Genomic DNA, 114604 nt, shown 5'->3' with positions numbered 1-114604 from the left:
CCACGCTCGGGTCGCCCACGGCGCCAGTGCCCACCGCCCGGGCCGCCTGGGCATTGCGTTCATAGCGGGCGGGATCACCCGAGAGTCGGTTTCCCGCAAACGGTTTCGTCGCCATCGAGGTCGGTTTGCCGAACGGGATATAACTGCGCCCGAGCCCCAGCGCATGCAGCAGACGGGCGAGAAAGAAGGACGCCGCCGGGAAACGGATCATCCGGATCGACAACATCGGTGCCACGGTGACTAGTCGGGCGAAGGGGAGCCATCCGTCCATCGCACCGGTCAAAGCCACGGCGCCCCCCATTGAATGGGCGAGGCCCATATGCGGATGCGGCATCAACGGCCGTAGGATCGCTTCCTCTATCGCTTTGAGATCGTGGCGATAATCGTCGAACCGTGCGACGTGGCCACAATGCGCATCGGTGACTTGCCGCTGCGATTCACCCTGACCACGCCAATCGAAGGCTACGACCGCGAAGCCGCGCCGGCGCAGATCCGTGATGGTTTCGTAGTACTTTTCGATGAACTCGGCCCGGCCCTGAAGCAGGCACACCGTCCCTTTGGCGAGGCGCGTTGTGGGGCGCCAGTGAACCGCCCTCAGCCGTACTCCGTCATCCGTCTGAACAGAGACCAGTGTTCCCCCCGGGGGAACTGGATTTCCGGGGGTGGAAGCAAGGCTCAGCATGGGCGGGGTCCGAACAAGAGGAGCAGCATCAAAATTTCCATGCAACGGGGTTATCCAAACTCTTGAAGCCTATCGCCACGCCTCCGATATTGGAGGAGCGCCGGCCGATACGGCGGCGCAATAGTCCGGCCCTTTGGGCGGACGATAACGTTACATGTTGCTTCCTACGGAGAATATGTCATGCGCCAGTTCGATCTTGCTCCCCTCTATCGTTCTACTGTCGGCTTCGACCGTTTGTTCTCGGCCCTCGATCAGTTCGTGAGCGCCGACGCGGTCCCGACCTACCCACCCTACAACATCGAGCGCACAGGCGAGAACGCTTACCGCATCACGGTCGCGGTAGCAGGCTTCACCGAAGCAGACCTTACCATCGAGGTGAAGGAAAACGCTCTCTCGCTCAAGGGTGAGCGCAAGCCGGATGCCAGCCGAAAGGTCGAGGTTCTGCATCAGGGCATCGCCGCCCGTGGCTTCGAGCGTCGGTTTCAGCTTGCCGATTACGTGCAGGTGACGGGCGCGGCCCTGGAGAACGGGTTGCTCCATATCGATCTCGTCCGCGAGATTCCGGAGGCCAAGAAGCCTCGCCAGATCCAGATCGCCACGTCGGCTGCCGCCAAGGCACCCGTGATCGAGGGTCAGGTGCAAGAAGCGGCCTAATCGATCGTCTTCTGATGGAGAGCGCCCCGATCCCCTGGTCGGGGCGCTCTTGCGTGTCAGAACCCGTCGAACCGGTCTCCTCGGCCGGGCTCCCTGCATCGATAGCCAATGAAGCAATCCGGCGTGTCGCGCGTGGGCGCATAGGCGGGGATTGTGATCTCGGTCACTTCGCAAGCACCCCGGTCACGCACGAAACGGTCATAGGTCGCTCCACCCGTCCCAAGAACGATGCCGCGGTTGCGCGACACGACGGATCGGGCCTCTGGGCACGTCATATCGAGTGTGGATGCCCGTTGCGCGATAGCCGGCGAAGCGACGCCGATCGCGGCACACATGCCGCAGATGAAATTGAAGACCCTCGCCACAATCCAATGCCCCCGCGTTCGACGACGCAAAAGCGCCGTCCGACCAGGGTAACTCGAAGCCGATCAGCCAAGTTTCACAGGGGCTTCACAGGTCTCCGAAGGCGAGTTGTCCCTGTGGGCTCTGCCTAGGACGAGCGGCTATCGGCCGGTCCTTACGGACCGTAGGCTTCGGCGCGGTTCGCTGCGTTTTCGGCTCGCCGCGCATCCTAGCCTTTGCCTTGTCGCGGGCTACGGCTTCGGGAGCCTGCGGATCCTCGTTCAGCCACTTGCCGCGCTTGATGACCTCGTTGACCCGTCCCTGGTTCACGCCGACCTTGAAGGCGATCTCCTGCTGGGTCATTCCCGTGGAAGCGTGAAGGTCGAGGATGGCCCGAGCCAGTTCCGGTGTCATCTTCTGCCCCGTGAGGCGTCTCGCCGGCTTGATCGTCCGGGTCGCTCGATCGCGCTCGCGCAGGCGCTGCAGCAGGGCCAGCGCCATGTTCATACCCTGCTCTCGCAGGGCCTCCTCGAATTCCTTCAACGTCGCCATCGTCGGCTTCCTCGTTGCCGTCGCGGGCGGACCTTAGGACCTGCCCGCCACCGAGAGAACGATCGGGCATGCGCCAAGGTTGCGACGGACGCCATCGGTCGATTGAGCATGGTTGAGCCGGTACAGGGCCGATGACAACCGGGTGAAGACTTCATCCACTACTAATCCGCCGCACGTCACTCTCGGTAGCGTCGTTGTTCCAGCGCGCGTCATCGCCCGTGAAGGGACCGACTCGTACTCATTCCGTAGTGACTGGTCCTTCCGTCTTACCTTTGACGGCCAACCCTTGGCGGAAAGCCCGGGCTTCGGCTAAACCGCGCGACACACGCGGCTTTCGAGGACGCTTCCCCAATGATCAGCCCGATCCTTTCCGTCGCCCGCGACGGGTCAGCGCCCGGCGCTCCCTCCCTCGTCGAAGCCTTGGAGAACGGGTCGGTCCTGGTCTTCCACGACGAGGACTTCCCGTTCAGCGATTTCGAGAAGCGCTTCGTCGAACGACCCTTCGCTGACGGCAAGGCCAAGAATGTGAACATCCGCGGCAAGGAGGCCGCCCTGAGAGGTGCCGCCGGGACGCCGGAGGAACAGGAAGCGCTGCGTCAGCTTCTCATCCGCTACAAGGCCTTCGCCCAGGGGCTCATCGACCGCCATCTGCCGGCCTATACCGGCAAAGTCACGCTGGCTGGCACCTCCTACCGTCCGTTCGAGGTGGATCAACGCAAGCTCAGTTGGCGCCGCGACGACACCCGTCTGCATGTGGATGCCTTTCCGTCGAATCCGATCGGCGAGAAGCGCATCCTGCGTATTTTCCGCAACATCAACCCCAACGGCCAACCGCGCCTGTGGCGGGTAGGCGAAGATTTCGGCTCGATGGCTGAAAAATTCTTGCCGCGCTTGCCGGGCTACTCGCCGCTATCCGCGCGGCTGTTGGCCACGCTGCGTATCACCAAGGCGCGCCGCTCCGAATACGACCACCTGATGCTTCATCTCCATGACGCGCTCAAGCAGGACATGGAGTACCAGCAGAAAGGTCCCCAGGCTGATGTGCAATTTGCACCGGGCCAGACCTGGGTGACGTTCTCGGACCTCGTCATGCACGGCGCCATGGGCGGCCGCTACATGCTGGAACAGACGGCCTACCTGCCCGTCACGAGCCAAGCGGATCCGGAACTCAGCCCACAGCGGATCCTTGCCAAGAAACTCGGCCGCAAACTGCGTTGAGATTTCACCGATACAGAAACCGAGTTTAGGGCCACGCCATGATCCTCGAAATCGCACAGATCGAAATCAAAGCCGGCATGGAAGCTGATTTCGAGGCGAACATCGCCAAGGCATCCGAAATCTTCAAGGTCGCCAAGGGATGCAGGAGCTTCGCTGTTCGTCGTTCCGTTGAGAAGCCGCAACGCTATCGACTGCTGATCGAGTGGGAGACCCTCGCGGACCATACAGAACTCTTCACGGGCTCGCAGGCCTGGAAGGATTACCGCGCCATGGTATCCCCTTTCTTCGAGGGACCGCCGAGCGTCGAGCATACGGAACTGACCTTGCAGGCGTTCTGACGTCCAGACCCGTCATGACCGGCGGCATCATGCCCCAAGGGGAACGGGCAGGAGGAGCAAGCTGCTGTCCGGCAGCAGTCCCGCATCATCCTAAGGAAAATGCGTATCGCGCGAACGTTCGAGCTTGCTCGAAGCCATCTCTCATTTCGTTGGAGGTCGAAATACGATCGGCTTCCTATCATCAGGATCCGATGATCGGGGTGGGTTAATAGATTTCTTTCACTCCCTGGCGCGCGGCTCGCGCAAAGCCTCCGCCACCGTGACAGCCGATCGCCGACTGCTTACTGAAGGATACCGTCCTCGACAGAGGCGGTCTTATCCGAAGCGTCCTTGCACAGGCGTCCATCGCCCATGATTCAGCGCCCCCTCCGCATCGGCACCCGCGGCAGCCCCATGGCTCTCGCGCAGACGGGAATGGTCCGCGACAAGATCGTGGCCGCAAATCCGGGGCTGGAAACGGAGCTGGTGGTGGTGAACACGGTCGCCGACCGCATCCTCGACCGCCCCCTGTCCGAAATCGGCGGCAAGGGACTCTTCACGAAGGAGCTTGAACAGGCCCTCTTCGCCGACGTGGTCGACGTGGCCGTGCATTCCATGAAGGATGTCGAAACCTGGCTACCCGAGGGGCTGGTCATCGCTTGCATCCTGGAACGGGACGATCCACGCGATGCATTCCTCTCGGCGCAAGCGGAGGGCTTTGCCGGCCTCGCACCAGGAGCGCGCGTGGGCACTTCTTCCCTGCGCCGGGCCGCCCAGGTTCTCATGCGCCGGCCGGACCTGCGCATCGTCCCCATGCGCGGCAACGCCAACACAAGAATGCGCAAGCTCCAGGAGGGCACATGCGAGGCGACGCTTCTGGCCCTCTGCGGTCTCGAACGCCTCGGCATGGCCGACATGGCACGAAGCGTCCTGTCCGTGGAGGAGATGCTCCCCGCCGTGGCCCAGGGCGCCCTCGGCATCGAATGCCGGGAGGTGGATTCCGATGTTCGAGCTCTGCTTGCCCCCCTCCGGTCCCCGACGGCCACGGCTGAACTCGATGCTGAGCGTGGCCTCCTTGCGGAGCTTGACGGGTCGTGCCGCACGCCCATCGCGGCCCTGGCACGGATCGACGGCGGGGTGCTGACCCTGAACGGCCTGTTGTTCCTGCCCGACGGCAGTGCTCATTGGGCGGTCCACCGCTCTGGCGCGGTATCCGATGCGGCCGGAATCGGACAGGACGCCGGCGCCGAGCTGAAACGTGCCGCTGGCGACACCTACGCCAAGCATCTGCAATAGCTTGGCGCACGCATCGGTCGCGGGAGCTTGGTATCCGGTCGGGCGCGGCATCTTCGCGCCTTGCGGACGGAAGAGGAACGGTTAATCGCTCGTCCGGTACTGTCTGTGTACAGTCTCATACACTTCTCGGCCTGAGAATACCGATGCATGAGGTCCGCACCGCCCTATCGCCCTGCTCAACCGTGCTGATCCGTCTCGACGGGGATCCCGCTGGTCTCGGAGAGTTCACGATCGAGCAAAATGGCGATGCAGCGCTGATCGCGAGCCTGCAGGCGCGTGTCGAGGAACAAGCCCGTTTCATCGACGCACAGGCAGTGTCCCTCGCCCATAGCCGGAAAATCTTCGAACGCGCCTCCGCCGTAGCCAAGATCGGAGTCTGGGAATGCCGCCTCGAAGATGAGGCACTGACCTGGACCGATGCCGTTTACAGGATGTTCGATCTACCGGTGGGCTCGCCGGTGGACCGCGAGACGACCCTGGCATGCTACAGCCCGGCGTCGCGCATCCGCCTCGACGCGCTCCGTAGCCAGGCCATCGCCGAACGCGGCGGCTTTACCCTCGACGCCGAAATTATGACCGTCGCAGGCAACCGCCGCTGGATCCGCCTGACCGCAACGGTGGAATGCGACAGCGGAATCCCGGTCCGTATCTTCGGCATGAAGCAGGACATCACCGAGGAGAAGATCCTCGCAGACCGGACCCGTTATCTCGCAGAGTTCGACACGCTGACGGGCCTGCCGAACCGCACCGTTTTCTACACTCGGCTCACAGCTATGGGCAGAATGGGAGCTTTGTTGCTCCTCGACCTCGACGGCTTCAAACAAGTCAACGACACATATGGCCATATGGCCGGTGATGCTTGTCTTACGGAGGTCGGGCGACGTCTTATGCAGACGTGCCGTCACACCGAGTTCGTGGCTCGTATCGGGGGGGACGAGTTCGGCATCGTGGTGGACGCCACCATCGATCCTCCCGACCTCGCCGTCTTGGCGGAGCGTATCATCGCTGCCATGGCGCCGCCCATCGCTTGGGGGCAGGGGACCTTCACGATCGGAGTGTCGATCGGCATCGCCATGATGGCACGCCACAAATCGGAAGACATCTTCGCCGAGGCCGACATGGCGCTGTATGCGGCCAAGGCGGAAGGACGGGGGACGTTCCGGCTAGCCCCTCCGGCAGAACACTTGTGACCGCTTCACGCTGATCCGTGGTGAGAAACGGATCTTGGCGGCAAGCCTCGCTCAGCCGCCATCATTCGGGCAAGCGCAACGATTTCGCGGATCTGGAACGGCTTGCGGACCGAAAGGCTTCCCCGAAGGGGCCTGCGGTCAAAATAAGCATTCGTCGATGCATAGATCACCGGGCGGTCGGGGCGAACCTCGCGGAAGGCAAGAGCCACCGTCCATCCGTCTATCATCCCCGCGAGATTGATATCGGTCAGCAACCAGTCGATATCGACGCCATGAATCCTGAGAAGCGTCAAGGCGTCTTCTCCGCTTGACGCGGCGACGACTGCGAGACCAGCGCGCTCGCACTGGATCGTCAACATATCCAGCAGAAGGAAATTATCCTCGACGATCAGAACTTTCGGTGTGCCACTCATTCCGGCCATCGACCCTATCCTACACCAACAAATGGCTGCATTAATGGTTAAGCTTCCATCAACGGTCGCGTCGACTCGGGTGTCGCTCGCAACGTGGACGGAGGGTCGTTTGGAGACCGTGTGACGATGCGCGAGGCAGCGTTGGAGCCAACGGCGGAGAAGGGGAGGTGGGCGGTCTGCAATGAAGCTACGCTCGCCGAACTCGAAGTCCTGCTTGGACGCGACCACTTGATGCAGCTTCTGTCCCTGCTCATCGTCGAGATCCGAATCCGGTTTCGAGCAGGGAACGACGATCGGATCGCCATCGGGCAGGACGCCCATGCACTCCTGGCATCGAGTGGGGCTCTCGGCTTCGTCGACCTCTCGCGGTGCTGTTCGGCGATCGCTCAAGCTTGCCTCAATGGCGGTGATATCGACGTCCCGCTGCAGGAAGGCCGGGTCGCCGCCAAGCGCGCGCTCGACGCGCTCGCCGTCTTGGGCGCATACGGGTGACAGCACTTTCGCGTCTTCCGAACACCTCACCGCAATGCTCCGTTGCGCCGAAGACACACCCGTCGGAGGAGAGGAGCAAGCAGCTTTTTCGTCGCGCAGCTGCCGCATTTCAGGTGCGACACAGGGTATCGCGCCGGTCACGAGGTCGTTTCGTTGAATTGAGGTGCTCAGCGTCACACGCCGCGACTGGATTTCAGTCTTTGAAACACCCCGTCAAGGTTGACGGAACCTTCGCTTAACCCGCTCGACCTACATAGGTCCTACCACCAAACGACCCCGCTGGGACGCTCCGGAACCGGACACCCCGCCCGAGGAGACCACGACCATGTCGATGACCGCGCGCTTTCGCGTGTTTCCGCTCGCGGCGGCCCTTTGCGCCGCGCTCAGTGTCGCTGCCTGCACAAACGACAAGGATCTTGCCGACGCTTCGGGCTTCGCAGGAGGCGCCAATACGCCGGGCAGCGCGCAGGACTTCGTCGTCAATATCGGCGACCGCGTCTTCTTCGAATCGGATTCGACCGATTTGACGCCGACCGCCACCGCCACCCTCGACAAACAGGCCCAGTGGCTGCAGCGCTATCCCCGCTACACCTTCCTGGTCGAAGGCCATGCCGACGAACGCGGCACCCGCGAGTACAACTTCTCGCTCGGCGAGCGCCGCGCCCAATCCGTCAAGGACTACTTGTCCTCGCGCGGCCTCGCCGCCGGACGGATGCGGACGGTTTCCTATGGTAAAGAGCGCCCGGTCGCCGTGTGCAACGATATCTCCTGCTGGTCACAGAACCGCCGCGCCGTGACCGTCCTCGATCGGGGCGCCGGCTCCTGAGAACGTAAGGTTAGCCATTACGGGCGCAGCCCACTTTTGCTGCGTCCAGGCACATCTGCTATCGGCGGGGCGCTGCCGATGCATCCTCGTCCGATCCGACCACAGGTGCCGATTCCCATGCTCCGCCGCCTGCTCATCGCGTCCACGTTTCTCACGTTCCTGTCTCCCTTGACCGTCGGCGGTTCGGCGACGGCCCAGGATGCGTCGGAATTTGTCGTCCGTCTGAACCGCATCGAGAACCAGTCCCGTCAGATGGCTGGTCAGATCGAGACGCTGCAATATGAGAATCGCCAGCTCAAGGAACAGCTTCGCAAGTTCCAAGAGGACGTCGAATATCGCCTGCAAGAAGGCAAGGGTGGCGCTGGAAAGCCCGCCGCATCCCCGTCAGGTACCAATCCCGGTCAAGCCAAGACGCAAAAGCGCAGCGATGCCTTCAACCCGGATCAGAATCCGGGTCGTCCCGGCGGGCCGATGCCGCTCGGCACGACTATGCCGTCGGCTGCCATCGCGACCGCACCACCGTCTCGGGGACCGAGTGTGCCGCCCACCGTGGTCGATGCCGATGACGAAGAGCCTGGCCTGTCGCCTCCCGGCCTAGGTGGCCCCGTCGACCTCACGCCCCCGTCGCGCGTTCCTACGACGGGCGCTCTCGCGAGCCCGTCGCGCCCGATGACCAGCGTGGCCGCCACCACGACAGGCGATGCACGGGCGGATTACGAGACGGCTTACGGCTACATCACCGGACGCCATTACGAACAGGCGGAGATGAGCCTACGCCAGTTCATTCAATCGCATCCGCGCGACGCGCAGGTGCCGTCGGCGACGTACTGGCTCGGTGAGAGCTACCTTCAGCGCAACCGCAACCGCGAGGCGGCCGAGCAGTTTCTGAAGGTCTCCACGGATTACGCGCGCTCGCCCCAGGCGCCGGATGCGATGCTGAAGCTTGGAATATCTCTGAATGCACTCGGCGCACGGGAACAGGCCTGCGCCACTCTCGCCGAGCTGGAGCGGAAGTTCCCGTCCGCAGCGCAGGGTGTCCGCCAGAGCGTGGTTCGCGAGCAGAAACGCGCCCGCTGCGCCGCTTGAATGCCACCCCAGCGGGTGACGGGATCGACGCGACGCTTGTCACGGCGCTGAAGCCCTATCTCGAAACTCGCAACCTGCTCATCGCAGTTTCCGGCGGACCGGACTCTACTGCATTGATGCATGCGGCCGCCCGGTCCGGGGCGGCGCATCCGATCCAAGTCGCGACGGTGGATCATCGTCTTCGTGCGGAGGGAGGCGTCGAGGCCCGGAACGTCGGGATCACTGCGCGGGCGCTTGGTTTGAGGCACCACATCCTGAGCTGGGACGGCGACAAGCCTAGCCGGGGTATTCAAGCCGCCGCACGCCAGGCGCGCTACGCCCTCCTGGCGGAATGCGCGACTGGGATCGGCGCGGACACAATACTGACGGGCCATACGGCTGACGATCAGGCAGAGACCGTGCTGATGCGGCTCCTCGCCGGAAGCGGTCCGGCTGGTCTCGCGGGTATGCGGCGCGACCGGGAGCTTGCACCAGGCCTTCGCCTAGCAAGACCCTTCCTCCATATTCCAAAGGCGGACCTCATCGCCTACTGCTCGGCTCATGGGCTGGCATACGCGAGCGATCCTTCGAATGTGGATGAGCGCTTCGCACGTGCACGTTTACGCCGACTGATGCCCGACCTCGCAGCGGAAGGTCTCAACGCCGAACGGCTCTGCCGTCTGGCGGCCCGCATGTCTCGCGACGAGGACGCGTTACGCGATGCAGCGCAGTCCACCTTTATCAGGCTCCGCCTTACCGCCGATGCCGTTGTCCTGGATGGCCGCCTACTGGCCGCTCTTCCGGATGCGATCCTTATTCGCGTCGTCGACCTCGCATTGAACGAGGCCGGAGGGGGAGGGTTAGGGCGCCTGGAACGCATGGAGCGGCTCGTCTTCGAAGAGCTTCGGCCGGCCCTCACCGCAGGCACCGCCATGCGACGCACGCTTCGGGGCATCCTCGTCGAACTTGGGGCCGAGGGCGTCCTCTCCTTCTCTCCGGCACCGGCGCGACGGTCCCCATCTTAGGGACGCGCTCACCTTTCCGCCGACCGGCTTGCCGCAGGCAGGCCCGATTTACTTGGCAAGGGAGGCGGCACTGCCTACATTGCCGACATGCATCCGCGTGATCCGCCCACCAAGCGCGGGACCGGACGCCCCCAGGGATTGATCGATGAACCCGAACTTCCGCAACTTTGCCTTGTGGGTCGTCATCTTCCTGCTCGTGCTTGCCCTCGTCACCCTGTTCCAAAATCCGGGACATCGCGGCGGCGGCAGTGAGATCGCCTATAGCCAGCTTCTGAATGATGCCGATTCCGGCAAGATCCAGACGGTGGTGATCTCCGGGCAGGATGTGAGTGGTACCTATGTCGGCGGTGGCAACTTCACCTCCTATGCACCCAACGACCCGAACTTGGTGTCGAAGCTGCAGAGCAAGGGTGTGCAGATCACCGCACGTCCCCCCTCGGACAACACGCCCTGGTTCATCCAGCTTCTCGTGAGCTGGCTGCCCATCCTGGTTTTCATCGGTGCCTGGATTTTCCTGAGCCGCCAGATGCAGTCGGGTGCCGGGCGCGCCATGGGCTTCGGAAAGTCGAAGGCCAAGCTTCTCACCGAGGCCTCTGGCCGCGTGAGCTTCGACGACGTCGCCGGCGTGGAGGAAGCCAAGGAAGACCTGCAGGAGATCGTCGAGTTCCTGCGTGATCCGCAGAAGTTCCAGCGTCTCGGCGGTCGCATTCCACGCGGGGTGCTCCTCGTCGGCCCTCCCGGCACGGGTAAGACCCTCATTGCCCGTGCGGTGGCGGGCGAAGCCAATGTGCCGTTTTTCACGATCTCGGGTTCGGACTTCGTCGAGATGTTCGTCGGCGTCGGTGCCAGCCGCGTCCGTGACATGTTCGAGCAGGCCAAGAAGAATGCGCCCTGCATCATCTTCATCGATGAGATCGACGCTGTCGGTCGCCACCGCGGCGCGGGTCTCGGCGGCGGCAACGACGAGCGTGAGCAGACATTGAACCAACTCCTCGTGGAGATGGACGGGTTCGAGGCCAACGAGGGCGTGATCATCATTGCGGCCACGAACCGTCCCGACGTGCTCGACCCCGCCCTGCTGCGTCCGGGCCGCTTCGACCGCCAGATCATGGTGCCGAACCCCGACGTCGTCGGCCGCGAGCGCATCCTTCGCGTTCACGTTCGCAAGGTGCCTTTGGCTCCGGATGTCGATCTCAAGGTCATCGCACGTGGGACCCCTGGTTTCTCCGGCGCCGACCTGATGAACCTCGTCAACGAATCGGCCCTGCTCGCCGCACGTCGTGGCAAGCGCATCGTCACGATGCACGAGTTCGAGGACGCCAAGGACAAGGTGATGATGGGTGCGGAGCGGCGCACCTTGGTCATGACCGAGGACGAGAAGAGGCTCACCGCCTATCACGAGGGTGGCCACGCCATTGTCGCCTTCAACGTGCCTGCCACTGATCCCGTCCATAAGGCGACGATCATTCCGCGTGGCCGGGCCCTGGGCATGGTCATGCAGCTTCCGGAGCGCGACAAGCTGTCTATGAGCTTTGAGCAGATGACCTCGCGTCTCGCCATCATGATGGGAGGTCGCATCGCCGAAGAAATGACGTTCGGCGCCGACAAGGTTACCTCCGGCGCCCAGTCAGACATCGAGCAGGCGACACGTCTCGCTCGTATGATGGTGACCCGCTGGGGCTTCTCGCCTGAGCTCGGCACCGTGGCCTATGGCGAGAACAACGACGAGGTCTTCCTCGGCATGTCCATGGGCCGTCAGCAGACGGTTTCCGAGGCTACCGCCCAGAAGATCGACGCAGAGGTTCGCCGCCTTGTGGAAACCGGCCTCGAGGAAGCCCGCCGCATCCTCGGCGAGCATAAGGACGATCTCGAAGCACTGGCCCAGGGGCTTCTCGAATACGAAACCCTCACGGGTGACGAGATCAAGAACCTGATCGCAGGCAAGCCGCCCATCCGTGATGCCGGTGATGGACCGACTCCGATCCGTGGTTCTTCCGTCCCGTCCGCCGGTCGCGGCCGGCCGCGGGACAACGAAGGCGGGCTGGAGCCTCAGCCCCAGGCGTGATGCCAGGGTGTCCGTTCTTCAGAGATATCAAAGCGGCGAGGGAGACCTCGCCGCTTTTCTTTTGATTTCCGAAAGCCGAATCGGGCGGCACCGCGGATAGATCGACCGTACGGCGAGGCGCTTGCCGGCGTGACGAGCAACGAGGAGGTGAGGGACAAGATTGTTAAACTCGACCTGGCTTTCGATCCGCTGGCCTATTCGTTCGAGACGTGCAGCCTGCTCTTGACGAGCGTTCGGACGGGTTCTGGCAGGTGAACATGGCGACCGGGCAGTGTGTCGAGCTTTACTATTTCAGCGTTGGCAAGCAGATCGAGGGTGCTGTCCTCGTCTCGCTGATCATTGCTGTTTCACAGGCCTTCTGACGCGCGACGAGGAATGAGCTAGGCTCCCGCCCGGCCACCATTCGTTTGCCATGCTTCGATACCATTCAGCGAGGTGAGACCCGCTATGGTGGGCTGTGACGATCGGGATTGAAGAACGTGCGTAAGTATTTCGGCACAGACGGCATCAGAGGCCGTGCCAACGGGGTGATCACCCCTGAACTGGCCCTCAAAGTGGGGCAAGCGGCAGGATTGGTCTTCCAGCGGGGCGATCACCGCCACAGGGTCGTGATCGGCAAGGACACCCGCCTGTCGGGCTACATGATCGAGACGGCTCTCGTTGCCGGGTTCACCTCGGTGGGCATGGACGTGATGCTGCTCGGCCCCATGCCGACGCCGGCCGTGGCCATGCTCACCCCCTCGATGCGTGCCGATCTAGGGGTTATGATCTCCGCGTCGCACAATCCGTTCGAGGATAACGGCATCAAGCTCTTCGGTCCCGATGGATTCAAGCTGAACGACGATGTCGAGCGCGCCATCGAAGCCTTGATCGACGGGGAGTTGCATAAGAAGCTCGCCGGCTCACGCGACCTCGGCCGCGCCAAGCGGATCGAAAGCGTGCATGCTCGCTACATCGAATTTGCTAAGCGTACGCTGCCGCGCAACGTCACCCTCGACGGCCTACGGGTCGTGGTCGATTGCGCCAATGGCGCGGCCTACCGCGTTGCGCCGGAGACCCTTTGGGAACTCGGAGCGGAAGTGATCGCCATCGGCGTCGATCCCGATGGCTTCAACATCAACCACGATGTCGGATCCACGGCTCCCGCCGCCCTTGCCGCCAAGGTTCGGGAATTGCGGGCGGATATCGGCATCGCCCTCGACGGCGACGCAGACCGTGTTCTCATCGTCGATGAGAAGGGCCAGTCGGTGGATGGAGACCAACTGATGGCTGTCGTGGCACGGTCCTGGAAGGACGACGACCGCCTGACACAGCCCGGCATCGTCGCGACGATCATGTCCAATCTCGGTCTCGAGCGGTTCCTCGGGGGGATCGGCCTTGGTCTCGCCCGCACGGCGGTCGGCGATCGCTACGTCCTCGAGCACATGCGCGAGCATGGCTACAATCTCGGCGGCGAGCAGTCGGGTCACATCATCATGTCGGATTACGCCACTACCGGAGACGGTCTGGTGGCGGCACTGCAGCTTCTCAGCGTGGTCAAGCGTCAGGAGCGGCCGGTGAGCGAGGTCTGCCATTGCTTCGACCCGCTGCCGCAGATCCTCAAAAACGTGCGCTACCGCTCTGGTACGCCGCTGCAGCAGGATGCGGTCGTGACAGCCATCGCCCATGGCCGCGAGCGTCTCGGCGAGACCGGCCGCGTCGTCATACGTCCGTCGGGTACCGAGCCGGTCATTCGCGTCATGGCTGAGGGCGACGATCGAAGCCTCGTCACGGAAGTCGTGGACGACATCGTCGATGCCGTCGCGAAAGCCGCGGCCTAATCGCGCAACGCCTCCGGCGCGAGGCAGCGCCATGCCGTCAGGAGAGCGCTTCTGAGCGTCTCCTCATCGGCCCCATCCAGGGACAGGCTGGTCCAGCCACGCCGTCCCCAAGCGCCGGGGACAGGATCGAACAGGTCCGGCTCGGCCTCGACCACAAAAGCCTGATGCTCGGCGGGGAACTTCAGCACAACGCGTTCTTCGTCGACCCAGAGGGTTGCGAAGATCCGCCCGCCGATGCGGAAATCGGGTTGGCCCATATGGGCGCCTTCCTCCACCCCCGGCAGCATCAGAGCGAGTGCGCGTACATCTTCAGGCCGCATGATCTCTCCGCCTCGTTACTCGCGAAAACCACCGAGGCGGCACGCGAATGCAAGTGCCGCGATATCTCGACAGCTTCTACGAGCGACAGTAAATTTGCGGCCCTCTAAGAACTCAGAAAGGCTAACGTTTAACGTTAAGCGCGATTTAACTCATCCGGCAGATGATGGGCTCGTCATCCAGGCTGGTGCTCCCACACCTCCGCCGAACGATCGAGTTGAAGGATCCATTATGCGCCGCTCCAAGCTTTCTGCCTTGGCGCGCTCGATCACGCTCCTTGCGAGCGTGGGAGCGCCATGCCTCGCGCAGGCCGCCGACCTGCTTCCGAGCCTGCCTCCCGAGCCGCTCCCCCCGCCGATCGAAATCGGCGGCGCATGGTACCTTCGCGGCGACGCCGGTGCTGGAATTCTCGGGGAAGGTCACACCGTCGCCAAGGACGTGACGACCCCTCCGATCCAATACAATTACAACGTGTTGAAGGATTATCTGGGCAACCAGGCCTTCGTGGGCGCGGGTATCGGATACCAAGCCAATTCCTGGCTCCGCTTCGATTTCACCGGCGAGTACCGGTCGGAAGCGAAATGGATCTTCTACGCGGCCGAGAGGCCGAGCGGCGGGATCAATCGCACGTCCGGCAAGTTCTCCTCGGTGGTTGGCATGGCCAATGGCTACGTCGATCTCGGCACATATTACGGCGTCACTCCCTTCGTCGGCGCAGGTGTCGGCTTTGCACACCACATGTTCGGCGGCGTGACCGACAACGGCCAAGGCCTCTATCAGGGCGGCTTTGGCTCGGGCCCGGAAAAGCAGAAGCTCAGTTTCGCTTGGGCAGCCCATGCCGGTCTCGGCTATTCCATTACGCCGAACCTCAAGCTCGAGCTCGCCTATCGCTATCTCAACATGGGTTCGGCGCAAACCGGCACGATCACTTGCGAGGCACCGCCCTTCTGCAAGACGGATTATCACCTCAAGGACATTGCCTCGCATGACGTGAAGGTCGGCATGCGCTGGATTCTTGGGGGCGCAGTTGCACCAGCGGTCGAATATCAGCCGCTGCCAGAACCGATCGTCCGTAAATACTGATTTTTTCCAAGGACACTACAAAGACGGCGCGGATCGGTATCCGCGCCGTCTTCTTTTGTGCAAGCACGACAGCTGGGTTAACGCCGGAGCGCGTTGTCTTTTCCAGCTCAGGACCCGTTAGGGTTAAGGCGATCATAACCTTTTAAATTCATCATCTTGGTCAGCCACCCCCCTCGCCGGCATGCATCCGTAATATGCGCTTTCCGGCCGATGCGTCCGTGAGGATCCTGATGATTCCGCCTCGTCCATACCGCTCCGCAGCCCTCGCTGCGATCCTCGCCGGACTGGCAATCGGCGCCGTGCCAGCCGTTGCAGCGGACCTTCTTCCGCCGCCACCGCCTCCGCCGGCACCCGCCCCGGTCCAGATCGGCAGCGGATGGTACCTCCGTGCCGATTTCACCGAGAGCTATTACGATCATCCCAAGGATGCGACGCTGGTCGAACCGGGCACGCCACCGCTCGTACGACTGCGCCTCAGTCATCAGCCAGGCTATGGTGGCGGCATCGGCTACCGCTTCAACAACTGGCTGCGCATGGACGCCACCATCGACCAGCGCCTTCCCAGCCGTTTCACGACCTACTCGTCCGGCTCGAACTTCGCGAACGGATACAACGTCGAAGCCGGCAAGCTCGACGTGCTGACAGCTCTTGTGAACGTCTATGCGGATCTCGGCACGTGGTGGGGACTGACCCCCTATATCGGCGGTGGCATCGGTATCGCACAGAAGGATTTCCGTAACGCCTATACCCAAACCACCTGTACCGTTCCCGTGCTCTGTGACGGAAGCCCGGTGGTCGGGCCACGCCCCGCTGCCGCGCGTCGCAACGGTTCGGTCACGTCATTGGCCTGGGCACTGACAGGCGGCGTGTCCTACGAGATCGGTGCGGGCTTCGCGATCGATGCGAACTACCGTTACGTCAATCTCGGCCGCGCCAAGACCGGCCTCGACGATTTCGGCTTCGGGTCCCGCCTCAAGGACATCTCGGCCAACGAGGTTCGCGTCGGCCTGCGCTACAGCTTCGCCGGCGGCGCTGCTGCTTTTGGGACCGGCGGTTACGGCGGCGGCAATCCCTACGAATAAGGCATAGCCCGATACACGGCAGGACCTTCGCCCGCCTTCCTATGCTCAAAGCCCGCCCGGCCCGTGCCGCGCGGGCTTTTTCGTCCTGCGACCATGACCATAGGCCTCGCCGTAACTCATGTGGCGCGAACGCAACGGAGTATTAAGGTTACGCAATCAATAATGATACTATGTTCGGAAAGAACAGTCGGGCTGCAGCCCTGAGGACGACCTCGATGCGTACCGTCACCCTTGCTCTCCTGACTGGCATCACACTCGGATGGCTGCCGACCGCCCGGGCCGCCGATCTGGACTATGGCGTGCTGCGTGGTTCCGATTACGAGCCTGCCTCAACCGAGATCGATTGGAACGGCGGATATTTCGGCGGGCATGCGGGATACAGCTCGGCCGCGCTGGGCTTCAACAATGCGTTTCAACCCATTGTCGCAAGCGCGCTCAGCCAGACTTACTTTGAGAACGAGATGCATGCCTCCGGATTGCTCCAGACGCATTCAACCCGGACGGAAGGCGCCAGCTATGGAGCTTTTGCGGGATGGAATTACCAGTTCGACGAGACCGTCATCGGCATTGAGGTGGATTATACAAGCTTCGGCAGAACCGGCGCGAGCAACAATTACATTTCTCGTTTCATGGTTGGAACAGATGGCTTTTTTCGCTCCGTCGGCCTCGAAGGCACGTCCTCGACGCGAATTGAAGATTTCGGCACGATCCGGGCCCGTGCCGGTTATACAATGGGCGCCTTTCTCCCGTTCGTAACGGGCGGACTGGCCATCGGCCGCGCACAAATCGCAGATCAAGTAAAGGTTCAGGCCGCAGAATACGACCAAACCACGTATCGTGCCAATCTCGGCCTCAGCGATCCTAGGCAAGCCGCCGTCGTCAGCCACAGTGGTTATAGCAGCTTCAATGCCCAAAACCCCGGTCGATCAACTCTGGCAGCGCCCATCACCTACGGGAGCAGTAAAACAAAGGTCGTTGGCGGCATCGCACTGGGCGCAGGCTTGGAATACGCATTGACGCAAAACATTATTCTGCGTGGGGAATATCAATATGTCCTCTTTAACGACTTTGATGGCCATAAAGTCAATCTGAACACCGTCCGCGGCGGCGCGGCCGTGAAGTTCTGAGACTCATACAAAATCTGGTGCGTTAAGGGCTTCATCGCATCATCCGCTGCAAAGTCCGTCAGCATTTTGAAACGGACTCCGCACGATGAATCGAACCAACCTCTCCGTCGGTGCCGCGATACTCAGCCTCGTATCCATTTCAGGAGCCGAGGCAGGAGGCCGCCACATTGCCGTCGATGCTGTGTACCAAGGTCCGTATGTTCAGCGGCACGGCGCGCTGTTGCCGCCGCAGATTTCCTATCGTGATCCTCGCTACCTGCCGGCGCCGCGCTTGGTGAGAACCATTTACGGCCCGCCAGTCGTCCTGGGCCTTGTTCCCCCGCACAACCCCAACGCACCGGTCTATAACGAACCGCCGCCGCGCTTCTCGCAGGACTGACCAACGTCAGCTTTCGAGTTCGCTGTCCCAGTACAGGTAATCCAGCCAGGTGTGATGGTACTCGCGGTGGTCGAATTCCGGTTGGCGGCGATGGAGCTCGTGCCGCGTCGGCCGGTGGGGTTCATGCAGGAGCGGCATCTCCGCTTCCGCCGGAGTACGGTTCGCCTTGCGCAGATTGCAGGGTGAGCAGGCGGCGACGACGTTCTCCCAGCTCGACAATCCGCCGCGTGAGCGCGGAATGACGTGGTCGAAGGTCAGCCCGCCCGAGGGCATCCGAAGTCCGCAATACTGACAGGAGAAGGTGTCGCGCAGGTAGATGTTGTAGCGGGTGAATGCCGGACTGCGCGCCAGGGTCACGTAGTTCTTGAGGGCAACGACGCTGGGGACCCTCAAGGCGCGGCTCGGTGACCGGGCCTCGACATCGTAGCTGGCCACCAATGTGACCCTGTCGAGGAAGAGAGCGGTGAAAGCGTCCTTCCAGGACCATAAGGACAGCGGATTATACGAAAGCGGCCGGTAATCCGCATTGAGGACGAGCGTTTGGAGATCCAGCATGGCGCTACTCTCTTGACGGATCGACGAAGGGACGACGCAGCACGTTACGGCGCGGCATCGTCCCCGGATGATGAAAGATCGGTGGTCCCGGCAGTTCGGTCTTCGACTTTGGCATCCGGCGAACACATCTCGGTCGCCGGACCCGCACAGGATGCGAAGAGAACAGATGATCGGGGAGGGCGGACCGGCCTGGGCTTAGCCAAAAGCGGTCGCATCGGGCGGGAACGCCCGGTTTGTGGCGAGGCACATCGACATGGACGGCCAACGCCACCTCCTCGCGTCGATACGAAAAGGCTCTGTCCATTGCGCGTTAGTCTAATATCAGCATGACACGCTTGTGAAGGTTGCCCGGTCGATCCGCGACGTCGCGGCCCACAATCTTTCGGGCTGCCTCGGCGAATGATGTGTCTGCGGCACCCTTTCGCCCCATTGATCGGCCATCCGACAATCTGATTTTTGACCCGCTGCCACCTACGGCGCGTGTTGTGCCTTCGCTAATGCTCTCGTCATGGCCACGGCTCTTGCCGGAGATGGGCCTGGAAGCCATTGGCCCGCGCACCGGGGTCTGCGTGCCGCCGCCAGAGGGGCGGTCGGCCCAAGCCGACGAAAGGAACGACATGGAACTGGGATTCATGAAGGGCAGAATGCGACATGCAGCGCTCCTTGCCGCGTGGATGGGTGCTTCCTTCCTGACTCCCATTCCGGTTCTGGCGCAGGCGGCGCCCGTCGCCCCCGCGCAGACGGAGCCGGCAAAGCCGGCGCCCGCTACCGTCCCACCCGCTGCGGCGGCCCCCGCGCCGGCCGCGAAGCCGGCCGTGCCGAAACAGGCAGTCTCTGAAGCGATCCAGAATGTCCGCGACCGGCTCGACGAGGCGAAGGCCAATCTCGATGAGCGTGAGAAGCTGCTCGCCGGCCGCAACGTCGATTCCGCCAACCTGCTCAAGGCACGCGAAGGCCTCGACGCCATCGCCGACCGGATCCGTCAGATCATCGATGCCACCACGCCGCGTCTCGAAGCGGCCCGCGAGCGCCTGACGCAGCTCGGCCCGAAGCCGAAGGAAGGCGAGGAGGGCGAGGACGTCGCCAAGGAGCGGGGCGAGCGCGAGCATGCGGTCGCCGAGATCGACGAGACGCAGCGGCTGGCGAAATCGCTTCTCGTGCAGAGCGACCAGATCATCGACCAGATCACGAACAAGCGCAGGGCAGCCTTCACCCGCGGCCTGTTCGAACGCTCGTCGGCACTGGTGAATCCCGACCTCTGGATGCGTATCGCCGACGATGTCCCGCGCGACATCCGGGCTCTGCAGGCCGCCGTCAGTGATATCGCTGGCCTGTTCGGCCGCAACGGATCAATCTGGAATCTTCTTCTGCTCGGGGTCGCGCTTGGCATCTCCGTGGCGCTGTATTTCGGACGCCGAAACATTGCCCCGCGTCTCGGGCGGCGCAGCCAGAGCGTCGTCGACCCGACGCAGCGCATGAAGCTGATGGCGGCCTGGCGCGTCTTCCTCCTCGGCACCGTACCGGCGGTGGTGGGAAGCTACGCCGTCTATTACGCCCTGGATTCCACGGACCTGCTGCCGCAGCGGCTCATGCCGGTGGCCGGCGCCATCCTCGGCGGGCTCGCTTTCATCGCCTTCGTAGAGGCCCTTTGCGACGCACTGCTGTCGCCGGAAAAACCGTCCTGGCGTCCTGCTCCGCTCAGCGATTCGACCGCGTCGCGGTTGACGCGGCTCGCCGTCGGCATCGCCACGGTAATCACGGTGGTCAAATCCATCGAGGCGCTCAATTCCGGCATCTACGCCGCACTATCGATCTCCATCGCCACCCGTGGCATCGGCGCTCTCGCCACCATCCTGATCCTCGCCATCGGGTTGCACCGCTTCGCCGACACGGCGGATAAAGAGGAGGCCTGCTTCGGTCCCTACGTCGCGCCGGAATCCACCACGACGATCGGCGGTCCGGCGCGCCTCCTCGGATGGGCCGCCGTCATCGTCATCGGCATCGCGCCCCTCGTCGGCTATGTCGCCTTCGCCGCCTTCCTCATCGACCAGCTGGTCTGGACGGCATGTCTGATCGCGCTGCTCTACCTGCTCATCACGAGTGCCGACACGTTCATCGGCGGTACGCTGAAGGACGAGACCCGCTTCGCCACAGCGCTTCAGGCCAATACCGGGCTACGCAAGCGCTCGATCAACCAGATCGCCGTTCTGTCGACCGGTCTCGCCCGAGTCGTTCTGATCCTGGTGGCCGCCTTGCTGGCGCTCGCGCCCTGGGGCCTCGATTCCACCGACGTCTTCACCTCCGTGCGCAGCGCCTTCTTCGGCTTCAAGGTCGGAGACGTGACGATCTCGCTCTCCACCATCGCGTATGCGGTGGGACTTCTCGTCATCGGCGTGGTCATCACGCGCGCAGTCCAGCGCTGGCTGGAACAGACCTACCTCCCGGCCACCGATCTCGATGCGGGCCTGCGCAACTCCATCTCCACCATCACCGGTTATTGCGGGTTCCTGATCGCCCTCGCGCTCGCCTTCTCCTATCTCGGACTTAGCCTCGAGAAGCTGACTATCGTCGCCGGTGCGCTCTCCGTCGGTATCGGTTTCGGCCTCCAATCCATCGTCAACAACTTCGTCTCGGGCCTGCTGCTGCTGTGGGAGCGACCGATCCGCGTCGGCGATCAGGTGCTCATCGGCGACAGCGAGGGCATCGTGAAGCGCATCTCGGTGCGCTCCACCGAGATCCAGACCTTCGACCGCTCGGCGGTGATCGTACCGAATTCGAACCTCATCTCGGGTATCGTGAAGAACCGGGTTCGCGGCGATCGCACCGGCCGCGTCACCATCACGGTCAACGTCCTGCGCAACCAGGATCCGGTCCGTGCCGCCGAAATGCTGGTGGCCTGCGCCGCCGCTCATCCGGATGTGCTGAAGGAGCCGGCACCACGGGTGGTGTTCCGCAAGATCGGCGATCCTTTCCTCGAATTCGAACTGATCGCGATGATCGTCGATGTCAGCATGGGCCTGAAGGTCACGAGCGACCTGAACTTTTCCGTGTTTCAAGCCTTGTCCGGCGCAGGGTTCATCCCGGCTCTCGGCCCCGGATCGAGCGTCGTCACCGTCCAGGGCCTGGAGCCGGTCCAGACCGCACTCGGGCAGATCGCCGGCGTGTTCGCACAGAACCGGAGCCAGGATCGGCCGGCTCAGGCGGAGGAGGTCGATGACCGGCAGGTCAGCCCTTCCGCGAACGAGGAAGCCGAGCCGATGCGCTCGGCAACGCCCCGTGAACCGAACCGGCGTAGGAGCCCTGCGGAGGTGTCGTAGACCGACACGATCGACGACGAACGCGAGGCTTGAACGATGACGATGGGATTCCGGGTGTTCGGCCTCGCGCTCGTGGGCAGCTTCGCACTGTCCGGTTGCGCCAAGGAAGCACCGACCACCGGCGCGCTCCCGAGCCTGTACTGGCCAATGACCACCTCCAGCGCATCGGTCGATACGGCGACCGCGCGCGATATGATTTCGGCGTATCGTGCGCGGAGCGGCGGTGCACCCTTACGGATCGACCCGGACCTGCAGCGTCTGGCCGAAGCCGAGGCAGCCGCGATGGCGGCCGCCGACAAGCCGAGCCAGGCACAGACGGTGAAGGTCGCGGTTCAACGCCTCGGCTATGCTGGCGCGCAGGCGAATCTCTCGGCCGGCTATCACACCCTGGCGGAGGCCTTCTCGGGATGGCGCGACAGCCCGGCCCATAACGCCGTCATGCTGGCCCCTCGGGCCACACGCATGGGCATCGCCACCGCTTATGCACCCAATTCGAAATACAAGGTCTATTGGGCGCTGCTGGTCGCCGAGTGAGCCAGCCCCCCTCTCAGGGCAGCTTCATCGAACGCGGCGTCGGTGCTTGCTCGCCCATGAGCGTCACCGTCACGCGCCGGTTCGATGACAGATACGGATTGTCCGGGAACAGCGGCTCGGTATCCGCCTTGCCGGAGACCGAAGCGAAGCGATCGTCGGGCACGCCGGCGCTGGCGAGGATTTCGCGCACGCTGATGGCGCGACCTGCCGAGAGCTCCCAAGGCGGGGCAGGGGGGCGTGTACCGGGCCTGTCCGTGGCGGTATAGCCTGTGACGGTGATGCGGTTGGGCAGCTTCCGAATGACGGGGGCGAGTTTCTCCAGAAGGCGCCTCGTCCGATCGTTCGGGCGGCTCGACCCGTGCGGGAACATCGTGCTGCCGTCCTGATCCACCAGCGAGAGATCGACGCCCTTCTGCGTCGGATTGACGATGATATTCTTCGAAAGCTCCGAGATCTCGGGCATGTCCTGCATCGCCTGGCGCAGACTGGCGGCGGCAAGGCCGAACGCTTCCGGATAGCCGCTATCCTGGATCCCTTCCGGGGCATTCGATTCGATATCCGGCGGCTTTGGCCGATCGGTGGCCTGTTCGGGCGCGATTTCGCTGCGGTTCTTGATATGGCCCGGCGTCGGAAGGCCGTTCACTTCGATGATTCCGGAGAAACGCGATTCCCTGTTGACACCGAAGGCATCGCGCATGGAGCCGGCTACAGCCTGCATCTTCTTCTGGTCTTGAGTGGAATAGGCCGCGATCATCACGAAGAAGCTCATGAGCAGCGCCATGAGATCGGCGAAAGTCACGAACCAACCGTGACCGCCATGGCCTCCGCGCTTCTTCCTGGCCACGGCCGGTTACCCTCTTCCCGTCAGGCCGCTTCCGCCGCGAGGTCGTCGCGGTGGTTGTGCGGCAGGTAGGCGACCAGCATCTCGCGCACGAGGGACGAACTCTTCGAGTCGCGGATAAGCAGGATGCCGTCGATGATGAGGGAGCGGGAGACGTCCTCCTCCTCCAGCTTCACGTGTAGCTTGTCGGCGAGCGGAAGCGCGATCATGTTGGAGATCAGCGCGCCATAGAGGGTGGCGAGCAGCGCGGTCGCCATGGCAGGGCCCAGCTTCGAGGGGTCCGACATGTTGGCGAACATCGTCACCATGCCGAGAATGGTGCCGATCATGCCCCAGGCGGGGGCACAATCCCCGAAGGCGCGGTAGATCTTCGAGCCCTCATCGAGATGCATGAGGAAGTTGTCGCGGTCGCGCTCCATCGTGTCGCGGATGAACTCGCGGTCGTAGCCGTCGGCGATGTAGCGGGCGCCCTGAGCCAGGAAGGGATCGGAGATCTCCATGTTCTCCAGGGCCATCGGGCCGGATTTACGCACGACGTCGGCGATCTTGGTGATTTCCTCGATGAGTTCGCGCGGTCTGATCGCCCGCATGGTGAAGGCGTAGCGCATGCCCATCGGCAGGCCGTGCATCATGGTCGCGAACGGGAAGCGGATCATCGTCGCCGCGGTGGAACCGCCGAAGATGACGATGACCGCGTGCTTGTCGAAAAAGGCGGCGAAGTTCCCGCCATCGATCATGATCAGGGTGAAGACGACACCGAAGCCGCCGAGAAGCCCGATACCGGTTGCGAGATCCATGGTGAACCCTGGTCGGCTTGCCCAGCAGCACGGAACAGGATCCGAGCGGAAAGCGACGTCTTCAGCCTTAGGCAGGCGCGCTAAACGAACCGTAAAGGATAACGGTTCTCCCGGCGCATTCCTGTCATTCGCCGTTCAGGGTGGCATTGCGATAAGCCGAGCACGCCGAATGGCTTGTGACCTCCGATGAATGGGGGCCGGGCCGAAGGCGAAGGGTTGAGGGCGAAGGTTCCGGCAAAAGGGACCGCGCCGTGATTGGCATCGGAGCACACGTCGTCATGCCGTTGGTTCGTCTCTATGCGCGCGTCATGGGCCTACTGGGCGCCGATCGGCGCCTGGCAGCCCTCCTCGCTGTCGCCAATGTGGCCCTCGCGGTCGCGGCTTTCGCCGAGCCGCTGCTCATGGGGCGCATCATCGATCAGCTGACGCATCTGAAGAGCGACGGTAACGCCTTCGCGACACTGGCGCCGCTCATCGGTGCATGGGTCGCCTTCGGCCTGTTCACCATCGCGGCCGGCGTCACCATCGCACTGCATGCGGACCGGCTCGCCCATCGCAATCGTCTCGCTTCCATGGCGAATTACTTCGAGCACGTGCTCGAACTGCCCCTGGCTTTCCATTCCTCGAACCATTCCGGCCGCGTCCTGAAGGCGATGCTGGAAGGATCGAACGGCATGTTCTGGCTCTGGCTCGGCTTCTTCCGCGATCATTTCGTCGCCGTCGTGTCCCTGGCCGTTCTCCTGCCGATGACCCTGTTCGTGAACTGGCAGCTCGGCTCGATCCTGGTCGTGCTGGTGACGATGTTCACCGTGCTCACCACCTTCGTCATGCGCCGCACCGAGATGCTGCAGGGCCGGGTCGAGGCCTACCAGTCGGGCCTTGCCGCCCATGCCTCCGACGCCCTCGGCAACGTCGCCGTGATCCAGTCCTTCACCCGCGCCAAGGCGGAGAAGGAGGCCATGCATGGCATCATTCGCAACCTGCTCGCGGCCCAGATCCCGGTCCTGTCGTGGTGGGCGCTCGCCAATGTCGCGACCCGCGCTGCCGCCACCCTGACCATGACGGCCATCTTCATCACGGGTATCGCCCTGCATCAGCACGGCATGGCCTCGATCGGCGAAGTGGTGGCCTTCATGAGCCTCGCCACCATGCTCGTCGCCCGCCTCGATCAGGTCGCCACCTGCATCAACGGTCTGTTCCAGCAGATGCCCAAGATCGCCGAGTATTTCGAGATTCTGGACACGACCCCGGCCGTCCACGATCGTCCCGGTGCCATGCAGGTGGCCCGGTTCGAGGGCGAGGTCTCCTTCGATCAGGTCGGCTTCTCCTACACCCCGCGCCGCAAGGCCGTGGAGAGCGTCTCCTTCACGGCGCAGGCCGGGCAGACCATCGCCCTCGTCGGCACCACAGGCTCAGGCAAGTCGACCACACTGGGCCTGCTGCACCGTGCATTCGACCCCGATACTGGCGCGATCCGCATCGACGGTACCGACATCCGTGATATCGGCCTCGCCTCCCTGCGTCACAACATCGGCGTGGTGTTCCAGGAGCCGATGCTGTTCGCCCGCTCGATCCGTGAGAATCTCCAGGTCGGCCGTCCCGACGCCACCGATGCGGAGATGCTCGACGCCCTCGACCGTGCCCAGGCGACGGAGTTCATGGATCGCCAGTTCGACGGTCTCGACACGATCATCGGTGAGCGGGGCCGCTCGCTCTCCGGCGGCGAGCGCCAGCGTCTGTCCATCGCCAGGGCGCTGCTTAAGAATCCGCCCGTGCTGATCCTCGATGAGGCCACGTCCGCCCTGGACGCGACCACCGAGCGGAAGCTGCAGGGTGCGCTCGAAGCCGTGATGGAGGGCCGGACCACCTTCGTCATCGCCCACCGTCTGGCGACGATCCGCAACGCAGACCGCATCCTCGTCTTCCACGAGGGCCGGATCGTCGAATCGGGCACCTTCGAGGAACTCGTCGCGGAGAACGGCCGCTTCGCCGACCTCGCCCGGGCGCAGTTCATGGCCGGTGCCGACGCCTCCGAGCCCACACTCGCCCTGGCGGCCTGACGGAGAAAACCCTCCCCCCTCGTCGGGGAGGGTCACTACCGATCAGGCGGTGACGGGGGTGATCTCGCAGGAGGTTGCGCGACCCTCATCGAGCCAACTGCGTGTATGCCCTTCTTCCGCGGACGGGAGGAAGGTTCATTGACACCCTCCTATCTGCGGGGGTGGGCGTCGCCCATGTCCTCCTCGGCCCACACCTTGAACTTCGTCAGGACGTTCGTTCCGAACGTATGGGTCAGCGGGACGTCCGCCGCATCTCGTCCGCGGGCAACCAGGATACGACCACGGCGCGGGGCGTTGTTGCGCGGGTCGAAGACATGCCAGGCGCCACCGAGATAGACTTCGGTCCAGGCGGCGAAATCCCCGGGCGCATGCGGCTCGGGTTCGCCGATGAAACTGAGATAGCCGGTGCAGTAACGCGTCGGCATGTTCAGGCCACGGCAGAACGCCACGAACAGGTGAGCGTAGTCGCGACAGACTCCGCGCCCTACGGCGAGGGCATCGGCAGCGGTGCGGTCCACATTCGAATAGCCGTAGCCGAAGCTGATATGGCCGTGGACCCAATCGCAGACCGCCTGAGCGCGTGCCCAGCCGGGCGTGACATCGCCGAACAGGCGCCACGCTTCGTTCGAGAGCAAATCGGATTCGCAGTAGCGGCTCGCCACGAGGAAGGGCAGGGCCTCCAGGGGCAAGTCCTCGATGGGATGCTGGATCGCTTGCGGCACGACCGGATCGAGATCGCCATCATCGTCGAGCCATCCCTCCACCGAAAGGGTCACCGCCCCCGCCGGTGCCACGAGGCGGCAGCAGCGGTTACCGAAATCGTCGATGAACACTTCGTGCGGCGTCTCCGGGCCGATGGCCAGGCTGTCCGGCTCCATCGCTCCAGCGAACCGGCTCGGATGCGCCGTCAATCGAGCGATCATCGGAGTAGGATAGGCGAAGTCGTAGCCCATCTCGCAGCCGAACCTGATGCGCATTACCGTTGAACCTCCGACCGACCGTCGCGCCAGCCCTGCCGCCCTCATGCCCGCGCGAGACCGTTCGGCATAGGCCGCGAAGGTCACAGGTGGATGTCAGCATGCAGGTCGCGACACTCCGCTTCATTGCCGGCGCGCCTCGGCCTGCTTGGCCAACATCCGGGCCTGCAGCCGCTGCCGCCGCGCTGCAATGACGGTGCCATTGATTTCACCGCCGAAGAGGAACATCGCGGCTAGCCAGTAGAGGAAGACCAGGAACACCATCGCGGTGGCCAATCCGCCATAGGTCGAGGCGTAGGCGGCCGAGAACCGATCGAGGTAGAAGCCGAACCCGAGTCCGGCGAGAAACCAGAGGACCAGCGTCACGGCAACGCCGGGCAAGACCGACAGGATGGCGCGACGGCCCGCAGCCACGAATTTATGGGCAATGACCAGGACCGTGGCGAGCAGGAAGGCCGTGATCGCGATCCGCCCGATAGCCACAGTGAGGCTCAGTGGTTCGAGCCCAGGCGCCACGTTGATGATACGACGCCAGATCAACGGCCCCAGGACGACGAGCAGCGCGAAGGCGAGCATGGCGAAGGCCCCGCAGACGACGTAACCGATGGATTCGAGTCGGGTGAGCCACCAGGGCCGGATCTCGCGCAGGCCGTAGGCGCGGTTGAGCCCCACCCTGAGGCTCTCCACTCCAGAGGACGAGAAGTAGAGGGCGAGCAGCGCGCCGATGGTGAGCACGCCGCCACGTTGCTCGGTGAGCACACGGTGAACCTCACTCGCGATGGGTTTCGCCACCTCGCGCGGCCAAGCCTCGAAAATCAGGTCGCCCGCCTCGTCGGCCAGCGACTTGGTCCCAAGCAGACCGGCCAAGGCGGCGAGCAGGATCAGGAAGGGAAACAGCGACGTCAGGATCGAGAGAGCGATATGGCTCGCGATCGCCCAGCCGTCATGGGCAACGAAGCGCTGGGCGGCGAGGCTGGCGATGTTGGCACTGTTGCGGAGACGGCTCACGGCAGGTGGGGCGCTTCTCGTGACTGGGGGGACTCGTCGACCCGTCTGTCTAAACGCGAGGCTGGGCGATGGCGCAACGTCCAGGGCGATCGTCCGATCGATGCAATGCCGCCCGCCATCAATGCGACTTGTGTTCGGCGGTTCGGTGTGTTGCCTGCGCCACCGTCATGTCAGTCGATGCACCGGCTTCCTCAACCCGTACCGTGCCCGCTTCGGTGGTCTCGTCGGTCTTCGTCCTGATCTGGGCATCGGGCTTCGTCGCCGCGCGTTTCGTGGCGCCCCATGCGGAGGCCTTCACCTTCGTCGCCATCCGACTCGTCGGCGTCGCCATCGTCCTGACCGCCATCACCCTCGGCCTCGGCGCGAGATGGCCGCGCAGCCGGGCAGGATGGCGCGATGCCCTGGTTGCCGGCGTGCTGATGCAGGGCATCTACGTCATCGGCGTATTCTGGTCGGTGGAGCGCGGCCTGCCATCGGGCATCGCTGCCCTGGTCGGCAGTCTCCAGCCCCTGCTGACGGCGGCGATGGCGCGTCCATTCCTCGGTGAAATCGTCAGCCCGCGTCGCTGGATCGGGATCGCCACGGGCTTTGCCGGGGCACTTCTCGTCCTCGCCCCGAAAATCGGTGCTGCAGACGCATCCGGCATCCCGGCACTTCCGCTTCTCGCCTGCCTCGGTGCCATGGTGGCGATGACGATCGGCACGCTGTGGCAGAAGAGTCGTGCGGGACAGGCCGAATTGCTGCCGAATGCGGCGATCCAGTTCGTCGGGGCGACGCTCCTCGCCGTGCCGGCGGCGCTTCTGTTCGGCACCGGCCGTTTCGACGCGTCCCTGCCGCTCTGGGGCGGACTGGCCTGGTCGATCTTCGTGAATTCGGTGGCGGGCATCCTGCTTCTTCTGGCCCTGATCCGGCGCGGCGAGGTGGCCGGCGTCGCCTCCCTGCTCTTCCTGGTCCCCCCGGTCTCGGCGGCGATGGCCTATCTCCTGTTCGGCGAGACACTGGCCCCGATCCAGATGGCCGGCATGGCCGTGGCCACGATTGGGGTCGCGGTCGCCAGCCGAAGATAAGTTTTTCTTTGATTCATCTCTCAATAAAATTCAGCTCTCCTGGTTTTGTCGAGCAAAACCAGGCTTTCCGCGGCAAGAAATAATGAATTCAGGCGGGATAGTGCCGCGCTGCGGCGAGACGCCTCTACAGACTTGGCAAACCTGCCTATAATGAGCGCCAACCCTCATTCTGATTTGAGAGATTCGAACCATGTCCGCTTCCCCGGCCGTCTCCACCGAACCGCAGGATCTCCTGACCCTCGCCCAGGGCGCCGGCGAAGCTGCCAAGGCCCTCGTCGCCGAGGCGACCCGCCGCGTTCGCGCGAAGGTTCTCTCCGCCGATGGGAAGATCTCGCCTGAGAAGCTTGAGGCCGAGCAGCATGCCGCCCATGGCCTCGCCTGGCTCGCCACCTATGCCGAAGGTGTTCGCGAACTCGGCGCCTACGCAGCGCGCCTGACCGAAGCCGGCGAATTCGGGGAGACCGAGGCGCTCCTCGTGAAGATCGGCATCGGCGAATATCTCGACCAGATGTTCTCGGGCATTCCCATGAGCCAGGGCGAGATCGTGCGCGTCACCGGCTCGCTCGGTCTCTCCGCCCGCGAGATCGCGAAGTTCCGGACGGACGCCGTCGAGGCCATGATCGCGGAGGGCAATACGGCGGCCAACCGCGCCGCATTGGTCGCTCGCATCCGCGACAACGGTGGCTCGGCCACCATCGGCAAGTCCGGCCTCGACGAGGACATGGAGGCGATCCGCTCCGAGATGCGCCGCTTCGGCCTCGCCGAGGTCGTGCCGCACGCCCATGAGTGGCACAGCCAGAACGCCTACATCCCGATGGAGATCGTCACCAAGATGGCCGAGCTCGGCGTCTTCGGCCTGACGATCCCAGAGGAATACGGCGGCATGGGCCTGCCCAAGATCTCCATGTGCGTCGTCTCCGAGGAACTGTCCCGCGCCTATATCGGCGTCGGCTCGCTCGGTACCCGCTCGGAGATCGCGGCCGAGCTCATCCTGTGCGGCGGCACCGAGGAGCAGAAGCACCGCTTCCTGCCCGGCATCGCGTCGGGCGATACCCTCCCCACCGCCGTGTTCACTGAGCCGAATACCGGCTCCGACCTCGCGTCCCTCCGCACCAAGGCGGTGAAGGACGGCGACGTCTGGAAGATTTCGGGCAACAAGACCTGGATCACGCACCCGGTCCGCGCCGACATCATGACCTGTCTCGTGCGCACCAAGCCCGAAGAGAAGGGTCACAGGGGCCTGTCGCTCCTCGTCGCCGAGAAGCCCCGCGGCACCGATGAGGATCCCTTCCCGGTGGCCGGCCTGTCCGGCGGCGAGATCCACGTCCTCGGCTATCGCGGCATGAAGGAATACGAGCTCGCCTTCGACAATTTCGAAGTGCCGGCGGCCAACCTTCTCGGCGAAGTCGAGGGCAAGGGCTTCACCCAGCTCATGCAGACCTTCGAATCCGCCCGCATCCAGACGGCAGCTCGCGCCATCGGCGTGGCGCAGAACGCCCTCGACCTCGGTCTCCGCTACGCCGAGGACCGGGTGCAGTTCGGCAAGGCGCTGATCAACTTCCCCCGCGTCGCCGACAAGATCGCCATGATGGCGGTGGAGATCAACATCGCCCGCCAGCTCACCTACTTCTCCGCCCGCGAGAAGGACGAGGGCAAGCGCTGTGACCTCGAGGCCGGGATGGCGAAGCTGCTCGGCGCGCGCGTCGCCTGGGCGGCGGCCGACAACGCCCTGCAGATCCATGGCGGCAACGGCTTCGCGCTGGAATACGCCGTCAGCCGCGTCCTCTGCGACGCGCGCATCCTCTCGATCTTCGAGGGCGCCGCCGAGATCCAGGCCCAGGTCATCGCCCGCCGGCTTCTCGAAACCGCCTGAGCCTCCTCGCCATAAAACGGCGGCCGGGCGTTCAGCCCGGTCGCGGCGGGGTATCCAAACGAAAAAGGCCTGGAACCGGGTTCTCCCCGGTTCCAGGCCTTTTTCGTTTGAAGGTTCCTCTTCCCCAGAGGTGAGGAAGAGGAACCGCTTCTATTCCGCCGGTGCGTGATGGCTCGATGGCATGGAGCCCGCCTCGGCCGCCTTCGGCTCGTGCTCCACCGGCTTCGTCTTGAACAGGCGCATGATGAAGACGAAGAAGACCGGCACGAACAGAACCGCCAGGATCGTCGCAGAGATCATGCCGCCGAGCACGCCGGTACCGATGGCCTGCTGGCTCTTCGACGCTGCGCCCGAGGCGATGGCCAGGGGCACCACACCGAAGATGAAGGCCAGCGAGGTCATGACGATCGGTCGGAAGCGGAGCGTCGATGCCTCGATGGTCGCATCGACGAGCGATTTACCCGGCTTCCAGAGATCCTTGGCGAATTCCACGATCAGGATCGCGTTCTTGGCCGAGAGACCGATGATCGTGATGAGGCCGATCTTGAAATACACGTCGTTGGGCAGCCCGCGGAGGTAGACGGCCGCCACCGAGCCGATGACGCCGAGCGGGATGACCAGCAGCACCGAGAACGGGATCGACCAGCTTTCGTAAAGCGCCGCGAGGCATAGGAACACGATCAGGATCGACAGGGCGAGGAGCAGGGTCGCCTGGCTTCCCGCCTGTTTCTCCTGCAGCGACTGACCGGTCCAGACATAGCCGAAGCCCTTCGGCAATTGCTGCATCAGGCGCTCCATCTCGGCGATGGTGTCGCCGGACGTATAGCCAGGTGCCGGTTCACCGGTGATGCGCACCGACTGATAGCCGTTGAAGCCGATGATCTGGGCTGGGCCGACGCTCCATTTGAGGTCGGCGAAGGACGACATCGGCACCATCGTGCCCTGGCTGTTCTTGACGCCGTAATTCAGCAAATCGGCTGCCTTCAGGCGCTGGCTGTCCTCCGCCTGCACGATGACGCGCTGCATCTTGCCCCGGTTCGGGAAGTCGTTGGTGTAGACCGAACCGAGATTGACCTGGATCGTGTTGTTGATCTCCTCGAAATCGACACCCAGTGCCGCCGCCTTCTCACGGTCGATGACGAGTTCCGCCTGAGGCGCAGGCGGCAGGCCCTCGACATAGACCTTCTGCAGGATCGGGCTTTTCTTGGCGAGGGAGAGCAACTGCTCCTGGGCCGCCATCAAGGCCGAATAGCCTTTCTGCGCACGGTCCTGCAGGCGGAAGCTGAAGCCCGAGGCGTTGCCGAGATTGTCTATGGGCGGCGGCTCCAGAGCCTGAATCACCGCGTCCTTGTAGCTGGACAGCGCCTTGTTGGTGCCCTCCACGAGGGCAGCCGCCGAGTTCGCGGCGTCGCGCTCACCCCATGGCTTCAAGGTCACGAAGGCCTGGCTGGTCACCTGGCCCTGGCCGGAGAACGAGAAGCCGTTGACGATCGTCACCGTGGCGACGCCGGGCTGCGCAAGGAGATGCTCTTCCACCGCCTTCACGGCTTTCAGCGTGCGGTTGAACGACGAGCCGGGCGGTGTCTGGATATCCACGGTGAAGAAGCCCTGGTCCTCCACCGGCAGGAAGCCTTCCGGCATCCGCACGAAGGCGAAGCCGAGGCCGATGACGAGGGCGAGATAGACCATCATCACCCGGCCGGACCGCTTGATCATCCCCGCGACGCCGCGCCCGTAGCGCGCGGTCTCCCGGTCGACGACCCGGTTGAACCAGCCGAACACGCCGCCCTTGGAATGGCCGTGTCCCTTCTCGATGGGCTTGAGGAGGGTGGCGCAGAGAGCGGGCGTCAGCGTCAGCGCGAGCAGCGCCGAGAAGCCGATGGACGTCACCATCGCGATGGAGAACTGACGATAGATGATGCCCACCGAGCCCGGGAAGAACGCCATCGGGATGAAGACCGCGATGAGCACCAGGGTGATGCCGATGATGGCGCCGGTGATCTGGCTCATCGCCTTGCGGGTCGCCTCCTTCGGAGACAGCCCTTCCTCGTTCATGATGCGCTCGACATTCTCGACGACCACGATGGCGTCGTCGACGAGGATGCCGATGGCCAGCACCATGCCGAACATGGTGAGCACGTTCACCGAGAACCCGGCGAGCAGCATCACCGTGCAGGTGCCCATGAGGGCGATCGGCACGACGATGGTGGGGATCAGGGTGTAGCGGATGTTCTGGAGGAAGAGGAACATCACTACGAAGACCAGGATGACGGCCTCCACCAGCGTCATCAGCACCTTCTTGATCGAGGCTTCGACGGCGGGCGTGATGTCGTAGGGGATGTCCCACTGCACGTTGGAGGGGAAGAACTGCGACAGCTCTTCCATCTTCGCGCGAATGGCGGAGGCGGTCTCAAGGGCGTTGCCGTCGGGCGCCAGGGTCACCGAGATGCCTGCCGCCTCACCGCCGTTCAGGCGGGTGGTGAACTTGTAGTCCTCGCCGCCGAGCTCGATCCGGGCGATGTCGCGCAGGCGCACGTTCGAGCCGTCCGGGTTGGCGCGCAGCACGATGGCTCCGAACTCTTCCGGCGCCGTCATCTGCCCCTTCACGATAATGGGGAAGTTGACGGTGTTCGAGGCCGGGCTCGGCATGGCGCCGACGGCGCCCGATGCGATCTGGACGTTCTGGTTGGTGATCGCCTTCGAGACGTCGGACGCGTTCAGCGACAGGCCGCGCAGCTTGTCGGAATCGATCCAGATGCGAAGGCTGCGCTCGGTCGAATAGAGCGTCGCGCGGCCCACGCCGGGGATACGACGAATCTCGTTGATGACGTTGCGGATGAGGAAGTCGCCGAGCGCGATCTCGTCCATCGATTTATCGGGCGAGATCAGCGTGATGATGTTGAGGGTGGCGGCGGAGGCCTCCTCGACTAGCGTCCCCTGCTGGCGCACTTCGGCCGGGAGACGGGCTTCGACGCGCTTGAGGCGGTTCTGCACTTCGACGCCGGCGAGGCTCGAATCGGTGCCCGGCTGGAACTGGGCCGTGATCTCGACGACACCGAACGCGTCGCTGGCGGATTCGAAGCTCAGGATGTTGGCCGCACCGTTGAGCTCATCCTCGATGAGGCGGGTGGTGCCGGTATAGAGGTTCTCGACCGACGCGCCGGGATAGGCCGTCGACAGCGCGATAGAAGGCGGCGCGATGACCGGATACTGGGCGACCGGCAGGCTGGGGATCGACAGAATTCCGCCCAGGCAGATGAATAGCGCGACGACCCAAGCGAAGATCGGGCGATCGATGAAGAAACGGGCCATGGCTCAGCGCACCTGCGCCGAGGCGGGCTGCGGGCTGGGTGCCCGGTCATCGAGGTCGGTATCGATCGGTTTCAGTTCGGCGTGAGCGGAGGCGACCTTGAGCTCGACGGTCTTCACAGCCGACCCGACCGAGATCTTCTGGACTCCCTCGACCACGACGCGATCCCCGGTCTTCAGGCCGTCGCGGATGATCCAGTTCGAATCGACGACCGGGCCAACCTCCACCGGCTGGAGCATGACCTTGTCGTCTTTGCCGACGATCCAGACCTCGGCCTTACCGTCATTGGTGCGCTGGATCGCCTGTTGCGGCACCGCGATGGCATCAGCGTCGATGCCCTGCTTGATGCGGGCGCGGACATACATGCCCGGAAACAGCTCATCATGCGGGTTGGGGAACAGCACGCGCAGGGTGACCTGTCCTGTGCTCGGATCGGCGGTGACGTCCGAGAACAGGACCTTGCCGGCCGACCCGTAGAGTGAGCCGTCATCCATGATGAGATGCGCGTTGGCGGTGTCCTTGGAAAGGCGCGAAAGCTCACCGCTGGCCAGATCGCGGCGCAGCTTGTTCAGCTCACCGACCGACTGGGTGATGTCCACGTAGATCGGATCGAGCTGCTGGATCGTGGCGAGGATCGCGGTCGCGCCCTGTTCGACCAGCGTACCCTCGGTGAGAAGCGCACGACCGATGCGGCCGGAGATCGGGGCGCGCACGTCGGTGTAGTTGAGGTTCAGCTTGGCCCTATCGCGCGTGGCCTTGGCGCCGGCCACCTCCGCCTGGGCCTGTTTCAGGCTGGCATAGGCGCTGTCGTACTGCGCCTGGCTGGCGGTCTGGCGCGAAAGCAGCTGCTCGAGACGGTCGGCTTGCTGGCCGGCCAGGACCTGGGCGGCCTCGGTGCGGGCGAGGGCCGCCTCGGCACTGGCGAGCTCGGCCTCGAACGGAGCCGGGTCGATCTTGTAGAGAATGTCGCCTTCCTTGACCAAGCTGCCCTGCTCGAACGTGCGCTTGACCACGAGGCCGGACACGCGGGAGCGCACTTCGGCGATGCGCAGGGGCGCAACGCGCCCCGGAAGATCGCGCACATAGGGAATAGGCTGTTCGCGGACGGTGACGACACTGACTTCCGGCGGCTGGGTCGGCACCGGCGCCGCGGCCTGTTGCTTCTGGTTGCAGGCAGACAGGGCGACCATGACGGAGGCAGCAGCCAGAGAGGCCGGCCAGACACGTCGGACGCGGTGAGAAGTGGTCGTCACGATGATTTAGCTCCTATGCGATACGCGGTCGACCGCAATCCGGCAGGGGATTGGCGGCACTGACACTCAAGTCCTGGGCGAAGATCCGCGAAGCGACTTCAGCACCTTGGCAATCGCTGGGCCACGCAGGGCGGCCATGGCGTCATTGGGCGTGTGGCGGCCGGACCGGGGCCAACCACACACATCACGGCTTCAGCAATCGTTCACAATCTTGGCGATCACGCGACGCAAGCCGGAAAAAGGAGAGCCTTCGACGCGGTTTGGTTAAAACGCCGCGGCCAAGCTCTCAGGTGGCGATCCTGGGGGGGCGGTGGAGTGGTGCGTCCGCGCTGATCCCGAGAGACAAGGCCGAACGACCACGCAACGTCGGTGCCGAGGCTGCACCGAGCACGCGAGATCCCGAAAGCGAGGGCGGGGTCATCGCGTCGTCGACCTCCAGACGCGCGGCGGAACCGGTCGACGGAACCTCACCCTGGCTCGCGAGACCGTCGTGCCCCCGGCTGCTGACGGGCGCACCGACACCGGCGCCCCACAGCTCCTGCGGGAAGCTCGGCAGAACCATCACAAGGAGGGAAACCAACACGAGCAGGGTCGACAGAGCCGTGCGGGGACGAACGACCGCATGCGCTTGCGGGGCGTTCGAAGCGAGGCATCCTGCCTCGACGGAGGCAACGGCAGATCTGGTCGTCTCTGAAGTCACGAAACTGAGGGTGGTGCGAAAGTTCCCGCAGCGCAATAACCTGCGACATTCTGTCAAGCTGGTAGCCGAGAGCGGGGATCACCGCCGTTGCGCCAATCCCACAGTATATTCCGTTCACATCGCAGCGGGTTGACCGCCCTTAACCATCCGGCCAAGTCTGCCGGTCCAATCATCTGACGTCCGGCTCGCAGAGCCTGGACCTCGCCGGAATGGGAGACGGGGTGCCTGCGCACCGGCTTGTCCAGATCCGGCCGGAGACGATTAAAATGGGCATTCGCTCTCTCCTCGCCGCCTCGGCTCTCGCGTTGGGCATGGGCCTTGCCACAAGCGTCGGTGCCAGCGCCGGCAACCCGTTCGACAGCGGTCCGATCGCGGATTTCCTCAATATCTTCAAGGAACAGGCGATCCCGCGCGAGACAGTCGCGTGGAAGGGCTCAGAGAAACCCGGAACCGTGGTCGTCTCCACGAGCCAGCGCCGGCTCTACTATGTGCTCGGCGGCGGAGCGGCTGTCCGCTACGGCGTCGGCGTCGGGCGCCAGGGCTTCTCCTGGTCGGGCGAGAAGTCGGTGACGATGAAGAAGGAATGGCCGGCTTGGCGTCCGCCGGCGCAGATGCTGGCGCGGCGGCCCGACCTGCCGCGCTACATGGCCGGCGGCCAGGACAACCCCCTCGGCGCGCGGGCGATGTATCTCGGCTCCTCGCTCTACCGTATCCACGGCTCCAACGAGCCGGAAACCATGGGTGCCGCCGTTTCGTCGGGCTGCATCCGCATGACCAACAAGGATGTGGTCGACCTCTACGACCGGGTGAAGGTCGGCACGAAGGTGATCGTGCGCAACTGAAGCCCCCATCCGCCTCCCGCCGGCATCCGGTCGGTCGCGACCGAACGGAGGAGAGAGCGGAATGATCTTCGGTGTCGACATCAGCCTCGTCGCGGGCCTGTTCGCCGTGGCCGTGGCGGCTGGCTGCGTCGATGCCATCGCGGGCGGGGGCGGCCTCATCACGGTGCCGGCACTGCTCCTGTCCGGGCTCGATCCGGTGAGCGCCATCGCCACCAACAAGCTCCAGGGCAGCGCCGGCGCGATCTCATCGACCATCGCCTTCGCGCGCCGCGGTCACATCCATTGGCCGGCGGCCTGCAAGATCGCCCTCAGCGCCGGTCTCGCCTCGATCGGTGGTGCGCTCTGCGTCAGCCTATTGCCGCGCCCCGTCCTCGACGCGGCCGTACCTGTCCTGCTGATCGGGATCGCGTTCTATTTCGCTTTCGCGCGGCGGATGAGCAGCGAGGACGCGGCGGCACGGATGCGCCCCGGCCTGTTCGCGCTCACCTGGGCTCCCGCCGTCGGCTTCTACGACGGCGTGTTCGGCCCCGGCGCCGGGGCCTTCTACATGATCGGGTTCGTGACGCTGCTCGGGCTCGGCGTGGTGCGTGCGACCGCCCATACCAAGCTCGCCAATGCCGCCAGCAACCTCGGAAGCCTCGCCCTGTTCGCAGCCTCGGGCCACGTGGTCTGGACCATCGGCATCGCCATGGCCTTCGGGGCTTTCATCGGGGCCCAGATCGGCTCGATCCTGGCGATCCGCCTCGGCGCGAAGCTGATCCGGCCGCTTCTCGTCACCATCGCCTGCGCGATGGCGATCCGGTTGCTCTCGAACCCCGAGAACCCGCTGCGACAGGCCGTGATGGGCCTGTTCGCCGGGAACTAAGCCCGGCGTCAGCGCGGCATGAAGGCCCAGTAATCCAGGTCTAGGATCACGGCCGGGTCGTATCCGTCACCGACCTTGTCCGGATGGTTGCCGCAGGGCTGGTTCTTGGTGGCGACCGTGCGCAGGCGAAGAGCGCCGATATCCGTGCGGCCGGGAAGCTCGGCGGCTTCGAGCACTTCGCTCCAGGCATAGACCGTGTCACCGGCAAAGAGCGGCGCCACGTGGCGCCCGGCATTGATGCCGGCGAGCGCGAAGGCGTTGCCGAGACCGTTGAAGCTGAGCGCACGGGCGAGAGAAATGACGACACCGCCATAGATCAGGCGCCGACCGAACCGTGTGTCCTTCGCGGCGAAGCCGTCGAAATGCACCTTGGCGGTATTCTGGTAGAGGCGCGTGGCGATCTGGTGCTCGGCCTCCTCGACGGTCATCCCGTCCACATGGTCGATCTTCTCGCCGACCACGTAGTCGCCGAACCGGTGCGGGCTGCCGGCGAGGTCGAGATCGTAGGCGCCGACGTTCAGCGGGGGCAGGGCGCCGGCCAGGTCGGCCGGGTCGACCACCTTGGCGAAGGTCGGGACATGTTCCTGCTCGATCTTCGCTTCCGGGTCGCGCTTCTTCACCAGCACCCAGCGGCAATAGCTCAGAACCGTCTCGCCGTTGGCGTCGGACCCGGTGGAGCGCACGTAGACCACGCCAGTCTGGCGGTTCGAGCTCTCCTTGAGGCCGATCACTTCGGAGACCGTGGACAGGGTCTCGCCCGGATAGACCGGCCGGCGGAAACCGCCCTCGGCATAGCCGAGATTGGCGAGCGCATTCAGGGAGATGTCCGGGACCGTCTTGCCGAAGACCACGTGGAAGGTGAGCAGGTCGTCCAGCGGGCTCTGCGGGTAGCCGATGGCCTTGGCGAAGGCATCGGAGGACTGAACGGCGAAGCGCGGGCCGTAGAGGGAGGTGTAGAGCGCGACGTCGCCGCTCGTCACCGTGCGCGGCGTGGCATGGCGGATGGTCTCACCGAGGCGATAATCCTCGAAGAAGCGGCCGGGATTGGTCTTCATCTCTTGGTCGTCCCTCGACGTGATTTTCTTGGCCCTTTGTCCAGTGCGGCCTCAGCCGCCATAGACCACGGTCTGGGGCGGAATGACCTCGTGCAGGAGGCGGCTGATGAAGAGAAGCAGCAGCACCAGGACGATCGGCGACAGGTCGATCCCACCGAGATTGGGCAGGACGCTGCGGATCGGGCGAAGAACCGGCTCGGTCAGCCGGTAGAGCACCTCACCGATCTGCGACACGATCGGGTTGCGCACGTTGACCACGTTGAAGGCCACGAGCCAGCTCAGCACGGCGCTGGCGATCAGCACGTAGATGAAGAGCTGGACGACGGTGTCGAAGAGCCAGAGAAGAGCGTACATGCGCGGTTCTGATGTCCTCGTTCGCCCCGCCTCACCGGCGCGGGTCAACGGCGGGATTTCCTGAATTGACAGCCCGAGGCAGGCGCGCTTACAAAGCGGCCACCTCGGAACGGGGCTGTAGCTCAGATGGGAGAGCGCCGCAATCGCACTGCGGAGGTCAGCGGTTCGATCCCGCTCAGCTCCACCAGGTTTCTTTCAAGTCCCTGGTGAATCAACGATCTTGTCGTGAACGCGTAGCTTTTCCGGCGCCGGGAGACAGGATCAGCCAGCTTGGCAGCGTGCCGGGCTCCGACGGTGTTTCGTCGCTTGTGGCCACCTCGACAGCGCAACATGTTACCCGCTGACGGCCTCCTGCGCAGGAAGGCCGCGCGGCGTCCATGACGGGCACATGAGCGCGACGCGTCCTGAGCGCGAAATGCCTAGGCCGCGGCCGACCGGCACAGGGCCGTGCCGTCACGGATCATGAAATTCACCAGCGTCGGCGAGACGCCGTTCTCGCGGGCCAGGACGGTCTGCGGAATGCCGTCGATCCGATGGGCGAGAAACACCCGGCGGGTTCGCTCCGAGGTCGTTTCCAGCGCGGCCAGTGCTGCCTTCAGCGCCTGGCATTGCTCGAGGCGGTCCTGAGGACAGGTGCAAGGAGCGGGAATGGCCTCGGCCTGCTCATCCGGCACGAAGCGGCAGCGCTCGCGGATCGTGCGCCGCGCCCAATCGATGGCGGCGTTCCGAACCATCCGCCGCAGGTAATGCATCGGAGCCTCGACGCGGCGGCCAGGACGCAGATCGGCGGCCGGCTCCTCGCAGAGCTTGAGCACCACCTCCTGCACCACGTCCTCCGCCGCCGAGCGATCACGCAGGATCTGCGTCGCGTAGGCCACGAGGCCCGACTGTTCGGCGATGAGAGCGGCGAGCAGCGGAGCTGCGATGTCGCTCCGCCTTCCAGGCGAATGAGTCTGTGACATGGACGACCTTCTTCGGATGCGTAGGTCAGTACGAAAACGCGCGAAACTGCCCAGCCGCGCACGTCGCCGGGTCATTTCCACGATCCAACTCGGATATGGAGGCTAAAGAGATAAATTCCACAGACATACAAGAGTGATTTTATAGGGAGATGTTTGAATTAGAAATATTCTAAATGTAGAATCGCCAGTTACATCGAATCGGTCAGACGATATTCAGGCTTTCCTCGAAGGGTTTATGCTATGAAGCTACATGAAATTTGGCCAAAATGTTCTGTCGCATGGCCACAGGCCACCTGCTGCATGAACGAACACATCTTCGGATTGTGAACGGTTGCGTTAAGAAAAGATACAGTTTTTGCGCGAGCAGGACCCGGCTGCCCAGGATCGAAAGGCGTGGCGGCAGCGGAGTGCTCGGCTCGTCATGCTGCTGTGGGCGCCACGAGTTTCCCGGTTGCCCCTAAATTTCCGGAGTGCCGGAGCGTCCTGTCCCAGAGGGCATCCCGGTCGCGGATGCCGGTACCAGCCAACGACGAGACGCGATGCTTTCGACAACAGTTCCTTTTCGATGCGGCGAGGCGACGGGCCGTACCGTCGAGGTCTACCTGGACGGCGACCGGCTCAGCGTCGTGGCGGAGGGCCGGGTCGGTCTACGCCTGCGCCTTCAGCAGGGGAGCAGCCCGCATCTGTCCCTGGAGGAGCCCGTGAGACCCGACCCGAGCGAGGTCCTGACGAACATCACGGCGGCATTCGAGATGGTCTCGGCGACACATCCGGATGCCGAACGGATCGGCCTCGACGGTGCCAGCTTCGCGGGTCTCGTCGCCTCCATGGCGGAACGTGGCCTCGTCGTCCGGGAAGGCGACGCGCTTTCCGTCGATCCGACGATGCTGTGGCAGCGCCCCGAACCCTGGCTCGCCAACCTCGCGACGCGCGATTTTCCCGCCCGTCAGATCATGAGTGACGGCAAGCGCCATCCGCAACGGTCGCCGAAGCCCAAGGGCGTGATCTATTCCCGCTTCATCCCCTGGCTCGGACAGGCCGTGGCGTTCCGAGCCGCCACGATCGACGACGTCGATACCCTGCATCGCTGGTTCAACGATCCGGTGGTCGATGCCGCCTGGGGCGAGGCCGGCGCGCGCGACAAGCACGAGGCCTATCTCGCCGGCCTCATCGCCGATCCGCACATGATCCCGCTGATTGGTACGATCGGCGGCGAACCCTTTGGCTATTTCGAGATCTACTGGGCCAAGGAGAACCGCCTCGCCCCGTTCTACGACGTGCAGGATTACGATCGCGGCTGGCATGTCCTGATCGGCGAGAGCCGGTTTCGCGGCAAGGCCTACATCTCGGCCTGGCTGCCCTCGCTGATGCACGCGCTCTTCCTCGACGACCCGCGCACGGAGCGGATCGTCGGCGAGCCCAAGGCGGACCATATCCAGCAATTGCGCAACCTGGAGCGGTCGGGCTTCGCGCGGATCAAGACCTTCGATTTCCCGCACAAGCGCGCGGCCCTGGTGATGCTCCTGCGCGAGCGCTTCTTTTGCGAAAGGCTGTGGTCGCCGGCGGGGGGCATGCCCGCTTCGCCGGAGACCGTCTCGCCGCCGGCGTCCTGACGGGACGCGTCAGCGCAGGGCGACTGAACATGGCACCACGCCGTCATTCCGGGTCGCCAGAGGCGAGCCCGGACCCGGAGGGCCGCGCCAGAGGCGTGCAATCCAGAGCCGCCAACGGTGTAAAGTCCTGCAGCACCTGTGTTTCTGGATCCCGGGCTCCGCTGCGCGGCCCCGGGATGACGGGGTGCTACGATTGGATTTTGGACGCGTGAATCGGCATCTGCGATTGCCCTGCCTCAGCGGGAGGCGAGGTAGGCGCGCCAGCCGCCATGGATTGTGATGTCCTCGGCGCCCGCCACCGCATGGGCCTCGCACAGGAACCCGGAGACGTCCGAGCCGTCCTCCAGGGTGAGCTTGCCGATGCCGAGGGGGGCGGGGATCGCGGCGGTGAAGCGGCCGAAACCGGCCGGCGGCAGGGCCCAGATCTCGACCTCCAACCCGCCGCCGGCCAAGCCCGGCTCGTGGACCAGACCGGGCTTGGCCGGGTGGGTGCCGGGCAGGGCGTAGAGGCGGTACGCGCCCGAGGTCCGCGCCGCCCGCACCTTCCTGCCGCCGAGATCGGTGAGCTGGTGGTTGAGGGGCAGGCCCGTGAGATGGGCGCCCACCACCGCGATGGCGATCTCGTCTGTCTCAGTGGCCGAGACCCGGCTCGCCTCGGGCAGAACCGCGTCGCGCGCGATTCCCATTCCGCTCGCCGCCGCGCGATGGAGCGCGTCGGCCCAGGGGCCCAAAGCCTCGTCGCTGAAGCCGGGGCCGACGAGCGTCACGCCGCCGGGCAATCCATCGGCACCGAATCCCCCCGGCACCGCGATCGCGGCGAGGCCGAGGAGATTGGCGAAGTTGGTGTAATGCCCGAAATGGCTGTTGAGGCGGATCGGGTCGGCCAGCATCTCCTCCACCGTGTAGGTGGTGGGGGAAGTCGGGAGGAGCAGGATGTCGACCGCCGCCCAGGTCGCCTCGGTGCTCCGCCGCAGGGCCTCGAACGCGTAGCGGCCTTCGAACGCGTCGACGGCGCTGTAGCCCTTGGCGGACTCGACGATGCTCCTCACGCTCGGGTCGAGGGCGTCGGCATTTCCGGCGAAGAACCCGGCGATGGCGGCCAGGCGCTCGGCCACCCACGGCCCGTTATAGAGCAGGGTCGCGATCTCGCGGAACGGCGCGTAATCGAACGGCACCGCCACGGCGCCCAGCGCTTCGAGGCGGGCGATGGCCGCGTCGTAGAGCGCCTCGCGCTCGGCATCGCCGTAGAACTCGCGCTCGGCCGGGGTCGGCACGCCGAAGCGCAGGCCCTGGGCGGGGAGGGGATGCGGCACCGCCCGCCGCGAGAACGGATCGGCGGCGTCGAACCCTTCCGCGATGCGGCGGATCGCGAGACCGTCGCCCACGGTGGCCGCGAAGATGCTGATACAGTCGAGGCTGCGGCAGGCGGGGACGAGGCCCGTCGTGCTGAACAGGCCCGGCGTCGGCTTGATCCCCACGAGGTTGTTGAACATCGCCGGCACGCGGCCGGAACCGGCCGTGTCGGTGCCCAGCGAAAAGCTCGCGAGCCCCGCCGCCACGGCGACGGCCGAGCCGGAACTCGACCCACCCGAGACATGGGCGGCGCTGAATACGCTGCGCGGTGCGCCGTAGGGCGAGCGGGTGCCGTTGAGGCCGGTGGCGAACTGGTCGAGATTGGTCTTGCCCGTGCAGAGCGCACCCGCCGCCTTCAGGCGCGCCACCACCTCGGCATCCGCCTCCGCCGTGTAGGCGAAGGCCGGGCAGGCCGCCGTCGTCGGCAGGCCGGCGACGTCGATATTGTCCTTCACCGCGAAGGGCACGCCCCAAAGCGGCAGGGAGTTCGGCTCGGGGTGGCGCGCCATCAGGTCCCGCGCCGCGCTCACCAATGCCTCCCGGTCGAGGGCGGTGATGAAGATGGCGGGGTCCGTCGATGCCTCCATCCTTTCGGCGACGGCTTCGGCGACAGTCACGGGGGTGGCACGGCCCGACGCGTAGAGGTCGCGCAGGGTCGACAGGTCGAGGATGGTCGGCAGCATGTCGGTCGGCTCTCTCACCTGCTCAGATCTCTTCGAGGATGGCGACGAGATCGCCGCCGCGCAGGGTGCGGCCCGGCTTCACCCGGACCTCACGCACGATTCCCGCCACCGGGGCGGAAACGGCGATCTCCATCTTCATCGATTCGAGGATCGCCACCGTCTCGCCGGCCGCAACGCTCTGGCCTTCCTCGACCAGCACCTTCCAGACATTGCCCGGAACCGTGGTCGGCACGCCCACATGGCCGGCGGGCACCGCGTCCTCCTCGCCCAGGGGGGCGCCCTCGTCGGCGACGAAACTGTCGAGCCCCTCGTCCTGCCAGCGCTGCCGCTCGGCCTCGAAGGCGGTCTGTTGGCGCAGTTTCGCGGCCGTGATCTCGACGGCGTTGCGGGCGAGCTCGGCCCGATGCTCGGCATAGGAGAACGTGCCCTCCTCGATCCTCAGCGGGTAGGCCCCGTGCGGAAAGGCGGCGCGCGCCTCCATCAGCTCGTCATGGCTCACGGGGAAGAAGCGGATGCGGTCGAACGGGCGCAGCAGCCAGGGATGGCCGGGGACGAATTCCTTCGTCATCCGCCAGGTGTTCCAGATCTGGATGGTGCGGCCGAAGAGCTGGTACCCGCCCGGCCCCTCCATGCCGTAGATGCACATATAGGCGCCGCCGATGCCCACCGCGTTCTCAGGCGTCCAGGTGCGGGCGGGGTTGTACTTGGTCGTGACGAGGCGGTGGCGCGGATCCACCGGTGTCGCCACCGGCGCGCCGAGATAGACGTCGCCCAGTCCCATCACGAGATAGCTCGCATCGAAGATGATGCGTTTTACGTCAGCTTCCGACTCCAACCCGTTGATGCGGCGGATGAACTCGATGTTCGAGGGGCACCAGGGCGCGTTGGGGCGGACCAGTTCCTGGTACTTGCGCATGGCGAGTTCGGCCTGCGGGTCGTTCCAGGACAGGGGCAGATGGACCACGCGGCTCGGCACCGTCACGTCCTCGACGGCGGGCAGGGCGGCCTCGATCTCGCGCAACTGCCCGAGGAGGCGTGAGCGCGGCAGCGTCGTGCCGTCGTAATGGATCTGGAGCGAGCGGATGCCCGGCGTCAGGTCGATGAGCCCCGGCAACCGCGCCTCGGCCACGGCTTCGGCCAGGAGGTGGACCCGCAGGCGGATGCCGATATCGAGGGCCATCGGCCCGTATTCGACCAGCAGGTTATCGTCGCCCTGGCGGCGGTAGACCACCGGCACGGGGCCGGAAGAGTCGGTGGCGAGGATGGGCGAGCCGGCCGAATCGACCCTCCCCCCCTTGCGGGGGAGGGTGCCTGCGGAGCAGGCGGGAGAGGGGTCGACCTCTCCGGAACCGGCGCTCCCCTCTCCCGACCCGCTTCGCGGGCCACCCTCCCCCGCAGAGGGGGGAGGGATCGGAGGGCCGTCCCCCACCCGCTCCACCGCCCTGAACCGCACCGTATCTCCAGGCCGCAACTGACCCATCTTCCACTGCTCGTCGCGGGCGATCACCGCCGGGCAGACGAAGCCGCCGAGACTCGGGCCGTCCGGCCCCAGGAGGATCGGCATGTCGCCGGTGAAGTCGATGGAGCCGATGGCGTAGGCGTTGTCGTGGAGGTTCGACGGGTGGAGTCCGGCCTCGCCGCCGTCGCTGCGCGCCCAGAGCGGGGTCGGGCCGACGAGGCGCACGCCGGTGCGGGCCGAGTTGAAGTGAACCTCGTAAGAGGCTGAAAACAAGTCAGAAATGTCCTCGTCCCGGAAGAAGTCCGGCGCACCGTGCGGCCCATAGACCACGCCGATCTCCCAGGCATGGGTCAGCAGCGCGGGCTCGGGCATCGAGGCCTCGACCTCGGGCGCATCGCCGAGATGCAGGACGTCCCCGGCCTTGAGCACACCGGTGGCGTGGCCGCCGAAGGCGCCGAGGGCGAAGGTCGCCCGCGAGCCGAGGACGACGGGCGCGGCGAAACCGCCGCGCAGGGCTAGGTAGCTGCGCTGGCCGGGGCCGGCGATCGCGCCGATGCTCAACGTCTGTCCGGGTTCGACGGTGAAGGCGCGGCGATGGGGCTGCTCGACCCCGTCGAGGCGCGCGGTCATCGCGGCTCCGGCGAGCGCCACGGTGGCGGCGGCGTGGAACCGCAGGGTCGGCCCCGACACGGTGAGTTCGAGGGCGCAGGTATCGGGCGGGTTGCCGACGAGGGCGTTGGCGTTGCGGAACGAGCGCGCATCCATCGGCCCGCTCGGTGGCACGCCCACATGCCAGAGGCCAATGCGGCCGGGTAGTTCCTGCAGGCTCGATTGCGCGCCGGGAACCAGCACCTCGATGCTGCGCGGCGCATAGGGAAAGTCGCGCAACGCCGTGGTGGCGACCCGGCCCGAGGCGAAGAGATCGGAACCGGCGATGGCGCGCAGGTAATCGAGATTGGTCTCGATCCCCGAGACCGCGCTGTCGTCGAGGGCTTGGCGCAAAGCGGCGAGCGCCGCCGGGCGATCCTCGCCGGTCACGATGATCTTGGCGAGCATCGGGTCGTAGTTCGTGGTGACCTCGGTGCCAGTCTCGATCCAACCGTCGATGCGCGCCTCGGCGGGGAACCGCACTTCGGTGAGGAGGCCGGCGCTCGGGGCGAAATTGGCGTGGGGGATCTCGGCATAGAGCCGCGCCTCCATGGCCGCACCCTGCGGGACCAGGGGGCCGGCGGCACCGATCACGTCCTCGCCCGCCGCTTGGCGGATCATCCATTCGACGAGATCGATGCCGAACACCGCCTCGGTGACCGGGTGCTCGACCTGCAGCCGGGTGTTCACTTCGAGGAAGGAGAAATTCTCGCGGACGGGATCGTAGATATACTCCACCGTTCCCGCCGAGGCGTAGGAAACGCTCGTCCCCAAAGCCACCGAGGCCGCGTGGAGGCGTGCTCGCACGGCGTCCGACAGGCCCGGCGCGGGGGTCTCCTCGATGACCTTCTGGTTGCGGCGCTGGAGCGAGCAATCGCGCTCGCCAAGCGCCACCACGCGGCCGGCACCATCGCCGAAGATCTGCACCTCCACGTGGCGCGCCTCGCCGACGAAGCGTTCGAGATAGACGCGGGCATCGCCGAAGCTCGCCCGCGCCGTGCGCTCGACACTGGTATAGTGCTCGCGCAACTCCTTGGCAGAGGCGCACAGACGCATGCCGATGCCGCCGCCACCGGCGGTGCTCTTGAGCATCACCGGGTAACCGATGGTCTCGGCCGCCGCGAGGGCTGCGTCCAGATCCGGCAGCAGGCCGGTGCCGGGAAGGAGCGGGACCCCGCTGGCGCGGGCGAGGTCGCGCGCGGTGTGCTTGAGGCCGAAGGCGCGCAGGTGCTCGGGTTTCGGGCCGATGAAGACGATGCCCTCCGCCGCCAGACGCTCGGCGAAGGCCACGTTCTCCGACAGGAAGCCGTAGCCGGGATGGACGGCTTGCGCTCCCGTCGCCTTGCAGGCGGCGATCACGGCCTCGACGTTCAGGTAGCTTTCCGCCGCCGGCGCGGGTCCGAGGCGGACGGCCTCGTCCGCCTCCAGCACGCCACGGGTGAACCGGTCTGCATCCGAGTAGACGGCCACGGACGCGACACCCATGCGCCGGCAGGTGCGGGCGATCCGCCGGGCGATCTCGCCGCGATTGGCGATGAGGATCTTGCCGAACATCAGCGCAGATCCCCGGTCGAGGCTTGATCCCGGATAGAGACGCGGATCGGCGTCGGGTTGAAGCCGTTGCAGGGGTTGTTGATCTGCGGGCAGTTCGAGATCACGCAGATCACGTCCATCTCAGCCGTGACCTCGACATAGTCGCCGGGAGCGGAGACGCCGTCGACGATGGCGAGCTCGCCGTTCTGCTCGATGGGCACGTTCATGAAGAAGTTGATGTTGGGTGGGATGTCGCGCTTCGAGAGCCCGTATTTCGCGACCTCAAGGGCGAAGTTCTCGCGGCAGGCATGGAGATACTTGGTGGCGTGACCGAAGCGCACGGTGTTGGCCTCGCAGGAGCAGGCGCCAGCCGAGGTATCGTGACGACCGCAGGAATCGGCGGTGACGGTCGCCATCACCCGGCCCTCGTTGGAGACGAGCCGCGTGCCCGTCGTCACGTAGGCCGAGCCCTGGACGCGCAGGGTGTCCTGCGAGGAATAGCGCTCGCCCATGTCGCCGGCGCGGTAGAACAGGGTGTCCACCGCCTGGCAGCCGTCGGTGTCGGTGATGCGAAGAATCTGGCCCTTGCGCACGAGGCCGGACCAGGGCGCCTGAGCCGGCACGACCTCTTCGAGGAGAAGCTGGGTGTCGTTGGTCATGATGCGTCCCTCCCGTCAGAAGCCGATGGCGGCGTTGTTCTCGAAGCCGCGGACGGCCTCGATCGTGGCCGTGCGGCAGAGATCGTCGGCCGCGGGGATGGGCGCCCGGAAGCGGGTCACCACCACGGGGTTCGGCGCGTAATCCGGGTTCGGGTCGAGGGGGTGGGGACAGTTCGAGAGGGTGACGAGAAGGTCGAGCTCGGCGCGGAGATCGACGAAGTCGCCCGCGCGGCGACCCGCCTCGTTCCAGGCGAAGCGCCCCTCCGCACCCACGGAGACGGGGGCGAACAGCGTGACGCAGGCGGGGATGTCGCGCCGGTCGAGCCCGGCCTTGAGAGCGGCGAGGACGAGGTTGTCGCGGGTGTTGCGATGGGGGCCGCCCGCGTAGCGCGCGGCGTTGGAGGCGGCGTTGGAGCCGCCCGCCAGCGCATCGTGCGCGCCGCAGGAATCCTCGATGAGCGAGAGCATCACCCGCCCCATGTCGGAGAACAGCACCCGGCCGCGCTGAAGAGCGGCGGTCCACTGCACCTTCACGGTGTCGGCGTAGTTGAGACGCTCGGAGGTCTCGGCGGCGTTCCAGGCGACGAGGGCGACGCTGGAGGGACCATGGTCGAGACTGATCCGCAGGGCCTCGCCGGCATTCAGCTCGAAGGTGCAGTACCAGCCGCCCGGGATGGTCTCGGTGTGGAGGATCGCCGCCTCGTCGAGGGGCAATCCCCGCGACGAGGGCGGCGGCAGGGCGCGGGGGGCATGCCCCTGGCCCTGGGCCTTAAGTTCCTCGTAGCGACGCCGATTCTCGGCGATGATGCTGGCTGTGTCGGTCATGCCCGTCTCCTCAAGGCTGTTCTCCGGGTCGTCCCGGAAAAACAGCCCTGTCGCGGCCGGGTCGTCCCGGCGGGCATGCGTCGATCGCGGTGCTGCTTAACCCGGGGGATCGCCGAGTGTGAAAAATTTGCGGACCGGCTCCCGTACGTCCCAGGTGCCGGCAAAACCGGAGGGGGAAACGAAGGTGTCTCCCGCCCGGTAGGTCTTGGCGAGCCCGTCCCCGTCGGTGACCGACACCACCCCTTCCAGGATGTGGACGAACTCGTTCTGCGCGAAGTCGATGTGCCACTTGCCCGGCTGGCAGGTCCAAGTGCCGGCCGAGAAGAGACTGTCCTCGCTCTGGTAGACGACGCTTACCGTCTGGGCGGGGTCGCCCGAGACGATACGCTCCAGCTCCGGCCGGCAGAGCTTCGATTGCCGCTGAGCGGGGGCGAGATCGATGGTCTTTCTGCCCTGTCCCAGACCGGTCACGAGGGTCGCGACCGATCGGGCTCCCATGCCGCCGAACAGGGCAAGAATCGGACCGCCGAAAGTATGAAGCGGCCGCGCAATCTCCACCGAGCCATCTCCCTCGCAAGAACATCCGCGGCCGGCCGAATCCCGGCCGCACCTGCAAATACCAATATGTCTCGCGCGAGAGAGGCATGAGTGTGTTGAGCGTCCGCTTCAAGAGGAAGTTAACACCTAGAAGAGGTGGCTATAGCGCTCGATCTCCCAGGCACTGACCGTGAGGTGATACTCCTCCCACTCGGCGCGCTTGTAGCGGATGAACTCGTCGCGCAGCGCCTTGCCCAGGGTCTTCTCCACCAGCGGGTCGGCGGCGAAGGCGTCCACCGCCTCGGCGAGGGTCTGGGGCAAGAACTCGATGCCGCGTTCGGCGCGCTGGGCGTCGGTGAGGTCGTAGAGGTTGTCCTCGTTGGGCGCGCCGGGATCGATGCGCTCGCGGATGCCTTCGAGACCGGCCGCCAGGACCAGGGCGGCTGCGAGGTAGGGGTTCACCGCGCCGTCGGCGTTGCGGCTCTCGCAACGCCCGCCGCCGGCGGGTACGCGCACCGAATTGGTGCGGTTGTTCGAGCCGTAGGAGTTGAACACCGGCGCCCAGGAGAAGCCCGCCATGGAGCCCTGGCGCACGAGGCGCTTGTAGCTGTTCACGGTCGGCGCGAAGGCGGCGCAGAGCGCCCGCCCGTGCTTCAGCACGCCGCCGATGAAGTAATAGCCGGTCTCGGTGAGGCCGAGGCCGCGCGGATCGGCCGATGGGTCGCAGGCGAAGATGTTCTTGCCCGTTTCCTTGTCGGAGAGGGACATGTTGAAATGCGCGCCATTTCCGGTGCGGTCTGCAAAGGGTTTGGGCATCATCGTGGCGATGAGGCCTTCTTCCTTGGCATAGTGCTTGGCCATCATGCGGAAGAAGGTGAGCCGGTCACACATCGTCAGAGCGTCGGCGTAATTGAAGTCGAACTCGAACTGGCCGCACGCATCCTCGTGGTCGAAGGAATACAGGTCCCAGCCGAGATCGTTAATGGTGGTGGCGACCTTGTCGAGCCAGGTGAAGTTGTCGACGAAGCCACGCACGTCGTAGCAGGGCTTCACCAGCTTATCGTCGAGGATCGGCGTGTGGAGCGAGCCGTCCGCCTCCTGCTTCAGCAGGAAGATCTCGCATTCGATGCCGAGATTGAAGCCGAACCCCATGGCCTCGGCCTCGGCCATGACGGTCTTCAGGGCGACACGGGTCGAGAGCGGATAAGGCTGGCCCTGGAACGTCAGGTCCGCCGGACACCAGGCGAGCTTCGATTCCCAGGGCAGCTGGATCAACTGGGAGAAGTCCGGCACGGAGGCCAGCTCGTCCTCGTTCGGAGCCTGGCCGAGCCCGTCGAGGGCATAGCCGGTATAGCGCTCGGACCCCGCCGCCATCTGCGGAAGGTGGTCGATGGGCACGACCTTGGCCTTCTGCGCGCCATGGATGTCGACATAAGCGCCGATGACGTATTTCACGCCCTTGGCGCGCAGGTCGTCCTGGAGCTTGGCGATGGCGGGATCGATTTCGGTGGCATGCGCCATCGGGCGGCTCCTTGGTTTTAAGCGGAAATGGAGAAGGAATGGGGGAGGGGCGGGGTCTCGGAGAGGCCGCGCAGGACGAGGGCGGACAGGTCCTCGACCATCCAGCCGAACAGGCGTTTCCCGTCTTCGAGACTCGCCTCCGAAGGACGCCCGGTGACGCCGTTCAGGCTCGTCCGGTTCACCGGATGGGAGAAGACGAGCCCCTCCGTCCGGTCGGGGTCGTCCGCATCGGCGATGCGGTCCGGGCGCACGAGATCGGGCGCCATCGCCATCATCAGCGCGGTCTCGGCGGCGTTGGCGTGCCAGTCGTCGGCATCGGCGAAATGCGCGGCGCGGACGCGCTCGCTCACCGTGGCGGAATTCACCAGGGCGACCATGAGGTCGTCATGGGCGGCGCGCAGCATCTCCAGGGCGCAGCGCAGGGGCGCGGCGTTGGTGACGTGGGCGTTGACGATGAACAGCCGGCGGACGCCGGACTGGTAGGCCGAGGTGCCAATCTGGGCCACGAGCCGCGTCATCATCACGGGATCGAGGGTGATCGTACCGGGCCAGCGCCGGCTATGCCCGAGGGAACAGCCATAGGCCAGGGTGGGGAGCACCGGCACGCGGGTCCGCGCAGAGACCGCATGGGTCAGGGCCTCGGCGAGAACGAAATCCATGCCAGTGCCGAGATGCGGCCCGTGCTGTTCCGTGGCTCCCACGGGTAGGATGGCGGCCTGCGAAACGGCGGCGAGGTCGCCGGGGATCTCGTCCCAGGTGCGGTTCGCCCAGAGGAGGGGGGAGGGTGTGGTCATGACCGAGATGCCCGAAGATCGACGACGCAGGCGCGCCCCCCTCTCCCCGCCGGGCGGGGAGAGGCCCGCAGGCACCCCGTCGTGCCGGCGGGTAGCGCAGGCGAAGCCGAAGCGAGGGTGAGGGGGTATCGACGGATGAGGCTCATCCGGAACCGCCCCCTCACCGTCGGCTGACGCCTCGCTTCCTGCCCCGGCAAGGGGGCAGGAAGCCCTCTCCCCGCAAGCGGGGAGAAGGGGATGCGCACGACACCGGGAGAACAAGCGCGGGCGATCATTCCACCTCGTCCCCGGCGGAGGTCATGCGCGTCACCACGTCGGGGGCGACGCTTTCTTCGGCCTCGTCCTTCGGCGGGTGGATCAGCGCGTCGAGACGGGCGCGGGTGGCGCGGAATTCGGGGGTGAGCGCCTGGTTGTGGCTGCGCGGTCGCGGCACCGGGACCTCGATGAGTTCGGCGACCTCGCCCGGATGGGCGCTGAGGACGAGGATGCGGTCGGCCAGATGCACCGCCTCGTCGAGGTCGTGGGTGATGAAGACGATGGTGATGTCGATCTTCTTCCAGATCTCGATCAGATAGGCCTGCATCCGGGCGCGTGACTGGGTGTCGAGGGCCGAGAACGGCTCGTCCATGAGTAGGATGCGCGGGCGCGTGGCGAGCGCCCGGGCGATGGCCACGCGCTGCTTCATGCCGCCGGAGAGCTGGTGCGGGTAGCTGTCGGCGAAGGCCTCCAGCCCGATCAGCGCCAGCCATTGCCGGGCCTCGCGCTCCGCTTCCCGACGCGGCGTGCCGTTCTCCTCCAGCCCGAAGGCGACGTTGCGCAGCACGCTGAGCCAGGGGAACAGGGTGTAGCCCTGGAACACCATGCCCCGGTCGGCCCCCGGCCCGGAGACCGGCACGCCCTCGACGCTGACCACGCCCGAGGTAGAGGTCTCGAGCCCGGCGAGGATGCGCACGAAGGTGGACTTGCCGCAGCCCGACGGCCCGACGACGCAGAGGAACTCGCGCCGGTGGGTGACGAGGTCGATGTCCTTCAAGGCCACCGTCACGCCGCCATCCGCCCTACGGAAGGTCTTCGTCAGCTTCTCGACCCGGAGGGCGACCTCGCGGCTCTTCAGTTTCTCGAACCGGGCGCGGACGGGCTCGCACTGGGTGCGGTAGTCGCAGGCCTCGATCGGCAGGATGACGGGCGAGACGACGGGAGAGACCGAGTTCACGCTTCGCTCCTGTCATAGGGGAACAGCCGGCGGCCGAGCCAGGCGAGGGCGAGATCCGTGATCGAGCCGACGAGGCCGATGATGAGGATCGCGGCGTAGACGTTGTCGAAATGCTGGTAGCGGGCCTGCTGCGTGATGAAGAAGGTGATGCCCGACGAAGTGCCTATGAGTTCGGCGACGATGAGGTAGGTCCAGGCCCAGCCGAGCAGGATACGCTGGTCGCGGTAGAGCTGCGGCAGCATCGCCGGCACGATCACCCGGCGGATGAGGCGGAGATTTCGCGCGCCGAGCGTCAGGGCCGCCTCGATCAGCAGCGGCTCGATCCGCCGGGTGGTGTTGGCGATGACCAGCACCTGCTGGAAGAAGGTGCCGATGACGATGATCGCGATTTTCGGCCCGTCATAGATGCCGAGGATCGCCACCATCAGCGCCCCGAAGGCGGGAGCCGGCATGTAGCGCACGAACTCGATGACCGGCTCGGTGAGGCGCGCCAAAGTCGGCTGGGCGCCGCAGAGGATTCCGAGGGGAACACCGATCAGCGACGACAGCAGGAAGCCGATGGCGATGATCTGGATCGAGTGCCACAGGCTCAAGGGCAGGCGGATGGCGTCGCGCTGGGTCGGCTGGGCCGTCAGCGAGGTCCAGAACGCGGTGGCCACCTCGTGAGGGGCGGGAAGGTAGACCGGGTTGGCGGGAATGCCCGCCGGCTCGGCGGTGCCGGCGGCCTTGGCCGAGGCGACCTCCTCCGCGAAGGCGGCCTTCGGCACGCGCATCCCCGGCTCCATCCAGGCGATGTCGCCGGGCTCGGTCACCTCCACCAGGGGATGCCACAGGAACGGCACGTAGGAGACCGCCGCCCAGGCGAGGAGCGGGATCAGGAACGACAGGATTGCGAGGCTCGTCCGGCGGCGCGGCGAGAGCGGCCGGGCGACGCCGACCCAGGAGCGGCGGCGGGGGGACAAGGGAGACGAGACGCGGGCCCCTCCTCCCCCTTGTGGGGAGGAGTTGGAGGTGGGGGTGGTTGGGTGACCCACCGCGGCCGAGGCTGGCGGAGCCACCCCCACCCCTGTCCCCTCCCCACAAGGGGGAGGGGAAGTGCGCTCCACGCCCTGGCGCATCTCCGCGCTCATTTGCCGTCGGTCAGCGCGGGGTCGATGTAGCTCTTCACGTCCTGGGCGGTCTTGTAGACCTCGTACTTGACGTTGAAAGCGTCGGCGTAGCGGCTCGAGCCGTAAAGGGAGCCGAACCCGTCGGCATCCTTCATCACCTTGGCGCCCTCGGTGAGGGTGAGGAGCTTGGTGCCCTTGAGGAAGCGGGTGAAGGTAGGCGCGTCGATGCCGACCTTGGCCGCCATGATCGCCACCGCGTCGGGTTGCGTCTTCGGATCCTGGATATAGGCGACGACCTTGTTCCAGACGCCGACGAACTTGATCCACTCGGCCCGGCGTCCCGACAGGCTGGCCGGCGAGACGGTGACCACGTCGTAGATCAGGCCCGGCTCGTCGGCGGAGGTGTAGAGCGGCTTGGCGCCGGCCGCGCCCTTCATTGCCTGTCCGGCGACGGGCTGCCACGCGCCGATGGCCGAGACGTCGCCGGAGGCGAGAACCTGCGGGGTCTCGTTGGTCTTGGCGTTGATCAGGGTGACGTCCGTCTCCTTGAGGCCGAGCTTGGTCAGGCCGTTGATGAGGAGGAGATGCTCCACGAGGCCGACTTCGAGGCCGACCTTCTTGCCTTTGAGGTCGGCCAGTGCCTTCACGCCCGGCTTGCCCACGATCATGTCGTTGCCGTTGGAGTAATCCGTGAGCATGATCATGACGTTCTTGGCGCCATTGCCCCCCATCACCAGGGCATCGCCGTTGGTGCAGGTGACGGCGTCGAGCTTGCCGGCGGAGAACGCGTCCATGGAGGCCGAGTAGTCGAACCACTCGAACTTCGCGTCGACCCCGGCCTCCTTCAGCCAGCCCTTCTCGATGGCGACCTGCCAGGCGACCCAGCCGGGCCAGTCGCTGTAGCCGATGCGCAGGGGCTCGGCGGCGTGCGCCACGGGGATGGAGGCGGAGGCCGTGAGGAGGCCCAGGGCAAGGGCGCAGCCCGTGATGGCCTTGCGTCCGGCGGTCAGGATCGTGGAAAGGTGCATCTGCATTCTCCGAACCGCGTAGTACGATCGCTGGAAATCGTAATACCGATCGGCTGATTGCCATACAAAACACGTGCCAGGACCAGTCCGGCATGCAGGAGGAAGGCGACATGGTGGGTAGCGAAGCGACGGAAGCGCCCCCCGAGGACGGCACGAACCCGGAGGAGGGAGTTGGCGGCCGGCGCAAGCCGGTGAGCCGGATCAGCCTGTCGCTTTCCGAGGATCTGCTCTGCGAGCTCGACACCATGGTGGGGGAGCGTGGCTTCGCCAGCCGCTCACAGGCCGTGGCGACGATTCTTCACCGCTCGCTCGTGGAGCACCGCCACAAGGTCGGCGACCGGGTGATGGTGGGCACGATCACACTGTTCTACGACCATCTCGCGCCGGGCGTGCAGCAGCGTTTGGCCGATCTGCAGCGGCGCTACATCGCTGAGGTCATTTCCTCTCTCCACGTCCATCTGATGAACAACCAGACCCTGGAAGTGGTGCTGGTGCAGGGGCCGGCGGCGACGCTGCAGACCATCGCCGACACGATGATCACCGAGCGCGGCGTCATCTCCGGGCGGCTGGAACTCGCGGCGGCGCTGATTCCGCCGATCCATCCGTTCCAGGGAGAGAAGGCCCCCTGACGAGGGGCCTCAGCTCTGCCAGACCCGGGGCATCGGCGCGCCACGGTAGCCCACCAGGATACGGGCGGCCGTCGCCCGCAGGGCATCGGGGTCGGCGCTCAAGAAACGGGCAACGAGGTGCCCGTTCCAGGCACTTGCCGCCACATCCACCCCTGTCGGTCCCAGACTGTCGAGATGGGCACGAAGCGGCTCCAGGCGGGATTCCGCGTCTGCCGAAACATCGAGCAGAGTCGCCATGGCGCGGGCGCCGCCGCCGAAAGCCGTCCGCTCCAGAAGGGCGGTGATCGGCCCGTCGAAGGCGACGGAATCCGCGTAGGTCAGACGCCCCGCGCGGCGGATGCGCCAGGCATCCCGGAACAGGCCCGTTTCCATACGCTCATGGCGCGCCGTTCGCCCGAAGACCACCGCCTCGAAAGCGAGCAACCGGGCATCGGGCGCAAGGTCCACTTCGAACCGTCGCTCCAGCCGCGCGCGGTCGAACAGGATCGTCTCCTGCGGCAGCCAGTCGAGACCCGCGCCCTCGGCCAGGGTCGCGGTCGTCGTCACGCGGCTCGAGAGACCGTCGGACTTGTAGATCTTCTCGGCGGCCGTCGTCGTGAGCACGAGATGCGCGCCGTCATCGACCGTCGCCTCGACCCGGAAACCGTCGCCGCAGGCGATGCCGCCGGCCGTGTTGAGCAGCACCGCCTCGCAGACACCCTCGCCATGGCGCGGCAGGCGCAGGCGCAACGGCCCGGCCTCCGAGAGATCGGCGATATGCGTGCCCGCCCCGTGGCGGACGACGCGCACGGCGACGCGCCCCTCCGAGCGCTGGCGCACCGGAACAATAGCGTGTGGGACGGTGTCGAGGCTCGGGAGGTCGGCCAATGGAAGGGGGTCCCGCGCGGAACCCTCAGGCCGGCCCTGTAGCGACGCGACGCGCGGGATCGACGCCCCATTCGGACCAGGACCCGTCGTACAGCGCACGAGGCGGGTGGCCCAGCGTCTCCAGGGCGAGCGAGACGATAGCCGCCGTGACGCCTGAACCGCAGGTGGTGATGACCGGCTTTGCCGGATCGACCCCGGCCTCGGCGAAGACCGCGCGCAGGGAATCGGCGTCCTTCAGCCGGCCGTCCGCCTGGAGCGCGGAATAATGGACGTTGCGGGCGCCCGGCATGTGCCCGGGGCGCACGCCGGGGCGCGGCTCGGCCTCCTCGCCACGGAAGCGCGGGGCGGAACGGGCATCCACCACCTGCGCCGAACCGCCCTCCAGGGCGCGGGCGACATCGCCGGCATCGGCCACGGCGCCATGGTCCAATCGCGCCGAGAAATGGCGCCGGTCGCGCCGGGGGGCGTCGCCATCCTCGGTCTTGCCGCCGGAGGCGAGCCAGGCCGGGAAACCGCCTTCCAAGATCTGGACGTCGCGCACGCCGAAGGTGCGCAGCATCCACCAGACCCGGGGTGCGGAGAACAGACCCATTCCGTCATAGACGATGATGTGCATGCCGTCGCCGATGCCGAGTTCGCGCATGCGCGAGGAGAAGGCCTCCGGGCGGGGCAGCATGTGCGGCAGCGGCGACGTCTCGTCACTCATGGCATCGATATCGAAGCGGATCGCGCCGGGTATGTGCGCGGCCTGGTACTCGGCTTCGGCGTTCCTGCCTTGGGCGGGGAGATACCATGACGCATCCAACACGATAATGCCCGGCGCGCCGAGACGCTCCTTGAGCCAGTCGGTCGTGACGAAGTGCGAAGGCGTCATGTTTTCTCGGTCCGTGATGAGGGTCAGCGCCACTCAACCACATCCACCCCCGGCTTGCACAGTCGGTGCGTTGAGGCGAAAGCTCACCGCATGACGAGCCGCAGCCACGAACCCCTTCCGGAGCGGACACCATCGTGAGTCCCCGCGAGACGTTTCACATCGAGATTCTCGGCTCCGAGTACGAGGGAGAGGATCGCGTGCGCCAGCGCCTGTCGATCCGCGCGAGCGGGCCCGAGAGCGCCACCGAGCGCGCGCTCCTGCTGTTCGCACGGGCACGGGCACCGCAGCGCTCGGGCGGACCGGCCGAGGCGGTACGGATCATCGACGGGGCGGGGACGGAAGTCTTCCACCGCACGCGTTTCGACGAGACCGCCTGACCATGCGCGTCTTCGCGGGCCTCGTTCTGATGCTTCTGTTCGCGGGCCTGTTCGTACGGAGCTACACGTTGCCGCCCGCACCGGACCGGCGCGGCGGCACCACCATCGCCCTGGCCTGGCCGAATCGTGCCCTGTTCGGCAGCCCACGCGGCGATTGCGTCGGCGGCCCGGAAGACGAGACGGTCATCGCCTGCCTGATCGGCTCCGTGTCCCGGTTCCGGGCCGAGACGATCCCCCTCGTCCAGCTCCCGTTCTGCGGCACCTGCTACGGCCTGTCCCAGACCCTCGCCTCCCTTGGCCGTGACGAGAAAGCGGTCCAGGCCAAGCTCGCCCAGATGGCGCGTTTCGGCTGGTAAGGCCGCACGTCCAGGCGCTCAGCGTATGGCTGAAGGCCGAGATTGACTTCGCAGGCGCGAAAGCGCATATCGCAGTTGCAGCGTCAGCGGCCGTGACAGGTTCGCTTGAGAGGGCTGCGTGACGGATCGCCGATTGCGCGTCAGCGCGACCCAAGCGACCTGAGCCCCTCTCTTCAAACGTGCATGCACCCGGATCGCCCCATCACGCGGGCGACCTCCAGCTCAACGGACCAGTCCCTTCGATAAGACGGCCATCCTATCCGATGGCGTCCGGCCGGTCCCGCTGCCTGAAAGTCTACCCTTGACCCAATTTACCGATTTCGGCCTCGCTCAGCCCGTGCTGCGCGCCCTGGATGAGGCCGGCTACAAGACTCCGACCCCGATCCAGGCTCAGGCCCTACGCCCCGCCATGGAAGGCCGCGACCTCTGCGGCATCGCCCAGACCGGCACCGGCAAGACTGCGGCCTTCGCGCTGCCGATCCTGCACCGCCTCGCCCAGAACCCGCGCAAGGCCATCCGCCGCGGCTGCCGCGTGCTGGTGCTCTCGCCCACCCGCGAACTCGCCAACCAGATCGCCGAGAGCTTCTCGGATTACGGCAAGCACCTGTCCTTCACCAACACCGTGGTGTTCGGCGGCGTCACCATCTCCCGCCAGGAGAAGGCGCTCGCCAACGGCGTCGACATCCTCGTCGCCACGCCGGGCCGCCTCATGGATCTCATCGAGCGTCGCTCGCTGACCCTCGAAGCCGTCGAGATCCTCGTCCTCGACGAGGCCGACCAGATGCTCGACCTCGGCTTCATCCACGCCCTCAAGCGCATCGTGAAGATGCTGCCGAAGGAGCGCCAGAGCCTGTTCTTCTCGGCGACCATGCCGAAGAACATCGCCGGCCTCGCCGACCAGTACCTGCGTGACCCGGTCCAGGTGGCCGTGACTCCTGTGGCGACGACGGCCGAGCGTGTGACGCAGGAGGTCATCTTCGCCCATACCGGCGCGAAGCAGGCCCTGCTGAACCACATTCTGCGCGACCCCGCCATCGAGCGGGTCCTGGTCTTCACCCGCACCAAGCACGGCGCAGACCGGGTCGTGCGCGGCCTGGAGAAGGTCGGGATCAACGCCTCGGCCATTCACGGCAACAAGTCCCAGCCGCAGCGCGAGCGTGCTCTCGCGGCGTTCAAGGACGGGTCGTGCCGCGTCCTGGTGGCCACCGACATCGCCGCCCGCGGCATCGACGTCGAGGCCGTGAGCCACGTCATCAACTACGACCTCCCCAACGTGCCCGAGAGCTACGTCCACCGCATTGGCCGCACCGCGCGCGCCGGTGCGAACGGGCTCGCCATCTCGTTCTGCAACGACGAGGAGAAGGCCTACCTTCGGGATATCGAGCGCACCACGCGCCAGAAGATCCCCGTCGGCGCCTTCCCCGAGGGCTTCAACCCGCCGACCCGACAGGAAGCGGCCGAGGCCGCGCAGGCCGAGGAGCGTCGTCCGGCGCCCCAGGGCCAGCGTCCCGGCCAGCGCCAGGGTCAGCGCCCCGGCGGCGGACGCCCCGGCTTCGGCGGTCGTCCCGGTGGCGGTCGCGGCGGCGAGAGCCGTGGCGGCCAGCCCGGCGGTCCGGCCCGTTCCGGCCGTCCGCAGGAAGGCCGCGGCGATCGTCCGGCGGAAGGGCAGGGCCGTGGCCCCCGTCCCGACCAGCGCGGCGACACCCGCGCTCCGCGCCAGGGTGAACGCCCGCGCAGCAGCGGCGGCGGCGGCAATGCCGCCGGCGAAGGTCGCGCCATCGGCTGGCTCGACCGCTTCCCGCGTTCCTGATCCGAATCGATCCCAGACGGTCGAGTTCGCTCGACACGACGCCGCCCCGGATCGTCCGGGGCGGCGTTTTCGTTTGAGCCCAAGGCCGGGACGGATATTGCTTACGGACGATCCCGCGCCATCTCAGCCTCTGGCGGGCATCTCCGCGAGGGAGGCATGGGCATGCGTTTCGAGCTGTACCGGGATTCGAGTGGCGACTGGCGCTGGCGCCTCCGAGTCACGAACGGGAACGTCATCGCCGATTCGGCCGAAGGCTATGCCCGCAGGGAAGATTGCGAGCATGGCATCACCCTCGTGAAGGGTTCGGCCGATGCCAGCATCGTCGACATGACGTTGAAGATCGCCTGACCCGTCCACGCGAAGTCACCGACGCGGAGACCCCGCCCGCGAAGGCCGTTCCCGGGAAGGCTGCCGTTAAGCTTGCCGACGGAGGGCATGAAACGGTTTGCCGATTCTGTGCGTTCGGCTGACGGCCAAGCATGCATTCCTTCGCATGCCGTCGTATCATCACCGTCGTTCGATCACTCGAGGAGTCATGAACGTGTTGAGAAAACTCCTTCTGGCCGCCTTGCTGGCCCTGGGCTTCGCCGCCCTGGCCCCCCAGGGTGCCTCGGCCGCGCCCATCGGCCCAGTCTCGGCCCTTCAGAGCGAGGCCGCACCGGCCGTCGCCGAGAAGGCGCAGTACTACTATCGCCGGCCGTATTACCGTCGCCCGTTCTACGGTCGTCCTTACTACGCCCGTCCGTATTACCGTCGGCCGTACTTCGCGCCGCGTCCGTTCTACCGCCGCCCGTTTTACGGCCCGCGCCGGTTCTACGGCCCGCGTCGCTTCTACTACTAAGTCGGTCACGCCGGTCGGTTTCGAGGCCCGGTCGTCCCATTCGGGACGGCCGGGCTTTTTCTTGACCTGATGCCCCTTGTCGGCCGATGCAGGAGGCCAAGCGACGTCTCGGACGAACGAAGGCGTCGCAACGAGGATGGGTGGAGACCGGAATGGGCGAGACCAGCGACCCGCGCGGCGACCTCACGGTGCGCACCATCGCCATGCCGGCCGACACCAACGCCAATGGCGACATCTTCGGCGGCTGGGTGATGTCGCAGATGGACCAGGCAGGCGGGATTGCCGGCGTCGACCAGGCCCAAGGCCGCGTGGTCACGGTGGCGGTCGACGCGATGACCTTCATTCGTCCGGTACGGGTGGGCGATGTGCTCTGCGTCTACACCCGAGTAGAGAGTGTCGGCCGCACGTCCATGAAGATCCAGGTCGAAGCCTGGGCGCGCCGCTTCCGCACCAAGCTGCGCGAGAAGGTGACCGAGGCGACCTTCACCTTCGTCGCCATCGACGATGACGGGCGCCCACGTCGGCTTCCCAAACCGGAGCCGGAACAGGGAATGTGAGCCCTGAACCGGCCCTAGGGTTCAGCTCGCGGCTCAGACGTTCGGCGGTGCCACACGCTGGCGCAGGCCGGTGATCACCGCCTTCAGGATATCCGAATCGAGGTGATCGCCCGTGACCGAGCGAACGGTTTCGATCCGGTCGTGGATGAAGGCGAGTTTGGCGATGACAGCCGGTGTCAGCTTGAAGGGATAGAGCGCCGGCTGCCCCATGCTGCGGCTCAAGGAATTCACCGCATAGGTCAGCGGCAACCAGGCCGAGATCAGGCGATCGAGGTCTGGCGACTGATACGGATCGAAGTCGATCACGACGGGGTCCGGCGCGCCGTTGCGCAGGCGAGGCCGCACGTGCAGTTCGAACGTGCTCGCCGTCTCCACCGTGTCGACGATGTGGAGGTAATGCGCCCAGGTCTCGGCGAAATCCTCCCATGGGTGGCTGGTGGCATAGGCGCTGACGTAGGATTCCTGCCAGTCCGCCGGCGCGCCTTGGGCGTAGTAACGCTGCAGGGCCATGCCGTAGCTGGCACGCTCGTCGCCGAACAGGTCACGGAACGACCAGATGCTCTGATCGTAGCGGATCAGGACGTTCCAGAAATAATGCCCGATCTCGTGGCGGAAATGGCCGAGGAGCGTGCGGTAATACTCCCCGAACAGCATCCTGCGCCGTTCGCGCTCGACATCGTCCGCCTCGGCGATATTCAGGGTGATGAGGCCGCTGCGATGCCCGGTGAGCACGGGAGGGCCGACGCTGTAACTCTCGGCGGGGTCGACGAGGAAGTCGAAGGCCAGACCGGTGGCGGGGTTCTCGTCCCGTGTCATCAGGGGCAGGTCGAGGCGAAGCAGCGAGTAGAACAACCGGTGCTTGGCGGCCTCGATCTGGCGCCAGCGCGTCAGATTCCAGGCAAGGGCCAGGTCCGGCACCACCCTGTTGTGCCGACAGCAAGTACAGTACCGGTCTGGACTGTCATCGGGCAGCAGCCAATTGCAGGCGCTGAACTCGGCATTTGCACAGAAGCGGTACTTCCGGCCCGGATCGGCATAGGCGTGCCAGACCGTCCCGGAGGGCTCCAGGGCGGAAATCTCGTGGGTGCCGCAGACATAGCCGAGCCGCCGCTGACAGCTCTCGCATTCCGTACTCTCGAAACTCGCCGGCTGGTTGCAAGCCTGGCACTGAAAGATCTTCATGGGCCGGCCGGGCCCGCACTATGGGCGCCGGCATATGCGTGAGGGAACGCTTCGCGGCGAAGCCCCGCGTCACGATGCACGGAATTTGCTTTCTGCTCGACGGCGGGCAGCGTCGCCATGCCGTCTGTCTGAACTGCCAGGGCCAATCTGCTCACGTGATGAACGTCGTCACCTCCCATCGCCCGGTAGGGCAACGCCGCTGTAGACTAGCACCGATTTCGGCTGCCGTCGGCGGCGATCACAGCCTATGGTCATTCGGCCTCAAAACGCCGATGACAACCGTGGGGCGCTTCGGTGATGCGCTCCGGTTTCCCGCCACCGCCGCGCGTCCGCCGCGCGCCCGGTCTCACGTCCGAACCAGCGGGAGTCCCCGTGTCCATTAAAGCCGCTCTGCACCACGTCACTCACTACAAGTACGATCGGCCGATCCAGCTCGGACCGCAGGTGATCCGCCTGCGCCCCGCGCCGCATACGCGCTCGACCGTGCCGGCCTATTCCCTCAAGATCCTGCCGGAGAACCACTTCATCAACTGGCAGCAGGACCCGAACGGGAACTGGCTCGCCCGTCTGGTCTTCCCCGAGCGGACCACCGAATTGAAGATCGAGGTCGATTTGACCGCCGAGATGGCGGTCATCAACCCGTTCGATTTCTTCGTCGAGGATTACGCCCAGACCCGCCCCTTCGCTTACGAGAGCGACCTGACCGCGGAGCTGAAGCCTTATCTCGTCACCGACGACGCGGTGGGCCCCGAGATCGACGCCCTGCTCGAGCGGCTGCCCGAACAGCCCAACACCGTGCTCTTCCTCGTGGCCCTCAACGCCATGATCGCCTCCGAGATCACCTACGGCGTCCGCATGGAGCCCGGTGTCCAGACACCGTCCGAGACGCTGACGCTCAAGAGCGGCTCCTGCCGCGATTCCGCTTGGCTCCTGGTCCAGGTGCTGCGCCGCATCGGCCTCGCCGCGCGCTTCGTCTCCGGCTACCTGATCCAGCTCGTTCCCGACACCACCGCCGTCGACGGGCCGGCTGGCACCAGCACGGACTTCACCGATCTCCATGCCTGGGCCGAGGTCTACCTGCCGGGTGCCGGCTGGATCGGCCTCGACGCCACGTCGGGCCTGCTCTGCGGCGAGGGCCATATCCCCCTTGCCGCCACCCCGCATTATCAATCCGCCGCGCCGATTTCCGGCCTCGCCGAACCCGCCGAGGTGGAGTTCGGCTTCGAGATGACGGTGACTCGCGTGGCGGAAGCCCCGCGCATCACGAAGCCCTTCTCCGAGGAGGTCTGGGCCAAGATGGATGCGCTGGGCGAGCGGATCGACCTCGATCTCGCCGAACAGGACGTGCGCCTGACCATGGGCGGCGAGCCGACCTTCGTCTCCATCGACGATTTCGAATCGGCGGAGTGGAACGCCGCCGCCGTGGGGCCGACCAAGCGCGGCCTCGCCGACAAGCTGATCCGGCGCCTGCGCACCCGCTTCGGACCGGGCGGCATGCTGCATTACGGCCAGGGCAAATGGTATCCGGGCGAGAGCCTGCCGCGCTGGGCCTTCGCCCTGTACTGGCGCCGAGACGGCAAGCCGATCTGGAGCAATCCCGACCTCGTCGCCAAGGAGGACGGCCCGCGTGACGCCACCTCCAGCAAGGCGAAGGCGCTGATCGACGGCGTCGCCAAGCGCCTCGGCCTCGAAACCTACGTGTTCCCCGCTTTCGAAGACCCGATCTACTGGGAGGAGAAGCGGGAGGAGTTGCCGATCAACGTCACCACCTCCGACGCCAAGTTTCCGAACCCGGAGACCAATGCCCGTATCGCGCGGGTGTTCGAGCGCGGCCTCGGCGAGGCCGCCGGCTATGCTCTTCCCCTGGCGAGCCTGCCCATGGGTAAGGACGATCCCGACGACCGTCGCTGGATCTCTGAGCCCTGGGAATTCCGCCGTACCCACGCCTTCCTGACACCGGGCGATTCGCCGGTCGGATATCGGCTGCCCCTGAGTTCGCTGCCCTTCGTGCCGCCGGAGCATTACCCCTACTACCAGCCCCAGGACCCGCTGGAGGAGCGCGGCGCGCTCCCCGAGGGTCATCCCGGGACGAAGACCGAGAACGGATCGGGCGTCACCGGCGTCGCCGTGCGCACGGCGCTCGCGGTCGAGCCCCGGGATGGGGTGCTGCGGGTGTTCATGCCGCCGCTGCAGCGGGTGGACGAGTATCTCGAACTCATCGGGCATCTCGAGGCCGTCGCCGCCGAGCTGAAGCAGCCCCTGCATATCGAGGGCTACGAGCCGCCGTTCGATCCGCGCCTCAACGTCATCAAGGTCACCCCCGATCCGGGCGTGATCGAGGTCAACGTCCACCCCGCCACCTCGTGGCGCGAGGCCGTCACCATCACGAGCGAGCTCTACGAGGATGCCCGCCAGATCCGCCTCGGCGCGCAGAAATTCATGACCGACGGCCGCCATACCGGCACCGGCGGCGGCAACCACGTGGTGCTGGGCGGCGCCACCCCGGCGGATTCGCCGTTCCTGCGCCGGCCGGACCTGCTGAAGAGCCTCGTGCTCTACTGGCAGCGCCACCCCTCGCTCTCCTACCTCTTTGCCGGGCTCTATATCGGCCCGACGAGCCAGGCGCCGCGCATGGACGAGGCGCGGCACGACGGCCTCTACGAGCTCGAGATCGCCCTGGCGCAGGTGCCCAAACCCGACGAGCCCAACATCCCGCGCTGGCTCGTGGACCGGATCTTCCGCAACATCCTCGTGGACGTCACCGGAAACACCCACCGCTCCGAGATCTGCATCGACAAACTCTACTCGCCGGACGGCCCTACCGGCCGCCTCGGCCTGCTGGAGTTCCGCTCCTTCGAGATGCCGCCGGACCCGCGCATGAGTCTGGCCCAGCAACTCCTGCTGCGGGCCATCGTCGCCTGGGCCTGGCGCGAACCGCAGGAAGGCGGCTGTGTCCGTTGGGGCACGGGCCTGCACGATCGCTTCATGCTGCCCCACTTCCTCTGGACGGACTTCCTCGGCGTGCTGGAAGACCTCCGCCAAGCCGGCTACGACTTCGATCCGGCGGCGTTCCAGGCGCAGTACGAGTTCCGCTTCCCGGTCTTCGGGACGGTGGAGCAGGGCGGCGTCAAGCTGGAACTGCGGCAGGCATTGGAGCCCTGGCACGTGCTGGGCGAAGAGGGGGCGATCGGTGGAACGGTGCGGTACGTGGACAGCTCGGTGGAGCGTCTGCAGGTCAAGGTCGAGGGCTTCGTCCCCGGCCGCCACATCATCAGCTGCAACGGCCGGCGCCTTCCGATGACGAGCACCGGCACGGTGGGCGAAGCGGTGGCGGGCCTGCGCTTTAAGGCGTGGCAGCCGGCCTCCTCGATGCATCCGACGATCCCCGCGCATTCGCCCCTCACCATCGACATCCTCGATGCGTGGAGCGGACGCTCGATCGGCGGCTGCCGCTACCATGTCAGCCATCCCGGCGGCCGCAACTACGAGACCTTCCCGGTGAACACCTACGAGGCCGAGGGTCGGCGTCTCGCGCGCTTCCAGGCCCATGGCCACACGCCCGGCAAGGTCGAGATGCCGGTCGAGGAGATCAGCCGCGAGTTCCCGCTCACGCTCGACCTCAGGACACCTGCGCCCAGATGACGAATATGGCCGAGGCGCAAGCCGGAGGACGGGCGAAGCGTCTTGCGCGCTGGACCTCGGACTACCAGCCTCGGCCCGGTATCCCGGACGAGTTCGTGGGGGCGGGAGGCGCGCATCTCGGTGCCTGGCCCCGCCTGCTCGACCGGCTCGGGACCCTGAGCGGAACCGAGATCACCACCCGCTTCGCCTCGGCGGAGCGGCATATCCGCGATACCGGGATCTCCTACCGGATCTACGGCGACCAGCGCGAACATGCCTGGCCACTGAGTTCCCTCCCACTCGTGATCGAGAGCGCCGAATGGCGCGCCCTCAGCACCGGCATCGTCCAGCGCGCGGAGCTGATGGAAACCATCATCTCCGACATCTACGGCCCCGGCCGGATGGTGTCGGAGGGCGTGCTGCCGGCGGCCCTCGTGGCCGGCAGCCCGGAATTCCTGCGACCGCTCTCAGGGGTGAAGCCGCCCGGCGGGCGCTGGCTCAAACTCTACGCCGCCGATATCGGCCGGGGGCCGGACGGGCGCTGGCGTGTCCTCGCCGACAGGACGCAGGCTCCCTCCGGTCCCGGCTACGCGCTGGAGAACCGGATGGTGCTCACCCGCGCCTTCCCGGACCTCTATGCCGACCTCCATGTCGAGCGCCTCGCCCCGTTCTTCCAGGCGTTTCGCGACGGGCTGGTCATGGGGGCGCAGCGGAGCGACCCGCGCATCGGACTCCTCACCTCCGGGCCGTTGAGCTCCACCTATGTCGAGCAGGCGGCGCTCGCGCGCTATCTCGGTTTGCTGCTGGTGGAGGGTGACGACCTCGTGATGCAGGACGGCGCGCTCCACGTGCGCACCGTCTCCGGGCTGAAACGCACCGACGTGCTGTGGCGGCGCATCGATTCCGACTATATCGACCCGCTCGAACTGAACCCGGCCTCGCGCCTCGGCATCTCCGGGGTGCTGGAGGCTCTGCGCAACGGCAGTCTCGTCGTCGGCAACATGCCGGGGTCCGGCATCCTCGAATCGGGTGCGCTCGGCGCCTACCTGCCGCGCATCGCCCGCTACTTCCTCGGCACCGATCTCCACCTCGAAGGGCTGAAGAGTTGGTGGTGCGGCGATCCCGACGCGCTCGCCCATGTCCGCGACAACCTCGAACACCTCAACCTTCGCCCAGTGGCGACGCCGACCAAGGGGATGGGTCGCGACGCCATCCTCGGACCGCACGCGATCGTCGCCGAGCGCGAGCGCGTGGTGGCGGCCCTGCGCGACAGGCCCTTCGACTACATCGCCCAGGAACAGGCTCCGCTTTCGACCATGCCGGGCTGGGAGCGTCGAGAGGACGGGATGCGCCTCGTGCCCCGTCCCTTCGTCCTGCGGGTCTTCGCGGCGGCGACGCCGGACGGTTGGCGCGTGATGCCGGGCGGCTTCTGCCGCATCTCGGAGCGGCCCGACGTGAACCCGATCGAGATGCGGGCCGGGATCAAATCGGCGGATGTCTGGGTCCTCTCGGACCGTCCGGTCGAACCGGTTTCGCTGATGCATCCGGGCGCGCCCAGGGTTCGCCGCATCGCCGGGCACCTGCCGTCTCGCGCGGCAGACAACCTGTTCTGGTTCGGCCGCTACGTCGAGCGGGCAGAGGCTGTGATCCGCCTCGTCATCGCCCATCTCGGCAGCGTCGGGAACGCGGTGATCGCCGACATGGCGGGCGACGAGACGGCGCCGACGGCCCTGCGGATCCGCGCCCTGCTCGACGAATGGGGCGCCATCGAAGCGCCCGACCTGCCGACGGCCAAGCTCGCGCAAGAAGCCCTGAGCGGACGCCAGACTTACGGCTCGGCCCTCTCGCACAGCGTGTCCGCACGCCATAACGCGGCCTCCCTGCGCGAAAGGCTCTCCAGCGAGGCATGGCGCGTGCTCGCCGACCTGAAGGATCTCCTGGAACTCGACGAGGCAAAGGAACTGGCTGAAGCCGAGCTCCTCGGCCTGGCGGAGCGTGCCCTCAGCCACATCGCCGCCCTGGCCGGTCTCGCCCAGGAGAACATGAACCGGACCGCCGGCTGGCACTTCGTCGATCTCGGACGCCGGATCGAGCGGGCGATCAACACCTGCTCCTTCGCCGCCAGTTTCGCAGGGGACGAGGCGACGGCCGAGGATCTCGGGGTCATGCTGTCCCTGTGCGACTCGCACGTCTCGTTCGGCGCGCGCTACATGCAGGGCGTGGCGATCGACCCGGTACGCGACATGGTGCTCCTCGACCCGTTCAACCCGCGCTCCGTCGCGTTCCAGGTGGAAGCGATCTGCCGGCATCTTGCCGACCTGCCGGTGTTGCGCGTCGACGGCCTGCCGGAGACGCACCAGCGCCTCGCTCTCAAGCTGGCCGCCGAATTCACCACCGGCGAAGCATCGGAACTCGACGGCGCCGCCCTGACGCGCCTGGAGAACGCCTTCGAGGGCCTCGCCGACGCGATCGTCACCCGCTACTTCCCCAACGGCCCGCACGCCATGCGTCCGGAGAAGCTCGTGGGGCTCGCGTGATCTATACGCTGCGCCACCTCACCACCTACCGCTACGGCAAGCCCGTCCGTTACGCCCGCTGCTCCCTGCGGCTTCAGCCGCGGGACGGGGAGGGGCAGAGCGTGCTGTCCAGTGAGTTGACCATTTCGCCGGCTCCGCAAACCCGCACGGTGCGGCGCGACTATTTCGGCCTCGACGTGGTGACCTTCCTGATCGACACGCCGCATAACGAGTTGCGGGTCGAAGCCCTGTCGCGGGTCAAGGTGGAGCGTCCGCCGCTGCCGCCGTCCGAATCCGGCATGGCATGGGAATCGGTGCGCGACACGGCGATTTCCGGTCGGTCGATGGCGCCCGACGCCCCCGTGCATTTCGTGTTCCCGAGCGTCAGGGTTCCCCTCGACCCGGACGTGACCGACTATGCTCGGGCGAGTTTCACACCCGGTCGTAGCGCATATGGCGGAGCCGTCGACCTGATGCGGCGCATGCGTGCCGACTTCAAATTCGACGCGAAGGCCACAACCGTTCACACGCCCCTCGCCAAGGCTTTCGCCCTCAAGGCGGGGGTGTGCCAGGATTTCGCGCATATCATGATCGCCGGCCTGCGCGGGCTCGGCCTGCCGGCGGCCTATGTCAGCGGCTACATCCGCACGATCCCCCCCGCCGGCCGGCCGCGCCTGCGCGGCGCCGATGCCAGCCATGCCTGGGTCTCGGTCTGGTGCGGGGATGGCTGGATCGGCCTCGATCCCACCAACAATATCGGCGCCTGCGACGACCACATCGTGGTGGCGCGGGGCCGCGACTACACCGACGTCTCGCCCATCGACGGCATCGTCTCCTCTTCCGGCCCGCAGAAGCTCAAGGTCGAGGTGGACGTGATCCCGGACGGCGAAGCGATGCCGGAATCGGCGGGCGAGCCTGAAACCGAAACGGCCTGATTTCGAGCGTCGTCCTACGCGATCCCCTGGTGCGGCAGCGAAGCGAGCGCCTCGACGGAGGCCGCCGGGGAACGCCGAGCGTCGAGGCGTCCAGGGGACGCCGAGCGTCATGGAGGCCTCGACGGTCCCTTAGGATGAGGTCGCGAGACGGAATGGGTTCCGTCGGTTCCTACGCCGGGGTCCGGTTCTCGACGATCGTCGTCTCGATGATCGTGTCCGGCTCGTAGAGCCAGCGCGCCATGGCCCCGGCCATCACGGCACCGAGCACCGGTGCCAGCCAGAACAGCCAGAGCTGGCCCATCGCCTCGCCCCCCGCGAACAGGGCCGGACCGGTGCTGCGCGCAGGATTGACGGAGGTGTTGGTGATCGGGATCGAGATGAGGTGGATCAGCACCAGGGCAAAGCCGATGGGAATACCGGCAAATCCGGTGGCGGCGCCCTTCGATGTCGTCCCGATGATTATGAACAGGAAGAAGAAGGTCGCGAGAACCTCCACGAGGAAGCAGGAGAGCAATCCATACTTGCCTGGGCTGAGGTCGCCGTAGCCGTTCGAGGCGAAGCCGTTAGGCATCCATCCGGCCTTGCCGGAGGCGATGAGGTAGAGCACGCCGGCGCCGAACACGGCCCCGACGATCTGCGCGACGATGTAGGGAATCACATGATGGTCGGCGCAACGCCCGGCGGACCATAGGCCGACGGTGACGGCGGGATTGAAATGGCCACCCGAGATATGGCCCACGGCGTAGGCCATCGTCAGGACCGTGAGTCCGAAGGCGAAGGCCACCCCGAGAAATCCGATCCCCAATTCGGGATAGGCCGCGGAAAAGACGGCTGCGCCGCAGCCACCGAATGTCAGCCAGAATGTTCCAAAAAACTCAGCGGTCGCTCGCCGGATCGTATCATGCGTCATGACAATCTCCGCCCAAATGCAAAGGGACGGCAATCCGGTATTCACGACCGAAGAATCGACCCGATAATCAATATTCGCACGGATAGACTAGTTTTCATCCAGAAACTTCGCAATCACCAATTCGGTGCTACCGAGACCATCACCCGGTGTTGTCTCGCCTCCGCATCCGGAAACCCGGCGCGGCCCCATTCCTCTCGTATGCTGGATGACTTGCCGGCTCGGAGCACGTCCGCGTGACTCATGGACTTGCCCTGTCGACCTCGCTATGGGCGGCGACGGTCGGCGGAATGACCGATGGGGAGGCTGGAACGTGGTCGAGACAAATGTGGTCGACACCCATGCCGCCGCGCGAGAGGCGATTTTCGCCTTCATCGTTGGCCGCAACCCCGGCCTCGCGCCAGGGGCCATCACGGGCGAGACGTCCCTCGTCACCAGCGATGCCCTCGATTCCATCGGCGTGCTCGATCTGATGATGGAGCTCGGCGACCGGTTCGGCTTCGAGATCGAGGACGACGCGTTCGAACTCACGCATTTCGAAAGCATCGACGCGCTGGCCGCCTTCGTCGACGCCAAGCGGGCTGAGGCGCAGCGTTAGGATATGTCGGCGCCCGCACTGCTGCACGACCTCCTCGACGGATCGGCATGTGCGCCCGAGCGGATCGCCATCGTCGCCGGCACCGAACGGCTGAGCTATGGCGGGATGCGGGCCGGGGTGGATGATCTCGCAGTACGTTTGAGGAGCCAGGGCGCGGAGCCCGGCGACCGCATCGCGATCCTGCTTCCGAAATCCTTTGCCGAATCCACGGCGATCTTCGCCATCAGCCGGATCGGGGCGGTGTTCGTGCCGATCCATCCGAGCCTGCGCCCGCGTCAGGTGGCGCATATCCTAGCCGATTGCGGTGCGCGGCTCCTCATCACCGACGCGACCTTGCTCTCGGCCCTCGATCTGCCCCCCTCGAACGTTCCACCCTCAACGGGGGAGGGAGGGGTTCCCGAATTCCCGATCATCGTCCGGCTGCAACCGGAATCCGTGACATCGCCGCCGCCCGGCCTCGCCGCGATCCTCTACACGTCCGGCTCCACCGGTCTGCCGAAGGGCGTGATGCTCAGCCATGCCAATCTCCTGGCCGGCACCCGGATCGTGCGCACTTACCTGGCGATCACGGCGGACGACCGCATCCTCTCCGTCCTGCCGTTCTCGTTCGATTACGGCCTCAACCAGTTGCTCACGAGCGTCGAGCAGGGCGCGTGCCTCGTCCTGCTGGAATTCCGCTTCGGAGACGAGGTGGTGGGTGCGCTGGAACGGCATCGGATCACGTTGCTCGCCGGCGTCCCCACCCTCTGGACCCTGCTGACCCGCGCGGCGCCGAGACTGGGAAAGGCCGATCTTTCGAGCCTGCGGTTGATCACCAATTCCGGCGGAGCGGTGCCGCTGGAGACGGTTTCGAGGCTGCGCAAGGCGCTGCCGCAGACCGGGATCGTACTCATGTACGGCCTCACCGAGGCTTTCCGCTCCACCTTCCTTCCCCCGGAGGAATTGGAGATGCGGCCGGGCTCCATGGGCCGCGCCATCCCGGAGACCGAGATCTTCGCGGTGACGGCGGAGGGAGAGCGGAGCCGGCCCCAAGAGCCCGGTATCCTGCACCATCGCGGGCCCACCGTGTCCCTCGGCTACTGGAACCGGCCCGAGGACACCGCCAGGGTGCTCGTGCCTGACCCGCGCTTTCCAGAGGACGGTACCCTCGTCTGCCGCTCGGGCGACCTCGTCGTGGAAGACGAGGACGGTTACTTTCGCTTCCTCGGCCGCGAAGATGCGATGATCAAGAGCGCCGGGTTCCGCGTCAGCCCCACCGAAGTCGAGGAGGCGCTGATGGAAACCGGGGCCTTCCGGGCCGTGGCGGTCATCGGCCTGCCGGATGCCGCGCTCGGTCAACGCATCCATGCGGTGGCGGTGCCGACGGAGGGCGGCCCTGCCCAAGCCGAGGTGCTGCAGGACGTGCGGCGGAGCCTTCCCCCGCACATGGTCCCGCGTGCCGTCGAGAGCGTCCCGGCCCTGCCGACGACGCCGAACGGTAAGGTCGATTACAAGCGCCTCGTGGCGGAACGGACGAGCTATGTCTGACACGGCCGGCGATAGCCTCGCGGATCGCCTCGTGGCGGCACATTTCCCCCGGTCTGACGGTGTGCTCCGGGTGGGCGGGCTCGACCTGCGCGACCTCGCCGAGGCTCACGGTACGCCACTCTTCATCTACGATGCCGACCTTCTGAGACGGGCCTATCGCGACCTCGCCGATGCGGTCTCGGGCTTCGCCGTGGTGGATTATTCGGTGAAGGCCAATCCGGCACCCGAGGTGATCCGGGTTTTCCGCGACGAGGGATCGGGGGCGGAGATCGCCTCCGGCGCGGAATTCGCCGCGTCCTGGGCGGCCGGCGTCGAACCTCGACACATCCTGTTCGCCGGGCCGGGTAAGAGCGATTTCGACATCGAGGCCACCGTCGCCGGTGGGATCGGCGAGATCCATCTGGAGAACATCGAGGAGATGCGGCGCGTGGCCGAGGCCGCCGGACGCCACGGCGTCGTTCAGCGCGTGGCGATCCGGATCAATCCGGGGCCCGACGCGCAGGGGGGCGCCATGCGGATGGGCGGCAAACCCTCGCCCTTCGGCTTCGACGAGGAGGAACTGGATGCGATCGTCAATGCGGTGGAGGCCGAGCCGCGCCTGCACCTGTCCGGCATCCACCTCTTTGCCGGGACGCAAGGGCTCGTCGCCGCGACGCTCCTGTCGCAATGGGCCTACGGTCTGTCGCTGGCGGCGCGGGTCGCGGACCGGATCGCGCGTCCGCTGGAGACGATCGACCTCGGCGGCGGCCTCGGCATCCCCTATTTCTCCACCGACACGCAGCTCGACCTCGCCGCCATCCGGGACGGCATGCCGCCGCTGATCGCCCGTGTGAAGTCAGATCCCCGCCTCAGGGAGGCGCGGATCGTGCTCGAACCCGGACGGTTCCTCGCCGGGCCGGCCGGGCTCTACGTGGCGCGGGTGCGGGCCGTGAAGGTCTCGCGGGGCAGCCGCTTCGTCATCACCGATGGGGGCATGCACCATCATCTCGCCGCCTCCGGCAATCTCGGACAGGTGGTCAAGCGCGATTATCCCGTCACCGTCGTGGTGGACCGGGGCGGGCCACGCTCGCCCTGCGCCGTCGTCGGCCCGCTCTGCACGCCCCTAGACATGCTCGCCCGCGCCACAGCGCTGCCGGACCTCGCGGCAGGAGACCTCATCGCCGTGCTGCAATCGGGGGCCTACGGCCTGACGGCGAGCCCCACGGGCTTTCTCAGCCACCCGCGCCCGGTGGAGCTCCTCGTGGATGGCGGCGCGGCACGGGAGATCGGCGGAGCACTGAGGACGGACTGACGCTCCCGTCCTCCGTACGGATGAGATCGTTTCAGACTGAGGGGGTTTGGCAAGAGAACGGAAACCCTCACAGCCTTAACGTCCCCTCGCGAAAGCTACGTGACGGTCGGAGGCTCGTCGTGGGGCATCCGACTTCGGGAGCTGTGTGGGGCGCTCGTCGCCCCGATGACGTTCGAATGCGGTGCGGGAGGTAGCCCGGTTGAAAGGCGGCGGCACGATCAGGCGGAAAGCCACCAAGCTCGAGTTCCTCGAGCACATCGCCGCCAGCACGCACACGGGAAGGAGCGATTTCCCCACGGTCATGACGAGCGACGAATACGCCCGCGACCACGTGCTGATGATCTGCGAATCCCTGCAACTCGGCCTGACCCGCCTGTATCGCGACCGGGATGGATACGGCTACGAGGTGCGCATCACCCGCGCCGGCCGGCTCCTGGCAAAGGGCGACATCGAAGCGGCAGCGGCCGTCCTCGATTCCAACACCAGCGTCATGCGCCTCGCCGGCGAACCACCTGAGGGCGCGCTCGGCACCCTGCTGGCGCCAGGCAGCAAAGGGATCTCGCTGTTCGGGATCGCGGCCCGGCAATACGCGCCCGAAATGATACGGGGCGTCGCAACCGGGCATCTTTCCGTCTCGGACGGCATCATCCAGGCATCCAAGGAGACCGCGACCGGACCCAGCTGGGGCGGGTGGCGCGAGATCGGCGGGAGCGCCCGGCCTTTGCGCGAAGGGGAAACGACCTCGGTCCTGCCGTCGAGCCGCTCGACGCGCCATGTCTTCGCGCGAAAACCGTAGCGTTCCGTTCGACCACGGGGCGAAGGCCGGCACCTCTCCGTGACGTGCCAGCCCTTTGAGCTTCGACCCCTTCAGGCCTTGCGCTCCGTGAAGTCGCGGAAAGCCTCCAGCGTCTCGGCGCTCACGTGATGCTCGATTCCTTCGGCATCGCGCCGCGCGGTCTCGGCGCTGACGCCGAGGGCACAGAGAAAATGCTCGACGATCCGATGGCGCTCGCGGCTCTGGACCGCGAGCATGCGCCCGCTCTCGGTGAGGAACACGCCGCGATAGGGGCGCTGCTGGACGAGGCCGTCCTCGGCCAGGCGTTTCAGCATCTTGGCGACGGTGGGCTGGGCGACGCCGAGGCGTGCGGCGATATCGACCTGCCGCGCCTCGCCGCCATCACCGATGAGATCGGCGATCAACTCCACGTAATCTTCGACGAGTTCGAGGCGGCGCGCCTCGCGTGCCTGCCGGAAGCTCTCCACATGGACGTCCGGATCGACCAGAGGGGCGTCGGGCATGGATCGCGACGAATCCTGCATGATGCCGGGCACCCCTTGCTTCATCGGTGTCACGGACACGGACCATTCCGTTCCCGAGCCGTGTTTAGCCAAGGCCGGCCCCCGAGGGGAGCCCTAAACCGGGCCGTGACGCCCCTGCGCGCAGATGAGCGACGAATTCCCGGGCGAAAACTGGTAGCGCTTCGAGGGATCGCAGGCAGATGGTGAGGTCGCGCGCCGCCCATGGGTCAAGGAGCGGCACGATATCGAGGCCCATGGAGCGCGCGGCGCGCCGGGCGGTGGTTTCGGGGACGATCCCGAGCCCGACGCCGCATTCCACCAGCCGGCACACCGCATCGAAGCCGCGCAGCTGGACCCGCAGCCGCATGAGCGGCCGCCCGGTGCGCATGGCCTTGTCGGCGAGGAAGCGGGTGATGGCGCTCGCCCGATCGAGGCCGACGAGGTCGTAATCCAGCACATCGGCGAACAGCACGCCGTCCCGCTCCCCCAGCGGATGGCCGGAGGGCAGCACCGCCACGAACCTGTCCTGGCGGAACGGGTGGGTCTCCAGGGTGCCGGTATCCACCGTGCCGGAGACGATGCCGAGATCGGCGGCTCCCTCCGCCACGAGACCGACGATCTCGTCCGACGTCCGCTCGACGATATCGACGCTCACGCCGGTATGGAGGGCGAGATAGGCGCTCAGGGCTTCCGGCAGGAATTCGGTCAGCGCGTGGGTGTTCGACAGAACCTTGATCTGGCCGATCGCGCCGCCGGCATAGGCGGCGAGATCACCCTGCATCCGGTCGACCCCCTCCAGAAGACCGCGCGCATGAGCGAGCAGCGCGCGGCCCGCCGGGGTGAGAAGCACGCCCTGGCGGCTCCGGCTGAGGAGTGCCGCCCCGAGGGAAACCTCCATCGCCCGTATCCGGCTCGACGCGGCGGCGAGCGCCAGGTTCGCCCGGGCCGCCCCATGCGTGATCGACCCCGCCTCGGCCACGTGGCGAAACAGGCCGAGATCGACGAGGTCGAAACGCATCATCGGGCAAACCCGGCGAAAGGAGGCCACATTGGAAACACATCCTTAACCCTGTGACGCGATGCTCGAAACATGGTGGTTCGTCGTCGCGTCCGTTCCGTTCTCATGCCGCTCGGCCTCTACGCCGTGTCCGCGCTCGTGGTCGGATATTTCGTTCATCAGGCCGAGAGCGGCAATCGCGGCTTGGAGGCCAAGCGCGCGCTCAAGATCCAGGCCTATGGGTTGAAGCAGGAGCTCACGGCCGCCAAGGCGGACCGGGCGATCTGGGAACACCGGGTGGCCCTCCTGCGCAGCGACCAGATCGACCGCGATCTCCTCGAGGAACGTGCCCGCATCGTGCTGGGGCGCGTCCACGCGAACGATGTCGTCATCATCAACCCATGATCGTGTTTGTCCCGTCGCATTCCGCCTGACAACTCCGACGATCTGTCGACTGGACGGCCTCGCTTTCCGGAAAACCCTGTCCTAGAAACGGTTCAGAATAGCCGTTCACGGGAGGAAAGCCGATGGATGCCGCCAACGAAGCGGGGCAGGCGAAAGCCGATTCGGCCAAAGGTTCGGCTCAGTTGGGTACGGGGGCCAGCAATGCTCCGGAGCACGCCCCCGCGCCGAACACACCACAATTCACGCGGGAAGAAGACCTTCACGCCTATCACGAAATGCTGCTGATCCGGCGCTTCGAGGAAAAGGCGGGCCAGCTCTACGGCATGGGCCTGATCGGTGGGTTCTGCCACCTCTATATCGGCCAGGAAGCCGTCGTGATCGGCATGCAGATGGCCTCGGTCGAAGGCGACCAGACCATCACCGGATACCGCGACCACGGCCACATGCTCGCCTGCGGCATGGACCCGAAGGGCGTGATGGCCGAGCTGACCGGCCGCCGCGGCGGGTATTCCCGCGGCAAGGGCGGCTCGATGCACATGTTCTCCAAGGAGAAGCAGTTCTTCGGTGGCCACGGCATCGTCGGCGCCCAGGTCTCCCTCGGAACCGGCCTCGGTTTCGCCGACGCCTACAGGAAGAACGGCAAAGTCAGCCTGACCTATATGGGCGACGGCGCCGCCAACCAGGGCCAGGTCTACGAGAGCTTCAACATGGCCCAGCTCTGGAAGCTGCCCGTGGTCTACGTGATCGAGAACAACCGCTATGCCATGGGCACGTCGGTGGCACGCGCCTCGGCGCAGACCGATTTCTCCAGGCGCGGCATCTCCTTCGGCATCCCCGGCGAGCAGGTGGACGGCATGGACGTCCGCACCGTCCGTGAGGCGGCGAGCCGGGCGGTGGAGCATGCCCGCTCCGGCCAGGGACCCTACATCCTCGAGATGCAGACCTACCGCTATCGCGGCCACTCGATGTCCGATCCGGCGAAGTACCGGACCAAGGACGAAGTCTCCAAGATGCGCGACGAGCACGACCCGATCGAGATGGTGCGCAAGCGCCTGATCGAGATGCACGGGGTGCCGGAAGCGGACCTCAAGGCCACGGACGCCAAGGTCCGCGAGACCGTCAACGACGCGGCCGAGTTCGCCACGCACGATCCCGAGCCGGATCCGTCCGAACTCTGGACCGACATCCTGCTGGAAGCCCGCGCTTAAGGCCGACCTCGCGACGCTCCCCCCACCTGGGACATCTCCCGTGCCATGACGGCACGGGGAGAGCCGCAGCGAGGGACCGAGAAGCCGCTGCTTCCTCTCCAGAAGGCCGCCCGCCAACCTACGGATAAAAAACCTCATGGCGACCGACATCCTGATGCCCGCGCTGTCTCCGACGATGGAGGAAGGCAAGCTCGCCAAGTGGCTGAAGAAGGAGGGCGACGCGGTCAAATCCGGCGATGTCCTCGCCGAGATCGAGACCGACAAGGCCACGATGGAAGTCGAGGCCATCGACGAAGGCGTCCTCGCCAAGATCCTCATCGAGGAAGGCACCGAGGGCGTGAAGGTGAACACGCCGATCGCCATCATCGCCGGCGAAGGCGAGGACGTGGCCGCGGCGGCGGCGGGCGGCGGTTCGAAGCCGGAGGCTTCGACCCCGGCACAATCGGCCCCGACGCCGACGATGCAGGCCGAGGGCCAGGCCTCGGCACCGGCCGCCACGGAGAAATCGGGCGACGACAAGCCGAACGCTCCCGCCGCCCCGGCCGTCATCACCAACAAGGCCCCCGCGCCGGTGATGGAGGAATTCCCGGCCGGCACCGAAATGGTCACCATGACCGTGCGCGAGTCGCTCCGCGACGCCATGGCCGAGGAGATGCGCCGCGAGGATTCGGTCTTCGTGATGGGCGAGGAAGTCGCCGAGTACCAGGGCGCCTACAAGGTGACCCAGGGCCTGCTGCAGGAATTCGGCGCCCGCCGGGTGGTCGACACGCCGATCACCGAGCACGGATTCGCCGGCATCGCGGCCGGTGCCGCCTTCACCGGCCTGCGGCCCATCGTCGAGTTCATGACCTTCAACTTCGCCATGCAGGCGATCGACCACATCATCAACTCGGCGGCCAAGACCCTCTACATGTCCGGCGGCCAGCTCGGCTGTCCCATCGTGTTCCGTGGTCCCAACGGCGCTGCCGCCCGCGTCGGCGCCCAGCACAGCCACGATTACTCCGCCTGGTACTCCAACGTGCCCGGCCTCAAGGTGATCGCGCCCTATACGGCCTCCGACGCCAAGGGCCTGCTCAAGGCCGCGATCCGCGACCCGAACCCGGTGATCTTCCTCGAGAACGAAATCCTCTACGGCCAGAGCTTCCCGGTGCCAAAGCTCGACGATTTCGTGCTCCCCATCGGCAAGGCGCGCATCCACCGCACCGGCAAGGACGTGACCATCGTCTCCTTCTCCATCGGCATGACCTACGCGCTGAAGGCGGCGCAGGCTTTGGCCGAAGAGGGGATCGACGCGGAGGTCATCGACCTGCGTACGCTCCGCCCGATGGATACCGACACGATCGTGGAATCGGTGAAGAAGACCGGCCGCTGCGTCACCGTCGAGGAGGGCTTCCCGCAATCGGGCATCGGCGCGGAGATCATCGCCCGCCTGATGGCCGATGCCTTCGACTTCCTCGACGCCCCGGTCCTGCGGGTCACCGGCAAGGATGTCCCGATGCCCTACGCCGCCAACCTCGAGAAACTCGCCTTGCCCAACGTCGCCGAAGTGATCCAGGCGGTGAAGGCGGTCTGCTATCGCTGAGCCTACCGCGCCAACTTCCCTCCCCCTTGTGGGGAGGGATCGAGGGTGGGGGTGCTTCCGCCAGCCTCCGCACGTCGAGGGTCGCCCAACCACCCCCACCTCAAACTCCTCCCCACAAGGGGGAGGAGAGTAGAGCAGCACCATGACCGACAAGTTCCAGGAACTCTCCGCTCCCCCCGACGCCCTGAACAATGGTGGCATCGAGGTGGTGCGTGCCAGCGTGGTGGACGGCGCGGTGAGCGTGGCCCTGCGCCGCTCCTTCGACGATCCCTATACCTGGGGCCGTCTTCTCATCGACCTCGCCCGTCAGGCCGCCCGGGTCTACGCGCTGGAGACCGAGATGTCGGAGGAAGAGGCGTTCGAGCGTATCCGCGCCGGTCTCGATTCCGAGAGCTTCGACCCCGACTTGCCGCCCGGCGGCACACTCAACTGAACGCCCCGCCACGCCCATCCGCTGACGATCAGGATTCATAACGATGCCCATCAACGTCCTGATGCCCGCCCTGTCGCCGACGATGGAGAAGGGCAACCTCGCCAAGTGGCTCAAGAAGGAAGGCGACGCGGTCAAATCCGGCGACGTCCTCGCCGAGATCGAGACCGACAAGGCCACGATGGAGGTCGAGGCCATCGACGAGGGCATCCTCGCCAAGATCGTCGTGGCCGAGGGCACCGCCGACGTGCCGGTGAACGATCTCATCGCCATCATCGCCTCCGAGGGTGAGGACCCGAAGACCGTCGGGGCTTCGGGCGATGGCGGCGCAAAAGCGGAGGCTCCCGAGGCAGACGCTCCGAAGAGCGACACGCCCGCACTGAACACCACTCCTGGGGACGGCCACAAATCCTACGCGCGGGTCGACGCGGCGCCCGATGGCGCCAAGCCGGATGCCACCCCCCAAGCAGGGCAGGGCGGACGCATCGTCGCCTCGCCGCTGGCGCGCCGCATCGCCAAGCTCGAAGGCATCGACCTCTCCGCCGTCTCGGGCTCCGGCCCGCATGGCCGCGTGATCGAGCGCGACGTCCGCGCCGCCATCGCCAGCGGCTCGGCCAAGGCCGGCGCACCGAAGGCGGCTGCCCCCGCCGCAGCGCCGGCGGCCGCTCCGGCTCCCGCTGCGCCAGCGCCCGCACCAAAGGCCGCCGCACAGGGGCTGACCACCGATCAGGTGCGCGGCTTCTACCAGAAGGGCACGTTCGAGGAGGTTCCCCTCGACGGCATGCGGAAGACCATCGCCAAGCGCCTCACCGAGGCGATGCAGGTGGCCCCCCACTTCTACCTCACGGTGGATTGCGAGCTCGACGCGCTGATGGCCCTGCGCGAACAGCTCAACAAGAGCGCCGGCACCACCAAGGACGGCAAGCCGCTGTTCAAGCTTTCGGTGAACGACTTCGTCATCAAGGCGATGGGCTTGGCGCTGATGCGCGTGCCGGCCGCCAACGCGGTCTGGGCCGAGGACCGGATCCTACGCTTCAACAATGCCGAGGTCGGCGTCGCCGTCGCCATCGACGGCGGGTTGTTCACCCCGGTGATCCGCAAGGCCGACCAGAAGACGCTCTCCACCATCTCGAACGAGATGAAGGACTTTGCCGGCCGGGCGCGGGCCAAGAAGCTGAAGCCGGAAGAGTACCAGGGCGGCGTCACCTCGGTGTCGAACCTCGGCATGTTCGGCATCAAGCACTTCACGGCGGTGATCAACCCGCCGCAATCCTCGATCCTGGCGGTGGGTGCGGGCGAGAAGCGCGTCGTGGTGAAGGACGGCGCCCCGGCGGTGGTCCAGGTGATGACTGCCACGTTGTCCTGCGACCACCGTGTGCTCGACGGGGCTCTCGGCGCCGAGTTGATCTCGGCCTTCAAGAGCCTGATCGAGAACCCGATGGGGATGCTGGTCTAGTCTTTCGGACCAGACTGAACGAGCCCTCCTCCCCCTTGTGGGGAGGAGTTGGAGGTGGGGGTGACTGGGTGACCCACTGCGAAGTCCGGCGGAGCCACCCCCACCCTCGATCCCTCCCCACAAGGGGGAGGGAGGTGCGCGAGCTTGGTGGGGTTCACGGGAGGCGACAGCCGATGCCATGGAAGGAACCGCCTCGGCACTCTGTCTCTCCACGCGCCGCACTGAATGCGAAGACCCTGCGCCGAACATCGACAGAGGCGGAGAGGCGATTGTGGCGGCACCTGAGGCATTGCCTGCCGATCGAAGGCTCGCATTTCCGTCGCCAGGTTGCCCTCGGTCCCTACGTCGCTGATTTCTGTTGTCTGTCCGCGCGCATGATCGTCGAAGTCGAAGGCGGGCAGCATAGCCACGACCACATGGCCGCTTACGATGAAACCCGCACGCTCGCTCTCGAAGAGAGAGATTTCCGCGTTTTCAGATTCACCAATGCAGACGTCATGCTGCGGATCGACACCGTCCTCGAGACGATATTCGCCGCACTCTCCGACCCGTCGTTACATGTCCTGCCCGAGACAGGATTGGCAAAGCCAAGGGGCCAATCGGCACCTTACCCGTTTCATCCGGCACCACCCCCACCTCCTACCTCCTCCCCGCAAGGGGGAGGAGAGACCGCGGAGCCCTGAATGTCCAACACCTACGACATCCTCGTCATCGGCGCAGGCCCCGGGGGCTACGTCGCGGCCATCCGGGCGGCACAGCTCGGGTTCAAGACCGCGGTGGTGGACCGAGAGCATCTCGGCGGCATCTGCCTGAACTGGGGCTGCATCCCCACGAAGGCGCTGCTGCGCTCGGCCGAAATCTACCACTACATGCAGCACGCTTCCGATTACGGCCTGTCGGCGGAGAAAGTCGGGTTCGACACGGCCGCCATCGTCAAGCGCTCGCGCGGCGTCTCGACCCGGCTCAACGGCGGCGTCGGCATGCTGCTCAAGAAGAACAAGGTCGATGTGATCTGGGGCGAGGCCACCATCGAGGCCGCGGCCAAGGGCAACGAGCCCGGCAAGGTCACGGTGAAGGAGACGAGCCGCGCCCCCGCGCCGAAGGGTGCGCTGGCCGCCGGCTCCTATTCGGCCAAGCACATCATCGTCGCCACGGGTGCCCGCCCCCGCGCGATCCCGGGCATCGAGCCGGACAAGAAGCAAATCTGGACCTATTACGAGGCCATGGTGCCGGAGACGATGCCCAAGAGCCTGCTCGTCATGGGCTCGGGCGCCATCGGCATCGAGTTCGCCTCGTTCTACCGCACCATGGGCGCCGAGGTGACGGTGATCGAGCTGCTGCCGCAGATCCTGCCGGTGGAGGATGCCGAGATCGCCGGCCTCGCCCGCAAGCGCTTCGAGAAGCAGGGCATCAAGATCCTCACCGGCGCCAAGGTGACGAAGGTGGAGAAGGCGGCCGATTCCGTCACCGCCACCGTCGAGACGACGGACGGCAAGAGCCAGCAGTTGACGGCGGAGAAGCTGATCTCGGCGGTGGGCGTCGTCGGCAACATCGAGAATCTCGGTCTTGAGAAGCTTGGAATCGGCATCGAGCGCGGCATCGTCGTCACCGATGGGCTCGGCAACACCAATGTGCCGGGCATCTACGCCATCGGCGACGTCGCCGGACCGCCGATGCTCGCCCACAAGGCCGAGCACGAAGGCGTGCTCTGCGTCGAGACGATCAAGGGCCTGCACACCCACGCCATGGACAAGGCCAAGATCCCCGGCTGCACCTATTGCCAGCCGCAGATCGCCAGCGTCGGCCTCACCGAGGCCAAGGCGAAGGAGCTGGGATTCTCCGTGAAGGTCGGCCGCTTCCCCTTCGCCGGCAACGGCAAGGCCATCGCGCTCGGCGAGCCGGACGGGCTGGTGAAGACGGTGTTCGACGCCAAGACCGGCCAGCTGCTCGGCGCCCACATGGTGGGAGCGGAAGTCACCGAACTGATCCAGGGCTACGTCGTCGCCATGAACCTGGAGACGACGGAGGAAGACCTGATGCACACGGTCTTCCCGCACCCGACCCTGAGCGAGATGATGCACGAGAGCGTGCTCGATGCCTACGGCAAGGTGATCCACAGCTGAGCCCGGCACATCATCGTGCCGATGTCCACAGGCTTATAACCACCCGGGTAAGGATCCGTTAACCGTCACGGCGTGTTCTGTCTTCGTTCTCAATACGAGTCGGAGACGGGCCATGCCGAAGACGCTGACCAGGATCAGGAACGAGGGTGAGGCGGAGCCGGGCCTGCACTGTCCGGTGGAGGATATCGCCCAGGCCTATCTGACGAGCACGGCGGGGGATGCGGAGATCGCGCTCCGCTGCGCCATCACCGACGCGCTGTCCGACCTGATGCAGGCCGAACGTCGGGCACGCGAGACCAGCCGGTTGATTTCGCGGGGTTATGTCCGCTCCGCGGCCATGCACGGCGGGTAAGCCGACGGCATCGCCTGAAGTGCGCCATGGCCGCGGCATGTCCCGCCCTGTCAGGCCTCGGCCGAGTTGCGCGTGCCCCACGACGAGGATGCACAGCGCATGAGCGCAGGGGCGGGGCGACGCGGCTTTCTGGCCGGTCTCCGTGGAGCTCCCCCGCTGCAACGGAGGGCTCTGAGAGCCTGTTTGAGGTGTATTTCCAAAGCCTTACCTCATCCTGAGGTGCCGCATAGCGGCCTCGAAGGAGGCTTCCAGGTATCGCATCGGCCTCTGGAGGTCTCCTTCGAGGCCCTTTGCTCAAGCAAAGGGCACCTCAGGATGAGGTGGTCTGCTGGGATGACCTGCTCTGGCACAAGCATCCGCTCATCAGTTCGATCAACCAAGCTTCGAGGTCTGAAACAGCGGTCGATGCTCTTTAACACGGGCCGCCATTACTGCGTCCGCGACACCCCACTCACCCGCCACACCACCTTCCCCACATCATCGCTCACCAGCAGCGCCCCGGTCTTGTCGAGGATCACGCCAACGGGCCGCCCCTGCGCCTTCTCGTCGGCATCGAGGAAGCCTGTGAGCGCCTCGACGGGTTGGCCGGTGGGCTTACCGTCCCTGAAGGGCACATAGATCACCTTGTAGCCGCTCTTCGGGCGGCGGTTCCATGAGCCGTGCTGGGCCACGAACAGGCCGCTTGTCCAAGCCTGCGGCAGGGCCGAGCCGTTGGAGAAGGCGATGCCCAGAGACGCGGTGTGAGTGCCGACCGCATAGTCCGGCGCGATGGCCTTGGCGACGAGGTCGGGCTTCTGCGGCGAGACCCGCTCGTCCACATGCTTGCCCCAGTAGCTGTAGGGCCAGCTATAGAAGCCGCCCTCCTTCACCGAGGTGACGTAGTCGGGCACGAGGTCGCTGCCGATCTCGTCACGCTCGTTCACCGCCGTCCAGAGCGCGCCGGTGGTGGGCTCGAAGGCGAGGCCGTTGGGGTTGCGCAGGCCGGTGGCGAACTCGCGCATCTGCTTCGTGCCGATCGTGTATTCCCAGATCGCGGCGCGGCCCACCTCCTTGTCGAGACCGTTCTCGCCGACATTGCTGTTCGAGCCCACGGTGACGAAGAGCTTGTTACCATCCGGGCTCGCGATGACGTTCTTCGTCCAATGGTGGTTGATGCCGGACGGTAGCTCGACCACCCTCTCGGGCTTCGCGGTGATCTCGGTCTGGCCCTGTGTGTAGGGCACCTTCACCAGGGCATCGGCATTGGCGACGTAGAGATCGCCGCCCACCAGGGCCATGCCGAAGGGCGAGTGCAGGCCGGTGAGGAACATGTGGCGCTCCTCGGCGACCCCGTCGCCATCCTTGTCGCGCAGGAGCACGATCCGGTCCGGGCTCGGCACGCCGGCGCCGGCCATGCTCTTCACCTTGTCGGCGACCCAGTCGGCGATGCCGGTGGAGGGGTCGTCGGTCTTGGGCTTGTTCGCCTCCGCCACCAGCACATCGCCGTTGGGCAGGAGATACATCCAGCGTGGATGGTCGAACCCGGCCGCATAGGCCGCGACCTGAAGCCCAGTGGCCGGCTTCGGCTTGGCGCCGTTCTCCCAGCGGGCGACGCGGGCGATGTTCACGGTCGGCATCAAGGTCGGGTTGGGAGCGGGGAGGGTGGGGTTGGCCCCTTCCCCGGCCGAGGCTTCGAGACTGGCCTTCTCGGGGTAGACGACGAAGCGGAGGAATGCCGCTCCGCCAAGAAGCACTACGCCCAAGGCCGCAAGGCCGAGCTTCGATCGATTCCGCATGGTGGTGACCCTGTATCCGCGCCCGAGCCGGACGCCCTTCGCTCAGATTACATGGGCGAGGTGAGATTTGGCTACGGCAAGGAAGGGATCAGCCTGGGGCGGATCCACGTCGCGCCACGGTCCGGTTCGTGACGCCATCGGGCTGGGACGGCCTCGGACGAGCGGTCTGCTCGCCCCGCACGGGCGCCCCGGCAAATCCGCCGAAATCCTCGCGGAACTGATCGATGATCTCGCCGGAGGTCTCGATGCAGCGGCCGATGTATTCCGAGAGCGCGGGGGGAGGGGCAAAGCCCTCCGCCAGGAGGCGGGTATTGTCGAAGGTCACGTCGAGTTCGCAGAACCGGTAATAGGCCTGCAGCGCCCGGAACATCGCCACCTTGATCGCCTCGTCCATTCCGAAGACCTCGGTGAAGCGCGCGTGAAGGGTCGCCCGGTCGCGGGCGGAGAATTCCTCGTAGTGGCGCGGACCCTCGGCCGGGTCGACGCGATCGAGGGTGCGGCCGAGTTCGCTCCAGCGGGTGCGGCTCACCGTGCCGGCGGAGAGGTGGTAGGTGCCGTGGGCGAGGGCGGGCCTCGCGAGCATCTCCACCAGGGTGTCGGCCACCCAGTCGGTGGGGACGATGTCGACGGTCCCGTCGCGGGAACCGGCGACGAGCCGCAACCGGTCGCAGGCGCGGATCACCCAGAGGATGCTCGAACCCGGCCGGGCGCCCAGCGTCGAATGGCCGAGCACGATGGAGGGGCGCGCCACCACGAGGGGCAGGTCCGCGAAACCGGCCGCGAGCGACGTCTCGGCGGCGGCTTTCGAGGCGCTGTAATGCACGAGATGCGCGGCGTCGGGGTCGGGGTAGCGGGTCTCGTCCACCATGGCGGGCGGCTTGCCGCCGCAGATCATCGCCGTGCTCACATGCAGGAAACGGTCGAGCCGCGGCATCCGCGCCGCGCGCCGGGCCAGAGCCAGGGTGCCGTCATGGTTGGTCCGGTGCACCTTCTCCTGCGCCCACCACGAGGTGTCGGCGGCCAGATGCAGAACCTGCGTCACGGAATCGAGACGCGGATCGGCGATCTGGTCGGCCTTGGTGAAATCGCCCGCCACGATCTCCACGCGCTGTGCCATCCGCTGGGCGTTCAGGGCACTCGTGAAGCGGCCGAGACGCGCCGCGATGCGCTGACGCCCGGCCTCCTCGTCGGAGGCGCGCACCAGGCAGACCCATTCGGCATCGGTTTTCGCCACCAGGGCGCGGTGCAGGACAGCACCGCCGATGAGCCCTGTCGCACCTGTCAGAAGAATTCGACTCACAGCACTCGCTCCAAGGACTGCACATCCGGGCGGACGTTTCGGCAGCCCAAAGATAGTTAAGGGATCGTTAACAAGATGCTGACAAGTGTGTGGAAATTAATACGTAAAATTTTCCCTAACTATGCCGGGTTCAGTCGAATCATGGTTAAGAAACATCGTTAATTTTGTATTATATCTTGCACCATGAGGCTGACTACGCTCCGGACCGAGGTGCATCCACCCGATTGACCGAGCCTAAACCTGTCATTGCATGACCTGCGTCCATCCACGCGAAGATCGCAGCGCGGGAAAACTCGATATCAGGTCCGCCAGGGCAACTTGCGCCACGCAGCGGGGCATCACAGGTAGGATGCGACGCGGGGCGTCCCCCCGTTCATCGCGAGGAGCAACGACTATGGATGGCGAAGTCTACGGTGCGCTGGGGCAGCCCGGCATGGGATTGTTCATGGCCATCCTCATCGGCGCCCTGGCGGGCTGGCTCGCAGAACAGTTCACCGCCGCGAATATGGGCCTGTTCGCCAACATCGCGATGGGCATCCTCGGCGGCCTGCTGGGGAACTACCTCGCCGCCAAGCTCCACATCCCGATCTACGGCTTCTGGCGCAACCTCATCTCGGCGACCGTGGGCGCGGTCATCATCATCACCATCTACCGGGCGATCCGCGGGCGCGGCATGAGCTACTGACAGGTTCGGCGGATCGTTTCCCGATCGTTTGCGATGCGGTGGCCGAGCCATTACGTTCCGGCCTGAGCACCGGCGCGTTGCCGGCGCAGCTTGCCCGGTATGCCATGGCCGTCGTCCTCGATCTCCTGCGAAACGACCAGCGCCCCCGGCACCCGGAAAAGGCGCATCGCCCCGACAACCCGATCCAGCGCAAGCCCGACTGGATCCGGGTGAAGGCACCCGGATCGCCCGGCTGGAACGCCACCCGCGCCATCGTGAAGGAGCACGGCCTCGTCACGGTCTGCGAGGAAGCGGGCTGCCCCAATATCGGCGAGTGCTGGGAGAAGAAGCACGCCACCTTCATGATCATGGGCGACACCTGCACGCGGGCCTGCGCCTTCTGCAACGTGCGCACCGGCCTGCCGAACGCCCTCGACGACGACGAGCCCGCCAAGATCGCCGATTCGGTGGCCAAGCTCGGCCTGCATCACGTGGTGATCACGTCGGTGGATCGCGACGACCTCGCCGATGGCGGGGCGATGCATTTCTTCCGCACCATCCGGGCCATTCGCGAGCGCAGCCCCAACACCACGATCGAGGTGCTCACCCCCGATTTCCTCCGCAAGGACGGGGCGCTGGAGCTCGTCGTGGAGGCACGGCCGGACGTGTTCAACCACAACATGGAGACAGTGCCGGGCAATTACCTCACCGTCCGCCCCGGCGCGCGCTACTTCCATTCGGTCCGCCTGCTGCAGCGGGTGAAGGAGCTCGACCCCACCATCTTCACCAAGTCCGGCATCATGGTCGGCCTCGGCGAGGAGCGGAACGAGATCGTCCAGCTCATGGACGACCTGCGTTCGGCGGATGTGGACTTCCTCACCATCGGCCAGTACCTGCAGCCGACGAAGAAGCACCACGAGGTGAGGCGCTTCGTCCCGCCGGAAGAATTCAAGACCCTTGAAACCACGGCCTATTCCAAGGGTTTCCTCCTCGTCTCGGCGACGCCCCTGACCCGCTCCTCGCACCATGCGGGCGAGGATTTTTCTCGATTGAAGGCCGCCCGGCTCGCTCGGCTCGCGCCTGCCAACGCCTGAGGGCCGATGCCTTCCTTCCGGATCAACCGCGCGGTGCGCCACTCGCCGCAGCAGATGTACGACCTCGTGGCCGACGTGGAACGCTATCCGGAATTCCTGCCGCTCTGTGAGTCCCTGCGCGTCCTGCGCCGCCAACCCGGCGCGGACGGGACGGAGATTCTCGTCGCCGAGATGGGGGTGGGCTACAAGGCGATCCGCGAGCGCTTCACCACCCGCGTCACCCTCGATCCGCAGAACCTGAAGATCGTCGCCGAATACATCGACGGGCCGTTCCGACACCTCGAGAACCGCTGGGGTTTCAAGGAGAAATCTCCCGCCGGCTGCGACGTCGACTTCTTCATCAACTACGAGTTCAAGAGCCGCACCCTCGGCCTGCTCATGGGAACGATGTTCGACCGCGCCTTCCGCAAGTTCACCGATGCGTTCGAGGGCAGGGCGGACCGGGTGTACGGCGTCGCCTGACGCGCCGGTGCCCGTTCTCTGACGGGCTACTCGATTCACACATCTGCTCGACGGCCGTTTCTCTACCTATGAGGGGTCGACATGAGGCGCGACGGGCACCCTCTCCTGGAAGGAGAGGGCTGGGGTGAGGTGGGGTCCACATCCGGAGAAGTCGCACACCTCACCCTGTCCCTCTCCTTCCGGGCAGGGCGATCGCATATGCCGATTTGCTCGTCGAAAATCGAATCGCAGCACCCCGTCATCCCGGGGCCGCGCAGCGGAGGCCAGGATCCAGAAACACAGGCGGTGCAGGACTTTGCACCGTCGGCGGCTCTGGATTGCACGCCTCTGGCGCGGCCCTCCGGGTCCGGGCTCGCCTCTGGCGACCCGGAATGACGGCGTGGTGCCATATGCAATCGCCCTGCCTTCCAGGAGAGCGGACCCGACCAACCCGCGGAGATGTGTGGCACCGTAGATAAGATAAGCGGACAATGCCGGGCGGGGCCCTAGATACCGGGGCGCAGCGCCACCGGAGAACACCCCGTGAGACCGATCCCGATTCTCGCCCTCGCCCTCGCCTTGAATGCCGGCCTCGCCGGCTTCGCCGTGGCGGACCAGCCCGGCCCCGACTGGCTGCCCATCGATCAGGTCAAGAAGGCGCTGATGGCCGAGGGCTACACCGAGATCACGAAGCTCGAGGCCGATGACGGCCATTGGGACGGCGAGGGCATCAAGAACGGTCAAAAAATGAAGTTCGATGCCGATCCGAAGACGGGCGCGATCCTCGGCGAAGTCGCCGATTGAGAGGCAGTCTGATCGGATGTCTCAGCGGATGGCGAGACTAAAGTCGATCATCCAATCAGACCACCTCATCCTGAGGTGACGCCGCACAGCGGCGGCCTCGAAGGAGCCCTCCAGATCGCTCGATGCTGGCTGGAAGCCTCCTTCGAGGCCGCTACGCGTCACCTCAGGATGAGGTAGAGCCTTGGAAAAGCAACTGACATAGGCCTCAATCCGTCCCGACGGGCTCCACGGCCCTGCCGAACAGCTCCAGCGTCTCTGCCACGGCCGCGCGGCGGATTTCGCCTCGGCCGAGATCGCCGTAGCGGCGCTCGATATGTCGGGTCGCGGCACCCCGGCGGGCGAGGCCGAAATGCACGAGGCCCACGGGCTTGGCCTCGCTGCCGCCGCCCGGGCCGGCGATTCCGGTGATCGAGACCGCCACATCCGCATGCGAGTGGGCGAGCGCGCCATCCGCCATGGCGCGGGCGACGGATTTGCTCACCGCCCCATGGGTCGCGATGAGGTCGGCGGGCACACCGAGCATCTCGGTCTTGGCCTCGTTAGAATAGGTCACGAAACCGCGCTCGACCACCGCCGAGGAGCCGGGAACGGCGGTGAGCAGCCCGGCGACGAGGCCGCCGGTGCAGGATTCGGCGCAGGCCGCACGGAGGCCGGCGGCGGCATAGGCCGCCACCAGCGCCTCGGCGCGGGCGAGGAGCGCCGGGTCGTCGATCACGCCGCGTCTTCTTCCGGCAGGCGGATCGTCGCCGCCGCCTGGGCCGCGAGTCCCTCGGCGCGGCCGACGAAGCCGAGCTTCTCGGTGGTCGTCGCCTTGATCGAGACCGAGCTCAGCTTCACGCCGCAGATCTCCGCGATGCGGGCGCGGATGGCCTCGCGATGGGCGCCGATGCGCGGCGCTTCCGCCAGGACGGTGATGTCGAGATGATCGATCCGGCCGCCCCGGTCGCGGACGAGCTTCACCGCATGGGCCAGGAACCGGTCGGACGAGGCGCCGCGCCATTGCTCGTCGCTGGGCGGGAAATGCGTGCCGATATCGCCATCCGCGATCGCCCCCAGGAGGGCGTCGGTGAGAGCGTGCAGTGCCACGTCCCCGTCGGAATGGGCGAGCACGCCGCGATCGGCGGGGATCTTCACGCCGCCGAGCCAGACATGGTCGCCCTCGGTGAAGGCGTGGACGTCGAAGCCGGTCCCGAGGCGGGTCACGTAGGTCGTCATGGAATCGGTCTCTGGTTCGGAGGGCAGGGCATCGCTGCCGGAAAAGCCGCGGTCGGCCTCGATCAGGTCGGAGGGCTGGGTGATCTTGCGGTTGCGCGGGTCGCCCTCGAACACCACTACGTCGAGCCCGGCCCATTCGGCCAGAGCCCCGTCATCGGTGAAGCCGTGGAGGTCCGCCTCCGCCGCCTGGCGGTGGGCGGCGAGGAGGGGCGCGAAAGCGAAGGCCTGAGGGGTCTGGACGGCGCGCAGGGATTCGCGGGCGGGGGTCTCGCGCACCCGGCCGATCCCCGGGCCGACATCCTCGACGATCTTGATCGTATCGGTGACGGCGATGCCGGGCACCGCCGCGCCATGGTCACGACCGGCGACGAGGGCACGGTCGATCAGCGCCTCGTCCACATGCGGGCGGGCCGCGTCGTGAACCAGGACGAGGCCCGGCGCGCCCGTTTCCACCGACTTTGCGGCCAGGGCTTCGAGACCGGCCCGGACGGATTGCTGTCGCGTGGCGCCGCCTTCGACGGGCGCCGCGAGCTTGGCGCGCAGAACGGGGTCGAGTTCCGCGACGCAGGCGTGGTAGAACGAGGCCGCGTCCGCGGCGATCACGGGCTGGATCACCGCGAGGTCGGGATGGGCCGCCAGTGCGGCGAGGGTCCGGGTGAGGACCGCGCGTCCGCCGACGCTGCGATATTGCTTGGGAACGTCACCGCCGATGCGGATCCCGCGGCCGGCTGCGACGACCACCGCGGCGTTCCAGGCGGTGCCGGACATGGAAAAGTGCTCCCGCATCAGTTCGAGGTAACGTGAATGGCTGGGGTGGTCTGTCGTTTAAGCGGGGCATAGCCTGAAATCAAATCGCGCAAGGCGCTTGCGTCGCCCCGGCGATTGTCTATTTGTTGGGCACAATGAAAGCTGATGATTATTTGAGCGTTCTGCGCTCGGGCGATGGCCAGGGGCAGGCCGGTGAGAGGGCAGGCGCCGCGGCTTCGGTGCCGGTCCTGCTCGCCCCCCTGTCGGGCGTCACCGACCTGCACATGCGTCGCATCGCGCGGCGGCTGGGTGCAAGCGCCGTCGTCTCGGAAATGGTGGCGGCGGCCGAATTCGCCCGTGGGGCGGAGGAGGCGCGCCTGCGGGCCGAGGGCGGCGGGGTCGATCCCCACGTGGTCCAGCTCGCCGGCTGCGTGCCCGAATCGATGGCGGAGGCCGCGCGGCTGGCCGAGGCGAATGGCGCCGATGTCATCGACATCAATATGGGCTGCCCGGCCAAGACCGTCACCGGCGGCGAGGCGGGCTCCGCCCTCATGCGCGACATCGAGGGGGCCACGCGCATCCTCGCCGCCGTCCGCGCGGCGGTGGCGATCCCAGTCACGGTCAAGATGCGGCTCGGCTGGGACCATGCGAGCCTCAATGCCCCTGATCTCGCCCGGCGCGCCGAGGGGCTCGGCCTCGCGGCGGTGACCGTGCATGGCCGCACCCGTCAGCAATTCTACAAGGGCCAAGCCGATTGGGCCGCCATCCGCGCCGTGGTCGATGCGGTCTCGATTCCCGTGATCGCCAATGGCGACGTCGTCGATCTCGCCGGCGCGCGGGCCTGCCTCGCCTCATCGGGCGCGGCCGGGTTGATGATCGGGCGTGCGGCCGTGGGTCGTCCCTGGCTCGTGGGCGAGATCGCCGCCGGTCTCGCCGGCCGGGCACCGCGTTCCCTCGACGCCGAAGACAAGGCCGCCCTGGCCCTCGAGCATTACCAGGGGCTGATAGCGCTCTACGGCCCCGCCATGGGCGTGCGCCATGCGCGCAAGCATCTGGCGGCCTATGTGGACGATGTCGGCGCCCTCGGCTCGGATGACCGGACACGGCTTCTCACCACGACCGACCCGACAATCGCGGCCGACCTTCTCCTGAGGGCGATGCGGCCCCTGCGCGAACCGTCCATCACCGAGGAGGCAGCGTGAGCGCAGACAAGGACTATGGCGGAAGGACCCGCCCATTGCCTTCGAGTGAGGCGGTGATCAACGCGCTGCCGCTGCCGGTTCTGACCATCGGCGCGGATGACCGCATCCTTCACGTGAACCACGCGGGGGAGACGTTCTTCGATCATTCCGCCCGGTTGATGCAGCGCCGGCACTTGCGCGACATCATCCCGTTCTCGTCCCCGATCAGCGCTCTCGTGGCCGAAGTGCGCCGCCGCAAGGCGAGCGTCAGCGAATACGGCGTCGAACTGGTTCAGCCGCGCTCCGGCCTGGAGCGCAATGTCGACGTCTTCGCGACCCCCCTCGGCGACGAGGAGGACGCGGTGGTGATGATGCTGCAGGAGCGCACCATCGCCGACAAGATGAACCGCCAGCTCACCCATCGCGGCGCCGCCCGCTCGATGATCGCGCTGGGCGCCATGCTGGCGCATGAGATCAAGAACCCGCTCGCGGGCATCCGCGGGGCGGCCCAGCTCCTCGAACAATCGGGCACCGAGGACGACCGCCTGCTCACCCGGCTGATCTGCGACGAATCCGACCGGATCGTCCGCATCGTCGAGCGGATGGAGCTGTTCGGCGACGAGCGCCCGGTCGAACGAGGCCCCGTCAACGTGCACGGCGTGCTCGATCAGGTGAAGCGGTCTGCCCAGTCGGGCTTTGCCCGGCACATCCGCTTCGTCGAGACCTACGACCCGTCGCTGCCGCCGGTCCTCGGCAATCGCGATCAGTTGATCCAGGTCATCCTCAACCTTGTGAAGAACGCCGCCGAGGCCATCGGCGCCGATGCGGTGGACGGCGAGATTACCCTCTCCACCGCCTTCCGTACGGGGCTGAAGATGCAGGTTCCGGGCTCGCGCGAGCGGGTCAGCCTGCCCATCGAAGTCGCCGTGCGGGATAACGGGCCGGGGGTCTCGGCCGAGCTCCTGCCCGACCTGTTCGACCCGTTCGTGACCACAAAAGCCCAGGGGTCCGGCCTCGGACTTGCATTGGCTGCCAAGATCATCGGCGATCACGGTGGCATCGTCGAATGCGATCCGGTGCCGCGCCGCACCACTTTCCGTCTCCTCCTTCCCATGTCGAGCGCCCGAGACGGGCGCGAATCGGTCGTGGAGCAATAGAGTCGCGTCATGCCCAACGGCCACATCATCGTCGCGGACGACGACGCTGCGATCCGCACCGTCCTCAACCAGGCCCTGTCACGGGCGGGCTACGAAGTCCGCTCGACGGGCAACTGCGCCACGCTCTGGCGCTGGGTCGCGCAAGGGGAGGGCGATCTCGTCATCACCGACGTGATGATGCCGGATGAGAACGTGTTCGACCTGCTGCCGCGCATCAAGCGCGTCCGGCCGGAACTGCCGATCATCGTCATGAGCGCGCAGAACACGTTCATGACCGCGATCCGCGCCTCCGAGCGCGGGGCCTACGAATACCTGCCCAAGCCCTTCGACCTGAAGGAGCTCATCGCCATCGTCGGCCGCGCGCTCTCGCGACCGCGCGGCACGCCCGCCCCCGGCGCCGATCCCGGCAACGAGGATATCCCGCTGGTCGGCCGCTCGCCGGCGATGCAGGAGATCTACCGGGCCCTCGCCCGCCTCATGCCCACCGACCTCACGGTGATGATCACCGGCGAGTCGGGCACCGGCAAGGAGCTGGTGGCCCGCGCGCTGCACGATTACGGCCGTCGCCGCTCCGGGCCGTTCGTGCCGGTGAACATGGCGGCGATCCCGCGCGACCTCATCGAATCCGAACTCTTCGGACACGAGAAGGGCGCCTTCACCGGCGCGCTCTCGCGCTCGGCCGGGCGGTTCGAGCAGGCGGAGGGCGGCACGCTCTTCCTCGACGAGATCGGCGACATGCCGATGGAGGCCCAGACCCGCCTGCTGCGCGTGCTGCAACAAGGCGAATACACCACGGTGGGCGGCCGGGTCCCGATCAAGACCAATGTCCGCATCATCGCGGCCACCAACAAGGACCTGCGTGTCTCGATTCAGCAGGGCATCTTCCGCGAGGATCTGTTCTTCCGGCTCAACGTCGTGCCGCTGCGCCTGCCCGCGCTGCGCGAGCGCTCGGAGGACGTGCCGGACCTGATCCGTCACTTCTTCATCCTGGTGGAGAAGGAGGGTCTCAGCCGCAAGCAGCTCGACGGCGAGGCGATGGAGCGCCTGAAGCGCTATCGCTGGCCCGGCAATGTGCGCGAACTCGAGAACCTCGTCCGCCGCCTCGCCGCCCTGTATCCGCAGGAAACGATCACCGGCCCGGTCATCGAGGCCGAGCTCGACACGCTGCCGCTGGCGCAGCCACAGGCCAACGGGTCCGGTGCGCGCAAGGCCGGCGCGGCGGACAACGAGACGCTGTCGGCCGCGGTGGAGCGCCATCTCGCCGAGTATTTCAGCGGTTATCGCGACACGCTGCCCCCTCCCGGACTCTACCACCGAATCCTGCGCGAGATCGAAGGCCCGCTCATCGGCGCGGCGCTCGCCGCCACCCGCGGCAACCAGATCCGCGCGGCGGAACTGCTCGGCGTCAATCGCAACACCCTGCGCAAGAAGGTGCGGGACCTCGACCTTCAGGTCTTCCGCAACGCACGGTGAGCCCGCGCGACACGTCCGGCGAACCAGGGGACCTGTTCCATTTCAGCGAAGACCCGGCGATCCGGGTCTTCGCGCCGCGCCCCGTCCGCGTCGGCGTGGATCGCGGACAGGCGGGAGCCTGGCTGAACGGCCCCCTGGTCTGGGCGATCGATGCGGCCCACAGCCTGCTCTACCTGTTCCCGCGCGACTGCCCCCGGATCGTGATCTGGCCGACCGAACGGACCACGCCGGAGGACCGGCGGGCCTGGTTCGGCGACGTCACCGACCGCGCCGTCGCCTATGTGGAGGAGGCCTGGTCGGAAAGGATCGCGACCGCCGCGATCCAACGCTACCGGATGCCGGCCGAGACCTTCGAGCCCACCGGCGAGCCCGGCACCTGGGTCTCTCGAAGCCCGGTCGTCCCTGTTGGCCACGACGCGATCCGGGACCTCCCCGCCGCGATGAAGGCGCAAGGCGTCGAACTCCGCCCCCTCCCGCGCCTCACCCCCCTGGCGCCGATCTGGCGCTCCACCCTGCACGCGAGCGGCATCCGCTTGAGGAACGCGCAGGCCTGGGTCACGCCGGAGGGCGGACCGCCGAGGCCGATCGCACTTCCTCTTGCGCGGTGAGGAAATGCTCGGGTTGACCGGAACGGCTGGTCAAACAACAACTTCTGGCCCCACAAGAATGGCGCACGGCAATATTTACAATAAATTTCTGTACATACTAAAAATTATAGATTGCCATTTGCGATTCATAATCAGTAAAAACATAATATAACTGTCGCTATTACGCGTTGTGAAGAAACTTTTCACAATCAATTTAATAACTATTCGGTCATTATATTGTTTTTATAGATATCTATATAGACACATACGGAGAAATGTCACTTAATTAACGCGGAACGGCAAATCACAACAAACACTTCCTAAGTGTGATGTTGGCGCCACTCGATAAAGTTCAAAAAACCATTATTCGATCGCCTGACGCGTTTGTCCGAGGAGAGAACGTTTGGCCGAGGATCATGGTCGCTCTCCTTTCCGGACATGGCTTTCGATCTCGGTGCTCGGCATCGCCGCGTTCACGATGGTCTCGACTGAATTCGCCCCGATCGGGCTGATGTCGCAGATGGCTGGCGATCTCGGCGAATCCCAGGCCACGATCGGCCTCACGGTCACCCTCTACGCCTGGTTCGGAGCCCTCAGCGGTCTTCTCGCGCCGACACTTGTCGGACGCGTCCCGCGCAAAGCTCTCCTGATCGGATTGATGCTCGTCATCGCCGCGTCGAACGCGATCGCGCTCATGTCGCCGTCCCTGGAGGCGCTGTTCCTCGCCCGCCTCGTCGGGTCCGTGGCACACGGCATCTTCTGGGCGACGGTCGCCGCCTTTGCCATGGACATCGCCCCGCCTCACCGAACGGGGCTGGCGACCTCCATCGTCTTCGGCGGCATTTCCGTCGCCACGGTCATGGGTGTTCCGGCGGTGAACATGGCGGGGCAGGTGATGGGATGGCGCGGAGCCTTCGGCGCGCTTGGGCTGCTCGGTCTGCTCACGGCCGTTTCGATGATGGTGACGCTTCCGAACCTGGCGACATCGGCGCGCGGCCGGGAGGCGACGCTCGCCGATGCCATCGGTCAGCGGACGCTCCGCCCGATCTACGCCATCACCGCGCTGATCGGGGCGGTTCATTTCTCGGCCTACACCTTTGCCGAACCGTATATCGCCGCGCTTCCGGGCATCCTGCCGACGACGGTCCCGATTTTCCTCTTCGCCTTCGGTGCGGCAGGGCTTCTGGGCAGCGTTCTCGGCGCGTTGTTGATCGATCGTTTCCTGCGCGAGGTCATCCTGTGTGCGCTCACGGCGATGGGAATGGCCCTGATCCTCATGGGAACGTCGAGCACGGTCCTCGGTCTTCTCGGCGTCGGAGCATGCCTCGTGGTCTGGGGCGCGGCGATCTCGATGCTTTTCGCGACGTTGCAGACCTGGATTCTGAAGGCAGCCGGCCCGTTGGCAACGCCGGCGGCAGCCGTTCACACGGCCGTCCTGAACGCGGCGATCGGCATCGGCGCCATGGCGGGATCCGCCCTGCTCGATCGATGGGGTCCCTTCACCGTCATGCTCGGTGCCGGGATCGGCGCGATCCTGACACTGGGCTTCGCCCTCATCCCGCAGGGACGGAGGAGACAGACCATTTGAAGAATTCCCCGCCCGACACAGCGCCCGTCATTCGCATCGCGGCAGCGTTGATCTTCGATTCGCACGGCCGAACGCTCCTCGTTCGAAAGCGAGGGTCCTCGTTCTTCATGCAGGCGGGAGGAAAGATCGAGCCGGGAGAAACCCCGCTCGCGGCTTTGGCGCGAGAGCTGAAGGAAGAGCTGGGCGTGGAGCTTCCGTCCGAAGCATCCTATCTCGGCCGCTTCATCGCGGAAGCCGCGAACGAAGACGGCCACTGGGTGGACGCCGAACTTTACGGCTTCGACCTCGAACAGCCCGTCTCTCCCGCAGCCGAAATCGAAGAGGTGGCCTGGGTTTCCGAGACGACGCTGCCAACGATCGAGCTTGCCCCCCTGACAGCCAACCAGATCATTCCGCTGGCCCGGCGAATGCACCTGTCAAAGTTGTAAATCTCACTTCATCGAACAGACAAAAATCGATGGGCGCCATACGGCAAAGCGCGGGCGGGTTTCCCCGTCCGCGCTTCGAAAGATCAATCCAGCCGCGAGGGTCAGGACGTGGGTGTCAGGCCATGGCGGGCTTGGCCGTCATGGCCCGCGTCTCGCCGAGACCGAGCCAGTTCCGGCGCATGGGCTTGAGGACGAAGTAGGCGAGGATCGCGGTCAGCACGTCGAGGGTGATGATGATCGCGAAGACCGGGAGCCAGGAGCCCTGGACCAGGTAGATCCAGGCGGCGATCGGTCCGCCGAAGAGCGAGCCGATGCCCTGCGCCATGTAGAGGAAGCCGTAATTGGTGGTGGCGTGCTTGGTGCCGAACGTGTCGGTGAGGATCGAGGGGAACAGCGAGAAGATCTCGCCCCAGGCGAAGAACACGACGCCCGAAAGCAGGGCGAAGGCGTAAGCGTTCTCGCGGAAGACGAGGAGCAGCGCGATGGCCACCGCCTCGGCGGCGAACGCGATGCCCATCGTGTTCTCACGGCCGATCTTGTCCGACACCCAGCCGAAGAAGGGCCGGGTGAGGCCATTGGTGATGCGGTCGAAGGTGAGGGCGAAGGGCAGGGCCACGAAGCCGAAGATGATCGCGTCGGCCACGCCGAAGTCGCGGGCGAAGGACGCGAAGTTCGCCACCACCATCAGGCCGCCGGTGGACATCATCGTCATCATCGCGAACATCAGCCAGAACAGAGGCGTCTTCAGCATCTCCTTCGGGGCGGTGTCGTGGACACAGGTCGAGAGGTTGCGGGCCGGGGCCGGCAGGACCTCGTCGGCGCGGGGAGCCCTCAAGCCGAGGGCGGCCAGCGCGCCGATGATGCCGAGGATGATGCCGAACACCGTCAGCGTGTGGCGGTAGCCCGAGGCGGTGAGCATGTCGCTGATGGGGAAGGTGCTCAGCATCGCGCCCATGCCGTAGCCGGCGGCGACTACGCCCACGGCGAAGCCCCGGCGATCGGGAAACCACTTCACCATCAGGCCGACGATGCCGACATAGACGATGCCGGTGCCGAGACCGCAGAACAGGCCGTAGGTGGCGTAGACGCCCCAGAGCGTGTCGACGCGGGCGGCCAGCACCCAGCCGAGGCCCGAGAGGATGGCGCCCAGCGCGATCATCAGCTTGGGGCTGAACCGGTCGATCAGGTAGCCCTGGACCGGCGAGAAGAAGGTCTGCAGCACGATCAGGATCGTGAAGGTCCATTGCAGCTGCGGCAGGCTCGCGCCCGTCGTCGCGATCAGCGGCTTGGTGAACAGGGTCCAGACGTATTGCGGGCTGGAGATCGCCATCATGGCCACGAGGCCGAGGCCGAGTTGTATCCAGCGCTGCCGGGAAAGATTCGTATCCATTATGCACTCCATGCTGCGGGCACGGAGACGCAAAGTGTATACCAATCGAACCGACGGAGTCGTCAGCCTGTGGCGGAGACCAGCCAGCAACCCGCATTCAGGGCGACGCCCCCCGAGACGGTGCGCGTCGCGAAGTCGTCGCTCACCCTGCGCAGAGCGTCCTCGCGGATCGATGCCGGCTGATCGCGCAGGAGTCGGGAGACGGGGCCGAGTTCGGTGGCGAAATCCGCGGCGGCCTCCGCCGCGGTGGGGCCCGCGCCGTCACCGGACCGGGCGAGGGTGAGCGGGCGGTCGACGGCCTCGACGGTGATGTCACGGAAGCCAGCCTCCGCCAGCACGGCACGAATGGTCTCCGCTTCGGCGAAGCGGAACGGCCCGGGCGCGCCCGGCGGACCCGGCTCGGGTTCCGGCACGAGGGGCAGGACGAGGTCCCTCGGCACGGTGATCCAGGGATTGTCCTCGATTCGCCGCCAGCACAGGAAGGTCAGGCTGCCACCGGGAACCAGGGCCTTGCGGATGTTGGCGAAGGCGGCGGCGGAATCGTCGAAGAACATGATTCCGAAGCGCGAGATCGCGTGTTCGAAAACCGCCGCGCCGAAATCGTGGCTCTGCGCGTCCGCCTCGATGAACGCGATCGGCGCGCCGGCGGAAGCCTCGAGTCCGGCCCGCTCGCGCGCGACGGCGAGCAGGGGCGCGGAGAGATCGGCTGCCACCACATGTCCACCGGCACCGAGACGGCGCGCGGCGGCGATGGCGCAATCACCGGCGCCGCAGCCGATATCCAGCACCGAGCCGTCCACCCGAAGGCGTGCCGCATCGAGCAACGCGGTGGTGAGGGGCGCGAAGACAGCGTCGATCCGGCGCTGGTTGCGGGCCCAGCGCGCGCCGACCTCGCCGTTCCAGTATTCGCGCTGGGTGATCCCGCCATCCGCCATCATGAACCGTCCGGTCTCTGGGTCTCGATCGTCCGGTCCCCGGCGGGGACCCGTCTCACAGGCCGGCCGAACCGCCATCCGAGCGCGGATCGTGGACCGCCTCGATCCGCCCGTTGCCGGGATGGCGGACCAGCATGCCGGCATGGCCCAGGGAATCGATGTAGGAACCACCGAGTTCCTCGATCTCGTGGCCCATCGAGCGCAGCTCGGCGATACAGGCCGGATCGAACCGGTCCTCCACCTTCACGCTCAGGGATTCGGCACCCCATGTGCGCCCGTAGAGCAGGCGCGGCGCGTCGACGGCCTCGGCCGGGCTCATGCCATAATCGGCATACCGCGAAAAAATCTGGGCCTGGAATTGCGGTTGCCCGTCGCCGCCCATGCTGCCGTAGGACATCACGCGCCCGTCGTCGAAGGCGGCCAGTCCGGGGATCAGGGTGTGGAACGGCCGGCGCCCCGGCTCCAGGGGGTTCACCGCGCCCTTGTCCAGGGAGAACGAGGTGCCGCGGTTCTGCCAATGGATGCCGGTCTTCGGCAGGACGATCCCCGAACCGTATTCCCAGTAGATCGACTGGATGTAGGAGACGGCCAGACCGTCCTTGTCGATGGCGCCCATCCAGACCGTGTCGCCGTCGCCCGGTCCCCGGAGGGGCACGGAGGCGGCGCGACGCATGTCGATCTGAGCCGCCTCGCGGTCGAGGCGCTCCGGGGTGAGGAAGCTCGCCGGATCGACGCTCAACCGGTCGTAATCGGTGACCGTGCGGTCGCGGATGGCGAAGGCGCGCTTCGTCGCCTCGATCAGCCCGTGATACTGCGCCGTGCTCTCGGGCCGCGAAATCTTCAGCCGGTCGAAGATGCCGAGGATGATGAGCGCGGCGAGTCCCTGGGTGGGCGGCGGGAAGTTGTAAAGCGTCGCGTCGCGACGGCGCAGGGACAGGGCCGCCCGCTCTCGCGGCGCGTAGGCTTCGAGATCGGCCCGCGTCACCGGCGAACCGAGGCGGTCGAGATCGGCGGCGATCTCGCGGCCGAGGTCGCCCCGGTAGAAATCGTCGAGCCCCGCATGGGCCAATTGTTCGAGCGTATCGGCGAGGGCCGGCAGGCGGCGCGTGGCGCCAGCGGCGAAGGGCTTGCCCCCGTCGAGGAAGGTCTGCGCGAAACCGGGCTGGTCGTGCAGCGTGTCGAGCTCCTTCGGCACGTAGCGCGCCTCGGAGGGCGACACCGCGCAGCCCTGGCGCGCATGGCGGATCGCATCCGACAGCAAGGTCTCGAGGGGGAGCCGGCCGCCCAGCGCCTTGGCGAGGTCGAGGGCGAGCCGCCAACCGCCGATGGCGCCGGCCACGGTGAGCGCCGCATCCGGCCCGCGCGAGGGGATCGTTTCATGGCCCTGGCTGCGATAGCGAGCGACCGTGGCGAGAGACCCGGCCGGACCGCAGGCCTCGATGCCACGCACCCGGCCGCCCGGTTCGCGAACCAGCCAGAACCCGTCGCCTCCGATGCCGTTCATATGCGGATAGACCACGGCGATGGTCGCCGCCATCGCCGCCATCGCCTCGATGGCGTTGCCGCCTTGCGCCAGAACGGTCTGTCCGGCGGTGGCGGCCAGGTGGTGAGGCGCGGCAACGGCGGCGGAGGAATAGACGGGCGTCTCGGGCATCATGAACTCGGTGTGAGGAAAGGCGTGAGGATAATGTATTTTTACGCTCGGTCGACAGTGACATGTCCCTGGCAAGAACCGGACGCAGCCTGCTGCGGCAGCATCGGTTTCACCGCTCGAAGCGTCGTGTGAGGCCGCGCTGCATGAACGTTTTCCGCCGATACGCCTGCCCGATTCGTATTAATTTCGCCACACTGTTGTGGCGACGCATCAGCCATGGCGTGGCTTCGACGTTCCAGACAATCGGCCGCCTCGGGAGACGACGTCTCCCCGCAGGGCGAGCCCGAACCGCATAACAGACGGGCGCCGCCGCGCGGGCCCGGCTGGGTCGGTGCGCTCGTCGTCAGCACCGCCCTGGTCTCGGCCATCGCGACCTTCCTGATCCTCGCCGGGGTCATCCGGGTCACGCCGACGCCGACGATCGGCCTGACGCTACTGGGCATCAACGTCTTCCTCGTCCTCAGCCTGTTCGTCGTCATCGGCTGGGAGGCGCGGGTCTTCCTGCATGCGCGCCGGGCCAATGCGGCCGTGGCACGCCTGCATACCCGCATCGTCGGGCTGTTCAGCCTCATCGCGATCCTGCCCACGGTGCTCCTGGCCGTCGTGGCGGCGGTGACGATCGATCGCGGATTGTCGCTGGGCTTCACCGACCGCGTCCGCGACGTGGTGCTGAAATCCGTCGAGGTGGCCGACGCCTACCAGGAGAACCAGTGCCAGTCGCTCGCCCGCGAGATCCGCATCCTCAACGACGACCTCACGCGGGCGCGGCCGAATTTCGACGTGAACCGGCAATGGTTCGAGAACTTCCTGACTACGCGGGCGACGGCGCTCGGCCTGCCGGTCGCCGAGATCATGCGGGGGCCGAACGAGGTCGTGGCCCGCGCCAAGATCGACATCCTGAAGGAACGCCGGCTCCCCTCCGCCGCGGCCTTCGAGGAGGCGGCCAAGTCCAACGAGACGATCTGCCTGCGGCCGAGCGAGGGCCGGATCTTCGCCGCCCTGCTGCAGATGCCCGCCTATGACGGGGCCGTGCTGCTGGTGCAGCGCGAGGTGAGCCAGCTCGCCGTCGACTTCCCCGGCGTCTCGCGGGCGGCGGCGGCCGAGTACCTCACCTACGATTCCCTGAAGCGCTCGATCCAGATCAGCTTCGCCTCGATCTTCGTGCTGATCGCACTGATCGCCCTGCTGTCGGCGGTCTGGTTCGGCCTCAACTTCGCCAACCGGTTCGTCGCGCCGATCCGCCGGCTGATCAACGCGGCCGACCAAGTCGCCTCGGGCAATTTCTACGCCCAGGTCCCGGCCCGGAAGAGCGACGGCGACCTCGCCCATCTCGGCGAGAGCTTCAACAAGATGACCCAGGAGCTGCGGCGCCAGCACGATGGGCTGACGGCGGCCAGCGAACTCATCGACCGCCGCCGCCGGTTCACCGAAGCGGTCCTCGCCGGCGTCTCCCCCGGCGTCATCGGCGTCGACGCGGCGGGGCTCGTCACCATCGCCAACCCCTCCATCGAGCGCACGCTCGGGCTCAAGGCGGACGCGATCATCGGCAAGCCGCTGGTCCAGGCGGTGCCCGAGCTTCAGGCCATCCTTCCCGAGGGAGGGGAGGGCCGCCTGCGCGCCCTCCAGCAGCAGATCCAGCTGACCCGCGACGGGCGCGAGCGCACGGTCACCGTGCGCGTCACCAGCGAGCAGGCGCAAGGCGGCGCCCGCGGCTTCGTGGTGACGCTGGACGACATCACCGACCTCGTCACGGCCCAGCGCACCTCCGCCTGGGCGGATGTCGCCCGCCGCATCGCCCACGAGATCAAGAACCCGCTGACCCCGATCCAGCTCTCGGCCGAGCGCATCCGGCGCAAATACGGCAAGGTCATCGTCGCGGACAAAGACGTGTTCGACCAGTGCACGGCGACGATCATCCGCCAGGTGGACGAGATCAAGCGCATGGTGGACGAGTTCTCGTCCTTCGCCCGGATGCCGAAACCCGCCATCGCCCGGAACGACCTCAGCGAGATCGCCAAACAGAACCTGTTCATGATGCGGGTGGCGCATCCCGACATGGAGTTCGGCTTCACCGAAGCCGGGCAGGACCGCCTGCATGCCGCCTTCGACATCAGGCTCCTGTCGCAGGCGATCACCAACATTCTCAAGAACGCGGTGGAGGCCGTTTCCGCCGTGCCCGAGGCCGAACTGGGCAAAGGCCGGGTCGATCTGCGCCTCCTCGTCGAGGAGGGGTTCGCGGTGATCGAGATCACCGACAACGGCAAAGGCTTCCCCGTCGAGGGGCGCCAGCGGCTGCTCGAGCCCTATATGACCACCCGCGAGGGCGGCACCGGGCTCGGGCTCGCGATCGTCAGCAAGGTGCTCGAAGAGCATGGCGGTGGCATCGAACTGAACGACAATCCAGAGGGCAGGGGCGGTCGCGTGCGGATGCGCGTGCCGCTCGATACCCAGGAAAAGAAGCCGGAGGGGACACCTTCCGCGCAGGCTGAGAAGGTTGCCGCACAGACGGCACCCCCAATCGCGGAGATGACGTCATGAGCGCCGATATTCTGATCGTCGACGATGAGGCCGACATCCGCGACCTCGTCGCCGGCATTCTCGACGACGAAGGCCACCGGACCCGCACGGCCGGAGGCTCCGACGAGGCGCTCGCCGCCATCGAGTCGCGTCGCCCTCACCTCGTCTTCCTCGACATCTGGCTGCAGGGTTCGCGCCTCGACGGGCTGCAGGTGCTCGACCAGATCAAGCTGGGGCATCCCGACCTGCCGGTGGTGATGATTTCGGGCCACGGCAACATCGAGACGGCGGTGGCCGCCATCAAGGCGGGCGCCTACGACTTCATCGAGAAGCCGTTCAAGGCCGACCGTCTGGTCCTGGTCGCCGAGCGTGCCCTCGAAGCCTCCCGGCTCAAGCGCGAGGTGCGTGACCTCAAGGCGCGCTCAGGACAGGCGAGCCGTCTCGTCGGCGGGTCCGTGGCGGTGAACCAGCTGCGCCAGACCGTGGAGCGGGTGGCCCCCACCAATGCACGCGTGATGATTCTGGGCGCGCCGGGTTCGGGCAAGGAACTCTCGGCGCGGACGCTGCACGCCTCGTCGACCCGCGCGAGCGGCCCGTTCGTGGTCATCAACGCGGCGATGATCACCCCAGAGACCATGGAAGCGGAACTGTTCGGCGTCGAGGCCGGTGAGGGCCGCGCCCGCCGGGTGGGCGCCCTGGAGGAGGCCCATGGCGGCTCCCTCTATATCGACGAGATCGCCGACATGCCGCGCGAGACCCAGAACCGCATCCTGCGGGTTCTGGTGGACCAGAACTTCCAGCGCGTCGGCGGCACCACCCGCGTCCATGTGGACGTGCGCATCATCTCCTCCTCCTCGCGCGATCTCGCCGAGGAGATCGCCGCGGGCCGCTTCCGCGAAGACCTGTTCCACCGCCTTTCCGTGGTGCCGATCCGGGTGCCGTCCCTGTCCGAGCGGCGCGAGGACGTGCCGGAACTCATCAACTTCTTCATGGAGCAGATCTCGACCGCCACGGGGCTCGCCCGCCGACGTATCGCCGAGGACGCCATGGCGGTGCTGCAATCGCACGATTGGCCCGGCAACATCCGTCAGCTGCGCAACAACGTCGAACGGCTGATGATCCTCACCCATACCGACCCGGAGCAGGAGGTGACCTCCGAGATGCTTCCCACCGAGATCGGCGCCCTGGTGCCGACGACGCCGAACGGGGCGGGCGGCGAGAAGCTGATGAGCCTCGCCTTGCGCGAGGCGCGCGAGATCTTCGAGCGCGAATATCTGATCGCGCAGATCGCGCGATTCTCCGGAAACATATCGCGGACCGCCGAGTTCATCGGGATGGAACGCTCGGCCCTGCACCGCAAGCTGAAGTCGCTCGGCATCGGCCCCTGAGGGCCCGGGCGACCTTCACCTTACATGTACGTGCCCCTTGCATGTGCGTGACAATGAACGTGTAATAGTCGAGGTTGTCTGTTTTCACCGGTCTGCTACGCATTCAAACCAACAAGAACCCGCCAGTCACGGCGGGCGGCAGGTTTATAAGAAGGATTAATAAAAAATGGCGGGCGAACGCGCTCAGAACCTGCAGGACACGTTTCTCAATCATGTCCGCAAGAACAAGATCCCGCTCACGATCTTCCTCGTCAACGGCGTCAAGCTCCAGGGCGTCGTGACCTGGTTCGACAACTTCTGCGTCCTCCTGCGCCGGGACGGTCATTCGCAGCTCGTCTACAAGCATGCGATCTCGACGATCATGCCCGGTCACCCGGTTCAGTTGTTCGAGCCGGACGAGACGGCGCCCGAGAAAGCCTGACCTTCCCGTGCGGTGAGGCGGAAAAGCCCGGCTCGACCTTCGTCGAACCGGGCTCGCATCTCACGACGGGATCAGGCGCAAGACGGGCTTACCAGCCCCATGCCGGACGACAATGCAGGCCGCCATACGGACCGCGCCAGCAGGCGCCGCCGCCATAGGCGCCCCATGGGCCGGGATGCCAGAAATGACGCGGGCCCCAGCCGGGACCGTACCACCAATCGATGAAGAGGCTCGCGCTCTTGCCCGAAACGGGCGGCTTATCGCCGAGAACCTTGACGGTATAGGTGAGGGTGTCGCCGTTGAGCTTCGGATCGGTGAGTTCGACGACGGAGAGCTGAGCCTCGCCGTTGACATCCACCGACAACGTCGCGTTCGGCGGGTCCTTCTGGAAGTCGCTCTTTCCGGAGGTCCAGTAATCGACGAACTTCGCCGTGGCCGCGTCGCCGGTCATGCGCTCGGGCCGGTCGGTGAACATCAGGGTCTGCGGCGCGACACCCTTGAGCGTCAGGGTGTTGCCCTCGAACGTCACGGAATCGGCGGTCTGGACGAACAGCCAGTTCGCGGCCGGCATGGCGATCTTGGTATCGGACTTCGCATCCGGAACAGGCTGGGCCTGCGCTGCGGTGCCGAGGATCGACAACGCCACGGCCGCCAAAAGAGAAATAGTTTTCATATGCTAACCTTCGGTAACATTGACAGGCCTGCCTCAGGCCGCTCGATAAGCCGCGTTAGCCCTTACGATCCGATTAATGTGGTTCTTATACATGCTCCTACATTGATATTTGCCCACGGATCGGATGGCGCCGCCCTTGAGGTTCCGTGGGCAACGAGCCGGCATTCCCGCGCCCCGCCCGGACACTGTCAATGGAGCCCCGGCTCCCCCATATGAGTAGATCTCATGACACTCGCGATGAGTGAGTGCTTCTCCTCCGAGCAGGATGGCGCAGCGGGAGTTTTGTGAGAGACACGAGATCCGCGCTTTTTTCGCCGACCCGGCATCCCCGTCGGCGGAGAGCGCTCTAAGCCCGATGGGCAAGGGAACTTCATGAGCGAACCTATGCTTCCCGGAGAGGCACGGCTGCAGGCGATGGCCGCCCCCGAGGGAGACATCGCGGCGGCAACCCATACGCTCGTCGTGGGGCCGTATCTCACCCGTACTTCTCTCTCGAGGAACGGCAGCCAGACGCAGGAGCCGATGCGTTCCAGCGAGGCGCGGATCGACGAGGCGGCGGGTCTCGCCGTGGCCATCGAACTGGACGTCACCGAAGCGATCATCGCGCCCGTCTCCCGCATCCGCCCCTCGACCTATCTCGGCAAGGGCCGCGTCGAGGAACTGGCCGGGCGGATCAAGGCCGAGGAGATCGGGCTCGTCGTGATGGATTGCGCACTCTCGCCGGTGCAGCAGCGCAACCTGGAAAAGGCGTTCGGCTGCAAGGTCATCGACCGCACCGGCCTGATCCTCGAAATTTTCGGCCGTCGTGCCTCGACCCGCGAGGGCACGCTACAGGTCGAGCATGCCCACCTGGCCTATCAGCGGAGCCGGCTCGTACGGTCCTGGACCCACTTGGAACGGCAGCGCGGCGGCTTCGGCTTCCTCGGCGGCCCCGGCGAGACGCAGATCGAGGCCGATCGCCGGATGATCCAGGAGCGGATGACGAAGATCGAGCGCGAGCTCGACAGCGTCACGCGCACACGCGGTCTCCACCGGGAGAGCCGCGCGCGGGTGCCGTACCCGATCGTCGCCCTCGTCGGCTACACCAATGCCGGCAAATCGACCCTGTTCAATGCGCTGACCAAGGCCGAAGTGATGGCCAAGGACATGCTGTTCGCCACCCTCGACCCGACCGCGCGCGCGACGAAGCTGCCGCATGGCGAGACGGTGATCCTCTCGGACACGGTAGGCTTCATCTCGGAACTGCCCACCGCCCTCATCGCCGCCTTCCGCGCCACGCTGGAGGACGTGATCGAAGCGGATATCCTGCTCCATGTCCGCGATGTCAGCCACGTCGATTCGGAAGCGCAGGCGGAGGATGTCGGCGAGGTCCTGCGGGAACTCGGGATCGAGACGACGGCCGAGCGAATCATCGAGGTCTGGAACAAGGCCGACCTGCTCGACGATTCGGAGCGGACACGCCTCCTCAACCTCAGCGCCCAGGGGCGCAACGACCGGGACAGCGACGTGCCGATCCTGGTCTCCGCCCTCACCGGCGAGGGTCTGGCGGCCCTGTCCGGTCGGATCGAGGCGCGGATCGCCAAGCGTCGTTCCACCTTCGCCGTGACCCTGGCGCCGGAGGATGGGGCAGCGCTCAATTGGCTGTACGAGAATGCCGAGGTCCTCGACCGGCGCGCCGAGGAGGCGGGCACGATCCACTTGGCCATCCGCGTGGCACCCGAGAAAGAGCCGCGCTTCCTCAACCGCTTCGCCAGTGCACGCAAGCTGAGCCGGGCAGAGTAGCCGGTCATTCAGTACTCGCGTCCCGATCGGGACGCTTCAGCGCGAGCGGACTCGATAAAAAACCCCGGCTCTCGTCGAGCCGGGGGAGGGAGTCAGTTTCGGGTCTGAAGAAACGTCTTACGGCTGCAGCACGCTGTTGATGACGTGGATCACGCCGTTCGACTGCATCACGTTGGCGATGGTCACCTTGGCGGTGTTGCCCTTCGCATCCGTGAGAAACACAGCCTTGCCCTTGGTCTGAACCACGAGCGGCGCGCCCTGTACGGTCTTGATCTGGCCCTCGCCGCCGCTATCCTTGGCGATCTTCATGAGGTCCTTGGCGGTCAGGGTGCCGGGCACGACGTGGTAGGTCAGGATCGCGGTCAGCGTCGCCTTGTTCTCGGGCTTCACCAGGGTCTCGACGGTGCCGGCCGGCAGCTTGGCGAAGGCGGCATCGGTGGGCGCGAAGACGGTGAAGGGGCCAGGACCCGAGAGGGTCTCGACGAGGCCGGCAGCCTTCACGGCGGCGACGAGGGTGGTGTGATCCTTCGAGTTCACCGCGTTCTCGACGATGGTCTTCGACGCATACATCGGAGCGCCGCCGACCATCGGGTTCTTGGCGAGTGCGGCAACCGGGAACGCGGCGCCCATGCTGAAGGCGAGGGCGACGGCGGCGAAGGTGGAGGCCACGGGGCGACGGGCGTTGGTCATGGAGCGTTCCTCTTGAGTCATGCCCCTTCGGAGGGGGTCATCGCTCGTTACGGAGCCCGGAAGAGGAAAGTTTCGGGAAAGCTGCAGAAAGTCGTGGTCGTGTTAGATACGGCGGGAAGCGAGCACCTGCTCCCAAGCAAAAGCCCGCCCGACCAGGAGGTCGGACGGGCTTTCGTGATCCGAGCAGCGGCGAGGACAACCCTCGCCACTGAGTAAGATCAGTACTTGCGGATGATCGGGGCCGGAGCAGCGGCGACCGGGGTCGGCGAGTACAGCGGCACGATCAGGCGGCCCGAGATCTCGGTGCTGTCGAAGCTGGTGGTCGCGACGGTGCGGGCGACGTAGACCTGCGCGGTGGCGAAGCCGAAGTCGTAGCCGACGAGGCCACCCATCAGGAACCGGCCACGATCGTTGAGGGCGGCGTTGATGATGCCGCCAGCCTTGGCGCCGGTGTCGAAGTTGACGGTGCCGTAGGCGATGGCGCCGATCTCGAACTTGCCGAACTTCTTGGTCGCGGTCAGGTCGAGGTTGAGGGAGTCAGAGAGGGAGTAGACCGTGCCGAAGTCACGGCCACTGCCGAAGGAGGACGGCGAATCGTAGATGTTGGCGGTGAGGTTTGCAGTCAGATTGTAGCCATCGCCGGTGTAGCTGGCGGCAACGCCGACGCGGTAGGTGTTCGACGAAAGCTGGGGCAGCACGGCAGTGCTGGCGAGAGCGCCGGCGTTCGTGCGCAGGACACCACGATCACCGTTCAGCTCGTTCAGGTAGACACCGCCGAGCAAGCTGACGCCGAAGTTGTTGCCGAGGTCGAAGGCCCAGATGCCGCCGACGAAGGTACCGACGTTGATCGACGTGTCACGCAGGCCGGACGCACCGCTCTTGCCGAAGGTGAACACGGTCGGGGGAGCGACGAGGAGCTCGATGCGGCCGCCGAGCGGAACCAGCGGGGTCGACCAGACCAGCACGGGGATGTTGATCCCGACGTCCAGAGCCGAGTTGTCACGCGACTGGTAGACGAAGGTGTTCAGGGCGTAGATGCCCTCGGGAAGCGGCGCGCCGGTGGCGAGGCCGACCTGCTCGCCGGGGATCGTCGTGGTCTGTGCGTAGGAAGCCGAGGCGGTCATGCCCATGGTCAGCGCGAGTGCGCCGGTGGCGAGCCAGTTCTTCGTCATTTTCTAGTCCTTCCCAAGGATTTCAGGCACTCGCCGCGCAGACCTACGCACCATCTTGCCGAGCGCCGCATTCTTGCGGCTTCCTGGCTTTTTGTGCGTAGGGCCCCCCTTGCGGCCCGAATTCGTGTCTCAACGCTGAGAACTATTCTACAGGTCGGATCGGAATGACAGTCCAATGCTTCGGATCGAGGCAGTTCCAAATCCACCGTTGCGGAAAAGCCGCAATTTGGGCGCGCTGCAGCGCAAGGTTTTGTTAACTTTCTCGGCAGAATTGCCTTGGGCATGGCGTCGCATTGAGCAACGCATCGGCAAAATAACGCTGGGCCATCAAGCTGTTGCGAGCGACCGTATCAACGGGACGATTGCGCAAACGCGGCAGGCGGTTTGCGCATCGCAATTCCTGATCGCAGGCAGCCTGTGCGCCGCAACAGAGCCCCGGTTCCCCGCGCGAACGAATCACGCTCGGCCGGCGCGTGAAGACTGCCTATTCCGCCGCGCTACGGCCCTTCGCGACCACGCTCGCGGCCGCCTCGGCGAGCGGCCGGCGGGCCAGCACGTCGCGCAGGAACCGGCCGGTATGGCTCGCCTTCGATTTAGCGATCTGCTCCGGCGTCCCTTCGGCCACGACAATTCCGCCGCCATCGCCACCCTCGGGGCCCATGTCGATGACCCAGTCGGCGGTCTTGATGACTTCGAGGTTGTGTTCGATCACCACGACGGTGTTGCCCTGGTCCACGAGTTCGTGGAGCACCTCCATGAGCTTGGCGACGTCGTGGAAGTGAAGGCCGGTGGTCGGCTCGTCGAGGATGTAGAGGGTGCGGCCGGTGGCGCGCTTGGAGAGCTCCTTCGATAGCTTCACCCGCTGCGCCTCGCCGCCCGACAGGGTGGTGGCCTGCTGGCCGACCTTGACGTAGCCGAGGCCGACCCGCGCCAGGGTCTCCATCTTCTCGCGGATCGTCGGCACCGCCTTGAACAGGTCCGCCGCCTCTTCGACGGTCATGTCGAGCACGTCCGCGATGGAATGGTTGCGGTACTTCACCTCCAGGGTCTCGCGGTCGTAGCGGCGGCCCTTGCACACGTCGCAGGTGACATAGACGTCCGGCAGGAAGTGCATCTCGATCTTGATGACGCCGTCGCCCGAACAGGCCTCGCAGCGCCCGCCCTTCACGTTGAAGGAGAAGCGGCCGGCCTGGTAGCCGCGCGCCTTCGCCTCCGGCAATCCCGCGAACCAGTCGCGGATCGGCGTGAAGGCGCCGGTATAGGTCGCCGGGTTGGAGCGCGGCGTGCGCCCGATCGGCGACTGGTCGATATCGATGACCTTGTCGAGATTCTCCAGCCCGTCGAGACGCTCGAACGGGGCCGGGTGCTCCATCGCGCCGTTGAGGGATTTGGCGACCGCCTTGTAGAGCGTGTCGATGATGAGGGTGGACTTGCCACCGCCCGAGACGCCCGAGACGCAGGTGAAGGTCCCGAGCGGGATCTCGACGCTCACATCCTTCAGGTTGTTGCCCCGCGCGCCGACGAGGGTCAGCTTGCCCTTCTTCGTCTTGCGCCGGGCTGTGGGCACCCGCACGCTCATCTCGCCCGTCAGGTACTTGGCGGTGAGCGAGGCGGGGTTCTTCAGCACCTCCTCGGGGGTGCCCTGGGCGATGATCTGCCCACCATGGATGCCGGCACCGGGGCCGACATCGACGACGTAATCGGCCTGGAGGATCGCATCCTCGTCGTGTTCGACGACGATGACGGAATTGCCGAGGTCGCGCAGGCGCTTCAACGTGCCGAGCAAGCGCTCGTTATCGCGCTGGTGCAGGCCGATGGAGGGCTCGTCGAGCACGTAGAGCACCCCCGTCAGCCCGGAGCCGATCTGCGAGGCGAGGCGGATGCGCTGGCTCTCGCCACCCGAGAGCGAGCCCGAGCCGCGCGCCAGGGTGAGGTAGTCGAGGCCGACATCGACCAGGAAGGTCAGCCGGTCGCGGATCTCCTTCAGGATGCGGAAGGCGATCTCGTTCTGCTTCGGCGTCAGCTTCTCCGACAGTTCGGAGAACCAGCGATGCGCCTCGCGCACGGAGAGCGCGGTGACGTCGCCTATATCCTGCATGGCGACCTTCACCGCCAAAGCCTCGATCTTGAGGCGCTTGCCGCCGCAGGAGGCGCAAGGGGTCTCGCTCATGAACCGGGCGATGTCCTCGCGCGAGGCGTCGCTCTCGGTCTCCTTGTAGCGCCGCTCCAGGTTCGGGATGACGCCCTCGAACGGCTTGTTCACCTCGTAGGCACGCATGCCGTCGTTATAGGCAAAGCGGATCGACTCCCGGCCGGAGCCGTAGAGGATGACCTTGTGCGCCGTCTCCGGCAGGTCCGACCAGGGCGACGTGGTCTTGAAACCATAATGCCCCGCCAGGGCGTCCAGGGTCTGGCCGTAATAGGGCGAGGTCGATTTAGCCCAGGGGCCGACGGCACCGCGCTTGAGGCTGAGCTTGACGTCGGAGATGACCAGTTCGGGGTCGATCCGCATCTCGTGGCCGATGCCGCCGCAGGTCGGGCAGGCGCCGAACGGGTTGTTGAACGAGAACAGGCGCGGCTCGATCTCGGCGATCGTGAACCCCGAGACCGGGCAGGCGAAGCGCGACGAGAAGGTGATGGTCTCGCCCTCGGCCGGATCGGCGAATTCGATCAGCGCGATGCCGTCGGCCAGTTCCAGGGCGGTCTCGAAGGAATCGGCGAGACGCGCAGCGATGTCGGCACGGACCACCAGCCGGTCCACCACCACGTCGATATCGTGCTTGAGCTTCTTGTCGAGCTTCGGCGCATCGTCGATCGGGTAGTATTCGCCGTCGATGCGAAGACGCTGGAAGCCCTTCTTCTGGAACTCGGCGATCTCCTTGCGGTACTCGCCCTTCCGGCCCCGAACCACGGGGGCGAGGAGATAGAGCCGGCTCTTCTCCGGCAGGGCCAGCACCCGGTCGACCATCTGGCTCACGGTCTGGCTCTCGATCGGCAGGCCGGTGGCAGGCGAGTAGGGGATGCCGACCCGCGCCCAGAGCAGGCGCATGTAATCGTAGATCTCGGTGACGGTCCCCACAGTGGAGCGCGGGTTCTTCGACGTCGTCTTCTGCTCGATGGAGATGGCCGGCGAGAGCCCGTCGATCTGATCGACGTCGGGTTTCGACATCATCTCGAGGAACTGGCGGGCATAGGCCGAGAGCGACTCGACGTAGCGGCGCTGGCCTTCCGCGTAGATCGTGTCGAAGGCGAGTGACGACTTGCCCGACCCCGAGAGCCCGGTGAAGACCACGAGCTTGTCGCGTGGGATCGTGAGATCGATGTTCTTGAGGTTGTGCTCGCGCGCGCCCCGGACGGCGATGACGCGACGGTCGGGGCTACCCTCGAACAGCTTCTCGATCCGCGCCTCGACGCTCTCTTCCTGTGCCTGCGCCGCTTGGCTCTTCAGGCCCCGTGGTGTCTTGGCGGCGGCTTTTGCTTTGGCCATTGGGTCTCTT

102 protein-coding genes and 1 tRNA gene (1 of these 103 cut by a window edge) are annotated in these 114604 nt (G+C 66.2%); 60 read left to right on the top strand and 43 right to left on the bottom strand.

Going from position 1 to position 114604, the window contains the following annotated elements; all coding sequences use genetic code 11:
* Positions 1 to 682, bottom strand: partial view of an alpha/beta hydrolase gene (locus ASF32_RS21845; RefSeq protein WP_056433567.1) — the 5' portion only. It extends 326 nt beyond the left edge of the window; only the first 682 of its 1008 coding nucleotides appear in the window; its start codon is at positions 680 to 682; its stop codon lies beyond the left edge, outside the window.
* 180 nt (positions 683 to 862) lie between these two features.
* Here ASF32_RS21845 and ASF32_RS21840 point away from each other — a divergent pair, with 180 nt between their 5' ends.
* Positions 863 to 1336, top strand: coding sequence for an Hsp20 family protein (locus tag ASF32_RS21840; RefSeq protein ID WP_056433564.1), 474 nt, complete (start codon positions 863 to 865; stop codon positions 1334 to 1336).
* A 56-nt stretch (positions 1337 to 1392) separates the two neighbouring features.
* Here ASF32_RS21840 and ASF32_RS26720 read toward each other — a convergent pair whose 3' ends face one another.
* Both ASF32_RS26720 and ASF32_RS21830 read right to left on the bottom strand, forming a co-directional pair.
* Positions 1393 to 1671, bottom strand: a complete 279-nt coding sequence (locus ASF32_RS26720; protein ID WP_056433780.1) for a hypothetical protein — start codon at positions 1669 to 1671, stop codon at positions 1393 to 1395.
* A gap of 115 nt (positions 1672 to 1786) precedes the next feature.
* Positions 1787 to 2230 (bottom strand): hypothetical protein, encoded by a 444-nt coding sequence (locus tag ASF32_RS21830; RefSeq protein WP_056433561.1) that lies wholly within the window; start codon positions 2228 to 2230, stop codon positions 1787 to 1789.
* 351 nt (positions 2231 to 2581) lie between these two features.
* Between ASF32_RS21830 and ASF32_RS21825 the strand changes: the two genes are divergently transcribed.
* The 4 genes from ASF32_RS21825 to ASF32_RS21810 all read left to right on the top strand — a co-directional run bounded on the left by ASF32_RS21825 (position 2582) and on the right by ASF32_RS21810 (position 6251).
* Positions 2582 to 3448 carry a Kdo hydroxylase family protein gene (locus tag ASF32_RS21825; RefSeq protein ID WP_056433558.1) on the top strand — a complete coding sequence of 289 codons (867 nt, stop codon included), beginning with the start codon at positions 2582 to 2584 and terminating at the stop codon, positions 3446 to 3448.
* Between the two features lie 38 nt (positions 3449 to 3486).
* Positions 3487 to 3786: an antibiotic biosynthesis monooxygenase family protein gene (locus ASF32_RS21820; RefSeq protein WP_056433555.1), complete on the top strand. Its 300-nt coding sequence runs from the start codon at positions 3487 to 3489 to the stop codon at positions 3784 to 3786.
* A gap of 351 nt (positions 3787 to 4137) precedes the next feature.
* Positions 4138 to 5061: a hydroxymethylbilane synthase gene (hemC, locus tag ASF32_RS21815; protein WP_056433552.1), complete on the top strand. Its 924-nt coding sequence runs from the start codon at positions 4138 to 4140 to the stop codon at positions 5059 to 5061.
* 143 nt (positions 5062 to 5204) lie between these two features.
* Positions 5205 to 6251, top strand: a complete 1047-nt coding sequence (locus ASF32_RS21810; protein WP_056433549.1) for a diguanylate cyclase — start codon at positions 5205 to 5207, stop codon at positions 6249 to 6251.
* A gap of 5 nt (positions 6252 to 6256) precedes the next feature.
* Here ASF32_RS21810 and ASF32_RS21805 read toward each other — a convergent pair whose 3' ends face one another.
* Positions 6257 to 6664, bottom strand: coding sequence for a response regulator (locus ASF32_RS21805; RefSeq protein WP_056433777.1), 408 nt, complete (start codon positions 6662 to 6664; stop codon positions 6257 to 6259).
* Between the two features lie 126 nt (positions 6665 to 6790).
* Between ASF32_RS21805 and ASF32_RS21800 the strand changes: the two genes are divergently transcribed.
* The 7 genes from ASF32_RS21800 (at position 6791) to glmM (ending at position 13957) form a co-directional block, all read left to right on the top strand.
* Complete coding sequence (locus tag ASF32_RS21800; RefSeq protein ID WP_244477961.1) at positions 6791 to 7156, top strand: Hpt domain-containing protein; 366 nt, start codon at positions 6791 to 6793, stop codon at positions 7154 to 7156.
* Positions 7157 to 7481: 325 nt separating this feature from the next.
* A complete protein-coding gene (gene pal, locus ASF32_RS21795; RefSeq protein ID WP_018043035.1) occupies positions 7482 to 7982 on the top strand; it encodes a peptidoglycan-associated lipoprotein Pal in 501 nt (166 codons plus the stop codon).
* Between the two features lie 117 nt (positions 7983 to 8099).
* A complete protein-coding gene (gene ybgF / locus ASF32_RS21790; protein ID WP_056433543.1) occupies positions 8100 to 9068 on the top strand; it encodes a tol-pal system protein YbgF in 969 nt (322 codons plus the stop codon).
* The gene (gene tilS, locus ASF32_RS21785; protein WP_056433534.1) at positions 9065 to 10072 is read left to right on the top strand and encodes a tRNA lysidine(34) synthetase TilS; all 1008 of its coding nucleotides are present in this window, start codon (positions 9065 to 9067) and stop codon (positions 10070 to 10072) included. Before ybgF ends, tilS begins: the two co-directional genes overlap by 4 nt.
* Positions 10073 to 10217: 145 nt before the next feature.
* On the top strand, positions 10218 to 12137 hold the full coding sequence (gene ftsH / locus ASF32_RS21780; protein ID WP_056433531.1) for an ATP-dependent zinc metalloprotease FtsH: 1920 nt from the start codon (positions 10218 to 10220) through the stop codon (positions 12135 to 12137).
* Between the two features lie 209 nt (positions 12138 to 12346).
* A complete protein-coding gene (locus ASF32_RS25650; protein WP_156467929.1) occupies positions 12347 to 12499 on the top strand; it encodes a hypothetical protein in 153 nt (50 codons plus the stop codon).
* Positions 12500 to 12616: 117 nt separating this feature from the next.
* Positions 12617 to 13957, top strand: coding sequence for a phosphoglucosamine mutase (gene glmM / locus ASF32_RS21775; protein WP_056433774.1), 1341 nt, complete (start codon positions 12617 to 12619; stop codon positions 13955 to 13957).
* Here glmM and ASF32_RS21770 read toward each other — a convergent pair.
* Positions 13954 to 14277, bottom strand: a complete 324-nt coding sequence (locus tag ASF32_RS21770) for an MmcQ/YjbR family DNA-binding protein (RefSeq protein WP_056433528.1) — start codon at positions 14275 to 14277, stop codon at positions 13954 to 13956. The two genes, glmM and ASF32_RS21770, sit on opposite strands and share 4 nt — an antisense overlap.
* A gap of 229 nt (positions 14278 to 14506) precedes the next feature.
* Here ASF32_RS21770 and ASF32_RS21765 point away from each other — a divergent pair, with 229 nt between their 5' ends.
* The 4 genes from ASF32_RS21765 to ASF32_RS25645 all read left to right on the top strand — a co-directional run bounded on the left by ASF32_RS21765 (position 14507) and on the right by ASF32_RS25645 (position 17946).
* Positions 14507 to 15358, top strand: coding sequence for an outer membrane beta-barrel protein (locus tag ASF32_RS21765; protein WP_056433524.1), 852 nt, complete (start codon positions 14507 to 14509; stop codon positions 15356 to 15358).
* A 230-nt stretch (positions 15359 to 15588) separates the two neighbouring features.
* Complete coding sequence (locus tag ASF32_RS21760) at positions 15589 to 16440, top strand: outer membrane beta-barrel protein (protein WP_056433771.1); 852 nt, start codon at positions 15589 to 15591, stop codon at positions 16438 to 16440.
* A 215-nt stretch (positions 16441 to 16655) separates the two neighbouring features.
* A complete protein-coding gene (locus tag ASF32_RS21755; RefSeq protein ID WP_056433768.1) occupies positions 16656 to 17567 on the top strand; it encodes an outer membrane beta-barrel protein in 912 nt (303 codons plus the stop codon).
* A gap of 85 nt (positions 17568 to 17652) precedes the next feature.
* Positions 17653 to 17946, top strand: coding sequence for a hypothetical protein (locus ASF32_RS25645; protein WP_156467928.1), 294 nt, complete (start codon positions 17653 to 17655; stop codon positions 17944 to 17946).
* A gap of 6 nt (positions 17947 to 17952) precedes the next feature.
* Here the strand turns inward: ASF32_RS25645 and ASF32_RS21750 are convergent, their stop codons facing one another.
* The gene (locus tag ASF32_RS21750; RefSeq protein ID WP_018043045.1) at positions 17953 to 18501 is read right to left on the bottom strand and encodes an HNH endonuclease; all 549 of its coding nucleotides are present in this window, start codon (positions 18499 to 18501) and stop codon (positions 17953 to 17955) included.
* 674 nt (positions 18502 to 19175) lie between these two features.
* On the opposite strand from ASF32_RS21750, the gene ASF32_RS21745 reads away from it, so the two are divergent.
* Both ASF32_RS21745 and ASF32_RS21740 read left to right on the top strand, forming a co-directional pair.
* Complete coding sequence (locus ASF32_RS21745; RefSeq protein WP_082470182.1) at positions 19176 to 21818, top strand: DUF3772 domain-containing protein; 2643 nt, start codon at positions 19176 to 19178, stop codon at positions 21816 to 21818.
* Positions 21819 to 21854: 36 nt separating this feature from the next.
* A complete protein-coding gene (locus tag ASF32_RS21740; protein ID WP_082470138.1) occupies positions 21855 to 22352 on the top strand; it encodes a CAP domain-containing protein in 498 nt (165 codons plus the stop codon).
* 13 nt (positions 22353 to 22365) lie between these two features.
* Here the strand turns inward: ASF32_RS21740 and ASF32_RS21735 are convergent, their stop codons facing one another.
* Positions 22366 to 23196, bottom strand: a complete 831-nt coding sequence (locus ASF32_RS21735) for a flagellar motor protein MotB (RefSeq protein WP_056433521.1) — start codon at positions 23194 to 23196, stop codon at positions 22366 to 22368.
* A gap of 20 nt (positions 23197 to 23216) precedes the next feature.
* Positions 23217 to 23990, bottom strand: a complete 774-nt coding sequence (locus tag ASF32_RS21730; RefSeq protein ID WP_018043049.1) for a MotA/TolQ/ExbB proton channel family protein — start codon at positions 23988 to 23990, stop codon at positions 23217 to 23219.
* Between the two features lie 278 nt (positions 23991 to 24268).
* On the opposite strand from ASF32_RS21730, the gene ASF32_RS21725 reads away from it, so the two are divergent.
* Positions 24269 to 26050, top strand: a complete 1782-nt coding sequence (locus tag ASF32_RS21725) for a glucan ABC transporter ATP-binding protein/ permease (protein WP_056433517.1) — start codon at positions 24269 to 24271, stop codon at positions 26048 to 26050.
* Between the two features lie 149 nt (positions 26051 to 26199).
* On the opposite strand, the gene ASF32_RS21720 is transcribed toward ASF32_RS21725, so the two are convergent.
* On the bottom strand, positions 26200 to 27027 hold the full coding sequence (locus ASF32_RS21720; protein ID WP_056433514.1) for a transglutaminase family protein: 828 nt from the start codon (positions 27025 to 27027) through the stop codon (positions 26200 to 26202).
* A 123-nt stretch (positions 27028 to 27150) separates the two neighbouring features.
* The gene (locus tag ASF32_RS21715; protein ID WP_056433509.1) at positions 27151 to 28035 is read right to left on the bottom strand and encodes a YihY/virulence factor BrkB family protein; all 885 of its coding nucleotides are present in this window, start codon (positions 28033 to 28035) and stop codon (positions 27151 to 27153) included.
* 167 nt (positions 28036 to 28202) lie between these two features.
* Here ASF32_RS21715 and ASF32_RS21710 point away from each other — a divergent pair, with 167 nt between their 5' ends.
* Together ASF32_RS21710 and ASF32_RS21705 are read left to right on the top strand one after the other, a co-directional pair.
* Entirely contained in the window at positions 28203 to 29102 is a 900-nt protein-coding gene (locus tag ASF32_RS21710; RefSeq protein WP_056433506.1) for a DMT family transporter, read from the top strand.
* Between the two features lie 190 nt (positions 29103 to 29292).
* Positions 29293 to 30975 carry an acyl-CoA dehydrogenase family protein gene (locus ASF32_RS21705; RefSeq protein ID WP_056433503.1) on the top strand — a complete coding sequence of 561 codons (1683 nt, stop codon included), beginning with the start codon at positions 29293 to 29295 and terminating at the stop codon, positions 30973 to 30975.
* Between the two features lie 150 nt (positions 30976 to 31125).
* Here the strand turns inward: ASF32_RS21705 and ASF32_RS21700 are convergent, their stop codons facing one another.
* The 3 genes from ASF32_RS21700 to ASF32_RS21690 all read right to left on the bottom strand — a co-directional run bounded on the left by ASF32_RS21700 (position 31126) and on the right by ASF32_RS21690 (position 36121).
* Positions 31126 to 34287: a multidrug efflux RND transporter permease subunit gene (locus ASF32_RS21700; protein ID WP_056433500.1), complete on the bottom strand. Its 3162-nt coding sequence runs from the start codon at positions 34285 to 34287 to the stop codon at positions 31126 to 31128.
* Between the two features lie 3 nt (positions 34288 to 34290).
* Positions 34291 to 35475 (bottom strand): efflux RND transporter periplasmic adaptor subunit, encoded by a 1185-nt coding sequence (locus ASF32_RS21695; RefSeq protein ID WP_156467932.1) that lies wholly within the window; start codon positions 35473 to 35475, stop codon positions 34291 to 34293.
* Positions 35476 to 35824: 349 nt separating this feature from the next.
* A complete protein-coding gene (locus ASF32_RS21690) occupies positions 35825 to 36121 on the bottom strand; it encodes a hypothetical protein (RefSeq protein ID WP_244483692.1) in 297 nt (98 codons plus the stop codon).
* A 428-nt stretch (positions 36122 to 36549) separates the two neighbouring features.
* On the opposite strand from ASF32_RS21690, the gene ASF32_RS21685 reads away from it, so the two are divergent.
* A complete protein-coding gene (locus ASF32_RS21685; protein WP_156467931.1) occupies positions 36550 to 37080 on the top strand; it encodes a L,D-transpeptidase in 531 nt (176 codons plus the stop codon).
* 61 nt (positions 37081 to 37141) lie between these two features.
* Positions 37142 to 37945, top strand: coding sequence for a TSUP family transporter (locus ASF32_RS21680; RefSeq protein WP_056433487.1), 804 nt, complete (start codon positions 37142 to 37144; stop codon positions 37943 to 37945).
* Between the two features lie 8 nt (positions 37946 to 37953).
* On the opposite strand, the gene ASF32_RS21675 is transcribed toward ASF32_RS21680, so the two are convergent.
* Together ASF32_RS21675 and ASF32_RS21670 are read right to left on the bottom strand one after the other, a co-directional pair.
* Positions 37954 to 39000 (bottom strand): MaoC family dehydratase, encoded by a 1047-nt coding sequence (locus ASF32_RS21675; RefSeq protein WP_056433484.1) that lies wholly within the window; start codon positions 38998 to 39000, stop codon positions 37954 to 37956.
* Between the two features lie 51 nt (positions 39001 to 39051).
* Positions 39052 to 39354: a YggT family protein gene (locus ASF32_RS21670; protein ID WP_056433481.1), complete on the bottom strand. Its 303-nt coding sequence runs from the start codon at positions 39352 to 39354 to the stop codon at positions 39052 to 39054.
* Positions 39355 to 39465: 111 nt separating this feature from the next.
* On the opposite strand from ASF32_RS21670, the gene ASF32_RS21665 reads away from it, so the two are divergent.
* Positions 39466 to 39541 (top strand) — tRNA-Ala (locus ASF32_RS21665).
* A gap of 232 nt (positions 39542 to 39773) precedes the next feature.
* Here ASF32_RS21665 and ASF32_RS21660 read toward each other — a convergent pair.
* Positions 39774 to 40316, bottom strand: a complete 543-nt coding sequence (locus ASF32_RS21660; protein WP_056433479.1) for a sigma-70 family RNA polymerase sigma factor — start codon at positions 40314 to 40316, stop codon at positions 39774 to 39776.
* Between the two features lie 539 nt (positions 40317 to 40855).
* On the opposite strand from ASF32_RS21660, the gene ASF32_RS21655 reads away from it, so the two are divergent.
* Positions 40856 to 41929: a GNAT family N-acetyltransferase gene (locus ASF32_RS21655; RefSeq protein WP_056433476.1), complete on the top strand. Its 1074-nt coding sequence runs from the start codon at positions 40856 to 40858 to the stop codon at positions 41927 to 41929.
* Positions 41930 to 42165: 236 nt separating this feature from the next.
* Here the strand turns inward: ASF32_RS21655 and atzF are convergent, their stop codons facing one another.
* From atzF to ASF32_RS21605, 10 genes are all read right to left on the bottom strand, one after another.
* Complete coding sequence (atzF, locus tag ASF32_RS21650; protein ID WP_056433473.1) at positions 42166 to 43965, bottom strand: allophanate hydrolase; 1800 nt, start codon at positions 43963 to 43965, stop codon at positions 42166 to 42168.
* Positions 43966 to 43987: 22 nt separating this feature from the next.
* The gene (locus ASF32_RS21645) at positions 43988 to 47626 is read right to left on the bottom strand and encodes a 5-oxoprolinase/urea amidolyase family protein (protein WP_056433469.1); all 3639 of its coding nucleotides are present in this window, start codon (positions 47624 to 47626) and stop codon (positions 43988 to 43990) included.
* The gene (locus ASF32_RS21640) at positions 47626 to 48264 is read right to left on the bottom strand and encodes an urea amidolyase associated protein UAAP2 (protein ID WP_056433464.1); all 639 of its coding nucleotides are present in this window, start codon (positions 48262 to 48264) and stop codon (positions 47626 to 47628) included. The genes ASF32_RS21645 and ASF32_RS21640 overlap by 1 nt, the downstream gene beginning before the upstream one ends.
* A 15-nt stretch (positions 48265 to 48279) precedes the next feature.
* The gene (locus ASF32_RS21635; RefSeq protein WP_056433461.1) at positions 48280 to 49089 is read right to left on the bottom strand and encodes an urea amidolyase associated protein UAAP1; all 810 of its coding nucleotides are present in this window, start codon (positions 49087 to 49089) and stop codon (positions 48280 to 48282) included.
* 96 nt (positions 49090 to 49185) lie between these two features.
* Positions 49186 to 49647 carry a cupin domain-containing protein gene (locus ASF32_RS21630; RefSeq protein ID WP_244477962.1) on the bottom strand — a complete coding sequence of 154 codons (462 nt, stop codon included), beginning with the start codon at positions 49645 to 49647 and terminating at the stop codon, positions 49186 to 49188.
* A gap of 126 nt (positions 49648 to 49773) precedes the next feature.
* Positions 49774 to 51147 (bottom strand): type III glutamate--ammonia ligase, encoded by a 1374-nt coding sequence (gene glnT, locus ASF32_RS21625; protein ID WP_056433458.1) that lies wholly within the window; start codon positions 51145 to 51147, stop codon positions 49774 to 49776.
* 17 nt (positions 51148 to 51164) lie between these two features.
* Complete coding sequence (locus ASF32_RS21620; protein ID WP_200919224.1) at positions 51165 to 51950, bottom strand: creatininase family protein; 786 nt, start codon at positions 51948 to 51950, stop codon at positions 51165 to 51167.
* Between the two features lie 262 nt (positions 51951 to 52212).
* Positions 52213 to 53154 (bottom strand): ABC transporter ATP-binding protein, encoded by a 942-nt coding sequence (locus tag ASF32_RS21615; protein WP_056433451.1) that lies wholly within the window; start codon positions 53152 to 53154, stop codon positions 52213 to 52215.
* The gene (locus ASF32_RS21610; protein ID WP_156467927.1) at positions 53151 to 54284 is read right to left on the bottom strand and encodes an ABC transporter permease; all 1134 of its coding nucleotides are present in this window, start codon (positions 54282 to 54284) and stop codon (positions 53151 to 53153) included. The genes ASF32_RS21615 and ASF32_RS21610 overlap by 4 nt, the downstream gene beginning before the upstream one ends.
* Positions 54281 to 55297, bottom strand: coding sequence for an ABC transporter substrate-binding protein (locus tag ASF32_RS21605; RefSeq protein WP_082490486.1), 1017 nt, complete (start codon positions 55295 to 55297; stop codon positions 54281 to 54283). Before ASF32_RS21605 ends, ASF32_RS21610 begins: the two co-directional genes overlap by 4 nt.
* 86 nt (positions 55298 to 55383) lie before the next feature.
* Here ASF32_RS21605 and nikR point away from each other — a divergent pair, with 86 nt between their 5' ends.
* Entirely contained in the window at positions 55384 to 55920 is a 537-nt protein-coding gene (nikR, locus tag ASF32_RS21600; RefSeq protein ID WP_244483691.1) for a nickel-responsive transcriptional regulator NikR, read from the top strand.
* A 9-nt stretch (positions 55921 to 55929) separates the two neighbouring features.
* Here nikR and ASF32_RS21595 read toward each other — a convergent pair whose 3' ends face one another.
* Complete coding sequence (locus tag ASF32_RS21595) at positions 55930 to 56787, bottom strand: urease accessory protein UreD (protein WP_056433441.1); 858 nt, start codon at positions 56785 to 56787, stop codon at positions 55930 to 55932.
* A gap of 25 nt (positions 56788 to 56812) precedes the next feature.
* Positions 56813 to 57661, bottom strand: a complete 849-nt coding sequence (gene sseA / locus ASF32_RS21590) for a 3-mercaptopyruvate sulfurtransferase (RefSeq protein ID WP_056433748.1) — start codon at positions 57659 to 57661, stop codon at positions 56813 to 56815.
* A gap of 134 nt (positions 57662 to 57795) precedes the next feature.
* On the opposite strand from sseA, the gene ASF32_RS21585 reads away from it, so the two are divergent.
* The 6 genes from ASF32_RS21585 to yciA all read left to right on the top strand — a co-directional run bounded on the left by ASF32_RS21585 (position 57796) and on the right by yciA (position 61602).
* Positions 57796 to 58038, top strand: coding sequence for a hypothetical protein (locus ASF32_RS21585; protein WP_056433438.1), 243 nt, complete (start codon positions 57796 to 57798; stop codon positions 58036 to 58038).
* Between the two features lie 2 nt (positions 58039 to 58040).
* Positions 58041 to 58394, top strand: a complete 354-nt coding sequence (locus ASF32_RS21580; protein ID WP_056433435.1) for a hypothetical protein — start codon at positions 58041 to 58043, stop codon at positions 58392 to 58394.
* 301 nt (positions 58395 to 58695) lie between these two features.
* The gene (locus ASF32_RS21575) at positions 58696 to 60204 is read left to right on the top strand and encodes a DEAD/DEAH box helicase (protein ID WP_056433432.1); all 1509 of its coding nucleotides are present in this window, start codon (positions 58696 to 58698) and stop codon (positions 60202 to 60204) included.
* Between the two features lie 162 nt (positions 60205 to 60366).
* A complete protein-coding gene (locus ASF32_RS21570) occupies positions 60367 to 60552 on the top strand; it encodes a DUF1508 domain-containing protein (RefSeq protein WP_056433746.1) in 186 nt (61 codons plus the stop codon).
* Between the two features lie 193 nt (positions 60553 to 60745).
* On the top strand, positions 60746 to 61045 hold the full coding sequence (locus ASF32_RS21565; RefSeq protein WP_056433743.1) for a hypothetical protein: 300 nt from the start codon (positions 60746 to 60748) through the stop codon (positions 61043 to 61045).
* Positions 61046 to 61197: 152 nt separating this feature from the next.
* Positions 61198 to 61602 (top strand): acyl-CoA thioester hydrolase YciA, encoded by a 405-nt coding sequence (gene yciA, locus ASF32_RS21560; protein ID WP_056433429.1) that lies wholly within the window; start codon positions 61198 to 61200, stop codon positions 61600 to 61602.
* Between the two features lie 33 nt (positions 61603 to 61635).
* On the opposite strand, the gene ASF32_RS21555 is transcribed toward yciA, so the two are convergent.
* Positions 61636 to 62784, bottom strand: a complete 1149-nt coding sequence (locus ASF32_RS21555; protein WP_056433426.1) for a putative zinc-binding peptidase — start codon at positions 62782 to 62784, stop codon at positions 61636 to 61638.
* A 372-nt stretch (positions 62785 to 63156) separates the two neighbouring features.
* Between ASF32_RS21555 and ASF32_RS21550 the strand changes: the two genes are divergently transcribed.
* From ASF32_RS21550 to ASF32_RS21540, 3 genes are read left to right on the top strand one after another with little or no spacing between them, the layout of a single operon-like run.
* Positions 63157 to 66426, top strand: a complete 3270-nt coding sequence (locus ASF32_RS21550; RefSeq protein WP_156467926.1) for a transglutaminase family protein — start codon at positions 63157 to 63159, stop codon at positions 66424 to 66426.
* Positions 66423 to 68942, top strand: coding sequence for a circularly permuted type 2 ATP-grasp protein (locus ASF32_RS21545; RefSeq protein ID WP_056433420.1), 2520 nt, complete (start codon positions 66423 to 66425; stop codon positions 68940 to 68942). The genes ASF32_RS21550 and ASF32_RS21545 overlap by 4 nt, the downstream gene beginning before the upstream one ends.
* Entirely contained in the window at positions 68939 to 69856 is a 918-nt protein-coding gene (locus ASF32_RS21540; protein WP_056433417.1) for a transglutaminase family protein, read from the top strand. The genes ASF32_RS21545 and ASF32_RS21540 overlap by 4 nt, the downstream gene beginning before the upstream one ends.
* 169 nt (positions 69857 to 70025) lie before the next feature.
* On the opposite strand, the gene aqpZ is transcribed toward ASF32_RS21540, so the two are convergent.
* On the bottom strand, positions 70026 to 70766 hold the full coding sequence (gene aqpZ, locus ASF32_RS21535) for an aquaporin Z (RefSeq protein ID WP_056433414.1): 741 nt from the start codon (positions 70764 to 70766) through the stop codon (positions 70026 to 70028).
* A 310-nt stretch (positions 70767 to 71076) separates the two neighbouring features.
* Between aqpZ and ASF32_RS21530 the strand changes: the two genes are divergently transcribed.
* The 4 genes from ASF32_RS21530 (at position 71077) to ASF32_RS21515 (ending at position 74975) form a co-directional block, all read left to right on the top strand.
* A complete protein-coding gene (locus ASF32_RS21530) occupies positions 71077 to 71361 on the top strand; it encodes an acyl carrier protein (RefSeq protein WP_244477963.1) in 285 nt (94 codons plus the stop codon).
* A 3-nt stretch (positions 71362 to 71364) separates the two neighbouring features.
* A complete protein-coding gene (locus tag ASF32_RS21525; RefSeq protein ID WP_056433412.1) occupies positions 71365 to 72888 on the top strand; it encodes an AMP-binding protein in 1524 nt (507 codons plus the stop codon).
* The gene (locus tag ASF32_RS21520; RefSeq protein WP_056433410.1) at positions 72881 to 74179 is read left to right on the top strand and encodes a type III PLP-dependent enzyme; all 1299 of its coding nucleotides are present in this window, start codon (positions 72881 to 72883) and stop codon (positions 74177 to 74179) included. The genes ASF32_RS21525 and ASF32_RS21520 overlap by 8 nt, the downstream gene beginning before the upstream one ends.
* A 181-nt stretch (positions 74180 to 74360) precedes the next feature.
* Positions 74361 to 74975 carry a hypothetical protein gene (locus ASF32_RS21515; protein ID WP_156467925.1) on the top strand — a complete coding sequence of 205 codons (615 nt, stop codon included), beginning with the start codon at positions 74361 to 74363 and terminating at the stop codon, positions 74973 to 74975.
* Positions 74976 to 75046: 71 nt separating this feature from the next.
* Here the strand turns inward: ASF32_RS21515 and mntR are convergent, their stop codons facing one another.
* Positions 75047 to 75478 carry a manganese-binding transcriptional regulator MntR gene (gene mntR, locus ASF32_RS21510; RefSeq protein WP_244477964.1) on the bottom strand — a complete coding sequence of 144 codons (432 nt, stop codon included), beginning with the start codon at positions 75476 to 75478 and terminating at the stop codon, positions 75047 to 75049.
* Positions 75479 to 75563: 85 nt separating this feature from the next.
* A complete protein-coding gene (locus tag ASF32_RS21505) occupies positions 75564 to 76499 on the bottom strand; it encodes a LysR substrate-binding domain-containing protein (protein ID WP_200919218.1) in 936 nt (311 codons plus the stop codon).
* Between the two features lie 69 nt (positions 76500 to 76568).
* Between ASF32_RS21505 and ASF32_RS21500 the strand changes: the two genes are divergently transcribed.
* The 7 genes from ASF32_RS21500 (at position 76569) to ASF32_RS21470 (ending at position 84031) form a co-directional block, all read left to right on the top strand.
* A complete protein-coding gene (locus ASF32_RS21500; RefSeq protein WP_056433401.1) occupies positions 76569 to 76880 on the top strand; it encodes a septum formation initiator family protein in 312 nt (103 codons plus the stop codon).
* A 122-nt stretch (positions 76881 to 77002) separates the two neighbouring features.
* Positions 77003 to 78088 carry a pyruvate dehydrogenase (acetyl-transferring) E1 component subunit alpha gene (gene pdhA, locus ASF32_RS21495; RefSeq protein ID WP_056433397.1) on the top strand — a complete coding sequence of 362 codons (1086 nt, stop codon included), beginning with the start codon at positions 77003 to 77005 and terminating at the stop codon, positions 78086 to 78088.
* A 136-nt stretch (positions 78089 to 78224) separates the two neighbouring features.
* Entirely contained in the window at positions 78225 to 79670 is a 1446-nt protein-coding gene (locus ASF32_RS21490) for a pyruvate dehydrogenase complex E1 component subunit beta (protein WP_056433394.1), read from the top strand.
* A gap of 142 nt (positions 79671 to 79812) precedes the next feature.
* Positions 79813 to 80103: a DUF5076 domain-containing protein gene (locus ASF32_RS21485; protein ID WP_018043098.1), complete on the top strand. Its 291-nt coding sequence runs from the start codon at positions 79813 to 79815 to the stop codon at positions 80101 to 80103.
* 43 nt (positions 80104 to 80146) lie between these two features.
* Positions 80147 to 81556: a pyruvate dehydrogenase complex dihydrolipoamide acetyltransferase gene (locus ASF32_RS21480; RefSeq protein ID WP_056433391.1), complete on the top strand. Its 1410-nt coding sequence runs from the start codon at positions 80147 to 80149 to the stop codon at positions 81554 to 81556.
* A gap of 683 nt (positions 81557 to 82239) precedes the next feature.
* Entirely contained in the window at positions 82240 to 83679 is a 1440-nt protein-coding gene (gene lpdA / locus ASF32_RS21475) for a dihydrolipoyl dehydrogenase (protein WP_056433388.1), read from the top strand.
* Positions 83680 to 83791: 112 nt separating this feature from the next.
* Positions 83792 to 84031, top strand: a complete 240-nt coding sequence (locus ASF32_RS21470) for a hypothetical protein (protein ID WP_056433384.1) — start codon at positions 83792 to 83794, stop codon at positions 84029 to 84031.
* Positions 84032 to 84459: 428 nt separating this feature from the next.
* Here ASF32_RS21470 and ASF32_RS21465 read toward each other — a convergent pair whose 3' ends face one another.
* Both ASF32_RS21465 and ASF32_RS21460 read right to left on the bottom strand, forming a co-directional pair.
* Positions 84460 to 85806 (bottom strand): sorbosone dehydrogenase family protein, encoded by a 1347-nt coding sequence (locus ASF32_RS21465; RefSeq protein WP_056433381.1) that lies wholly within the window; start codon positions 85804 to 85806, stop codon positions 84460 to 84462.
* An 88-nt stretch (positions 85807 to 85894) separates the two neighbouring features.
* Positions 85895 to 87106, bottom strand: coding sequence for an SDR family oxidoreductase (locus tag ASF32_RS21460; protein ID WP_244477965.1), 1212 nt, complete (start codon positions 87104 to 87106; stop codon positions 85895 to 85897).
* Positions 87107 to 87500: 394 nt separating this feature from the next.
* Between ASF32_RS21460 and ASF32_RS21455 the strand changes: the two genes are divergently transcribed.
* The 4 genes from ASF32_RS21455 to ASF32_RS21440 all read left to right on the top strand — a co-directional run bounded on the left by ASF32_RS21455 (position 87501) and on the right by ASF32_RS21440 (position 90109).
* Complete coding sequence (locus tag ASF32_RS21455) at positions 87501 to 87791, top strand: GlsB/YeaQ/YmgE family stress response membrane protein (protein WP_056433378.1); 291 nt, start codon at positions 87501 to 87503, stop codon at positions 87789 to 87791.
* A gap of 104 nt (positions 87792 to 87895) precedes the next feature.
* A complete protein-coding gene (gene lipA, locus ASF32_RS21450) occupies positions 87896 to 88864 on the top strand; it encodes a lipoyl synthase (RefSeq protein WP_056433729.1) in 969 nt (322 codons plus the stop codon).
* Positions 88865 to 88870: 6 nt separating this feature from the next.
* On the top strand, positions 88871 to 89326 hold the full coding sequence (locus ASF32_RS21445) for a type II toxin-antitoxin system RatA family toxin (protein WP_056433376.1): 456 nt from the start codon (positions 88871 to 88873) through the stop codon (positions 89324 to 89326).
* 522 nt (positions 89327 to 89848) lie between these two features.
* Positions 89849 to 90109: a PepSY domain-containing protein gene (locus ASF32_RS21440; RefSeq protein ID WP_056433374.1), complete on the top strand. Its 261-nt coding sequence runs from the start codon at positions 89849 to 89851 to the stop codon at positions 90107 to 90109.
* Positions 90110 to 90314: 205 nt separating this feature from the next.
* On the opposite strand, the gene ASF32_RS21435 is transcribed toward ASF32_RS21440, so the two are convergent.
* The gene (locus tag ASF32_RS21435) at positions 90315 to 90824 is read right to left on the bottom strand and encodes a CinA family protein (protein WP_056433372.1); all 510 of its coding nucleotides are present in this window, start codon (positions 90822 to 90824) and stop codon (positions 90315 to 90317) included.
* Positions 90821 to 92092 (bottom strand): bifunctional 2-C-methyl-D-erythritol 4-phosphate cytidylyltransferase/2-C-methyl-D-erythritol 2,4-cyclodiphosphate synthase, encoded by a 1272-nt coding sequence (locus tag ASF32_RS21430; protein WP_056433368.1) that lies wholly within the window; start codon positions 92090 to 92092, stop codon positions 90821 to 90823. The genes ASF32_RS21435 and ASF32_RS21430 overlap by 4 nt, the downstream gene beginning before the upstream one ends.
* A gap of 134 nt (positions 92093 to 92226) precedes the next feature.
* Here ASF32_RS21430 and dusB point away from each other — a divergent pair, with 134 nt between their 5' ends.
* The 6 genes from dusB to ASF32_RS21400 all read left to right on the top strand — a co-directional run bounded on the left by dusB (position 92227) and on the right by ASF32_RS21400 (position 98485).
* Positions 92227 to 93273, top strand: coding sequence for a tRNA dihydrouridine synthase DusB (gene dusB, locus ASF32_RS21425; protein WP_056433365.1), 1047 nt, complete (start codon positions 92227 to 92229; stop codon positions 93271 to 93273).
* Positions 93270 to 94409 carry an ATP-binding protein gene (locus tag ASF32_RS21420; RefSeq protein ID WP_056433362.1) on the top strand — a complete coding sequence of 380 codons (1140 nt, stop codon included), beginning with the start codon at positions 93270 to 93272 and terminating at the stop codon, positions 94407 to 94409. Before dusB ends, ASF32_RS21420 begins: the two co-directional genes overlap by 4 nt.
* 9 nt (positions 94410 to 94418) lie before the next feature.
* Positions 94419 to 95882: a nitrogen regulation protein NR(I) gene (ntrC, locus tag ASF32_RS21415; RefSeq protein WP_056157473.1), complete on the top strand. Its 1464-nt coding sequence runs from the start codon at positions 94419 to 94421 to the stop codon at positions 95880 to 95882.
* Positions 95879 to 96490 carry a DUF6886 family protein gene (locus ASF32_RS21410; RefSeq protein ID WP_082470146.1) on the top strand — a complete coding sequence of 204 codons (612 nt, stop codon included), beginning with the start codon at positions 95879 to 95881 and terminating at the stop codon, positions 96488 to 96490. Before ntrC ends, ASF32_RS21410 begins: the two co-directional genes overlap by 4 nt.
* 382 nt (positions 96491 to 96872) lie before the next feature.
* Positions 96873 to 98057, top strand: a complete 1185-nt coding sequence (locus ASF32_RS21405; protein ID WP_056433360.1) for an MFS transporter — start codon at positions 96873 to 96875, stop codon at positions 98055 to 98057.
* Positions 98054 to 98485, top strand: a complete 432-nt coding sequence (locus tag ASF32_RS21400; protein ID WP_056433356.1) for an NUDIX domain-containing protein — start codon at positions 98054 to 98056, stop codon at positions 98483 to 98485. Before ASF32_RS21405 ends, ASF32_RS21400 begins: the two co-directional genes overlap by 4 nt.
* A gap of 115 nt (positions 98486 to 98600) precedes the next feature.
* Here ASF32_RS21400 and oxlT read toward each other — a convergent pair whose 3' ends face one another.
* From oxlT to ASF32_RS21385, 3 genes are all read right to left on the bottom strand, one after another.
* Positions 98601 to 99875: an oxalate/formate MFS antiporter gene (oxlT, locus tag ASF32_RS21395; protein WP_056433353.1), complete on the bottom strand. Its 1275-nt coding sequence runs from the start codon at positions 99873 to 99875 to the stop codon at positions 98601 to 98603.
* A gap of 62 nt (positions 99876 to 99937) precedes the next feature.
* The gene (locus tag ASF32_RS21390; RefSeq protein ID WP_056433350.1) at positions 99938 to 100813 is read right to left on the bottom strand and encodes a class I SAM-dependent methyltransferase; all 876 of its coding nucleotides are present in this window, start codon (positions 100811 to 100813) and stop codon (positions 99938 to 99940) included.
* A gap of 52 nt (positions 100814 to 100865) precedes the next feature.
* A complete protein-coding gene (locus ASF32_RS21385) occupies positions 100866 to 102464 on the bottom strand; it encodes a gamma-glutamyltransferase family protein (protein ID WP_056433724.1) in 1599 nt (532 codons plus the stop codon).
* 216 nt (positions 102465 to 102680) lie between these two features.
* Here ASF32_RS21385 and ASF32_RS21380 point away from each other — a divergent pair, with 216 nt between their 5' ends.
* The 3 genes from ASF32_RS21380 to hfq all read left to right on the top strand — a co-directional run bounded on the left by ASF32_RS21380 (position 102681) and on the right by hfq (position 106790).
* The gene (locus ASF32_RS21380; protein ID WP_056433347.1) at positions 102681 to 105002 is read left to right on the top strand and encodes a PAS domain-containing sensor histidine kinase; all 2322 of its coding nucleotides are present in this window, start codon (positions 102681 to 102683) and stop codon (positions 105000 to 105002) included.
* A complete protein-coding gene (locus ASF32_RS21375; RefSeq protein WP_056433342.1) occupies positions 104999 to 106369 on the top strand; it encodes a sigma-54 dependent transcriptional regulator in 1371 nt (456 codons plus the stop codon). Before ASF32_RS21380 ends, ASF32_RS21375 begins: the two co-directional genes overlap by 4 nt.
* A 166-nt stretch (positions 106370 to 106535) precedes the next feature.
* The gene (hfq, locus tag ASF32_RS21370) at positions 106536 to 106790 is read left to right on the top strand and encodes an RNA chaperone Hfq (protein ID WP_003600267.1); all 255 of its coding nucleotides are present in this window, start codon (positions 106536 to 106538) and stop codon (positions 106788 to 106790) included.
* Positions 106791 to 106878: 88 nt separating this feature from the next.
* Here the strand turns inward: hfq and ASF32_RS21365 are convergent, their stop codons facing one another.
* Positions 106879 to 107463: a hypothetical protein gene (locus ASF32_RS21365; RefSeq protein ID WP_156467924.1), complete on the bottom strand. Its 585-nt coding sequence runs from the start codon at positions 107461 to 107463 to the stop codon at positions 106879 to 106881.
* Between the two features lie 372 nt (positions 107464 to 107835).
* On the opposite strand from ASF32_RS21365, the gene hflX reads away from it, so the two are divergent.
* Positions 107836 to 109245 carry a GTPase HflX gene (gene hflX / locus ASF32_RS21360; protein WP_056433336.1) on the top strand — a complete coding sequence of 470 codons (1410 nt, stop codon included), beginning with the start codon at positions 107836 to 107838 and terminating at the stop codon, positions 109243 to 109245.
* 117 nt (positions 109246 to 109362) lie between these two features.
* Here hflX and ASF32_RS21355 read toward each other — a convergent pair whose 3' ends face one another.
* From ASF32_RS21355 to uvrA, 3 genes are all read right to left on the bottom strand, one after another.
* On the bottom strand, positions 109363 to 109875 hold the full coding sequence (locus ASF32_RS21355) for a fasciclin domain-containing protein (protein WP_348271039.1): 513 nt from the start codon (positions 109873 to 109875) through the stop codon (positions 109363 to 109365).
* Between the two features lie 278 nt (positions 109876 to 110153).
* A complete protein-coding gene (locus tag ASF32_RS21350) occupies positions 110154 to 111107 on the bottom strand; it encodes a transporter (protein WP_056433329.1) in 954 nt (317 codons plus the stop codon).
* A gap of 484 nt (positions 111108 to 111591) precedes the next feature.
* A complete protein-coding gene (gene uvrA, locus ASF32_RS21345) occupies positions 111592 to 114594 on the bottom strand; it encodes an excinuclease ABC subunit UvrA (RefSeq protein WP_056433327.1) in 3003 nt (1000 codons plus the stop codon).
* Positions 114595 to 114604: the final 10 nt, after the last annotated feature.

The sequence above is a fragment of the Methylobacterium sp. Leaf91 genome (assembly GCF_001422815.1).
GTDB lineage: Bacteria > Pseudomonadota > Alphaproteobacteria > Rhizobiales > Beijerinckiaceae > Methylobacterium.
Note: the sequence above shows the minus strand (reverse complement) of the source record. Positions and strands in the feature narration are given on the sequence as shown.

What these genes read in the sequence shown, in the direction of transcription:
- ASF32_RS21840 (WP_056433564.1), top strand. Translation starts at nt 863, where the DNA reads ATGCGCCAGTTCGATCTTGCTCCCCTCTATCGTTCTACTGTCGGCTTC.
- ASF32_RS26720 (WP_056433780.1), bottom strand. Translation starts at nt 1,671, where the DNA reads ATGTGTGCCGCGATCGGCGTCGCTTCGCCGGCTATCGCGCAACGGGCA.
- ASF32_RS21830 (WP_056433561.1), bottom strand. Translation starts at nt 2,230, where the DNA reads ATGGCGACGTTGAAGGAATTCGAGGAGGCCCTGCGAGAGCAGGGTATG.
- ASF32_RS21825 (WP_056433558.1), top strand. Translation starts at nt 2,582, where the DNA reads ATGATCAGCCCGATCCTTTCCGTCGCCCGCGACGGGTCAGCGCCCGGC.
- ASF32_RS21820 (WP_056433555.1), top strand. Translation starts at nt 3,487, where the DNA reads ATGATCCTCGAAATCGCACAGATCGAAATCAAAGCCGGCATGGAAGCT.
- hemC (WP_056433552.1), top strand. Translation starts at nt 4,138, where the DNA reads ATGATTCAGCGCCCCCTCCGCATCGGCACCCGCGGCAGCCCCATGGCT.
- ASF32_RS21810 (WP_056433549.1), top strand. Translation starts at nt 5,205, where the DNA reads ATGCATGAGGTCCGCACCGCCCTATCGCCCTGCTCAACCGTGCTGATC.
- ASF32_RS21805 (WP_056433777.1), bottom strand. Translation starts at nt 6,664, where the DNA reads ATGAGTGGCACACCGAAAGTTCTGATCGTCGAGGATAATTTCCTTCTG.
- ASF32_RS21800 (WP_244477961.1), top strand. Translation starts at nt 6,791, where the DNA reads ATGCGCGAGGCAGCGTTGGAGCCAACGGCGGAGAAGGGGAGGTGGGCG.
- pal (WP_018043035.1), top strand. Translation starts at nt 7,482, where the DNA reads ATGTCGATGACCGCGCGCTTTCGCGTGTTTCCGCTCGCGGCGGCCCTT.
- ybgF (WP_056433543.1), top strand. Translation starts at nt 8,100, where the DNA reads ATGCTCCGCCGCCTGCTCATCGCGTCCACGTTTCTCACGTTCCTGTCT.
- ftsH (WP_056433531.1), top strand. Translation starts at nt 10,218, where the DNA reads ATGAACCCGAACTTCCGCAACTTTGCCTTGTGGGTCGTCATCTTCCTG.
- ASF32_RS21770 (WP_056433528.1), bottom strand. Translation starts at nt 14,277, where the DNA reads ATGCGGCCTGAAGATGTACGCGCACTCGCTCTGATGCTGCCGGGGGTG.
- ASF32_RS21765 (WP_056433524.1), top strand. Translation starts at nt 14,507, where the DNA reads ATGCGCCGCTCCAAGCTTTCTGCCTTGGCGCGCTCGATCACGCTCCTT.
- ASF32_RS21760 (WP_056433771.1), top strand. Translation starts at nt 15,589, where the DNA reads ATGATTCCGCCTCGTCCATACCGCTCCGCAGCCCTCGCTGCGATCCTC.
- ASF32_RS21755 (WP_056433768.1), top strand. Translation starts at nt 16,656, where the DNA reads ATGCGTACCGTCACCCTTGCTCTCCTGACTGGCATCACACTCGGATGG.
- ASF32_RS25645 (WP_156467928.1), top strand. Translation starts at nt 17,653, where the DNA reads ATGAATCGAACCAACCTCTCCGTCGGTGCCGCGATACTCAGCCTCGTA.
- ASF32_RS21750 (WP_018043045.1), bottom strand. Translation starts at nt 18,501, where the DNA reads ATGCTGGATCTCCAAACGCTCGTCCTCAATGCGGATTACCGGCCGCTT.
- ASF32_RS21745 (WP_082470182.1), top strand. Translation starts at nt 19,176, where the DNA reads ATGGGTGCTTCCTTCCTGACTCCCATTCCGGTTCTGGCGCAGGCGGCG.
- ASF32_RS21740 (WP_082470138.1), top strand. Translation starts at nt 21,855, where the DNA reads ATGACGATGGGATTCCGGGTGTTCGGCCTCGCGCTCGTGGGCAGCTTC.
- ASF32_RS21730 (WP_018043049.1), bottom strand. Translation starts at nt 23,990, where the DNA reads ATGGATCTCGCAACCGGTATCGGGCTTCTCGGCGGCTTCGGTGTCGTC.
- ASF32_RS21725 (WP_056433517.1), top strand. Translation starts at nt 24,269, where the DNA reads ATGCCGTTGGTTCGTCTCTATGCGCGCGTCATGGGCCTACTGGGCGCC.
- ASF32_RS21720 (WP_056433514.1), bottom strand. Translation starts at nt 27,027, where the DNA reads ATGCGCATCAGGTTCGGCTGCGAGATGGGCTACGACTTCGCCTATCCT.
- ASF32_RS21710 (WP_056433506.1), top strand. Translation starts at nt 28,203, where the DNA reads ATGTCAGTCGATGCACCGGCTTCCTCAACCCGTACCGTGCCCGCTTCG.
- ASF32_RS21705 (WP_056433503.1), top strand. Translation starts at nt 29,293, where the DNA reads ATGTCCGCTTCCCCGGCCGTCTCCACCGAACCGCAGGATCTCCTGACC.
- ASF32_RS21700 (WP_056433500.1), bottom strand. Translation starts at nt 34,287, where the DNA reads ATGGCCCGTTTCTTCATCGATCGCCCGATCTTCGCTTGGGTCGTCGCG.
- ASF32_RS21695 (WP_156467932.1), bottom strand. Translation starts at nt 35,475, where the DNA reads ATGGTCGCCCTGTCTGCCTGCAACCAGAAGCAACAGGCCGCGGCGCCG.
- ASF32_RS21685 (WP_156467931.1), top strand. Translation starts at nt 36,550, where the DNA reads ATGGGCCTTGCCACAAGCGTCGGTGCCAGCGCCGGCAACCCGTTCGAC.
- ASF32_RS21680 (WP_056433487.1), top strand. Translation starts at nt 37,142, where the DNA reads ATGATCTTCGGTGTCGACATCAGCCTCGTCGCGGGCCTGTTCGCCGTG.
- ASF32_RS21675 (WP_056433484.1), bottom strand. Translation starts at nt 39,000, where the DNA reads ATGAAGACCAATCCCGGCCGCTTCTTCGAGGATTATCGCCTCGGTGAG.
- ASF32_RS21670 (WP_056433481.1), bottom strand. Translation starts at nt 39,354, where the DNA reads ATGTACGCTCTTCTCTGGCTCTTCGACACCGTCGTCCAGCTCTTCATC.
- ASF32_RS21660 (WP_056433479.1), bottom strand. Translation starts at nt 40,316, where the DNA reads ATGTCACAGACTCATTCGCCTGGAAGGCGGAGCGACATCGCAGCTCCG.
- ASF32_RS21655 (WP_056433476.1), top strand. Translation starts at nt 40,856, where the DNA reads ATGCTTTCGACAACAGTTCCTTTTCGATGCGGCGAGGCGACGGGCCGT.
- atzF (WP_056433473.1), bottom strand. Translation starts at nt 43,965, where the DNA reads ATGCTGCCGACCATCCTCGACCTGTCGACCCTGCGCGACCTCTACGCG.
- ASF32_RS21645 (WP_056433469.1), bottom strand. Translation starts at nt 47,626, where the DNA reads ATGTTCGGCAAGATCCTCATCGCCAATCGCGGCGAGATCGCCCGGCGG.
- ASF32_RS21640 (WP_056433464.1), bottom strand. Translation starts at nt 48,264, where the DNA reads ATGACCAACGACACCCAGCTTCTCCTCGAAGAGGTCGTGCCGGCTCAG.
- ASF32_RS21635 (WP_056433461.1), bottom strand. Translation starts at nt 49,089, where the DNA reads ATGACCGACACAGCCAGCATCATCGCCGAGAATCGGCGTCGCTACGAG.
- glnT (WP_056433458.1), bottom strand. Translation starts at nt 51,147, where the DNA reads ATGGCGCATGCCACCGAAATCGATCCCGCCATCGCCAAGCTCCAGGAC.
- ASF32_RS21610 (WP_156467927.1), bottom strand. Translation starts at nt 54,284, where the DNA reads ATGAGCGCGGAGATGCGCCAGGGCGTGGAGCGCACTTCCCCTCCCCCT.
- ASF32_RS21605 (WP_082490486.1), bottom strand. Translation starts at nt 55,297, where the DNA reads ATGCAGATGCACCTTTCCACGATCCTGACCGCCGGACGCAAGGCCATC.
- nikR (WP_244483691.1), top strand. Translation starts at nt 55,384, where the DNA reads ATGCAGGAGGAAGGCGACATGGTGGGTAGCGAAGCGACGGAAGCGCCC.
- sseA (WP_056433748.1), bottom strand. Translation starts at nt 57,661, where the DNA reads ATGACGCCTTCGCACTTCGTCACGACCGACTGGCTCAAGGAGCGTCTC.
- ASF32_RS21580 (WP_056433435.1), top strand. Translation starts at nt 58,041, where the DNA reads ATGCGCGTCTTCGCGGGCCTCGTTCTGATGCTTCTGTTCGCGGGCCTG.
- ASF32_RS21570 (WP_056433746.1), top strand. Translation starts at nt 60,367, where the DNA reads ATGCGTTTCGAGCTGTACCGGGATTCGAGTGGCGACTGGCGCTGGCGC.
- yciA (WP_056433429.1), top strand. Translation starts at nt 61,198, where the DNA reads ATGGGCGAGACCAGCGACCCGCGCGGCGACCTCACGGTGCGCACCATC.
- ASF32_RS21555 (WP_056433426.1), bottom strand. Translation starts at nt 62,784, where the DNA reads ATGAAGATCTTTCAGTGCCAGGCTTGCAACCAGCCGGCGAGTTTCGAG.
- ASF32_RS21545 (WP_056433420.1), top strand. Translation starts at nt 66,423, where the DNA reads ATGACGAATATGGCCGAGGCGCAAGCCGGAGGACGGGCGAAGCGTCTT.
- aqpZ (WP_056433414.1), bottom strand. Translation starts at nt 70,766, where the DNA reads ATGACGCATGATACGATCCGGCGAGCGACCGCTGAGTTTTTTGGAACA.
- ASF32_RS21525 (WP_056433412.1), top strand. Translation starts at nt 71,365, where the DNA reads ATGTCGGCGCCCGCACTGCTGCACGACCTCCTCGACGGATCGGCATGT.
- ASF32_RS21520 (WP_056433410.1), top strand. Translation starts at nt 72,881, where the DNA reads ATGTCTGACACGGCCGGCGATAGCCTCGCGGATCGCCTCGTGGCGGCA.
- mntR (WP_244477964.1), bottom strand. Translation starts at nt 75,478, where the DNA reads ATGCCCGACGCCCCTCTGGTCGATCCGGACGTCCATGTGGAGAGCTTC.
- ASF32_RS21505 (WP_200919218.1), bottom strand. Translation starts at nt 76,499, where the DNA reads ATGATGCGTTTCGACCTCGTCGATCTCGGCCTGTTTCGCCACGTGGCC.
- ASF32_RS21500 (WP_056433401.1), top strand. Translation starts at nt 76,569, where the DNA reads ATGGTGGTTCGTCGTCGCGTCCGTTCCGTTCTCATGCCGCTCGGCCTC.
- pdhA (WP_056433397.1), top strand. Translation starts at nt 77,003, where the DNA reads ATGGATGCCGCCAACGAAGCGGGGCAGGCGAAAGCCGATTCGGCCAAA.
- ASF32_RS21490 (WP_056433394.1), top strand. Translation starts at nt 78,225, where the DNA reads ATGGCGACCGACATCCTGATGCCCGCGCTGTCTCCGACGATGGAGGAA.
- ASF32_RS21485 (WP_018043098.1), top strand. Translation starts at nt 79,813, where the DNA reads ATGACCGACAAGTTCCAGGAACTCTCCGCTCCCCCCGACGCCCTGAAC.
- ASF32_RS21480 (WP_056433391.1), top strand. Translation starts at nt 80,147, where the DNA reads ATGCCCATCAACGTCCTGATGCCCGCCCTGTCGCCGACGATGGAGAAG.
- lpdA (WP_056433388.1), top strand. Translation starts at nt 82,240, where the DNA reads ATGTCCAACACCTACGACATCCTCGTCATCGGCGCAGGCCCCGGGGGC.
- ASF32_RS21470 (WP_056433384.1), top strand. Translation starts at nt 83,792, where the DNA reads ATGCCGAAGACGCTGACCAGGATCAGGAACGAGGGTGAGGCGGAGCCG.
- ASF32_RS21465 (WP_056433381.1), bottom strand. Translation starts at nt 85,806, where the DNA reads ATGCGGAATCGATCGAAGCTCGGCCTTGCGGCCTTGGGCGTAGTGCTT.
- ASF32_RS21455 (WP_056433378.1), top strand. Translation starts at nt 87,501, where the DNA reads ATGGATGGCGAAGTCTACGGTGCGCTGGGGCAGCCCGGCATGGGATTG.
- lipA (WP_056433729.1), top strand. Translation starts at nt 87,896, where the DNA reads ATGGCCGTCGTCCTCGATCTCCTGCGAAACGACCAGCGCCCCCGGCAC.
- ASF32_RS21445 (WP_056433376.1), top strand. Translation starts at nt 88,871, where the DNA reads ATGCCTTCCTTCCGGATCAACCGCGCGGTGCGCCACTCGCCGCAGCAG.
- ASF32_RS21430 (WP_056433368.1), bottom strand. Translation starts at nt 92,092, where the DNA reads ATGTCCGGCACCGCCTGGAACGCCGCGGTGGTCGTCGCAGCCGGCCGC.
- dusB (WP_056433365.1), top strand. Translation starts at nt 92,227, where the DNA reads ATGAAAGCTGATGATTATTTGAGCGTTCTGCGCTCGGGCGATGGCCAG.
- ntrC (WP_056157473.1), top strand. Translation starts at nt 94,419, where the DNA reads ATGCCCAACGGCCACATCATCGTCGCGGACGACGACGCTGCGATCCGC.
- oxlT (WP_056433353.1), bottom strand. Translation starts at nt 99,875, where the DNA reads ATGGATACGAATCTTTCCCGGCAGCGCTGGATACAACTCGGCCTCGGC.
- ASF32_RS21390 (WP_056433350.1), bottom strand. Translation starts at nt 100,813, where the DNA reads ATGATGGCGGATGGCGGGATCACCCAGCGCGAATACTGGAACGGCGAG.
- ASF32_RS21385 (WP_056433724.1), bottom strand. Translation starts at nt 102,464, where the DNA reads ATGCCCGAGACGCCCGTCTATTCCTCCGCCGCCGTTGCCGCGCCTCAC.
- ASF32_RS21380 (WP_056433347.1), top strand. Translation starts at nt 102,681, where the DNA reads ATGGCGTGGCTTCGACGTTCCAGACAATCGGCCGCCTCGGGAGACGAC.
- ASF32_RS21375 (WP_056433342.1), top strand. Translation starts at nt 104,999, where the DNA reads ATGAGCGCCGATATTCTGATCGTCGACGATGAGGCCGACATCCGCGAC.
- hfq (WP_003600267.1), top strand. Translation starts at nt 106,536, where the DNA reads ATGGCGGGCGAACGCGCTCAGAACCTGCAGGACACGTTTCTCAATCAT.
- ASF32_RS21365 (WP_156467924.1), bottom strand. Translation starts at nt 107,463, where the DNA reads ATGAAAACTATTTCTCTTTTGGCGGCCGTGGCGTTGTCGATCCTCGGC.
- hflX (WP_056433336.1), top strand. Translation starts at nt 107,836, where the DNA reads ATGAGCGAACCTATGCTTCCCGGAGAGGCACGGCTGCAGGCGATGGCC.
- ASF32_RS21355 (WP_348271039.1), bottom strand. Translation starts at nt 109,875, where the DNA reads ATGGGCGCCGCGTTCCCGGTTGCCGCACTCGCCAAGAACCCGATGGTC.
- ASF32_RS21350 (WP_056433329.1), bottom strand. Translation starts at nt 111,107, where the DNA reads ATGACGAAGAACTGGCTCGCCACCGGCGCACTCGCGCTGACCATGGGC.
- uvrA (WP_056433327.1), bottom strand. Translation starts at nt 114,594, where the DNA reads ATGGCCAAAGCAAAAGCCGCCGCCAAGACACCACGGGGCCTGAAGAGC.